Raw genomic sequence first — 112772 nt, 5'->3', positions numbered from 1 at the left:
TTCACCGACCTGCGCAGCGTCCAGACGCTGGTCGACGGCGACAAGCTGCGCATCGTCTACGGGGCCCAGGACCTGTCCCAGTACGACGGCGGCGCCTACACCGGCGAGGTGTCGGGCGTCATGCTGGCCAAGCTCGGCTGCACGTACGTGGTCATCGGCCACTCCGAGCGCCGCCAGTACCACGGCGAGGACGACGACCTCGTCAACGCCAAGGTGCAGGCGGCCTACCGGCACTCGCTCACGCCCATCCTGTGCGTCGGCGAGGGGCTGGCGGTGCGCCAAGAGGGCGGCCACATCGCGCACAGTCTCGGCCAACTCGACGGCGCCCTGCGCAAAATCAGCGCCGAGCAGGCAAAATCGATAGTGGTGGCCTACGAGCCCGTGTGGGCGATCGGCACGGGCGAGGTGGCCACCCCGGAGGACGCCCAGGAGGTCTGCGGAGCGTTGCGGGTGAGACTCGCGGAGCTCTACGACCCCGAAGTGGCCTCTGCGGTCCGTATCCTTTACGGTGGCTCGGTCAAGTCCGGCAATATCGTGGGGATCATGGCTCAACCCGATGTCGACGGCGCGCTCGTGGGCGGTGCCAGCATCGATGCCGGGGAGTTCGCCAAGATCTGCCGATTCTCCGAATTGCCTGGCTAACTGAGTCGTTCTGAGGGTGCGACTTGACACCAGGCCGTACCCTCAAGAGGCAAGTTTGAATCGTCACGCGTAACAGAGCACTGAAGGAACAGGCATACCGTGGAAATCGGAATCTCCATCGCCCTCATCCTGGCGAGCGGTCTCATGATCCTGCTCGTCCTGCTCCACAAGGGCAAGGGTGGCGGCCTGTCTGACATGTTCGGCGGCGGTTTCTCGTCGAACTTCGGTGGTTCCTCGGTGGTGGAGCGCAACCTCGACCGGCTGACCGTCATCACGGGCACCGTCTGGTTCGTCTGCATCATCGCTCTCGGCCTGCTCATGCGGCCTTGAGACAACTGATTAACGCGTGACAGTGATTCTCCCCCCGTGTCACGACGCGGGGCGATCGAGCGAGGAGTTCATCCGTGGGTAGTGGCAACGCGATCCGTGGCAGCCGAGTCGGCGCCGGCCCTATGGGGGAGGCCGAGCGCGGCGAGGCAGCTCCGAGAGTGCGGGTCTCGTTCTGGTGCGCCAACATGCACGAGACGCGCCCCAGTTTCGCCAGCGACGCGGCGGTCCCCGAGATGTGGGATTGCCCACGTTGCGGCCTCCCAGCCGGACAGGACGAGGAGGCCCCGCCTGCCCCGCCCAAGAACGAGCCGTACAAGACGCACCTGGCCTACGTGAAGGAGCGCCGGAGCGACAAGGACGGCAAGGCGATCCTCGAGGAGGCACTGGAGCGCCTGCGCAACAACAAGTCCCCCTGGTAGGCGAGCCGGCGGAAGGGCCCTGGTGCTGGTCACCGGGGCCCTTCGCGCGTCATCGGCCGTGCACCGCCACGCCGTCGACGAACGTCATGCGCACCCGCGTCGTCCAGATGTCGGCCGGGGGCAGCTCGAAGGGGTCGCGGTCGAGCACCACCAGGTCGGCCGGGCGGCCGGGCGCGATCACGCCCGCCGGCGAACGGTTGATCCAGGCCGACCCCTCGGTGTACGCGCTCAACGCCGTGGCCAGGTCGAGGCGCTGGCCGGGCAGGAACGGCGTCTGCGCCGTCGGGTAGCCCGCGTGCACCGATCCGCCCGGTTCGGTACGGTTCACCGCCACGTGCATGCCCTGGATCGGGTCGGCGTCGGAGACCGGCCAGTCGCTGCCCGCGCAGAACCGGGTGCCGTGCGCCTGGAGATCCTTGAAGGGGTACTGCCACGACGAGCGCGGCTCACCCAGGAACGGCAGCGTCAGCTCGTCCATCTGGGCGTGGTGGGTGGCCCACAGGGGCTGCAGGTTGGCCGTGACGCCCAGCGCGGCGAAGCGCGGCACGTCGGACGGCTCGATGATCTGCAGGTGGGCGATGTGGTGGCGGTTGGCCGGGTCGGTGCCCTCGAAGCTGTCCAGGGCCTCGCGCACGGCGCGTTCGCCGATGGCGTGGAAGTGCACCTGGAAGCCCAGCCGGTCCAGCTCGGCGACGTACCGCTTGAGCTTGCCGGGATCGACGTAGGACAGGCCCGTGCCGCCGCACCGGCAGTACGGCTCCAGCGTCGCGGCGGTGAAGTTCTCCGTGATGCCGTCCTGCATGATCTTGACCGAGGTGGCGGCGAACCGGTCCAGCCCCTCGGCGGCGGCCCGCCTGCGGACCAGGTCCTCGATCTGGTCCTCGCCGCGCGTCCTGTCCCACCACAGCGCGCCCACCACGCGGGCGCGCAGCCGGCCCGCGCGGGCGGCGTCGAGGTAGGTGGGAAGCTGGTCGTCAGAGCCGGCGTACGAGCCGACGATGGCGTCCTGCCAGCCGGTGACGCCCAGCGAGAACAGGTGCTGTTCGGCCTCGGCCAGGGCCCTGGCCTGGTCCTCGGCGGTGGGCCGGGGGGCCAGCAGGCCGACGAGGTCCATCGCGCCCTCGTGCAGGACGCCCGACGGGGTGCCGTCGGCGTCGCGCTCGATCCTGCCGTCGGCGGGGTCGGGGGTGTCCCGGGTGATGCCGGCCAGGTCGAGGGCGCGGGAGTTGACCCAGGCGGCGTGGTGGTCACGCTGGATCAGGTAGGCGGGCCGGTCGAGGAAGTCGAGCTGGGAGCGGTGAGGGAGGCCGTTGGGGAAGGCTGACATGTCCCAGCCTCCGCCGTCGATCCACTCTTTTTCTGGATTTTTCGTGGCGTAGTCGGAGATCTTGGCTATGTAGGTGTCTAGGCCGAAGATCTCTGACAAGTCGCACTTCGCTCTTTCGAGTCCGGCTTGTACCGGGTGCATGTGCGCGTCGATGAAGCCCGGGGTGAGCAGGCCGCCGTCCAGGTCGACGGTGTCGTGGCCGGGGGCGCTGCGGGACAGCTCGCCCTCCGGGCCGACGGCGGCGATCACCCCGTCCCGCACCAGCACGGCGTCGCGCCGCACGGCGCCGCCGATGAAGGCGCTGCCACCACGGAAGAGGATGTTCAAGGAGGTTCTCCCTTTCTCAGTGCGGTTCTCAGTGCGGGGTCAGTGGCCGGTGATCAGGTCGGCGAAGCGGGCCAGGGCCGAGGTGCGGGGCATGGAACGCTCCCGATGATCGGCCACCCGGTACAGGCGGTACATCGCGTGCACCCCCATCCAGCGCAGCGGCTCGGGCTCCCAGGAGCGCACCTTGCGCCCCACCCACGGCAGGGACGTCAGCTCCGTCTCCTCCCCGAGTATGAGATCACGCAGGGTGCGCCCGGCGAGGTTCGTCGTGGTCACGCCGTGCCCGGTGTAGCCGCCGGCCCAGCCCAGGCCGGTCGCGCGGTCCACGTGCACGGTCGAGCACCAGTCGCGCGGCACGCCCAGCACGCCCGACCAGGCGTGCGCGACCGAGGAGGAGCGGGCCGCGGGGAAGAAGTCGACCAGGAGCCGCCACAGGGCCTCGACCGTCCACTCGTGGGTGCGGCCGCGGGCGTCGATGCGGGAGCCGTACAGGTAGGGACGGCCCCGGCCGCCGAAGGCGATGCGGTCGTCGGCGGTGCGCTGGGCGTACATGTAGTAGTGCGCGAGGTCGCCGAGCAGTTCGGCGCCCCGCCAGCCGACCTCGTCCCAGAAGGAGGCGGGGAGCGGCTCGGTGACGATCATGGAGCTGTTCATGGGCAGCCACTGGCGGCGCAGGCCGTTCAGGCGGGCGGTGAAGCCCTCGGTGGCGCGGATGACGTACGCCGCCGTGACCGTCCCGTACGGGGTCACCGCCCGGCCGGGGGCGATCTCGGTGACCGGGGTGCGCTCGTAGACCGGGACGCCGAGGTCGCGTACGGCCCTGGCCAGCCCCTGGGCCAGCTTGGCGGGCTGGATGCGGGCGCAGTGGGGGCTCCAGGAGGCCGCCAGGGCGCCCGCCACGCGGACGTGCTCCGAGGGGTCGGCCAGGCGCAGGTCCGCCTCCTCGATGCCCCAGGCGCGGGCGGCGGCCACCGAGGCGCGCAGCCGGTCGGCCTGGGCGGGGGTGCGGGCCACGTTCACCACGCCGCCCTTGACGATGTCGCAGTCGATCGACTCGTTCTCGCAGACCGCGATGACCTCGTCGATGGAGGCGTACATCTCGCGCTGCAGCCGGCGGGCGTCCGAGCCGTACCGTTCGTGGGAGCCGGCCAGGTCGCCGGTCAGCCAGCCGCCGTTGCGCCCCGAGGCGCCGAACCCGGCGAACTCCTGCTCCAGCAGCACCACCCGGAGTGAAGGGCGGGCCTTCTTGAGGTAGTACGCGGTCCACAGCCCCGTGTAGCCGGCCCCGACGATCGCCACGTCGGCCTGCAGGTCGCCGTCGAGCCGCGGACCGGGCTCCGGCACCCCGGACGAGCGGTACCAGAAGGACACGTCACCGTTGACGAATCCGGACGACAAGGGAACTCGCGCATTCATGGCCCCATATCCTGCTATATCGGGATTAGGTGGCGCATCTCACGACGAAATTCGTGATGAAACCCGTCGTTAGCGGGCATGTAACACGTCCCAGGCATGCTCCTCCCATGGGATTCTTGCGCATCCGGACCACGGTGGACGAGCGACCCGGACGGCTGGCCTCGCTGGCCTCGGCCCTGGCCGCCAGGGGCGGCAACATCCTCGGCCTGAGCGTCCAGTCCGACGCCGACGGCACGGTCGACGAGTTCGTGGCCGACATCCCGGCGAGCCCTGAGGCCGTGCGCGAGGCGCTGGAGGCCGCCGGCGGCCGGCGCGTCCAGGTGGTGCCCGCCACCGCCCACGAGCTGACCGACGAGCCGACCAGGGCGCTGCTGCTGGCCTCCCGACTGCGTTCCACGCCCTGGCGGCTGCCCGAGCTGCTGGCCGAGCTGCTGCGCGCGGACGACGCCCGGTGGATCTATGGTGAACCGGTGAGCGATCTCCCCGACCCGACCCTGCTCGTCGTGCCCGTGGCGCGGCGGCGCGCGGTCCGGCTGCGCCGCACCGGGCTGCCGTTCACGCTGACCGAGGCCGCCCGCGCGGCCTCCTTCGCCCGGCTCGCCCAGCCCGCGCCCGAGCAGACCCCGTCCGAACGCGCACTGAAACTGGCCGACGGCGCCGAGATCACCGTGCGGCCGCTCACCACGATCTACCGCGAGGCCGTGCGCGACCTGCACGACAGGTGCTCGCCCGAGGCCCGCAGGTTCCGCTACTTCACCTCGATGCCCGCGCTCCCGCCGCGCGCGTTCGACCGGCTCTGCGACCGCGGCAGGGGCTTCTCGCTGGTCGCCGGGCACGACGGCCAGGTCGTGGCGATGGCGAACCTCATGTTCACCCCCGACCCCGGCATCGCCGAGATGGCCTTCCTGGTCGAGGACCGCTGGCAGGGGCGTGGCCTGGGCGCCGTGCTGGCCCGGATGCTGGTGCGGCAGGCGCGCGACCTCGGGTACGCGGAGGTCAGGGCCACCCTGCTGGCCGACAACGCGCGGATGCGCGGCCTGCTGACCACGCTGGGCGCCTCGCTCGGCCGGACCGAGGACCCGGGCGTCGTGGAGGCGCGGCTGCCGGTCGGCGCGCGGGCCTCAGCCTAGGCCCTCCTCGGGCTCGCCGGACTCGGGGTCGGCGGCGGCAGGGTCGGCGGCGGCAGGGCCGATGCCCAGGTGGCGCTCGATGCGTTCCAGGCTCTCCTCGATGCGGGTGAGCCGTTCGGCGAGCACCGAGCCGCCGCCGAAGTACACCTCCGTAGGACGTTCCCTGGTGCCGCGGCCCACCCGGTCGAGCAGGCGCTGCCGGACGTCGGTCAGGTCGGCGCCGGTGTCCGCCAGAGCCTGGGCGGCCAGCCCCTCGCCTTCCCTGATCAGCCCGAGCAGGATGTGCTCGGTGCCGATGTAGTTGTGGCGCAGTTGCAGGGCCTCGCGCAGGGACAGCTCCAGCACCTTCTTGGCGCGCGGGGTGAAGGGGATGTGCCCGCTCGGCGAGCTGGCCCCGCGGCCCACCTCGCGCTCCACGAAGGCCCGTACGTGCTCCAGCTCCACGCCGCAGCCGTCGAGCACCAGCGCGGCCAGCCCCTCGCCCTCGCGGATGAGGCCCAGCAGGATGTGTTCCGTGCCGATGTAGTCGTGGCTCAGCTGCCGCGCCTCCTCCTGGGCGAGCACGACGACCCTGCGCGCACGGTCGGTGAAGCGTTCGAACACCGGGGCCTCCGTTCGACTGGGGCTGCCTCCACTATGCGCTACAAACCCCGCCGTGTGGGGTATTTGTCCTGTGTGGATCTTGACGAGGTGGCCGGCCGCCTCTACGCAGTCCCGCCGGCGGAGTTCACCGCCGTCCGCGCGGCCGAGGTCCGCGCGGCCAAGGAGGCGGGCGACGTACGGCTCTCGCGGGACATCGCGAAGCTGCGCAAGCCCACCGTCTCGGCCTGGGCGGTCAACCGGCTGGCCCGGCAGCACCCCGCCGAGCTGGCCGAACTGCTCGGCGTGGGGGAGCGGCTGCGCGCGGCCTGGCAGGCGCAGGACGCCGGGGCGCTGGCCGAGCTGACCCGGTCGCGTGGCGAGGCGACCGCCAAGGTGGCGAGGCTGGCCAGGCAGGCCGGCGGCCTGTCGGCGGCGGCCGCCTCGGAGGTGGACCAGACGCTGGACGCGGCCGTCGTGGACGCCGGCGCCGCCGAGCAGGTGCGGGCCGGCCGCCTGGCCAAACCGCTCAGCTACAGCGGCTTCGCCCCCGCGCCAGCGCCCGCCGCTTCCACCGAGCCCGCCACCGCCGCCTCCAGCGAGCCCCGGCCCGGGGCGCGTGGGCGGGGGCGGGCCGGGAAGGACGCGGCGGCCGAGGCGCGGGCGGAGGTCGAGGCGAGGCAGGCCCGAGAGGCCAAGGAGGCGAAGGAGGCCAGGAAGGCGAAGGAGCGGGCGGAGGCCGAGGCGGCCCACCGGGAGTGGGCCGAGGCGCTGGAGTCGGTCACCCGCGACTACGACGAGCGCGCCGAGAAGGTCGCCCGGCTGGAACGCAAGCTCGCCAAGGCCCGCAAGCGGCTGGAGGAGGTCCGGCAACGTCTGGAGGTCACGCGCCGCGAGGAGCGCCAAGCCCGCCGCCGACTGGACTAAGGTGCACGAAACGCGTTCGTACACCTGCAAGGAGGGGCGATGGCCCCCTGGACGCCCGCTGACATCCAGGACCTAACCGGCACAACGGCCATCGTGACCGGCGCCAACAGCGGCATCGGCCTGCCCACCGCCCGCGAGCTGGCCCGGCACGGAGCCCGCGTCGTCGTGGCCGCCCGCTCGGCGGACAAAGGCGAGACCGCCGTGGCGGAGATCCGGCGGGCCGTGCCGGGGGCCGACGTCGCGTACGGCGCCCTCGACCTGGCCGACCAGTCCTCGATCCGGCGCTTCGCCGACACGGTGGACAAGGTGGACCTGCTGATCAACAACGCCGGGATCGGCCTGATCCCCCGTCAGCTGACCAAGGAAGGCTGGGAGCTGCAGTTCGGCACCAACCACCTCGGCCACTTCGCGCTCACCGGGCTGCTCCTGCCACGGCTCCTGGCCGCTCCGCACGCCCGCGTGGTCACCGTCTCCAGCGACGCGCACTCCATGGGCAGGCTCGACTTCGACGACCTCGCCCTGGAACGCGGCTACGGCCGGATGAGCGCGTACGGACGGTCCAAGCTCGCCAACCTGCTCTTCACCCTGGAGCTCCAGCGGCGGGCCAGCAGCGCCGGTGCGGGCCTGATCAGCGTGGCCACCCACCCAGGTGCCACCGCGACCCGCTTCGTCAAGCTGGGGCCCCTGCAGCCCCTCCTGCACTTGTTCCTCCAGTCGGCCGACGCCGGTGCCGCCCCCTCGCTGTACGCCGCCACCTCGCCGGACATCACCGGCGGCGAGTTCGTCGGCCCCCGGCTGAAGCTGCTCACGCCCTCGGAGACGGCCAGGTCCGAGGAGGTCGCGCGGCGGCTGTGGGAGGTGTCCGCGCAGCTCACTGGCGTACGGTTCGAGGAGATCGCCCACCGCTGAAGGGCGTGCCGCCGGGAGCGCAAGCACTCGCCGCTCATGGGGCTGTCCTCGACGCTTCCACACGGCGGTCGGCGTGCGTGCCCTGGTCGAGCGGGCCGGAGGGCGCGGCGAGCTCGACGCGGACGTCGCTCCCGAGTCTGATGTGGTAACCACGATCTTCACTGGGCCGCCCTTCGGCGAGGAGTCGGTCGGCGGCGTGCGGCTGCCGCCGGTCCTGGGCCCGGTCAGCGCAGGCCGCGGGCCAGGTGGGCGCAGACGGGGAAGCCCGTGCCGGAGTACGGGGCGGCCAGGCGGTCGTAGCAGGCCCGGACGCGGGCGTAGGTCTCCGGCGGCTGCCGGGCGATCGTCTCGAAACGCGGGCCGCCCGCCTCGACCACGCCGCTCCACCAGGCGGCGACGTCCACCCGGTGCCGCCAGCGCAGCGTCCGCACGTCCACGGACGTGAAGCCCGCCTCCTCCAGCAGCCCGGCGAAGCGTTCCGGCCGTTCCACGACGGCGAAGGGGCGGACCGGGGGTTCGTACGGCACCCCCGCCGCCGCCAGGGCCTCGGCGAAGACGTTCGTGGCCGTCATCTCGTCGGACTTCCACCAGGTCAGCGCGACGGCGCCGCCGGGACGCAGCACCCGGCGCAGCTCCGCGAGCGTCGCCGGGACGTCGGCGACGTGGTTGACGACGAAGTTGCCCGCCACGGCGTCGAAGGAGGCGTCCTCGAACGGCAGGACGGGCAGGGTGGCCCGGCGGACGGTGGCGGCGGGGTGGCGGCGGGCGACCAGCTCCAGCATGGCGGGGTCGGCGTCCACGGCGGTGACCTCGGCGCCGGTCGCGAGCGCGGCCGCCGTGACCACGCCGGTGCCACATCCGACGTCAAGAATCCGCTCCCGACGCCCCTCTGGAACACCGACCTCAGGACGCCGCTCCACCCGGCCTTCCGAGTATGGGGTCACGTCGGCGCCTGAGGTCGCGGCGGCACCTCGGGTCGCGGTGTCGCTTGGGGTCGGGGTGTCGCTTGGGGTCGGGGTGTCGCTTGGGGTCGGGGTGTCGCCTGGGGTCGGGGTGTCGCCTGGGGGTGCGGTGTCGACTCGGGTCACGGCGGCGAGCAGGGGTTGGACGGTGTGCGAGCTGAGCCGCGCGAAGCCGCGGTCATAGGCCTCAGGATCCCTCACAACCCCGAAGCCTACCCCGCAGCCCGAATCCTGACATCTTAAGGTGAAATTTCGCCCGATTCCCTGTTTTAGAAGGAAATCTCAGGCTTATGGTCTTCGCCATGACCATCGACGCCTTCATCGACGCGCTGCCCAAGGTGGAGCTGCACGTACATCTGGTCGGATCGGCCTCGGTCGACACCGTGCTGGAGCTGTCCCGGCGGCATCCCGGCAGTGAGGTCCCGACCTCCGAGGAGGAACTGCGCCGCTTCTACACCTTCCTCGACTTCCCCCACTTCGCCCGCGTGTACCAGGCCGTCAACAGCCTGGTCCGCGAGCCCGAGGACGTCGCCACCCTCGTCCTCGGCCTGGCCAGGGACCTCGCCGGACAGGGCGGCCGGTACGCCGAGCTGCAGGTCACCCCGTACGCCCATCACGTGGTCGGCATGCCCATGCGCGAGGTGACCGAGGCCCTCGACCTGGCCGCCCGCCGCTCCCTGACCGACCACGGCGTGGAGATGGCCTACATCTTCGACATCCCCGGCGAGTACGGCGAGGAGGCCGCCCGGATCACCGTCGACCACGCTCTGCGCGAACCTCCCGCCGCATTGGTAGGTTTCGGCATCGGAGGCATCGAACAGGACCGTCCCAAATACCGCGACGCCTACCGCGACGCCTTCACCGCCGCACGCGCCGCCGGCCTGCACAGCGTCCCGCACGGCGGCGAGATGAGCGGCCCCGAGACGATGTGGGAGGTCATCGAGGGCTACGGCGCCGAGCGCATCGGCCACGGCATCAACTGCCTGTCCGACCCCCGCCTGGTCGCCCACCTGCGCGAGACCCAGCTCCCCCTGGACGTCTGCCCCACCTCCAACGTCTGCACCGGTCAGGTGCCCGAGCTCGCCGCCCACCCGCTGCCCCGGATGCTGGAGGAGGGCCTGTACGTCACGCTCAACAGCGACGACCCGCCCATGTTCGCCACCACGCTGGCGGGGGAGTACCGCGCCGCCGCGCACGTGCTCGGCCTGGGCGCCACCGAGCTGGCCCAACTGGCCCGCAACGCCGTCAACGCCTCCTACCTGGCCGCCGACCGCAAGCAGACCCTCCTCAAGGAGATCGACACCCTGACCGCCGACCTCTGACGGCCAGGAACGTCGTGTGCCCGCGACCCGCGTTCGAGGTCAGGGGGAGGCCAGGCGGCCCAGTTCTGGGGGGATCTTGGCGGCGGCGGCGCGGTCGAGCAGGAACAGGGTGCCGGCCCGGCCGCGGGCGCCGGCCGCCGGCACCTGGACGTGCCCCGAGTCCGACAGGGCCAGGCGTACCGCGCCCGACTTCTCCTCGCCGGCCGCCACCACCCACACCTCGCGCGCCGCCTGGATGGCGGGCAGCGTCAGGGAGATGCGGGTGGGGGGCGGCTTGGGGGAGCCGTGCACGGAGACGACCGGGCGCGTGTCGTACAGGGCGGGCATGCCGGGGAACAGCGAGGCCACGTGCGCGTCGGGGCCCATGCCGAGGAGCATGACGTCGAAGGCCGGCACCGGGCCGTGGTCCTCGGGGCGGGCCGCGGCGCGCAGCTCGGCGGCGTACGCCTCGGCCGACTCCTCGGCCGTCATGCCGGAGTCGGGGCCGCGCATGACGTGGATCCGGCCGGGGTCCAGGTCCACGTGGTCGAGCAGCGCCTGGCGGGCGCCGGTCTCGTTGCGTTCCTTGTCGCCGGTGGGCACGAAACGTTCGTCGCCCCACCAGACGTCCAGGCGCCGCCAGTCGACGGCGTCACGGGCGGGCGTGGCGGCGATGGCGGCCAGCGTGGCGATGCCGACCGTGCCGCCGGTCAGCACGATCGAGGCCGACCCCTTGGCCGACTGCACGTCGACCAGGCGCGTGATGATGCGCGCCGCCACGGCCTTGGCCAGGACGTCGGCGTCGCGGTGCACGACAACGTTGGGAACGCTCACGACACTTCTTTCTCAAGTGGAGGGGGGTCAGCCCTTGTACGTACGGGCGAAGCGCTTGACGGCGGCCTCGTAGACCTCGTCGCTGTCCAGCCGGCGCAGCTCCTCGGCCATCAGCTCGGAGGTGTGCCGCCGGGCCAGGGCCACGTTCCGGTCGGGCTGGCCGGGCCGCGACAGCGTGGCCAGCCGCGCGTCGGAACGCATGACCGACAGCTCGCCGTCGCCGGTCTGCAGCCGTACGGCGGTCAGGCCCGGACCGGCCGACTCGCCCACCTTGACCGGCGCCCCCAGCCGCTCCGACAGCCAGGCCGCCAGTAGCGGCGCGCTCGGGTGCCCGGCGCTGGCCTCCACCACGCCCTTGCGCACCTTGCCCACCGGCTGGTCGAACGCGGCGGCCAGCAGGCTGCGCCACGGCGTCAGCCGGGCCCAGGCCAGGTCGGTGTCGCCGGGGGCGTACCCCTTGGCGCGGGTGACCAGCGACGCGGCGCCGCCGTTCTCGAAGCCCTTGGCGTCGGTGATGCGCCGCTGGGCCAGGGCGCCGATCGCGTCCTTGGACGGCACGTCGGGGGCCGCGCCCGGCCACCAGGCCACCACGGGGGTGTCGGGCAGCAGCAGGGGGCTGACGACGGAGTCGGCGTGCTGGGTCAGCTCGCCGTACAGGCGCAGCACCACGACCTCGCCCGGCGTGTTCTCGCCGATGCGCAGCTCGGCGTCGAGCCGGTTGGGCTCGGCCTCCTCCCGCTTGATCACCACGATGATGCGCGAGGGGTGCTCGCGGGCCGCCTCGGTGGCGGCGCGCAGCGCGTCGTACTGGTGGCGCTCCTCGGAGACCACCACGAGGGTCAGCACCATGCCGATGGCGGGCGCGCCCATCTGGTGGCGCAGCAGCATGAGCTGCGCCGAGATCTTGCCGGCCGTCGTGTCCGACAGCATGAACGTCGTCACTAGAGTCTCCTCCACACGCGGCCGTCGCGCGCCATCATCGCGTCGGCCGACTCCGGGCCCCACGAGCCCGACTCGTACCCCTCGGGCTGTCCCTGCGTGGCCCAGAAGTCCTCGATCGGGTCGAGGATCGTCCAGGACAGCTCGACCTCGCGCTGGTGCGGGAAGAGCGGCGGGTCGCCGATCATGACGTCGAGCAGCAGCCGCTCGTACGCCTCGGGCGAGGACTCCAGGAACGACTCGCCGTAGGCGAAGTCCATGGACACGTCGCGCACCTCCATGGCGGTGCCCGGGACCTTCGACCCGAACCGCACGGTGATGCCCTCGTCCGGCTGGACGCGGATGACCAGGGCGTTCTGGCCCAGGATCTCGGTGTCGGTCTTGCTGAAGGGCAGGTGCGGCGCCCGCTGGAACACCACGGCCACCTCGGTGACGCGGCGGCCCAGCCGCTTGCCGGTACGCAGGTAGAACGGCACCCCGGCCCACCGCCGGTTGGCGATCTCCAGCTTGATGGCCGCGTACGTCTCGGTGGTCGACTCGGCGGAGATGCCCTCCTCCTGGAGGTAGCCGACGACCTTCTCGCCGCCCTGCCACCCGGCCGCGTACTGGCCGCGCGCGGTGTTGAGCCCCAGGTTGGACGGCAGCCGCACCGCCTTGAGCACCTTCTCCTTCTCCCGGCGCAGCGCCGAGGCGTCGAAGGAGGTCGGGTCCTCCATGGCGACCAGCGCGAGCAGCTGGAGCAGGTGGTTCTGGATCACGTCGCGGGCCGCGCCGATGCCGTCGTAGTAGCCGGCGCGCCCGCCGATGCCGATGTCCTCGGCCATGGTGATCTGCACGTGGTCGACGAAGCTGCGGTTCCAGATGGGCTCGTACAGGTTGTTGGCGAAGCGCAGCGCCAGGATGTTCTGGACCGTCTCCTTGCCCAGGTAGTGGTCGATCCGGAAGATCGAGCTCTCCGGGAACGCCGACGTGGTGATCTCGTTCAGCTCGTGGGCCGACTTCAGGTCGTGGCCGAACGGCTTCTCGATGACCACCCGCCGCCACGACCCCTCGGGCGCGTCGGACAGCCCGGTGCGCTTGAGCTGCTCGACCACCACGGGGAAGAACTTGGGCGGGACGGACAGGTAGAAAGCGTAGTTGCCGCCCGTGCCGCGGGTCTGGTCGATCTCCGCCAACGCCATCGCCAGCGCGTCGAAGGCTCCGTCGTCGGAGAACTCGCCCGGCACGAAATGGATGCCTTCGAGGATCTGCTTCCAGACCTCCTCGCGGAACGGCGTACGCGCGTGCGCCTTGACCGCGTCGTGCGTCAACTGCGCGAAGTCCTGGTCCTTCCAGTCGCGCCTGGCGAAACCGACCAGCGAGAAACCGGGCGGCAGCAGGCCGCGGTTGCCCAGGTCGTAAATGGCCGGCAGCAGCTTGCGCTTGGCCAGGTCGCCCGTCACGCCGAACAGCACCAGCACGCACGGCCCCGCCACCCGCGGCAGCCGCTTGTCACGCGGGTCGCGCAAGGGGTTGGCCTCGGCGACCTCCAATGTCGTGGCGGTGTTCGCCACGGCCGCCGCCACCGCGACGACCTCCTCCTCAGGAGATGCTTCGTCAGTCATCTCAAACCTCCTGTGCGGCTGCGAGCAAATGCGCGACACCCGTCGCGCGGTCCGTCAAGTGCAGGCGTACGGCGGGCCGTCCGCGGGTCTCCAGCGCGGCCAGGTCGCCCAGCGCCTGCGCGAGCTGGAGCCGCCCCAGCGTGTACGGCTGCCCGGGGACGGCGACGTCGTCGGCCACCGCACCCGTGATCTGCAGGAACACGCCGTTCTGCGGCCCGCCCTTGTGGTATTGGCCGGTCGAGTGCAGGAAACGCGGCCCCCACCCGAACGTCACCGGCCGGTTGGTGCGGATGGCGAGCAGGGCGCGCAGCGTGGCCGCGTCGGCCATCATCCACGCGTCGGTCATCTGCTCGAAGTCGGCCCCCTCGGGCACCGGCGCGTCGAAGGCGGCCAGCCGGTCGAGGTAGGCCATCACGGCCAGGTAGCCGTCGTGCGGGATGGCCTTCAGCAGCTCGGCCAGCACGCCGGGCAGGTCGTGGGAGCGGACCGCGCCGTAGACCTCGACGGGCCCGTCGACCAGCGCGGGCGCGCCCAGCGGCAGGTCGGGCAGGGCCAGCAGGGCCGCGGTGTTCTCCTTGGACTCGGCCACGTTCGGCTGGTCGAACGGGTCGATCTCCAGCAGCAGCCCGGCCACGGCGGTCGCGTACTCCCAGACCAGGAACTGGCCGCCGAGCGGCCCGTCGACGCGTACGGCGCCGTTGTCGGACTCGATCGCGACGACCAGCTCGTCGCTGGTGTGGTTGGGGTCGGCGTTGACGATCGGCAGGATGCCCCGGCCCTGCTTGCCGGTGGACTCGGCGACGAGCTGCTCGATCCAGTCGGGCAGCCCGTTGATGCCCGAGAGCTGGTCCTCCAGCACGAGCTTGTCGCGCCCGGCCAGCGCCGCGCCGCCGAGGGCCGCGCCCAGGTCGAGGCCGGGGTTGCCGGTGTCCAGGGACAGCAGCGGCAGCACCTCCTCGGCGTCGTCCAGCAGCCGTTCGACGTCGGCCCCGGCCAGCGCGCTCGGCACCAGCCCGAACGCCGACAGCGCCGAATAGCGGCCGCCCACGTCGGGGACGGCCAGCACCAGGTGGTAGCCGCCGTCGACGGCCCGCTGCTCCAGCGGTGAGCCGTGGTCGGTGACGACCACGATCCGGTCGGCGGGCGAGATGCCCGCCTCGGTGAAGATCTGTTCGTAGATGCGCAGGTGGCAGTCGGTCTCGACGGTCGAGCCGCTCTTGCTGGCCACCACCACGACCGTGGACTCCAGCAGGTCGGTCAGCGCCCGCCGGACCTGCGCGGGGTCGGTCGTGTCAAGCACGGTCAGCGGCACGTCGGCGGTCTGGCAGATCACCTCGGGAGCCAGCGACGAGCCGCCCATCCCGGCCAGCACCACGTTCGTCAGGCCCTCGGCGCGCGCCCGCTCCACGAGCTTGCCCAGCTCGGGAAGGAGCTCGCGGGAGGTGCGCGGCAGCGTCAGCCAGCCGAGCCGGACCGCCGCCACCGCCTCGGCGTCCTCGCCCCACAGCGTGGGGTCGCCGCCGGCCAGCCGCGCGGGCACGCCGTCGGCGACGAGGCGCCCCGCGACGGAGGAGGCGGCCGCGGCCACCCCCTCCTCGCGGTAGGACACCTCGATCATGGCACCAGATTCTTGGTGACGCTCTCCAGCAGCTCGTTCCAGGACGCCTCGAACTTCTCGACGCCCTCCTCCTCCAGCACCCGCACGACGTCGTCGTAGTCGATGCCGGCGTCCTTGAGCGCGGCCATGGTGTTCCAGGCCTGCTCGTAGAAGGGGCGCACGGTGTCGCCGGTGACCTGGGCGTGGTCGGCGGTGGCGTCGAGGGTCTTCTCCGGCATCGTGTTGACGGTGCCGGGGGCGACGAGCTGGTCGACGTACATGGTGTCGGAGTAGTCGGGGTTCTTCACCCCGGTCGAGGCCCACAGCGGGCGCTGCGGACGGGCGCCCGCGGCGCGCAGGCGCTGCCAGCGCTCGGAGCTGACGACCTCCTCGTAGGCGGCGTAGGCCAGGCGCGCGTTGGCGATGCCGGCCTTGCCCTTCAGCTCCGGCTTGCCGAGCTTGTCCAGCCGCTTGTCGATCTCGGTGTCGACGCGGCTGACGAAGAACGAGGCCACCGACTCGATCGTGGCCAGGTCCAGGCCCTTGGCCTGCGCGGCCTCCAGGCCGGCCAGCCAGGCGTCCATGACCGCGCGGTAGCGCTCCAGGGAGAAGATCAGCGTGACGTTGACGCTGATGCCCTCCGACAGCGCCTGCGTGATCGCGGGCAGGCCCTCAAGGGTGGCCGGGATCTTGATGAACAGGTTGGGCCGGTCGACCATCCACCACAGCGCCCTGGCCTCGGCCACGGTCTTCTCGCTCTCGCGGGCCAGCCGCGGGTCGACCTCCAGCGAGACGCGGCCGTCCACGCCGCCGGTGGCGTCGTAGACCGGGCGCAGCACGTCGGCGGCCCAGCGGATGTCGTACGTGGTGATGGCGCGGACGGCCTCCTCCACGGTGACGCCGCGGACGGCCAGGTCGTGGAGCTGGGCGTTGTAGGCGTCGCCCTTGCTGAGCGCGCCGGCGAAGATCGTCGGGTTGGAGGTGACCCCGACGACGTTCTTCTCGCGGATCAGCTGGTCGAGGTTGCCCGTGCGCAGCCGTTCGCGGCTGATGTCGTCGAGCCAGATGGAAACGCCCTGGCCGGACAGCTTGTTGAGGTTCTCGCTCATCTTCTTCTCAGTTTCCCGTCGTCTCGCCCTTGTCCTGACCCAGCTTGGCGAGGCTCGCCTTGGCCGCGGCCGCCACGCGCTCGGCCGTGAGCCCGAACTGCTCGTACAGCGTCTTGTACGGCGCCGAGGCGCCGAAGTGCTCCAGGCTGACCACTTCGCCGCACTCGCCGACGAACTGGTGCCAGCCGAGCGCGACGCCGGCCTCGACCGCGACCCGAGCCCTGATCGAGCTCGGCAGGACGGTCTGCCGGTACGCGGAGTCCTGCCCGTTGAACCACTCGACACACGGCATCGACACCACTCGTGCCGGGATGCCCTGCGCCTCCAGCAGCTCGCGGCCCTGCACGGCCACCTCGACCTCGCTGCCGGTGGCGATGATGATCACGTGCGGCTGGCCGTCGGACGCCTCGCGCAGCACGTAGCCGCCGCGGGCCACGCCGTCGGCGCTCGTGCCCTCGTAGACCGGCACGTTCTGCCTGGTCAGCGCCAGGGCGGCGGGACGGTCGGTGTGCTCCAGGATCGTCTTCCACGCATGCGCGGTCTCGTTGGCGTCGGCCGGGCGGACGACGTCGAGGCCGGGGATGGCGCGCAGCGCCCACAGGTGCTCGATCGGCTGGTGGGTGGGGCCGTCCTCGCCCAGGCCGATGGAGTCGTGCGTCCAGACGTAGGTGACCGGCAGCTTCATCAGCGCCGCCAGGCGCACCGAGGGGCGCATGTAGTCGGAGAAGACCAGGAACGTGCCGCCGTAGGGGCGGGTGCCGCCGTGCAGGGCGATGCCGTTGAGAATCGCGCCCATGGCGTGCTCGCGGATGCCGAAGTGCAGCGTGCGGCCGTAGCGGTTACCGGGGAAGTCCTTGGTCTGGTACTCCTCGGGGATGAAGGACGGCTCGCCCTTCATCGTGGTCAGGTTCGACTCGGCCAGGTCGGCCGAGCCGCCCCACAGCTCGGGCAGCACCGGCGCCAGCGCGCCCAGCACCTCGCCGCTGGCCTTGCGGGTGGCCATCGAGGAGCCGGTCTCGAACTCGGGCAGGGCCGTGGCCCAGCCGGCGGGCAGCTCGCGGTGGGAGATGCGGTCGAACTCCTTGGCCCGCTCGGGGTTGGCCAGGCGCCATTCGGCATATCCCTTGTCCCACTCGGCACGCTCGGTACGGCCGCGGGCGACCACCTCGCGGGCGTGCTGCAGCACCTCGGCCGGCACGTCGAAGCTCTTGGCCGGGTCCATGCCCAGGATCTCCTTGGTCGCGGCGATCTCCGCCTCGCCCAGGGCCGCGCCATGGATCTTGCCGGTGTTCTTCTTGTTCGGCGCCGGCCAGCCGATGATCGTGCGCAGCCGGATGAAGGAGGGCCGGTCGGTCTCGGCCTTGGCCGCTTCCAGCGCCTCGTACAGCGCCTGGACGTCCTCTTCGTACTCGCCGCCGGCGGTCCAGTCGACGCTCTCGGTGTGCCAGCCGTACGCCTCGTAGCGCTTGACGACGTCCTCGGACTTGGCGATGAGGGTGTCGTCCTCGATGGAGATGTGGTTGTCGTCGTACAGGACGACGAGGTTGCCGAGCTTCTGGTGGCCGGCCAGGGCGCTGGCCTCGTGGCTGATGCCCTCCTCGATGTCGCCGTCGCTGACGAAGCACCAGATGTGGTGGTCGAACGGCGAGGAGCCGCGCTCGGCGTCGGGGTCGAACAGGCCGCGCTCGCGGCGGGCCGCCATCGCCATGCCGACCGCGTTGCCCAGGCCCTGGCCGAGCGGGCCGGTGGTGGTCTCCACGCCGGCGGTGTGGCCGTGCTCGGGGTGACCCGGGGTCAGGCTGTCCCACTGGCGCAGCCGCCGCAGGTCGTCGAGCGTCAGGCCGTAGCCCGACAGGTAGAGCTGGATGTAGAGCGTCAGGCTGGTGTGGCCGCACGACAGCACGAACCGGTCGCGGCCCGCCCAGTTGGGGTCGCTGGGATCGTGGCGCATCACGCGCTGGAACAGCAGGTATGCGGCGGGGGCCAGGCTCATGGCGGTGCCGGGGTGACCCGAGCCCGCCTTCTCCACTGCGTCCATCGCCAGGGCCCGGACGACGTCGACGGCCTTCTTGTCGAGGTCGGTCCATTCAAGGGCTGGCACGAGTTCGGTGCTCAAGTGCTCGATCTCCGGAATCTAGTTGTCATTTGGCAGTACCTGTTGGCTATCCCGCCCACACGGGACCCTAACCGAGTGGAGCTGGCGATCGATTCCCATTCCACCCTCGCGTGTCCATGAATGGCGCAAGCCCCCCATTGGCCGGACCGTCCGCCCCTGCGACTACAGTTTGTTTGTTCGCAGAGGCGCCACGGCGCCACTCATCGATCCGCTCTAATCAGAGGTTACGCGTTGACTCCGCACAGGCTGGAAGCGCCTTGACGGTGCTGACCAACAGGCAGGCCACGACCCCCTCGACCGAGCCCGGGGCGCCGCGCACGTTCGGCATGGTCGTGAAGGCCTACGTCGCGCTCACCAAGCCGCGGATCATCGAGCTGCTGCTGATCACGACCCTGCCGGTGATGTTCCTGGCGGCCGGCGGCCTGCCGCCGCTGTGGAAGTCGATCGCCGTCATGGTCTTCGGCACCCTGTCGGCGGGCAGCGCCAACGCGCTCAACTGCTACGTCGACCGCGACATCGACCAGAAGATGCGGCGCACCCGCCGCCGGCCGCTGGCCAGGCACCAGGTGTCGCCGCGCGGCGCGCTGATCTTCGGCATCGTCCTGGGGATTTTGTCCACTGTTGGCCTGTGGCTCACCACCAATTGGCTGGCCGCGGTGCTGTCCACCGGCGCGATCCTGTTCTACGTCATCGTCTACTCGATGGTGCTCAAGCGCCGCACGGCCCAGAACATCGTCTGGGGCGGCATCGCGGGCTGCATGCCGGTCATGATCGGCTGGGCGGGCATCACCGAGCGGCTCGACTGGGCGCCCCTGGTGCTGTTCGGCGTGGTGTTCTTCTGGACGCCGCCCCACACCTGGACCCTCGCCATGCGTTACAAGGAGGACTACGCGGCGGCCAAGGTGCCGATGCTGCCGGTGGTGGCCACCGAGCGGCGGGTGATCCTGGAGTCCGTGGCCTACACCTGGGCGACCGTGCTGTGCTCGCTGGCCCTGTGGCCGGTGGCCGGCACCACGCTGTTCTACCCGGTCGTCGCGGTCGTGCTCGGCGTGGTCTGCCTGTGGGAGGTCCACCGCCTGCTGGCCCGGCTCAACGCCGGCAAGAGCGGCGTCGACCTGCGCCCGATGCGCTTCTTCCACTGGTCCAACGCCTACCTCGCGCTGCTCTTCCTCGCCGTCGCGATCGACCCGCTGCTGGCCTGAGCGCCGTGACCGTCCTGACCGCCGTGCGCGAGGCCCGCGACGCGCGTGTCCGGACGGTGAGGAGTGGCTGTCCCGCGCGGGCGGTCGGCACGGACCCCGGCCCTTCGATCCGTTAAAGTCACGGTATGGCGACCCGTGATCCACGCTGGGTGTTGAAGGACCGCCCGTCGTTCGCGTTGATCACCGGGCTGGTCCTCACCGGCATCTGCGCCCTGGTCTCGTTCTCCTTCGACGTGATCAACGGTGAGCCGGTGCAGTTCTTCATCGCGCTCGGGCTCGCCCTGGCTCCGGTGCCGCTGCTGCTGGCCGCCGTGCTGGCGCTCGACCGCATGGAGCCGGAGCCGCGCAGCAACCTGATCTTCGCCTTCGCCTGGGGCGCGGGCATCGCCGTGCTGGTCGCCGGCGCGATCAACTCGCTCAACCTCCACTACTTCATCGACACCGCCAAGCTCTCGCCGACCAGCGCCCGCAACCTGGCGGCCACCTTCGGCGCGCCGGTGGTCGAGGAGACGATGAAGGGCCTGGTGCTGCTCGGCCTGCTGAAGTTCCGCCGGGCCGAGCTCGACGGCCCCACCGACGGCATCATCTACGCCAGCATGGTCGGCCTCGGCTTCGCCATGAGCGAGAACGTCAGCTACTACCTGTCGGCGCTCAACGGCAACGGCGTCAGCAGCCTGGCGGTCACCGTGGTGCTGCGCGGCATCCTGTCGCCGTTCGCCCATCCGCTGTTCAGCTCGATGATCGGGGTGGCCGTCGCCTACGCGGCCCAGCGCCAGGGGCCCGAGCGGGTGTTCCTGGTGCTGGCCGGCTGGTCGGGGGCGATGATCCTGCACGGCCTGTGGAACGGCCTGGCCTCCTACGGCGGCTTCCCCGGGCTCGTGGTGGCCTACCTGGCGCTGCTGGTGGTGCTCGTCGTGCTGATCGGCGTGGTGTTCAGGGACCGGCGGCGCATCGTCGCGCTCATCCAGACCTACCTGCCGCCATACGAGCCGACCAGGCTGGTCGGGCCGGCCGACATCTACATGTTGTCCACGTTCGCCAGGCGCCGCCAGGCCAGGCAGTGGGCCAGGGCCTACGGCGGCAAGCGCGGGGTGCGCGCCATGCGCGACTACCAGCTCGCCGCCACCGAGCTCGGCCTGCTGCACGAGCGGGCGGCCCGCCACATCGTCGACGAGCAGGCCTTCCACGAGGAGCAGCGGGCCCTGCTGGAGTGCATGAGCACCGCCCGCGCCGACTTCCCGGTGCCGCCGGTGCACGCCCGCCGGATGGCCAGGGGCACCCCGCCGCCCGGCTACGCGCCCGGCGCGCCCCGCTGAGCCAGGATCTGGGTCAGCGAGACCTCGCGCGGCCCGGGGAAGACCGGGTCGGAGTGCAGCAGCAGCGCGTCCACCACGGCCTTGCCGGTGGCCAGCAGCTCCCGGGTGGCGTAGACGTACGTGGTGGCCGCCCACTGGCGGGTGGAGTCGTCGCCCACGCCGAACGTCTCCAGCCCGGCCGTCCGGCACAGCGCGACGGCCCTCGGCAGGTGGAAGACCTGGGTGACGACGGTGACCCGTTCGGCGCCGAACACCCGGCGGGCCCGTACGCACGAGTCCCAGGTGTCGAACCCGGCGTAGTCGAGCACGATCACGTCGGCCGGCACGCCCCTGCGCAGCAGGTAGTCGCGCATGGCGGTGGGCTCGTCGTACTCCTTGCGGCTGTTGTCGCCCGACAGCAGCAGCGCCCGCACCTTGCCCGCCCGGTAGAGCTCGGCGGCCACGTCGAGCCGGCGGGCCAGCATCGGCGTGGGCTGGGTGCGCCACAGCCCGGCGCCGAGCACCAGCGCGGCCTGCGCGGGCGGCACCCGGCCCAGCCAGCCGCCGCTGTCGGCCACCACGCGGTGCGGCGAGCTGTCGAGCCAGGCCCAGGTCATGGGCGCCAGCGCGAGCACGCTGACCAGCACCAGCCCCTGGTACGTACGGCGCAGCAGCCTGCGCGAGAGCCTAGGGAGTCGCAGCACACCCCATACCATCGCACAACGGTCAGACCGGAGCGGGCGCTTCCGTGTGAGCGGCGGCGGCCGGGACCTCCAGCGGGCCTCTGCTGCGCAGCGAGGTGACCACCCGCAGCGCGGCGATCCACACCAGCGAGGCGCCGAGCACGTGCAGCAGCACCAGCGCGGCCGGCACGGCCAGGAAGTACTGGGTGTAGCCGATCACGCCCTGGCCCAGCTCCACGACGAACAGCCCGAGCGCGGCCCGCCTGGCGGCCCGGGGCGCGCCGGTCACGCGCAGCGCGAACAGCAGCGCGAACGTCAGGCCGACGACGACGTAGACGATGTCGGCGTGCAGCCGGGCCACGGTCTCGATGTCGAAGCCGAACCGGGAGGCGATGACGTCGCCCGAGTGCGGGCCCGTGCCGCTGACCACCACGCCCGCCACCAGCAGCACCGCCGTGGCGGCGAGCAGCGCGTGGCCGAGCCGCCGGACGTCGCGGTGGGCGATCCCGGCGGCCGGGCCGTCGCCCTCGCCGGCGCGCGCGTAGAGCATCCAGCAGGCGGCGATCAGCGCCATGGAGATCAGGAAGTGCATGCCGACCGTGAACGGGCTGAGCGCGGTCCTGACCACCAGCCCGCCCCACAGAGCCTGGGCCAGCACGCCCGCCGGCTGCAGCAGCGCCAGGCGCACCAGCGCCCGCCTGCGCGGGACCAGGCGCAGCGCCGCGACGACGCACGCCGCGCCCACCGCCAGCACCAGGAACGTCAGCAGCCGGTTGCCGAACTCGATGAGCATCGTGAGCATCGACATCTCGGGATGGGCGACGGGCACGAAGCTGTCGGGCGTGCACCTCGGCCAGGTCGGGCAGCCGAGGCCGGAACCGGTCACCCGCACGCCCGCGCCGGTCACCGCGATGCCCGCGTTGGCCACCACGGAGGCCAGCGCCCAGCCGCGCATCGAGCGCGCGGTCGGCGCCCAGAACGAGCGCAGCGCGCGGGCCAGGACATTGGGGTGGCCGGTGGATTCCTTCACGTCAACGATGGTACGGGCCAGGTGGGACGGTCCCGTCAGGGGCTTCTCCGGAACGTGACAATGTGACATGTTACTCCTGGCGGCTTTCCCGACCCGGTCCGGAGGGGCTTCGAACTGTGATCACAACTGTCGACTACCACACGGGCGGCGAGCCGTTCCGGATCGTGACCGGAGGCGTCCCCGGCATCCCCGGAGCGGACGTGCTCACCCGGCGGGAGAACGCGCCCGCCCACGCCGACCACGTCAGGCGGCTGCTGTGCCACGAGCCGCGCGGGCACGCCGACATGTACGGCTGCTTCCTCGTCCCGCCCGACGACGCCGGGGCGCATCTGGGCGCGCTGTTCTGGCACAAGGACGGCTTCTCCACCGCCTGCGGGCACGGCACGATCGCCCTGGGGGCCTACGCGGTGCAGGAGGGGCTGGTCGAGGCCGACCCCGACGGGGAGACCGACGTGGTGGTGGACGTGCCGTCGGGGCGGGTCAGGGCGCGGGTGCGGTGCTCGGGCGGGCGGGTGGCGGGAGTGACGTTCGTGAGCGTCCCGTCGTACGTGATCGCGCGGGACGTGGCCGTCGCTGGAACGAAGGTTGATATTTCGTACGGCGGGGCGATTTATGCGTCTATTTCGGCGGGGGAGTTGGGGCTGTCCGTCGAGCCCCGCCACCTGACCGCCCTCGTCGGGCACGCCCGCCGCATCAAGGCCGCCCTGGCCGGCCACCCCGCCACCCGCCACCCACGCGACGACCGCCTGTCCGGCGTCTACGGCGTCATCTTCTACGACGACCTGCCGGCCGACGCCGTACCGGACGGCGAGCTGTCGGGTGACGGGCTGAACGTCCGGCAGCGCAACGTCACCGTCTTCGCCGACGGCGAGGTGGACCGGTCGCCGTGCGGGTCGGGCACCGCCGCCAGGGTGGCGCTGCTGCACGACGCCGGCCTGCGCGGCACCCTGGTGCACGAGAGCGTCGTCGGGTCCGTCTTCCGGGCGCGGGTGGCCGGGGTGACGGCCGAGGGGATCGTGCCGGAGATCGAGGGCATGGCCTACCGCACCGGCCGGCACGTCTTCGAGCTCGATCCCGACGACCCGATCGGAACGGGGTTCACGCTGCGATGAGCGCTCTTCCCTACATCGACGGGCCCGTGCTGGAGCGGCTGGTGCCGGTCGGCCGCGCGGTGGCCGTCCTCGAACAGGCCCTGCGCGACGGGCTCGACCCCGAGTTGACGCCCCGGCGGCCGGCCGTGGACCTGCCGGCCGGGCAGCTCCTGCTCATGCCCGCCGCCGCCGGCCGCTACGCCGGGGTCAAGGCCGTCACCGTCACGCCCGACAACCCCGGGCGCGGGCTGCCCCGCATCCAGGGGACGTACCTGCTGCTGGACGGCCCGACCCTGGCCCCGCTCGCCGCCCTGGACGGCATCGCGCTCACGTCCCTGCGCACGCCCGCCGTCTCCGCCCTGGCCGTCGCCCACCTGGCCGAGCCGGACGCACGCCGCCTGGTGGTGTTCGGCAGCGGGCCGCAGGCGTACGGGCACGTCCTGGCCCTGCGCGAGGTGCGGCCCGTCGAGCACGTCACGGTCGTGGGCCGCGACCCCGCCCGCGCCGCCGCCCTGGCCGCCCGCTGCCGCACCCTGGGCCTGGCCGCCGAACCCCTGACCACCGGAGCTCCCACCGCCGAAGCCCCCACCGCCGAAGCCGCGGTGGTGCCCGGCGCGGTGGCGGACGCGATCCGGGCCGCCGACCTCGTCGCCTGCTGCACCACGGCCGCGCAGCCGCTGTTCCCCGGTAAGCTCGCCCGGGACGGCGTCACCGTGGTCGCGGTCGGGTCGCACGAGCCCGGCGTCCGCGAGCTCGACGGCGACCTCGTCGCCCGCGCCACCGTGGTCGTCGAGGCCAGATCGGCCGCCCTCGAGGAAGCCGGCGACGTGATCATCCCGATCCGCCACGGTACGATCACCTCTGGTCATCTCGCCGGGAACCTCGCCGAGCTGATCGCCGGGAGGGTGGTGGCCGGTCCCGGCCCGCGGGTGTTCAAGAGCACGGGCATGGCGTGGCAGGACCTGGTGGTCGCCGCGGCCGCGTACGAGGCGTGGAAGTAGGAGGGAAGGCGGATGGCTGCCGAGGACCGGCTCGACCTGCCGATGGTGGGGGAGCGGCAGAGTCTGCGCGAGCAGGTCGCGCACGCGCTGCGGGCCGCGCTGATCACCGGTGAGATGCGGCCAGGGGTGGTCTACTCCGCGCCCGTGCTCGCCGCGCAGTTCGGCGTCTCGGCCACGCCGGTCCGCGAGGCCATGCTCGACCTGGCCAAGGAGGGCCTGGTCGAGGCCGTGCGCAACAAGGGCTTCCGGGTGACCGAGCTGTCCGACCGCGACCTCGACGAGCTGACCCAGATCCGTGAGCTGATCGAGGTGCCCACCGTCTCGCGGCTGGCCGACAGCGCCCGCGCCGAGGAGTTCGAACGGCTGCGCCCGATCGCCGAGGAGATCGTCTCGGCCGCCGACCGGGCCGACCTGCTCGCCTACATCGACGCCGACCTGCGCTTCCACCTGGAGCTGCTGGCCCTGGCGGGCAACGTCCACCTGGTGGAGGTGGTGCGCGACCTGCGCAACCGGGCCCGGCTCTACGGTCTGTCGCAGCTGGCCGAGCGCGGCTCGCTGACCGACTCCGCCAGGGAGCACCTGGCCATGCTCGACGCGCTCAAGAGCGGTGACGGCAAGGCGGTCGGCCACCTGATGGGCGAGCACATCGGCCACGTCCGGGGGATCTGGGCCGAGCACTGACGCCTGCCGCGTTTCTTTACCGTCCGAATTGAGAGGGTTTGTCCGTTTTGGGGTAATGTGTTGGTGAAAGCTTTCACGAACTGATCTTCCTGAGAGCCGCACAAGCCCGGTCACGCGGATGCCCGCATCCGTTGACCTTCACCGGGCTCGGCGACCCGCCCACCTCAAGCCGAGCCCTCCGCCGCGCGCCCGAGAGATCCCCATCCCCGCGGGCGCGCGGCGGCACCTCCTCGGTACTCCCTACCGCCCGGTCATCAGCGCCCGGTCATCCTGGTCGAGCCGAGGCTGGCGGCCACGACGCACACGATCGCCGCCCACTGCTGCGCGTGCAGGACCTCGCCCAGCACCAGCACGCCCGCCAGCGCCGCCACGGCCGGCTCCAGGCTCATCAGAATGCCGAACACGTGCTTGGGCATGCGCCGCAGCGCGTGGAGTTCCAGCGAGTACGGGATCACCGACGACAGCAGCCCCACGCCCAGCCCGATCAGCAGCAGCGACGGCTGCAACAGGTCGGCGCCGCCGGTCGTGACGCCCACCGGCGCGATCACCAGGGTCGAGACGATCATCGCGAACGACAGCCCGGTGGTGCCGGGGAAACGCCGCCCGGCCGCCGCGGACAGCAGGATGTAGGCCGCCCAGCACGCGCCCGCCACCAGGGCGAACCCGATGCCGAGCCACCAGGCCGCCGACGCCTGCTGCCCCCAGGGCGCCAGCAGCGCCACGCCGAGGCCGGCCAGGCCGATCCAGGCCAGGTCGAGCCTGCGCCGGGAGGCGGCCACGGCCACGCCCAGCGGGCCGAGGAACTCGATCGCCACCGCGACGCCCATCGGCAGCCGCGACAGGGCCTCGTAGTACGACAGGTTCATCAGCGCGAGCGTCAGGCCGAACCCGGCCCCGACCGCCCAGTCGCGCCACCCCAGCCCGCGCAGCTTCGGCCTGGCCACCGCGGCCATGATCAGGCCGCCCGCCGCGATGCGCAGGAACACCACGGCGCTCGGCGGCAGGACGGCGAACAGGTTCTTGGCGAACGCGGCGCCGAGCTGCACCGAGACGATGGACAGCAGGACCAGCGACGAGGGCGGGATCGAGTCCGCGGCCTGGCGCAGCAGGCGGCCAGGCCGGGGCAGCGCCGGGCGGCGATCGAAGGGATCGTCGAGGGCGAAGTCGGTCACGGAACTCCTCGCGCGGAAGGTGGGGCGGTCGTCCAGAGCGTACTGACCTCGGACGACATCTCCGCACGCGGGGTGGCGCGCCCCCCCCCACTCCCGGCGGAACAGCCTCACCCCCAGCGGAACAGCCGCCTCACTCCCAGCGGAACAGCCGCGAGACCAGCGCCAGGGTCAGCACGGCCCAGCCGGCCAGGACGAGCACCGGCCCCAGCGGCAGCGCCGCCCCCTGGGCGAGCACCGCGCGCAGGCCGCCGGTCAGCGCCGAGATCGGCAGCAGCTCCAGGACCGGCCGCGCGCCCTCGGGGAACTTCGAAAGCGGGAAGATCACCCCGCCCGCCCCCAGCAGCACCAGGTAGACCAGGTTGGCCGCGGCCAGCGTCGCTTCGGCCCGCAGCGTGCCCGCCATGAGCAGGCCGAGGCCGCTGAAGGCCGCCGTGCCCAGAACGACCAGCACCGCGGCGGCCAGGAACGACCCGTGGGGCCGCCAGCCCAGCGCCAGCCCCACTGCCACGATCACGGCTGCCTGGATGACCTCCACGGCCACCACCGCGGCCGTCTTCGCCAGCATGAGCCCGGCCCTGGACAGCGGGGTCGCGCCCAGCCGCTTGAGCACGCCGTAGCGGCGCTCGAAGCCGGTGCCGATGGCCTGACCGGTGAAGGCCGTGGACATGACGGCCAGGGCCAGCACGCCCGGCACGAGGAAGTCGACCCGCCGGCCGCCCCCGACGTCGACCAGCGGTGCCAGCGAGAAGCCGACCAGCAGCAGCACCGGGATGATCAGGGTGAGCAGGAGCTGCTCGCCGTTGCGCAGCATCGTGCGGACCTCCGAGCCGGCCTGCGCGAGCACCATGCGCGGGAACGGCGCGGCGCCCGGCGCGGGCGAGAGGTCGAGCACGGGGGTCATCGCAGCTCCCTGCCGGTCAGTTCGAGGAAGACGTCTTCGAGGGTACGGCGCTCGATGCGCAGGTCGTCGGCCGTGACGCCCTCCGCCGCGCACCAGGCCGTGACGGTGGCCAGCAGCTCGGGCCCCACCTGGCCCTCGATGATGTAGTGGCCGGCCGGCGACTCCTTGGCCGCGCTGCCCACCGGGAGCGCGTTGAGCAGCTCCTCCAGCGTGAGCCCCGGCCTGGCCCTGAACCTGAGCTGCCGCTCGGCCCCGGTCAGCGAGGCCGGGCTGCCCTCGGCCACGACGCGCCCCCTGTCGATGATCACGACGTGGTCGGCCAGCCGCTCGGCCTCCTCCATGTGGTGGGTGGTCAGCACCACCGACACCCCGGCGCCGCGCAGCTCGCCGACCAGGTCCCAGCAGGCGTGCCGGGCCTGCGGGTCGAGCCCGGCGGTCGGCTCGTCGAGGAACACCAGCTCCGGCCTGCCGATCACGGCCGCGGCCAGCGACAGCCGCTGCTGCTGCCCGCCCGACAGCCGCCGGTAGGGGGTGCGCGCGTGCTCGGCCAGCCCGAGCCGGGTCAGCAGCGCGCCGGGATCGTGCGGACGGGCGTAGAAGCGCGCGACCAGGCGCAGCCACTCGGCGCAGCGCATCGCCGGCGGCACCCCGCCCGCCTGGAGCATCACCCCGACGCGCGGCCGCAGCTCGGGCAGCGTGGGCGACAGGCCGAGCACCCGAACCGTGCCGGAGTCGGCCTTGCGGAACCCCTCGCAGATCTCGACCGTGGACGTCTTGCCCGCGCCGTTGGGCCCGAGGACGGCGGTGACCGCGCCGCGGCCGGCCCGCAGGGTGAGGCCGTCGAGGGCGGTCCGGCCGCCGTAGCGTTTGACCAGGTCGACGATCTCGACGGCTGGGGAATCCATGGCCACGAGTTTAGGGACTGCGCCGGGCGGTCCGGCCCCCAGGTACGCGCCCGGCGAACGCCCGCCGGGCGGCCCTGCCCGGAAATGGACGGCTCTTGACCGGACCGTTCCCCGGAAAGACGTGAGAACCGGGGGAAGGACGGCGATGAGCTCCACATGTCGCGACGCAGTGGATACGACCCAGGAGTTCCGTGCTGGGTGGACCTGGCCAGCACCGACGTCCCCGGCTCGGTCCGGTTCTACGGGGATCTGTTCGGCTGGCGGGCCGACATGGTCGACGACCCGGCGGCCGGCGGCTACGGGATGTTCGTCCACGAGGGCAGCAAGGTCGCCGGGATCGGCCCCGTCCGCGACGGCGGCTCCACCTCGCTCTGGAACACCTACGTCGCCACCGACGACGCCGCCGCGCTGGCCGGCCGGGTCAGGGACGCCGGCGGCACCGTCGTGGCGGAGCCCATGGCGATCTTCGACGAGGGCACCATGGTCGCCCTGCGGGCCCCCGACGGCTCCTACGCCGCCGCCTGGCAGGCGGCCGCCCACGCGGGTGCGGAGCTGGTCAACGAGCCCGGCGCGTTCTGCTGGAACGAGCTGTGCACCCGGGACGCGCCGGCCGCCGAGCGTTTCTACTCGGCGGTCTTCGGCTGGACGTCCCGCACGTCCGACCTGGGCGGCATGGCCTACACCGAGTGGGTGGCGGGGGAGGCGGCCGTCGCGGGGATGATCCCGATGCCCGACGAGGCCCCGGCGGAGCTGCCGTCGTTCTGGCTGACCTACTTCGCGGTCGCCGACCTCGACGCGGCCCTGCACGCCGCCGCCGACGCGGGCGCCGACGTGCTCACCGGCGTGACCGAGGCGCCGCCCGGCAGGTTCGCGCAGCTCATCGACCCGCAGGGCGCGGCGTTCGGAGTCATCCAGCTCAACGAAACGTCATGAAATATCTGATAACCGGGAATTAGGAGGACCGAATCCCGGTTTGATCCCTCGGCCCTCGTGGGTCATCGGCCTGCGAGGGGAAGGGGTTCGCGCATGTCCGTGGCAGAAGCCGCGTCCGCCGCCATTGGGAGCAAGGGCGAGACCAAGGGCGGGAGGCGGGGGCTGCTGCTGGTGATCCTGGGCGCGCTGTCGGCGATCGGCCCGCTGTCCATCGACATGTACCTGCCCGCCCTGCCCGCCATCACCGAGGAGATGCTCAGCGCTCCCGCGCAGGTCCAGCTCACCCTCACCGCCTGCCTGATCGGCGTCTCCGTCGGCCAGGTCGTCGCCGGCCCGGTCAGCGACGTGCGCGGGCGGCGCGTCCCGCTGATCGTGGGCGTGTCGGGGTTCATGGTGGCCTCGCTGCTGTGCGCGTTCGCGCCGTCGGTGCCCGTGCTGATCGTTCTGCGGCTGCTGCAGGGCATTCTGGGCGGGGCGGCGCTGGTCATCGTGCGCGCGGTCGTCCGCGACCTGTACGACGGCGCCGCCATCGCCCGCATCTTCGCCACGCTCATGCTGGTCAGCGGCCTGGCGCCGATCCTCGCGCCCATCGCCGGGGCCCAGCTGCTCGCCTTCACCTCCTGGCGCGGCGTGTTCGTGGCGCTCAGCGTCGCCGGGCTCGTGCTGCTGCTGGCCGTGCTGCCGGGGGTGCGCGAGACGCTGCCCGCCGACCGGCGCGAGAGCGGCGGGCTGGGGCACACCGTGCGCACCTTCTGGCAGCTCCTGCGCGACCGCGCGTTCATGGGCTGCGCGCTCACCGCGGGGCTGGCCTTCGCGGCGATGTTCGGCTACATCTCCGGCTCGCCGTTCGTGCTCCAGCAGGTGTACGGCGCCACCCCGCAGCAGTACTCGCTCATCTTCGGGCTCAACGCGCTCGGCCTGACCGCGATGGCCCAGCTCGGCGGCCGCCTGTCGGGCCGCGTGGAGCCCTCCCGCCTGGTCGTCATCGGGCTGGTCACCGGCCTGGTGGGCGCCGGGCTCCTGCTGACCGCCGCGCTCACCGGGCTCGGCCTGGCCGGCATTGTGGCGGGCCTGTTCGTCATCATGCTGGGTCAGGGGCTCGTCCTGCCCGGCACCGGCGCGCTCGCGCTGGCCGGGCAGCCCGCCCAGATCGCCGGCAGCGCCTCGGCGCTGCTCGGCGTGCTGCAGTTCGCGCTGGGCGCGCTGGCGGCCCCGCTGGTCGGCCTGGCGGGCGAGGGCACGGCCGTGCCGATGGCCTGCGTGATGCTCGGCCTCATCGTCTGCTCCACGCTCGCGTTCGCGATCCTGGGACGCCGAAAAGTTAGGTAAGCCTTACCTGCGTGAGCAATTCCATTGGTGGCCTGCTCCGATTCGTTTGTGCAGCGGGAAGGAATTACGGCACACTGATGTTGTGAAAAACATGCCCACGATCGAGCCCGGTAGCGAGCGCGGCACCCGCGCGCGTGTCGCCAGGCTGATTCTTGAGCATGGTCCCGTGACGGCCGCCTCGCTCGGCGAGCGGCTGGGGCTGACGCCCGCCGCGGTGCGCAGGCACCTCGACGCGTTGCTGGCCGAGGGAATGATAGAGCCTCGCACGGTCAGGCCGCGCGGTCAGCGCGGGCGCGGACGGCCCGCCAAGCTGTTCGCCATCACCGACGCGGGGCGCAGTGCTTTCGAGCACGCCTATGACGACCTCGCCGGGAGCGCACTCCGCTTCCTGGCCGAGCGCATGGGGAGAGAAGCCGTGACCGACTTCGCCCGCTCGCAGGTGTCGAGCCTGCTGACGCGGCTGGAGCCGGTCATGCGGACGGTGCCGGCGGACCAGCGCGTACAGGTGCTGGCGCAGGCGCTGTCGGCAGAGGGGTACGCCGCCTCGGCCAGCAAGGCCAAGTCGGGCGGCGACCAGCTCTGCCAGCACCACTGCCCGGTGGCTCACGCGGCCGCGGAGTTCCCGCAGCTCTGCGAGGCCGAGACGGAGGCGTTCGCGCAACTGCTCGGCACCCCGGTGCAGCGCCTGGCCACGATCGCGCACGGCGACGGGGTCTGCACGACCCACGTGAGCCCCAAGTCGCTGGCTGAATCCGCACACAGAGACAAGAGCAAGGAGACCGGAAGGTGACTGTCACCGACCGCCCGGAGCTGGAAGGCCTCGGGAATTACAAGTTCGGCTGGGCCGACCCGGATGCCGCGGGCGCGGCGGCCAAGCGTGGCCTGTCCGAGGAGGTCGTCCGCAACATCTCCGCGCTCAAGAACGAGCCGGAGTGGATGCTCGACCTTCGCCTGAAGGGCCTCCGCCTGTTCGCCAAGAAGCCGCTGCCCACCTGGGGCTCCGACCTCACCGGCATCGACTTCGACAACATCAAGTACTTCGTGCGCTCGACCGAGAAGCAGGCCGCTTCCTGGGACGAGCTGCCCGCCGACATCAAGAACACCTACGACAAGCTCGGCATCCCCGAGGCGGAGAAGCAGCGCCTCATCGCCGGCGTCGCGGCCCAGTACGAGTCGGAGGTCGTCTACCACAAGATCCGTGAGGACCTTGAGGAGAAGGGCGTCATCTTCGTCGACACCGACACGGGCCTGAAGGAGCACGAGGAGCTCTTCAAGGAGTACTTCGGCTCGGTGATCCCGGTCGGCGACAACAAGTTCGCCGCGCTCAACACCGCCGTGTGGTCCGGTGGCTCGTTCATCTACGTGCCGCCGAACGTCGAGGTCGAGATCCCGCTGCAGGCCTACTTCCGGATCAACACCGAGAACATGGGCCAGTTCGAGCGGACCCTGATCGTCGTGGACGAGAACTCCTACGTCCACTACGTCGAGGGCTGCACCGCGCCGATCTACTCCTCCGACTCGCTGCACAGCGCGGTCGTCGAGATCATCGTGAAGAAGAACGCCCGCTGCCGTTACACGACCATCCAGAACTGGTCGAACAACGTCTACAACCTGGTCACCAAGCGCGCCGTCGCCTACGAGGGCGCGACCATGGAGTGGATCGACGGCAACATCGGCTCCAAGGTCACGATGAAGTACCCGGCCGTCTACCTGATGGGCGAGCACGCCAAGGGCGAGACGCTGAGCGTCGCCTTCGCCGGCGAGGGCCAGCACCAGGACGCCGGCTCCAAGATGGTGCACCTGGCGCCCAACACCAGCTCCAGCGTCATCTCCAAGTCGGTGGCGCGCGGCGGCGGCCGCACCTCCTACCGCGGTCTCGTGCAGATCGAGGAGGGCGCCCACGGCAGCGCCAGCACCGTCAAGTGCGACGCGCTCCTGGTCGACCAGATCAGCCGCTCCGACACCTACCCGTACGTCGACGTGCGCGAGGACGACGTCTCGATGGGCCACGAGGCCACGGTCTCCAAGGTCAGCGAGGACCAGCTCTTCTACCTCATGAGCCGCGGGCTCGGCGAGGACGAGGCCATGGCGATGATCGTGCGCGGCTTCGTCGAGCCGATCGCCCGCGAGCTGCCCATGGAATACGCGCTCGAGCTCAACCGGCTGATCGAGCTGCAGATGGAAGGAGCCGTCGGCTGATGGGCCTGAACGAGAAGCCCCTGTCGACCCTGCACGAGAAGGCGTCCTACGACCTGGACGACTTCGAGGTCCCGACCGGGCGCGAGGAGTCGTGGCGCTTCACGCCGCTGTCCCGCCTGAAGGGCCTGCACAACGGCAAGGCCGACCCCGTGGGGCACGTGCGCCTCGACGTCGAGGCCGCGCCCGAGGTCGTCGTCGAGACGGTCGGGCGCGACGACGCCCGCGTCGGCAAGGCGTTCACGCCCACCGACCGGGTCAGCGCGCAGGCGTGGAACAGCTTCGAGAAGGCGACCGTGATCACGGTGCCGCGCGAGGCCGTCACGTCGAAGCCGACCGTGCTCACCCTGACCGGTGAGGGCGACGGCGCCGCCTACGGCCACATCGTGGTCAAGGTGGAGCCGATGGCCGAGGCCGTGGTCGTGCTCGACCACAAGGGCAGCGCCGTCTACGCCGACAACATCGAGTTCGTCGTCGGCGACGGCGCCAACCTCAAGGTCGTGAGCCTCCAGGACTGGGACGACGACGCCGTGCACGTCTCCCACCACCACGCCCAGCTCGCCAAGGACGCGACCTTCCGCAGCTTCGTGGTGACCCTCGGCGGCGACCTGGTCCGGCTCTCGCCCAGCGTGGCCTACACCGCGCCCGGCGGCGACGCCGACATGTCCGGCGTCTACTTCGTCGACGCCGGCCAGCACCTGGAGCACCGCCTCCTGGTCGACCACTCCCAGCCCAACTGCAAGAGCAACGTCGACTACCGCGGCGCGCTGCAGGGGCAGGACGCGCACGCCGTCTGGATCGGCGACGTGATCATCAGGGTCGAGGCCGAGGGCACCGACACCTACGAGCTCAACCGCAACCTCATCCTCACCGACGGCGCCCGCGCCGACTCGGTCCCCAACCTGGAGATCCTCACCGGCGAGGTCGCCGGAGCCGGGCACGCCTCGGCCTCGGGCCGCCTCGACGACGAGCACATCTTCTACCTCCAGGCCCGCGGCATCCCCTACGACGAGGCCCGCCGCCTGGTCATCAGGGGCTTCCTCGGCCAGCTCATCGAGAAGATCCAGATCGAGGAGATCCGCGACCGCGTGCTGGCCGCGGTGGAGGCGGAGCTCGCGCGATGAGTTTCGAGAAGGTCTGCCAGGTCGCCGACATTCCCGACGGCGGCGTCATCGGCGTCGAGGTCGGGGAGACCCCGGTGGCGCTGGTGCGCAAGGGCGCCGACGTCTTCGCCCTGCACGACGTCTGCTCGCACGCCGAGGTGAAGCTCAGCGAGGGCGAGGTCTACGACGGCACGCTGGAGTGCTGGCTGCACGGCTCGTGCTTCGACGTGCGCTCCGGCAAGCCCACCGGCCCGCCCGCCACCAAGCCCGTGAACGTCTACACAGTCAAGATCGACGGCGACGACGTCCTCGTCTCGCTCTCGAAGGAGTCATAAACGTGTCCACCCTAGAGATCCGTGACCTCAAGGTCGCCGTCGAGGACAAGGAAATCCTGCGCGGCGTCAACCTGACGGTGAAGTCCGGCGAGACGCACGCCATCATGGGCCCCAATGGCTCGGGCAAGTCCACCCTCGCCTACGCGATCGCCGGTCACCCCAAGTACACGATCACCGGCGGTCAGGTGCTGCTCGACGGCGTCGACCTGCTGGAGCTGTCGGTCGACGAGCGCGCCCGCGCCGGCCTGTTCCTCGCCATGCAGTACCCGGTCGAGGTCCCCGGCGTGTCGGTGTCGAACTTCCTGCGCTCGGCCGTCACCTCGGTCCGCGGCGAGGCGCCCAAGCTGCGCGAGTTCGCCAAGGACCTCAAGGCCGGCATGGACGCGCTGTCCATCGACGCCGCCTTCGCCCAGCGCAACCTCAACGAGGGCTTCTCCGGCGGTGAGAAGAAGCGCCACGAGATCCTCCAGCTGGAGCTGCTCAAGCCGAAGATCGCCGTGCTCGACGAGACCGACTCCGGCCTCGACGTCGACGCGCTGCGCGTGGTCTCCGAGGGCATCAACCGCTTCCGCTCCACGGGTGAGACCGGCGTGCTGCTGATCACCCACTACACCCGCATCCTGCGCTACGTGAAGCCCGACTTCGTGCACGTCTTCGCCGGCGGCCGGATCGTCGAGGAGGGCGGGCCGGAGCTGGCCGACAAGCTCGAGGCCGAGGGCTACGAGCAGTACACGAAGGCATCTGCATGACTTCCACCAGCTTGGACGTGGAGAAGATCAGGAAGGACTTCCCGGTCTTCTCCCGCGAGCTGCCCGACGGGCGCCCGCTCGTCTACCTCGACTCGGGCAACTCCTCGCAGAAGCCCAACCAGGTCATCGACACCATGCGCGACCACCTGGCGCTGCACTACAGCAACGTCGGACGGGCCATGCACGTGCTCGGCGCGGAGTCGACCGAGGCGTACGAGAGCGCGCGCGACAAGGTGGCGGCGTTCGTCGGGGCGGGCTCGCGCGACGAGGTGATCTTCACCAAGAACGCCTCCGAGGCCCTCAACCTCGTGGCCTACTCCTTCGGCAACCCCGCGGGCACCGACCCGCGCTTCGCCCTCGGCCCCGGCGACGAGATCGTCATCTCCGAGATGGAGCACCACTCCAACATCGTGCCGTGGCAGATGCTCGCGCAGCGCACCGGCGCCACGCTGAAGTGGTTCGGCGTCACCGACGACGGGCGGCTCGACTTCGACCCGGCCGTCGTCACCGAGCGCACGAAGATCGTCTCGATCGCCCACCAGTCGAACGTGCTCGGCACGGTCAACCCGGTCACCGCGGTGGCCGCGCGGGCGCACGAGGTCGGCGCGCTGATCATGCTCGACGCCTCGCAGTCCGTGCCGCACCACCCGGTGGACATGGCCGCGCTGGGCGCCGACTTCGTGGCCTTCACCGGTCACAAGATGGTCGGCCCTTCGGGCATCGGCGTGCTGTGGGGCCGTACCGAGCTGCTGGAGGCCATGCCGCCGTTCCTGGGCGGCGGCGAGATGATCGAGGCGGTCTGGATGGACCGCTCGACGTACGCGCCGATCCCGCACAAGTTCGAGGCCGGCACGCCGCCCATCGTCGAGGCCATCGGCCTCGGCGCGGCGGTCGACTACCTCACCGCGGTCGGCATGGACGCCATCGAGGCGCACGAGCGCTCGCTGACGGCCTACGCCCTCGACGCCCTGCGCGAGGTGCCGTCGCTGCGGCTGATCGGGCCCGACTCCCTCGACCAGCGCGGCAGCACGCTGTCGTTCACGCTGGAAGGCATACACCCCCACGATGTGGGGCAGATCCTGGACGACCAGTTCGGGGTCGCCGTCCGCGTCGGGCACCACTGCGCGCGCCCGCTGCACCTGCGGTTCGGAATACCGGCGACCACGCGGGCGTCGTTCTACCTGTACAACACCACGGGCGAGATCGACGCCCTGGTGCGCGGCCTCCATCACGTTCAGAAGGTGTTCGCATAGCCATGATCGGCGAGTCGATGTACCAGGAGCTGATCCTGGAACACTACAAGCACCCGCAGGGGCGGGGGCTGCGCGAGCCGTACGACGCCGAGGTTCACCACGTGAACCCGACGTGCGGTGACGAGATCACGCTGCGGGTCAGGGTGGGCGACGCCGGTAAGATCGAAGACGTCTCCTACGACGGCCAGGGCTGCTCGATCAGCCAGGCGGCCGCCTCCGTGCTGCACGAGCTGGCCACCGGCTCGACGGTCGAGGAGTCGCTGTCGGTGGTCGACGAGTTCACCCGGCTCATGCAGGGCCGGGGGCAGGTCGAGGCCGACGAGGAGGTGCTCGGGGACGCGGTGGCGTTCGCGGGCGTGGCCAAGTTCCCGGCCCGCGTCAAGTGCGCGCTGCTGTCGTGGATGGCCTACAAGGACGCTGTGGTGAGGAGTGCCCAATGAGCAAGCCTGTGGAGACTCCGACCGGCTTCGACGGTGACACCACCGTCGAGGAGGTCATGGAGGCGCTCAAAGACGTCGTCGACCCCGAGCTCGGCATCAACGTCGTCGACCTGGGGCTGATCTACGGGCTCAACCTCGACCCGTCCGACGCCGGTCAGCCCGTGGCCACCATCGACATGACGCTGACCAGCGCGGCCTGCCCGCTGACCGACGTCATCGAGGACCAGGCCCACTCCGCCCTGGAGGGCATGGTCTCCGACGTGAAGATCAACTGGGTCTGGCTGCCCCCGTGGGGCCCGGACAAAATCACTGACGAGGGGCGTGAGCAGCTCCGTATGCTAGGCTTCAACGTCTGATCTTTCTAGCTGTAACGGCTGGCGTTGGGCGTCAGCCGTTTCAGTGTGCCAAGGAGGGGTTTCGGAAGGTCCGTACCCGGCCAGGGAATATCCGATACCATCCCCGGCGTTGGCACCAGGTATACACCAGACGCCTCATCTCGCGTCATCGCGCCGCCTGCGGCCGGTGCCCCGGTGTATCCCCCCTGTGAAGTCCCGCCTCGATGGCGGGCGTAAATGCAACGTGTACGGCATCAGGCCGTATGTCCCGGCTCGTCCTTTCGCAGAAGTGACGCGCCACTTCGACTGAAAGGCACGAATTTCGTGACCATGCTTGACTCTGTCATGCCCGCGTTCGACGAGACCGCCCCCGAGACGGGCCCGTCGGAGTTCGAACTGCTCGGCCTTCCCAAGCCGCTCATCAGCGGTCTGGCCAAGCAGGGCATCGACAGCCCGTTCCCCATCCAGAGTGCGACGATCCCCGACGTGCTGGCCGGCCATGACGTCCTGGGCCGTGGCCAGACCGGCTCGGGCAAGACCCTGGCCTTCGGTTTGCCGACCATGGCTCGCATCGCGGGGGTGCGGCCCGCCGCCGGACACCCGCGCGCGATGATCCTTGTGCCCACCCGTGAGCTGGCCCTTCAGGTGCACGACGCGCTCGAACCGCTCGGCCGCGGCCTCGGGCTGCGGATGAAGGTCGTCGTGGGCGGCATGTCCATGGGCAAGCAGATCGAGGCACTGCGCCGCGGCGTCGACATCGTGATCGCCACCCCGGGCCGCCTGGGCGACCTGATCCGGCAGGGCGAGTGCTCGCTGGCGCAGGTCGAGGTCTCCGTCCTCGACGAGGCCGACCACATGTGCGACCTCGGCTTCTTCCCCGTCGTCACCGAGCTGCTGGCCCAGACCCCGACCGACGGGCAGCGCCTGCTGTTCTCGGCCACCCTCGACGGCGACGTCGACAAGCTGGTGCGCCGCTTCCTCAAGGACCCGATCACCCACTCCGTGGCCCCGGCGACCTCGCCGGTCGACACCATGGAGCACCACGTGATGCAGGTCACGCGGGACGACAAGTTCGACGTCACGGCCGAGATCGCCAACCGCGAGGGCCGTACGATCATCTTCGTCCGCACCCAGCACGGCGTCGACCGGCTGTGCAAGCAGCTCGCCCGGGTCGGCATCAAGGCCGGCGGCCTGCACGGCGGCAAGCGCCAGAACCAGCGCACCCGCATCCTGGCCGAGTTCCGCGAGGGCTCGATCAACGTGCTGGTCTGCACCGACGTCGCGGCCCGCGGCATCCACGTCGACAACATCAGCCTGGTGCTGCACGTCGACCCGCCGCAGGACCACAAGAGCTACCTGCACCGCGGCGGCCGTACCGCCCGTGCGGGCGAGAAGGGCACCGTCGTCACCCTGGTGCTGCCCAACGAGCGCCGCTCGACCGACGCCCTGACCAGGCGCGCCGGCATCCACCCGTTCCGGCTCAAGGCCACCCCGGGGCACCCCCGGCTGGCCGAGGTGGCCGGGGCCAGGACGCCGAGCGGCGAGGCCATCCCCGTGTGGGAGCCCGACGTCCGCAAGCCGCTGCGCCCGCGCCGTGAGGGCGGTCACGGCGGCGCCGAGCGCCGGGGCGGGCGTCGTCCGCGCCGCGAGTTCGACGGCGAGCGCCGTCCGCGCCGGCACGAGGACGGCACCTTCGCCGGCGGCGACGACCGTCGTCCGCGCCGGCACGAGGAGTCCGGTGAGGACCGTCGTCCGCGCCGGCACGCCGAGGGCGAGCGGCCGTTCGGCGGCGGGCAGCGTCCGGCCGAGCCGCGCACGTTCGGCGACGACCGCAGGCGGGGCGACCGGCCGCGCGGCGGTTTCCGCTCCGACGACCGTCCCGCCCGTCAGGACGACCGCGGTGGTTTCCGTTCCGACGACCGTCCTGCCCGTCAGGACGACCGTGGTTTCCGTTCCGACGACCGTCCGGCGTTCCGCCAGGACGACCGCGGCTACCGGGCCGAGGCGCCCCGTGGCGGCGGGTACCGTGACGGCCAGCGTGGCGGCGGCGGTTTCCGCTCCGACGACCGCGGCCGCTTCGGCGCCGACCGTGGCCGCCCGTTCTCGGGCGACCGTGACCGGCCCGCCCGCTCCGACGAGCGCGCCCCCCGCGACGGCTTCCGCTCCGGCGGCGGCTTCCGTTCCGAGGAGCGCGGCAACGGCGGGTTCCGCCGCAACAACGGCGGCCGCCGCTTCGAGCGCTGACGCCGGCTGAACGACCGACTGCCCGTCGCACCTCCCGCAGGGGAGGCGCGGCGGGCTTCGTCGTTCCCGGGCGAGCTACGAGGTCAGGACGTCAAGAGCGCGGTCGACGTCGTCGACGGTGTTGTAGACGTGGAAGCCCGCGCGGACCCGGCCGGCGCGCACCGCGGCGCGGATGCCGGCCGCCGCCAGCCGCTCGCCCGGCGCCTCCACCGACACGATCGCCGAGTCGGACGGTTCCAGCCCCAGCCCGGCCCTGAACCGGTTGGCCAGCCCGACGTCGTGCTCGTGGACGCGCTGGGCGCCGATCTCGTTGAGCAGTTCGAGCGCGGGCGCCGCGCCGACGTAGCAGAACCAGGCCGGCGACAGGTCGAAGGCGCGGGCGTCGGAGGCCAGCCGCAGCGGCGGCCCGTAGTAGGAGCCGCCCGGATCGTCGCCGGCGTACCAGTTGGCCGCCAGCGGGCGCATCAGGGAGCGCACCCGTGGCGACAGGTACCCGAACGCGGCCCCGCGCGGCGCCATGAGCCACTTGTAGGCCGCGCACGCCAGCACGTCGATGCCGTCGGCCACCGACACCGGCAGCCACCCGCACGCCTGGGAGCCGTCGGCGATGACCAGCGCGTCGTGGGCGCGGGCGGCGGCGACGACGTCGTGCAGCGGCGTCACGTAGCCGGTCGCCGACTGCACGAGGCTGAAGGCGACGGCGTCGGTCCGGCTCGTGACGGCGTCGGCCAGGCGCTCGGCGGGCACGGTCTCGACGTCGGCCGCCACCGCCCACGGGAACAGGTTGCTGGTGAACTCGATCTCCGGCACCAGCACCCGCGCCCCCGGCGGCAGCGCGGTCGCCACCGTGGACATGATCTGCGACACCGTCGAGCCGACCGTCACGTCGGCCGGCTCGGCGCCGACCAGGTGGGCGAAGGCCGTGCGGGCCCGGCCGACCGAGGCGTCCCAGGGCGCCCAGTCGCCGCTGCCGTGCCGCCACTCGGTGAGCACGGCCTGCAATTCCTCGAAGGCCGGGCGGGGCGGAAGGCCGTACGAAGGGGTGTTGAGCCAGCCGGGGTCGGCGTCCCAGAGCTTGCCCACGGTCGTGATGTCCATGACCACCAGCCTAGAACGGCACTCCGGAGACCAAGCGGCGCCCGGACGACGGGCAGGAAGCGGCCGTCTCGCGTGGCGGACTCCGGGCGGCGTCACCGTCGCGCGCAGACTAGGCTTGTCAGGCACGCCAACCGACCGACGAGAGAGACCATGAAGACCTTCGAAGAGCTGTTCGCCGAGCTGTCAGACAAGGCGCGTACCAGGCCCGCGGGCTCGGGCACCGTGGCCGCGCTCGACGCCGGCGTGCATGCCATCGGCAAGAAGGTCGTCGAGGAGGCCGCCGAGAGCTGGATGGCCGCCGAGCACGAGTCGAACGACAGGGCGGCGGAGGAGATCTCCCAGCTCCTCTACCACGTGCAGGTGCTCATGATCGCCAAGGGCATCGGGCTCGACGAGGTGTACAAGCATCTCTAGGGCGCCTCGCGCCCGCCCCGGCGTCCCATCGACCATGAGTGAGGAAGAAGACCCGAACATGCTGCGTCTGGCCGTACCGAACAAGGGCGCGCTCAGCGAAGCCGCCCAGAACATGCTCAAGGAGGCCGGCTACCGGTCCCGCAGGGACAGCAAGGAGCTCGTCGTCGTCGACGAGGACAACGGCTGCGAGCTGTTCTTCCTGCGTCCCCGCGACATCGCCGTCTACGTCGGGGAGGGCACCCTCGACCTCGGCATCACCGGCCGCGACATGCTGATCGACTCCGGCGCGCCGGTCGAGGAGATCATGCCGCTCGGGTTCGGCGGCTCCACCTTCCGCCTGGCCGCCAAGGCGGGCACGATGTCGTCGGTCAAAGACCTCGACGGGCAGCGCATCGCCACCTCCTACGCGGGGCTGCTCGACAAGTACCTGTCCGACCAGGGCGTCGACGCCCGTGTGATCAAGCTCGACGGCGCCGTCGAGACCGCGATCCGGCTCGGCGTGGCCGACGCGGTCGCCGACGTCGTGGAGACCGGCACCACGCTGCGCAACGTCGGCCTGGAGGTGTTCGGCGAGCCGATCATGCGCTCGGAGGGCGTGCTGATCAAGCGGCAGAGCGCGCCGGAGACGCCGGGCATGGGCCAGCTCGTCCGCCGCCTGCAGGGCGTCGTGCACGCCCGCGACTTCGTGATGATGGACTACGACATCCGCGCCGAGCGCATCGAGGAGGCCATCGCCCTCACGCCCGGCATGGAGGGGCCCACGGTCTCGCCGCTCCACCGCGAGGGCTGGGTCGCCGTCCGGGCCATGGTCCGGCGCAAGGGCCACCAGCAGGTGATGGACCAGCTCTGGGACATCGGCGCGCGGGCCATCCTGGTCACCGACATCTACGCCTGCCGCCTCTGACAAATGTCACCGTCAACCCCGGAAGGATCACACTAACGGGGGAAAAGCCGCGCCCGTAGCGTTTGCTGACATGAACGCCATCGTGTTCGACCAGGTCAGCAAGCGCTACGGGGACGTGCTTGCCGTCGACGACCTCTCGCTCGCCATCGAGCCGGGCAAGACCGTGGCCCTGCTCGGCCCCAACGGCGCGGGCAAGTCCACCTCGATCAACATGCTGCTCGGCCTGCTCCGTCCCACCAGCGGCACGATCACCATCCACGGCCGCACGCCCGACCACGCGGTGCGCTCCGGCGAGCTGGGCGCGATGCTCCAGAACGGCGCCCTCATCCCCGAGCTGTCGGTCAAGGAGCTCATCGACCTCGTCCGCCGGCTCTACCCCGACCCGCTGCCGCTGGCCGAGATCCTGAAGCTGGCCGACCTGTCGGACCTGGTCAAGCGGCGCGCGAACAAGCTGTCCGGCGGCCAGACCCAGCGCGTCAGGTTCGCCCTGGCCATCGCGGGCGCGCCGAAGATCCTGCTGCTCGACGAGCCGACCGCGGCCATGGACGTGGAGTCCAGGCTGCGGTTCTGGGCCAGCATGCACGACTACGCCGCCGGCGGCAGGACCGTGCTGTTCGCCACCCACTACCTGGAGGAGGCCGACGAGCACTCCGACCGGGTGATCGTCATCGCCCGCGGCCGGCTGGCCGCCGACGGCACCGCCGCCGAGATCAAGGCCGGCGTGGGCGGGCAGGTCGTCCGCTTCACGCTGGGCGACCAGCCCGCGGCCGGGCTCGACCGGCTGCCCGGCGTCACCGCCGTCGAGGTCGCGGCCGGCACCGCCACGCTGCACACCTCCGACCCCGACGCGACCGTGGCCGCCCTGTTCCGGGGCACCGAGCTCGACGTCAAGGGCCTTCAGCTCACCGGCGCCGACCTCGAAGACGCCTTCCTCGCGCTCACCAGGGAGTCCTGATGCTGTTCTACGCCAAGACCGAGGCGATGCGCATGCTGCGCAACCGGCGCTACATCATCTTCGTGGTCATCTTCCCGGTCGTGCTGTACCTGATCAACGCCAACATCTACGGCAAGCAGACCGACGGCGCCGGGGTGAGCTACAGCGTCGTGCTGATGGTCTCCATGGCCGCCTACGGGGCGCTGGCCTCGTCGATGATGAGCTCGGCGGTGCCGTGGGCGACCGAACGGCAGTCCGGCTGGCTGCGCCAGCTCCAGATCACCCCGCTGCCCAACTGGATGATCATCGCCACCAAGCTCGGCACCGCCATGCTGCTCGTGCTGCCCTCGCTGCTGCTGGTGGCCGTCGTCGGGGTCGTCCAGCAGGGCGTGTCGATGCCGGTCGGCCGGTGGGTGCCGCTGCTGCTGGCCATGTGGCTGGGGACGATCCCGTTCATCGCGCTGGGCCTGGCGATCGGGTCGCTGCTGACGGCCGACGCCGCGCAGCCGGCCGCGATGATCTGCATGTTCGTCCTGGCCATCGCGGGCGGCCTGTGGTTCCCGCCCGAGGTGTTCGGCGACACCATGCGGACCGTGGCCGACATCATGCCCTCCTACCACTACGCGAGCCTCGGATGGAGCATCGTCGCCGGGAACGGCGTCGCGCTGACCGACGTGCTGGTGGTCGGCGGATGGGCGGTCGTCCTGGGCGGGGCTGCCGCCTACCTGTACCGCCGGGCTACTGTTCGGGCATGAGTTTCGCCGACAAGCTGCACTTCGGTGACGGGCGGCCGTCGCCCAGGCGGCGGCTGCTCGGGATGTCCGTCGGCATGGTCTATCTCGTCTTCCCGATCGCCGAGATCGTCGCGGGCGGCGTCACGGGCGCCCGGGCGATCTGGGGGGCCGTGGCGCTGGTCGCGTTCATCGGCTGCTTCGTCGGCACGGTGATCAGCGCCAAGAGCTTCCACGAGCGCTCGCGCGCCACCTTCCCCCTGCTCGGCGTGACCGCGGTGATCGCGGTGGTCAGCGCGTTCGCCTTCGGCGGCGCCTGGCTCACGCTGCCGGTCTACACGGTCGTGCTCTACGGGTTCACCCTCCCGCCCGCCTGGGCGCTGGCCGGGGTGGGCGTGAACCTGGCGGTGGTGGTCTCGGCCGGGGTGCTGACCGGCGACGAGTTCGCCGGCGTCGTCGTCCTGGGGCTGCAGGTCGTCACGCTGGGCGTGTTGTTCATCAGCATCCGCAACAGCCGGGTGCTGACGCTGAGGCTGCACGAGGCGCAGGGCGAGGTGGCCAGGCTGGCGGCCACGGAGGAGCGCCTGCGCATCGCCCGCGACCTGCACGACCTGCTGGGCCACAGCCTGTCGCTGATCGTGCTCAAGAGCGAGCTGGCCGGGCGGCTGGCCGAGGAGTCGCCGCAGGTGCGGCAGGAGATCGCCGACATCGAGTCCGTGGCCAGGCAGGCGCTGGTGGAGGTGCGCGAGGCGGTCACCGGCTACCGGCAGCGCAGCCTGTCGGAGGAGATCGACGGCGCCCGCTCGGTGCTGCGCGCGGCGGGCGTGCGGGCCGAGGTGCGGGTGTCCGGCACGCCGCTGCCCGACCTGCTCGACGGGCTGTTCGGCTGGGCGGTGCGCGAGGGCGTCACCAACGTCGTACGGCACGCGCGGGCCGCCCGTTGCGAGATCCAGGTGACGTGCGACGGCGAACACGCCACCCTGGAGATCATGGACGACGGACGCGGCGGCGAGCCGCAGGGCACCGGCAGCGGGCTCGGCGGCCTGCGCGAACGGGTGACGGGCGCGGGCGGCACCATGGAGGCCGGCGGCGCGCCCAAGGGCGGGTTCCGGCTGCGGGTGCTGGTGCCGGTCGGAGTGGGGACGGCCGCGTGATCCGGGTGATGCTGGCCGAGGACCAGGGCATGATCCGCGGCGCGCTGGCCTCGCTGCTCGGCCTGGAGCCCGACATCGAGGTGGTCGGCGAGGCCGCCGACGGGAACGAGGCCGTCGCCGTCGCGGTCGCCGCGACCCCCGACATCGCGCTGCTCGACATCGAGATGCCCGGCAAGGACGGCCTGACCGCCGCCGCCGAGATCGCCGCCCGGGTGCCGGGCTGCCGGGTGATGATCCTGACCACGTTCGGGCGGCCCGGCTACCTGCGCACCGCGATGGAGGCGGGGGCGGTGGCGTTCCTGGTCAAGGACAGCCCGGCCAAGGATCTCGCGGCGGCCATCCGCCGGGTGCAGGCGGGGGAGCGGGTCATCGACCCGGGGCTTGCCGCGGCGGCGCTGAGCGCGGGGCCCAACCCGCTGTCGGCGCGCGAGCGCGACGTGCTGGCCGCCGCCGCCGACGGCTCCACGATCGGGGACATCGCCCGCCGCCTGCACCTGTCGGAGGGCACGGTGCGCAACTACCTGTCCTCGGCCATCCAGAAGACGCACGCGCGCAACCGCATCGAGGCCGTGCGGCGGGCCAAGGCCCAGGGCTGGGTCTAGCCGGGCGGGGTTTGGCGGGCGGGGTCTGGCCGGGCTGGGTCTGGCCGGGCCCGGCTGGATCTCAGGTCCGCATGGCGGCGATCTGGCGGATCAGGTCCGACACCCGGACGATGCCCAGGCAGCGGTTGAGCTCGTCGGTGACCACCAGGTCGTCGTAGATGCGGGCCGCGTCCCGGCCGGCTGCCTGCATGGCGGCGATGGCCGGGGTCGTCCTCGGGACCGTGCGCGGCGGGTCGGCCAGGCGCTGGGCGGGCTTGGCGCCGTGCAGGGCGTGCCCGTACCGGGCGGCGAAGGACAGCAGGAAGCGGCTGCGGTCGAGGCTGCCCTTGGGGCGCTGGTACTCGTCCACCAGGATCACGCTGGTGATCGTGGGCTCGTGCCCGAACGCCGCCACGACCTCCTCCGCCTTGGCCCCGGCCGGCAGCGTCACCGCCGGGACCAGCAGCTCCTGCACGCGCGGGCCGAGCATCAACGCGTCCGGCGACTCGTCGGCCACCGGGAGCGGCACCCGGATCTTGCCGTCGGGGCCGGGCGCCAGCAGCGGGCCGTGGGCCAGGCGCACGCCCAGGCCGCGGGCCACCGCCACCTGCCCCTCGCGCTCGACGCCAGGGGCCAGCACGTGCGCGCCGATCCCGCGGGCCAGCGTCACCACCGCGCGCGCCACCGCCGCCGCCCGGTGGTCGCCGGGCAACCTGGTCACCAGCTCCTCGTCCAGCGCCAGCAGGTACGGCGCGGAGTCGGTGACGACGTCCAGCGCCGGGCCGCCCGCGCCCACGTCGGCGAAGCCCAGCAGGTAGCCGATCGTGCGCAGCCCGTCGAGGCTGACCTTCAGCAGGCGGCGGTCCTGCTCCTGGCACGTTCCGGTGAGCATCAGGATCGCCTCACGAGGATGCCTGCCCGCCCGCCGCAGGGCCTCGTGGAGCGGCGCCAGCGCCCCGGCGCCCGAGAGCACCACGTGCAGGGGCAGCGGCAGCACCATGGGCAGCGGAGCCGCCCGGAGAACGCCCGCCGGGTCGACGACGGCGGGCTGCGCGATGACGGCCCCGTTGTCGAGATCCACTACAGGGCTGGTGAGCAGGGAGGACACGTTCAGATGATCCGACCGGCACGGTTTCGGCAGAAGCCCCCCGAAACGAAGTTCACCGACATTTCCGCTATAGTTCCCCCCTTCTCGTGAAGGGAATGTCGTTCGGTTACCCTTCCCGCATGAGCGCGCGTCCGGCCAGAGGCGGCGGCCGCTGGGTCACGGTGCCGCCCGAGCGCGTGCACCCCTGGATCGACGGGTTCGCCGGCCGCCACGGCCCCTTCGAGGCCGCCGGTGACGACCGCGTGGTCCGCCTGACCGCCGCCGACGGCGCGCTGGCCGAGCTGCACGTGCCGTTCCCGCCGATGACCCCCGGCCCGCCGCACGTGACCAGGCTGGTCGCGCACGCGCAGGCCGCGCGGCGGGTGGGCGTGCTGCTGGTCCGGCTCGGCGGGTACGCGGCCGGCGTGTTCCACGGCGCCGAGCTGCTGGACTCCAAGGTCGGCTCCCGGCTGGTGCAGGGGCGTACGGCGGCCGGCGGGTGGTCGCAGCAGCGCTTCGCCAGGAGGCGGCAGAAGCAGGCGGCCCAGGCCTTCGACAGCGCGGCGGAGACGGCGGCGCGGGTGCTCGTGCCGCGGCTCGGCGAGCTGGAGGCGGTGGTGCTCGGCGGCGACCGGCGGGCGGTCGACGCGCTGCGCGGCGACCGGCGGCTCGCGCCGGTGTTCGCGCTGGAGAGCGAGCCGTTCCTGGTGGTGCCCGACCCGAGGCTCGCGGTCCTGCGCGACGCGCCCGCCCGGTTCCGGGCCGTCCGGATCCGGGTGGTCGACCCGTCCTGAGCCCTGAGGGTTCGTTCAGGCGGTCAGGACGCCGCGAGGAAGGCGTCGGCGTGGTCGGCGACGAAGGCGGCCAGGGTGCGGGGCGGGCGGCCGGTGACGTCCTCGACGGTGGTGGTGATCTCCGCCCAGCCGGTCCGGCTCAGCGTCGCCTGCGTGGTGGCCAGCTCGGTGGCGAACGGCTCAGGGATCCCCTGCCCGGCCAGCCGCGCGGCCATCTCGGGCACCGGCAGGTCCACGTAGGACACGGGACGCCCCAGCACGCGGGTCATCGTCGCCGCGATCTCCTCGTGGGTGGGCGACTCGGGGCCGGTCAGCAGGTACGAGCCCGACGCGCCCACCGGCCGGGTCAGCAGGGCGGCGGCCACCGCGGCGATGTCCCTGGCGTCGATGTAGTTCATCCCGCCGGCGCCCCAGGAGCCGTGGAAGCGGTCGCCGCGCACCTCGCCGAGCAGGTTCTGCATGAACCCGGTCGGCTGCAGCACGGCGTGCGGCACGCCGGAGGCCCGCAGGTGCTCGTCGACCTCGCCGTGGGGCCCGGCGCTGAGCGCGGCGCCGGGGGCGGCGTCGCGTACCGAGACCTCGACGATCTGGGCCACGCCCGCCTCGGCGGCCAGGTCGACGACCTCGTTGAGCCGCTCGGCGAACCCGGGGAACGGCGAGCTGTTGAGGAACAGCCGGTCGCCGGGGGACAGCAGCCGGCCGATGGTCTCCGGCCGGGTGAAGTCGCCGACGGCGTGCGGCACGCCCAGGTCGGCGGGCGTCCGCGACACCGCGAGCACGTCCTGGCCGGCGAGCTGGGCGACCAGGGCGCGGCCGATGGACCCGGTCGCGCCGGTGATCACGATCATGATGGCCTCCTAAGTGGAATCTCTTCGTCCGCTTGCCTGGACGGTACACTAAGCGGAAACAATTCGTCCACTTAGGAGGTCGGGACGTGCGCGCGGACGCCAGAAGGAACCTGGTCAAGATCCTCGACGCGGCCGCCCGGGTGATGGCCGAGCGCGGCGTCAACGCGCCCATGGAGCTCATCGCGCGGCAGGCCGGCGTCGGCGTCGGCACCCTCTACCGCCGCTTCCCCGACCGCGAGGCGCTCATCGCCGCGCTGGGCGAGCATTACGTCCAGTCGCTGGCCGAGGCCCTGGAGCACGCCGTCGACGGCGAGCGGGACGCCTGGAGCGCGCTGCGCGGCTTCGTGCTGTGGGCCGCCGCCCCCGGCCGCGTCGCGCTGGCCGCCGCGCTGGCCCACCTGCCGGAGGAGGCCATCGCGGGCACGGCGGAGTTCGCCGAGAGCAAGGAACGCTGGCTGGGGCTGCTCCAGGGGCTCGTCCGGCGGGCCCAGGCGGAGGGCGGCATGCGTCCCGACGTGACCTGGGAGGACGTCGTCAGCCTGCTCAACGTCTTCACCTGCCACCCGGACGGGCTGCCCGCCCCCGTGGCCGCCCGTCCGGAGAAGTACCTGCACCTCATGCTCGACGGGATGGCCGCCGGCGCCGCGACCGTGCTGCCGGCCTGACGACCCCTGTCCCACGCGTACCGGAGGGCACCTGGAGCCCCTATAAGCAGAGGTAGCGCCTGGCACGGGGGCCCTACACTGATCTGTATGCATACTCCCGATTGACCGGCGGTCGCACGCCCAATCCTCGTTTCCTAGCTCGGGAGTGTCCGCCAATATGATCATCGCCAGTGACATCGAGCTGCGCGCGGGCGCGCGCCTGCTCATCGAGAACGCCTCCTTCCGGGTCAACCCCGGCGACAAGATAGGTCTGGTCGGCCGCAACGGCGCGGGCAAGACCACCCTGACCAAGGTGCTCGCGGGGGAGGCGCTGCCCGCCGCGGGCTCGGTCACCTCCTCCGGCAGCATCGGCTACCTGCCCCAGGACCCGCGTACGGGCGACCTTCAGGTGCTGGCCCGCGACCGCATCCTGTCCGCGCGCGGCCTCGACGAGGTCCTGCGCAAGCTGCGCGAGGCCGAGATCGGCATGTCCTCCGCCGACGAGCGCACCCGCGAGAAGGCCGTCAAGCGGTACGGCAGGCTCGAAGACCAGATGCACGTGCTGGGCGGCTACGCGGCCGAGTCCGAGGCCGCCTCCATCGCCTCCAGCCTCGGCCTGCCCGACCGGGTCCTCGGCCAGACGTTGCAAACGCTTTCCGGCGGTCAGCGGCGCCGCGTGGAATTGGCGCGAATTCTTTTCAGCGGAGCGGAAACTCTCCTTCTCGACGAGCCGACAAACCACCTAGATGCGGACTCAATCGGGTGGCTTCGTGATTTTTTGCGCTCTCATCAAGGTGGCTTGGTGATCATCAGTCACGACGTCGGCCTTCTTGAAGCCACGGTCAACAAGGTCCTCCACCTCGACGCCAACCGCTCGGTGATCGACCACTACAACGTCGGCTGGAAGGCCTACCTGGCCCAGCGCGAGACCGACGAGAAGCGCAGGAAGCGCGAGCGGGCCAACGCCGAGAAGCAGGCGGGCGCCCTGCTGGCCCAGGCCGACAAGATGCGCGCCAAGGCCACCAAGGCCAAGGCGGCCCAGGACATGATGCGCCGCGCCCACCGCCTGCTGGCCGGCACCGAGGAGGAGCGTCAGAGCGACAAGGTCGCCCGGCTGCGCTTCCCCGAGCCGCTGCCGTGCGGCCGCACGCCGCTCATGGCCGAGGGCCTGTCGAAGTCCTACGGCTCCCTGGAGGTGTTCACCGACGTCAACGTGGCCATCGACCGAGGTCACAGGGTCGTCATCCTCGGCCTCAACGGCGCCGGCAAGACCACGCTGCTGCGCATACTCGGCGGCATCGAGTCCCCCGACACCGGCGAGCTGCGGCCCGGCCACGGCCTGAAGGTCGGCTACTACGCCCAGGAGCACGAGACCCTCGACCCCTCCCGCACGCTCCTGGAGAACATGCGCTCGGCGGGCGGCGAGTTCACCGACACCGAGCTGCGCAAGGTCCTCGGCTCGTTCCTGTTCTCCGGCGACGACGTCGACAAGCCCGCCGGTGTCCTGTCCGGCGGCGAGAAGACCCGGCTCGCGCTGGCGATCCTGGTGCTGTCGAGCGCCAACGTCCTGCTGCTCGACGAGCCCACGAACAACCTCGATCCGGTCAGCCGCGAGCAGGTTCTCAACGCTCTGAGGTCGTATTCAGGAGCAATCGTCCTCGTCACCCATGACGAGGGTGCCGTTGACGCCTTGTCACCGGATAGGGTGATCTTGCTGCCTGACGGAACTGAAGACGCGTGGAGCGACGAATTTTCCGATCTTGTGGCACTTGCCTGATCTTAATTTGAGTGGGTACGGATCTTTTCCCGTGGAGTAGGTAGCCGATCCCGCTGAAATGACTGATCATGGCGGAGTAACGCTGCGGAAGTCCGGCACTACAGGAGGTACTCGTGGCCGAGACACTGAAGAAGGGCACCCGGGTCACCGGGGCCGACCGGGAAAAACTGGCCGGCGATCTCAAGAAGCGCTACGCACAGGGCGAGAGCATCCGCGCCCTGGCCGCTTCGACCGGTCGGTCTTACGGGTTCATCCACCGCATCCTTAGCGAGTCCGGTGTGACTCTGCGCGGGCGCGGCGGGGCGACTCGAGGCAAGACCAAGCGCTGACGGCTGTCTCGGAACGTGCGACCGCAGCCGCCCGTCCCTAGTCAGCCGCTGTCGCGCCCGAGCCAGAATCATATTCTGTAAGCTCGGGCGCGACGGTCAGCCTTGGTGGCGCACCCCGTGCGCGACCGGACACAGGGAGCAGGCGATGGCGGAAGCACAGGCACCACAGCGCGGGGGGAACGCGGAGGACGTCTCTGCCGAAAGGCTGGCGGAGATCGGGCTTCGCCATGAGGTGGACGGTGAGATAGCGACGATCACGCTGGACCGGCCGGAAAAGCGCAACGCCCAGACGTTCGCGACATGGTCGGCGTTGGCTCGCATCGGGGAGAGCCTTCCCGAACAGGTGCGCGTCGTCGTCGTGAAAGGTGAGGGACCGTCCTTCTCGGCAGGAATCGACCTGCGGATGTTCACACCGGAGGGAGTGCCCGGACAGGGCTCGTTCAGCTCGGCCGCCGCAACCGACGGCGAGACCTTCGAGCAGCGCATACGTCAGGCACAGGACGGTTTCCTGTGGCTGCGCCGCCCGGAGATCGTCTCCATCGCCGCCGTGCAGGGGCACGCGATCGGCGCGGGGTTCCAGCTCGCGCTCGCCTGTGACCTGCGCATCGTGGCCGACGACGTCACCTTCTGCATGAAAGAGCCCGCACTGGGCCTGGTCCCGGATCTGACGGGGACCAAACCGCTGGTCGAGCTGGTCGGACTGGCCAAGGCGATCGACATCTGCCTGACCGCCAGGAACGTGTACGCCGAGGAGGCCATGCGCATCGGCCTCGCGGAGCAGGTGGTCGCCGGGGGCGACCTGGACAAGACCGTACAGAACAAGATCGCGGAGCTGCTGTCGACGAACCGGGACGCGGCGGTGGCGACGAAGCGCCTCCTCCAGGGGGCGCGGGCGCGCACCCTGGAGGAGCAGAGTGCGGCCGAGGGCAGGGAGCAGGCCAAGCGCATCAAAGCCCTGTTCGGCCCGCGTTAGGACGGCCGGCCGGAGGCGGGGCTCCGGTTCGCCGTGAGCGGATCGCGGAATCGCCGGAGGTCCTCGCGACGCTGAATCCGGGGGAGGAGGAGGGATCCCCCGTATGGCGATGATGGGAGGGGGCTTCGGCCCTCAGGTCTGGATGTCACTGCGCCGCGACGGCTCGGTGACCAAGCAGCGCATCGCGCCGGGCACGGTCCGGCGCATCGGCAGGCACGCGCGCCCGCACCTCAGGAAGATCGCGGCGTTCCTGCTGCTCGTGGTGGCCGGGGCGGTGATCGTGGTGGCCAACCCGCTGCTGATGAAGGCGATCATCGACGACGGCATCCTGACCGGCCGCACCGACGTGGTGATCGGCCTGGCCGTGGCCATCGCCGCGCTCGCCGTCCTCGACGCCGCGCTGACGCTGGCGCAGCGCTGGTTCTCCGCGCGCATCGGCGAGGGGCTCATCTACGACCTGCGCACCGAGGTCTTCGACCACGTGCAGCGCATGCCGGTGGCCTTCTTCATGCGGGCGCAGACCGGCGCGCTGGTCAGCCGGCTCAACAGCGACGTGATCGGCGCCCAGCGGGCGCTGACCAGCACGCTGTCGTCCGTGGTGTCCAACGTGGTCAGCCTGGTCCTGGTGCTGGGCGCGATGCTGGCGCTGTCGTGGCAGGTCACGCTGGTGGCGCTGGTGCTGCTGCCGATCTTCATCGTGCCCGCCAAGTACGTCGGCCGGCGCATGTCCGCGCTGACCCGCGAGCAGATGCAGCTTGACGCCGAGATGAGCTCGGTCACCACCGAGCGCTTCAACGTGGCCGGCGCGATGGTCGCCAAGCTCTACGGCCGGCCCGAGGACGACGCGGCCACCTACGCCGCCCGCGCCGGGCGCGTCCGCGACGTCGGCGTGACCGTCGGCATGTACGGCACGGTGTTCCGGGTCGCCCTCGGCCTGGTCGCGGCCCTGGCCACCGCGCTGGTCTACGGCATCGGCGGCGTGCTCGCCGTCGGCGGCGCCTTCGAGCTGGGCACGCTGGTGGCCCTGACCGCCCTGCTGATGCGCCTGTACGGCCCGCTGACGTCCCTGTCCAACGTGCACGTCGACGTGATGACGGCGCTGGTCAGCTTCGACCGCGTCTTCGAGATCCTCGACCTCAAGCCGATGGTCGCCGAGCGGCCCGGCGCGCGTCCGGTGCCGAAGGGCCCGGTCACCATCGAGTTCGACGACGTGCGCTTCCGCTACCCGGCGGCCGAGGAGGTCTCGCTGGCCTCCCTGGAGTCGGTGGCCCGCCAGGACTCCGGCGGCCCGTCGCAGGAGGTGCTGAGGGGCGTCTCCTTCACCGCCCGGCCCGGCGAGATGATCGCGCTGGTCGGCCACTCCGGCGCGGGCAAGACCACCATCACCTCCCTGGTCTCCCGGCTCTACGACGTCGACGAGGGGGCCGTCCGGATCAACGGGCTCGACGTGCGCGAGGCCACGCTCGACTCGCTGCGCGACACCGTCGGCGTCGTCATGCAGGACGCCCACCTGTTCCACGACACGATCGGGGCCAATCTCCGCTACGCCAGGCCCGGCGCGAGCGAGGAGGAGATCCGCGACGCGCTGCGGGCCGCGCAGATCGGCGACCTGGTCGAGGGGCTGCCCGACGGGCTCGACACCGTCGTCGGCGACCGCGGCTACCGGCTGTCCGGCGGCGAGAAGCAGCGGCTCGCGCTGGCCAGGCTGCTGCTGAAGGCGCCGCGCGTGGTCGTGCTCGACGAGGCGACCGCGCACCTCGACTCCGAGTCCGAGGCGGCCGTGCAGCTCGCGCTCAAGACGGCCCTGCACGGCCGTACGTCGCTGGTCATCGCCCACCGGCTGTCCACGATCAGGGAGGCCGACGAGATCCTGGTCGTGCACGACGGACGCGTGGCCGAGCGGGGCCGGCACGAGGAGCTGCTGGCGCGCGGCGGCCACTACGCCGAGCTCTACCGCACCCAGTTCAGCTCGGGAGATAGCCCAGCCGGGTGAGCTCCTGCCGGGCGACCTTCTCCACCAGCTCCAGGTCGGCCGGCCGCAGCCGGGCCCGCCAGGCGCCGACCTCGGGGACGCGCGAGCCGTACAGCGCGATCTTGGACACCCGCGTCTCCAGGAACTCGGTGAGCGCGGCGAGCGTGTCGGCGGGCTTGAGCGCCAGGTCCTCGTAGCGGACGGTGAGCAGCTGCCGCTCGGGCAGCTCCCGGCGCAGCTCGGCGCTCAGCCGCACGGCGCTGCGCCAGCGCAGCGCCGCCTTGCCCGCCGCGGGCATGCCCTTCCACCGGTCGAGGTGCTCGTCCTTGTTGACGCCGAGGAAGGCGTTGGGGAACTCGGTGCTGTCGGAGAGCATCGCGGGCTTGAACCAGGCCAGGCACGCCGGGTCGGCGAGCATGCCGGCGACGGCGTCCCTGCCGTCCCTGATGAGCTGGACGAACCGGGCGTCGGGGAACGCCTGCAGCAGCACGGGCGCGCTGTAGAGCAGGTCGGGGCTGCCGTCGCCGAACCGCGTCACCTCGCCGGGCTCCACGCACGGCCCGCTGCCGGTCACGCCGCCCGCCTCCCGGCACGGCTCGGCGCACTGCCCGCACGAGCGCGGGGAGACCTGCCAGGACTCGGCCAGCGCGTCGCGCAGCACGCGGACCGCTCCCGACGTGCGGCCGATGGACGGTTTGCGGGCGAAGGCGTACACGACGTGCGCCACGCTCGCGCGGCCCGTCGTGACGTGGAAGCCCGGGGAGCGTTTGAGGGCGCGGGCCAGCAGGTCCGCGCCGGAGTGCGGGGCGCCGAGCAGGAAGACGGGCCTGCGGACCTTGATGCCGTTGACCACGAGGATGTGGGGCGGAAGTCGCATACTGGACCACAAGTGTGACACCGTTTGGCAGGTGAACGAGCCAATCAGCGTTTCGGTGCTTACCCGGGCCCCGGCGCTCCCAGGCGTGCAGGAGTTGACCGATGCAGCAAGGTGACACCGTCGCGATCGTCATGCCGTCGGGGCCGCCCTCACCCGTGCTGTTCCAGCGCGGCGTCGAGCGGTTGGAGGCCCTCGGGCTGAAGGTGGTGGCGGGGGCGCACGCGCTCGACCGCCAGGATCTCGACTACCTGGCCGGCCAGGACGCCGCCCGCGCCGCCGACCTCCAGGCCGCCTGGTGCGACCCGGCCGTGTCGGTGGTGTTCTGCGGCCGGGGCGGCTACGGCGCGGCCCGGCTGCTCGGCCTGCTCGACTGGGACGCCATGCGCGCGGCCGGGCCCAAGGTGCTGGTCGGGTCGAGCGACATCACGGCCCTGCACAACGCCTTCGCGATCGAGCTGGGCGTGCCCACGCTGCACGGGCCGATGACGGCCTGCGACACGATCGCCGCCGAGCAGGGCCCCGAGCCGCGTTCGTGGGAGAGCCTGTGGGCGGCGCTGGCCGGGGAGAGCGCGACCGTGCGGGGCGACCGGGTGCTGGTGCCCGGACGGGCCGAGGGCGTGCTCACCGGGGGCAACCTGTCGCTGCTGGCCTCGATGTGCGGCACCCGGTACCAGCCCTCGTTCGACGGCAAGCTGGTGCTGCTGGAGGACATCGGAGAGGAGCCGTACCGGATCGACCGGATGCTGACGCAGCTGCTGCAGGCCGGGGCGTTCGACGGCGTGCGGGGGATCGCGCTCGGGTCGTGGGTGGACTGCGGCGATCCGTACCCGGTGCTGGCCGACCGGCTGGCGCCGCTCGGGGTGCCCGTGGTGGCCGGGCTTCCGGTGGGGCACGGGTCACCACAGATGAGCGTGTGGCTGGGGGAGCTTGGGGTTATCGATACCGAATCGTGCTCCCTGGCTGGTCCGTTCCGCGACGGCGAGCAGGCAAGGTAGGAAGACACCTAAAGGGACGAATCCGACAGAGGGGACGGTGTGTGAGCTTCTTCAGGCGTGACCGGGAGCCCTCCCGCCGGCCGATCGAGGACGTCGACCTCGACTCCCTGCTCGGCCTCGTCGCGGAGTCCCTGGGGTTCGTGTGCGAGTTCGCCCGCGACGGCGCGTCGCTGACCCTGCGCGGCGACGGCGTCGCGGAGCTGGTGGTGAGGCTGACCGGGCTGCGCCGCGAGGCCGGGCGCCGGGCCAGGGAGGACTGGCCGGTGCTGGTCTCCGAGCACCTCGCGCACGCCCTGGCCACCGCCGACGAGCGTTACGACGCCTGCGACCTCGACCAGGCCGCGCCCCTGCTGCGCACCCGGGTCGAGGCGGTGGACGAGGTCCCCGACCTGACCCGGGTGGTGGGGCGGCACCTCAACGCCGACCTGGTGGAGCTGCTGACCGTCGGATCCCGCCTGGTGCGGCCCGAGGAGGCCGGCTGCTGGCCCGTCCCGACGGCTCAGGCGCTCGACCTGGCCGTGGCGAACGTCCGGCGGGCCGAGCGGCTGCAGGTCGAGCGCATCGAGCTGGGCGGCACGCCGGTGACCCGGCTGACCGGCGCCCACCCGTCGGCCGCCACGCACCTGCGCTGGCTCGGCGACCACCTCACGGTGCCCGCCGACGGGGTGCTGGTGGTGCTGCCGGACCCGTACACGGTGCTGGTGCGCCCGGTGGACGGCATCGGGGTGGTGCGCGCCATCGAACGCCTGCGGGTGCACGCGGCCCGCACCGGCGGGCTGAGCGCCCAGGTCTACTGGTGGCACCAGGGACGGCTGACGCTGATCAAGGCCGACATCGTGTTGCAGCAGGGGCAGACGAGGCTGGTGGTGGCGCCGCCGCCGGAGTTCGCCCGCATCCTCGCCCGCCTGGCCGTCTGAGGCAGGGCTGACGCCGCGGCCCCCCGAGCCCGATGGCCCGGGGGGCGTCGCGCTACGCCTGTCCCACGTAGTCGCGCAGGTGCACGGCGGTGAGCGAGTCGCCCTTCGCCACCAGCTCGGCCGGGGTGCCGGTGAACACCACCTGGCCGCCGTCGTGGCCCGCCCCGGGACCCAGGTCGATGATCCAGTCGGCGTGGGCCATCACCGCCTGGTGGTGCTCGATGACGATGACCGTGTTGCCGTCGTCCACCAGCCGGTCGAGCAGGGCCAGGAGCTGGTCCACGTCGGCCAGGTGCAGGCCGGTGGTGGGCTCGTCCAGCACGTACGTGGTGCCGTTCCTGGCCATGTGGATGGCCAGCTTGAGCCGCTGGCGCTCGCCGCCCGACAGCGTGGTGAGCGGCTGGCCGAGCCCGAGGTAGCCCAGGCCGACCGAGTCGAGGCGGTCGAGGATCGTCCTGGCCTGGCCGCTCGGGAAGAACGCGCGCGCCTCGGCCACCGGCATCTCCAGCACCTCGCTGATGTTCTTGCCGCGCAGCCGGTACGTCAGCACCTCCGGCGTGAACCGGCGCCCCTCGCACGCCTCGCACACCGAGGCCACGTCGGCCATCATCGCCAGCTCGGTGTAGATCAGGCCGATGCCCTTGCAGGCCGGGCAGGCGCCCTCGGAGTTCGCGCTGAACAGGGCCGGCTTGACCCCGTTGGCCTTGGCGAACGCCGTGCGGATGGGGTCGAGCACGCCCGTGTACGTGGCCGGGTTGCTGCGCCGCGACCCGCGGATCGGCGACTGGTCGGCGACCACCACGCCCTCGCGGCCGGACACGTACCCGTGGATGAGGGAGCTCTTGCCCGAGCCCGCCACGCCCGTGACGACGGTGAGCACCCCGAGCGGGATGTCCACGTCGACGCCGCGCAGGTTGTGCAGCGTGGCGCCGCGCACCTCCAGCTGCCCCTTGGCCGGGCGGACGGAGGCGCGCAGCGCGGCCCGGTGGCCGAGGTAGCGGCCGGTCAGGGTGCCCGAGCCGGGCAGCCCGTCGAGGTCGCCGGCGTAGCAGATGCGGCCGCCGCCGGTGCCCGCCCCGGGACCGAGGTCCACGATGTGGTCGGCGATCTCGATCACCTCGGGCTTGTGCTCGACCACGAGCACGGTGTTGCCCTTGTCGCGCAGCTGCAGCAGCAGGTTGTTCATCCGCTGGATGTCGTGCGGGTGCAGCCCGGCCGTCGGCTCGTCGAAGACGTAGGTGACGTCGGTCAGGCTGGAGGTGAGGTGCCGCACCATCTTCACCCGCTGGGCCTCGCCGCCCGACAGCGTGCCGGACTCGCGGTCGAGGCTGAGGTAGCCGAGGCCGATCTCGACCAGGGAGTCCAGGGTGTCGCGCAGCCCCTGGAGCACCGGGCCGACGCTCGGGTCGCCGATGCCCTTGACGAACTCGGCCAGGTCGTTGATCTGCATGGCCGAGCAGTCGGCGATGTTGCGGCCGTCGATGCGGGAGGACCGGGCGGCCTCGTTCAGGCGCGAGCCGCCGCAGGCGGTGCAGCCGGTCAGCTTGAGCGCCCGGTCGGCGAAGGCGCGCGCCTGCGGCTGCATCGACTCGCGGTCCTTGGCCAGGTACTGGCGCTTGACCTTGGTGACCAGCCCTTCGTAGGTGAAGTTGCTGGTGCCGTACTTGATCTTCGTGGCGGGCTTGTCGAGCAGGTCCGCCCACTGCTCGGGGGTGAAGTCGCGCAGCTTGGTGTCGGGGTCGTACAGGCCCGAGCCGACCATGATCTGCCAGTACCAGGTGTCCACCGCGTACCCGGGGACCTTGATGGCGCCCTCGTTCAGCGACTTGTCCCGGTCCACCAGCTCGTCGACGTCGACGCCGGCGACCTTGCCGAGCCCCTCGCACTCGGGGCACATGCCCTCGGCGCGGTTGAAGCTGAACGCGAACGGCGGCCCCACCTGCGGGGAGCCCAGCCGGCTGAACAGGATCCGGAGCATCGTGTAGGTGTCGGTGGCGGTGCCCACGGTCGAGCGGGCGTTGGCGCCCATCCGCTCCTGGTCCACGATGATCGCCGCGCTGAGGTTCCGCAGCGAGTCCACGTCGGGACGGGCCAGGCTCGGCATGAAGTTCTGGACGAACGTGGTGTACGTCTCGTCGATCAGCCGCCGGGACTCCGCGGCGATCGTGTCGAAGACGAGCGAGGACTTCCCCGAGCCGGACACGCCGGTGAACACGGTGAGGCGGCGCTTGGGCAGGTCGAGGTCGACGCCGGTGAGGTTGTTCTCGCGGGCGCCGCGTACCTGGATGACGTCGTGGCTGTCGGCGGCGGTGTGATCGGCGGATCGGGTGCGTACGGCGTCGGACTTGGCGCTGGTGGCCACGGAATCCCTTCTTGTCACATCAAATGGGGAGCGGGTAGGCGATCGTACCGTACGCAGTACGGTCGCCGTGGGGCTCAGCGGGATCTGGCGATCAGCGACGTGACGAGCGAGGCGGCCAGGGGCAGCAACGTCAGGCCGACCAGGAACATCAGCCCGACCGGCCACAACCCCTGCCCGCCCCCGCGCAGCTCGCTCACCACCCCGGCGGCGAAGTGCACGAAGAACGGCGCGGCGGCGACGGCCCCCCACAACGGATGCGGGACGGCCCACGCGGCCAGCCCGGCCAGGACCGCCAGCGCGGCGAAGGCCGGCACAAGCGCCGGGGAGTCCAGGACGTCCTTCGGCGCGCCGGGCGCGACCGCGGGCGCGGTGAGCACGCACACGGCCACGGCGGCGACGCCTCCGGCGATCAGGATCACGGCCCACAGCAGGGCGGAACGCGGCATCTCTCTCCTCACACTGGTCCTGACGGCCAGCATGCCCGCGGCGGGGACGGGGACACGAGCGCTCGGATACTCAACCCGTCTGAGGAGAACCGGCAAGCGAGCGAGCCTCCCGCCGGGCCGTGGCCGCCGCCGCCGGGTCGCCCGCCGCCGTGTACGCCTCGGCCAGGCTGTCCAGCGCCCCCGCCAGGAACTCCTGCCAGCCCCGCGCGCGCCACAGGTTCACCGACTCCTCCAGGTGCGCGACGGCCTCCTTCACCCGGCCCTCGGCCAGGTCCACCCCGCCCAGCACCCACAGCGCGTCAGCCCGGTGGTGGGCCAGCCGGTGGGAGCGGCTCAGCAGCTCGGCCGCCTCGGCGACCGCCCTGGCCCGCGGGTCGTGGTGGCCGGCGTACAGCTTGGCCAGGGCGACCAGGCCCATCGTCTCCAGCAGCGGGTCGCGGATCTGCCGGTAGATGGCCAGCGCCCGCACCATGTACTCCAGCCCGGCCTCGAACTCCTTGGCGTGGGCGTGGGCCAGGCCGAGGAACTGCAGGGTCGTGGCCTCGAAGCGGGGGTTGCCGAGCTTGGTGGCCAGGTCGAGGCCGCGCAGCAGGTGGACGATGGCCATCCTGATGTCCCTGGTGCCGTAGGCGACGGCCATGCACACGTGCGCCCTGGCCTCGCCGCCCTGGTGGCCGCTGCGCTCGGCCAGCTCCAGCGCGATGCGGCCCGAGCGCAGGCCCTGTGCCATGTCGCCCCTGGCCGCCTCGCCCCAGGCGCGCAGCACGTACGCGTCGGACAGGCCGCGCCGCTCGTCCAGTTCGGTGAACATGGCGATCAGGCGTTCGGCGCCGTCGTACTGGGCGGCCATGGCGCCGCCGGTCTCGGTCCAGGTGGTGGCGTGCATGAGGCCGCGCCGGATCACCGCCTCGCCCAGCCGGTCGCCGGCGGCCAGGCAGGCGGCCAGCACCCGCTCGTGCAGCGCCCGCCAGTCGTCGAACAGGCCGCTCACGTCGAAGTAGCGCTCGGCGCAGCAGGCGGTGTCCCAGGCGACCTCGGCCAGGCCGAGCGCGCACGCCTGGCGGATCGCCGCGACCAGCGCGGTGCGCTCGGTGTCGAACCAGGCCATCGGGTCCTGCCGGATCTCCAGCGGCGTGCCGTCGGGCGAGCTCCAGCGCGGGGCCGAGCCGTGGATGATGGCCGAGGAGCTGCCCTGGACGCGTTCGGTCGCCTGCTCGGCCAGCGCCAGCCAGCCGCCGAAGGCCCGGCCGAGCGCCGCCGCGACCGCCTCGGGCCGGTCCTCCAGCTCGGCACGTTCGCGGGCGTACAGGCGGACCAGGTCGTGGAAGCGGTAGCGCGGCTGCCCGGCCGGATCGACGCCGCTGATCAGCACGAGCTGGGTGTCCACCAGCGACTCCACCAGCTCCTCGCCCACCGGCACGGGCAGGTCCAGCAGCGCGCCCGCCACCCATCCGGCGAAGTCGGGCGCCTCCAGCGTGCCGAGCAGCCGGAAGGCCCGCCGCGCGGCCGGTTCCAGCCCCACGTAGCTGAGCGCCAGGCTCGCCCGGACCGCCAGGTCGCCGGTCGCGAACTGGTCGAGCCGCCGCCGCTCGTCCTTGAGCTGCCCGGCCAGCCGGGTCAGCGGCCAGTGCGGCCGGGCCACCAGCCGGGCTCCGGCCACCCGCACGGCCAGCGGGATCCCGTCGGAGAGCCGGACGATCTCCGCCGCCGCCTCCGGCTCGGCCTCCACCCGCCCGGCGCCGGCGATCCTGGCCAGCAGGCGCACGCCCTGCCGCAGGTGCAGCACCGACAGCTCGATCAGGGCCGCGCCGGACAGGCCGCTCAGCCTGGCCCTGCTGGTGATGATGACGGCGCAGCCGGACGTGCCCGGCAGCAGCGGGCGCACCTGCTGCTCGGAGGCGGCGTTGTCGAGCACGATCAGCATGCGCCGCTCGGCCAGGCTGCTGCGGAACAGCGCGGCCCGCTCGTCCACGCTCTCGGGCAGCGTGGAGCGCGGCACGCCGAGCGCGGTGAGGAAGGCGGCCAGCACCTGTCCGGGGTCGGCGGGGCTGGCCTCGGCGCCGTGCAGGTTCGTGTGGAGCTGGCCGTCGGGGTAGTGGCGGGCGATGCGGTGCGCGGCGTGCACGGCCAGCGTGGTCTTGCCGACGCCGCCCATGCCCGCGATCACGCACACCCGCACCTGGCCGGGGCCCTGCGGCGGTTCGTCGCCGAGCAGGGCGGTGAGCTGGGCGAGCTGCTCGCCGCGTCCGGTGAAGTCGGAGATGTCGGTCGGGAGCTGGGCGGGGGAGCGCGCCGCGGGCCCGGCGGCGCCACCGGCGCCGCCGGGGGTCGGGTCGAGGGTGCCGGTGAGGATGGCCTGGTGCAGGCGGTTGAGCTCGGCGCCGGGGTCGAGGCCCAGCTCGGCGGCGAACACCCGGCGGGCCTCGCGGTAGCTGGCCAGCGCCTCGGCCTGCCGTCCCGACCGGGCCAGGGCGAGCATGAGCTGGCGGCGCGGGCGTTCGCGCAGCGGGTGCTCGGCGACCAGCTCGGTCAGCTCCGCGATGAGCACGGCGTGCAGGCCGCGGGCCAGGTCGGCCTCGATCCGGTGCTCCAGGGCCGCCAGGCGCTCCTCCTCCAGGCGGCGGGCGTGGTCGCGCAGTCCGGCGGTGAGGTTCAGCCCCGCGTAGGCGGGCCCGCGCCACAACTCCAGCGCCTGCCGCAGCAGCGTGGCGGCCTGTTCGTGGTCGCCGCCGGACAGCGCGTCGCCGCCGCGGCCGGCCAGGGTCTCGAAGCGTTCGGCGTCCAGCTCGCCGGGGTGCACGGCCAGGACGAAGCCGGCGTCGGTGCGGGTGATGCGGTCCTGGCCGAGCGTCCGGCGGAGCTGGTGCACGTACAGGCGCAGGTTGTCGGCGGCGGTGCGCGGCGGGCGCTGCTCCCACAGGGCCTCGACGAGCGTGGCGGGGGAGACCGGGCGGCCGGCCCGGCACAGGAGCTCGGCCAGCAGGGTGCGCTGCTTGCCGACGCCGAGCGGCAGCGGCCCTTGGTCATCCGAGACGTGAAGCGGCCCAAGTACGGCGAACTCCATCGCGCTCCCCGCAAGGACGTTGGTGCACAAGGAAGATCAAAGCTGCTTCAATGTGCATCAACGTCCGACTCCCGTCAACCCTGCGCCGACCGGGAGAAAAAGGCACCGGCGGGAGCCTTTCGTGGTAGCTCCCGCCGGTGGCTCATCCTAGGTCACGGGTGGCCGAAGGCGACCACCGAAAGGAAGTACGCGTACGCGATGCTGCGACATGTCCCCTTGAAGAAGTAGTGGGAGCAGACGCCCCAGTACAGGACGTAATAGAAGATGTAGTCCACCTGGTACTTGCTGTGGATATACCCCATGTTGCGCAGGGCGTACCCGTAGTCGTGCATCATGCACGCCTGGCGGAAGTCGTAGCCGAGCGGCTTGTCGGGTGACTTGGTGCAGTAGTCGTAGTACACGCCGCGCACCCACCAGCCGGCCGGCGTCTTCTTCCAGTGCACGTAACGCCAGCTGCCGTGGTAGTAGGCGTAGCTGACGCCGCAGTGGTTGAAGGCGAAGTGCCAGAAGTTGGTGCACCAGTACCACTTCTTGCCGTCCAGGTCGGCGTTGGAGGTCGGCGACTGGTTGGCGTAGTCGTAGGCGTTGGCGCTGCCGCCCTCCACCGGGTCGGTCTGCAGGAACCGTCCCAGTTTGGGCTGGTAGAGCCGCACGCCCATGAGGATCGTGCCGTCGGGGGTGTCGGCGGCCCGCTCGGCCGCGCCGTGCCAGCCGTAGCGCATCGCGGGCTGACCGGCGCGCGGGTTGCCGAACTCGTCGAAGTCCAGCGCCAGCGGCACGCCGTCGGCGTGGACCACGTTGATGTCGTCGTGCAGGTTCGTCAGCTGCAGCCGCACGTCGCCGGTCGCCGAGGTGACCGCGGCCAGGCCGCCGGAGATGGAGTGCACGTTCCTGGTGACCGCGCCGCCCTCCACGACCCAGGCGGGCGTGTCGTCGTCGGCGTCGAAGTGCTCGACCCGCTTGCCGGCCGCGCTCCACGCGCCGCCGGACAGCTGCTCCAGCGTGGTGGTGTTGCGGCGCAGCTCCGGATCCAGCGTGTACGACTGCCGCACCGCCCCCGACGTCATCTGCCGGACCAGGTCGGTGGTGTAGTACTCCGCCTTCAGCCCGGCCGGCGTGGCCGTGGTGCGGCCGTAGGCGTCGTACTCGTAGCCGGCGTCGGCCAGCCGGTCGCCGCCGTCGTAGGCGTGGTTCTCGGTGACCGCCCCCGAGCCGTCGCAGGCGCTCGTGGTCAGCCCCGTCCTGTTGGAGTTGGCGTCGTAGCCGTAGGCCCGGCGCGAGCACAGGCCGCTCACGGTGTCGTCCACCGAGGCGATCCGGCCCAGCTTGTCGTAGCCGATCTTCTGGGCGGACAGCCCGTTGTGGCTCACCTGCTGGCCGTGGATCGACCAGGTCACCGAGTCGTCCAGCAGCCGCGTCCCCGCCGCCGTCCGGTAGACCCGCGAGACCGGCGCGCCGGACGGGTCCCGGGCCAGGTCGTAGGACAGGCCGCCCGGCAGGCTCTCGTGACTGATCGAGCCGTCGACGGTGTACGTGGCGGTGAACGTCCCGGCCACCGAGTCGGTCATGGTGGCCAGCGCGCCGCGCACGTCGTCGTAGGCGTAGGTGACCGTCGAGGGCGCTCCGTCGGTCTTCCTGGTGATGCGGTCGAGGGCGTCGTACTCGACCCTGGTCACGCCGCCGTCGGCGTCGGTGTAGGACGTCTGACGGCCCAGCGCGTCGTACTCACGGATGATCGAGGTGCCGTTGGAGGCCGTGGTCCTGACCCCGCGCCCGGCCGCGTCGTAGGTGGTGCTCACCTCGGGCACCGCCGTCCCGGCCCCGCCGGACACGACGGTCTTCACGATGTCGCCCGCCGGGTTGTACGTGGTCGTCGTGGTCCTGGTCACCCCGTTGGCCGTCTCGGTCACCGACGACACGCGGCCGCCGGGCTCGTAGGCGTACACCTTGGTGACCAGCTCGGCCGGACGGGTGCCGCTGTCGCCGACGCCCGTCTTGGACCTCGTCCGGCACAGCTGCCCGGCCCACTCGGCCTTGCCGCCGCACGCGCCGGCGCCGTCGGCCGTGTAGTACTCGCTGGTCGTGGTGCCCGCGTCGTCGCCCGACGACTTCGGCATCGTGGTGGCGACCACCCGGCCGTCGGAGTCGTACGTGGTGGTCTTGGTGATCGCCAGGCCGCCGGGGTCCTCCACGGTCCTGACGCTCTTGCCGGTGTTCCAGTCGTAGTACGTCCGGCTCGTGCGCACGTCGGCGTCCGAGGTCGCGCCGGGCACGTACGCGCCCACCGCCACCGTCGTGGCCAGGTTCGACACCTTGGCGTCGGCCGGCCGGCCCTCGTCGAAGGTGTTGACCGTGTGCTTCCTGGCCGCGACCTGCGTGCCGTTCAGCGTGACCAGGTGCAGCGGGCCCAGCTCGGAGACCATCCGCTGCCCGTCGGAGCTGTAGGCGGACTCCTCGGCCAGCAGCCGCGCCCGGTCCGCGGGCGAGGCGTTGAGCAGCCCGAGCCGGGTCAGCTCGGCGCCCGCGTCCGGCGTCTGGGCCAGGGCGAGCGCCCTGTTGCCGGCCGACAGCGACAACACCGTGTTGCCCTGCGCGTCGTACTGGCTGGTGGAGACCGCGCCGCCGGGCTCCACCCGGTTGACCGTCTGCCCGGAGGCGTTCAGGTAGGTGATCGTGGCCCGGCCGTAGTCGGAGGCGGCCAGGCCGCCGCGCCCGGTGTGGTTGGCCGGCACCTGGTCGGCCGGGAAGATCGCGGTCGCGTCCACCGGGGAGTCGCTCTGCCCCCAGGCGGCCGTGGCCGTCTCGCTCATCCCGTAGGGCGCCCCCGTCCCGCTGATCGGCACGTCGTAGACCACCGACGTGACCGCGGTGCCGTTCGTCTCGCTCGGCGTGCCGGGCCGCAGCGTCGGGCGGGAGACCGCGAGCAGCATGCCGTCCGCGGCGGTGTCGGCGTTGCCCGCCTTGCCGTAGCTGAACGTCCACGGCAGCTCGCCGGGCGGGGTGTAGCGGTTCACCCGGCCGCCGAGGTCGTAGTCGTAGCGCGTCCTGATGTCGGGGGTGGCCGGGTTCCACTGCTCGCGCAGGCGGCCCAGGTCGTCGTAGCGGTACTCCGACAGGCCCAGCGGCGCGCTCGCGCCGCCCTCCCACAGGCTGATCGCCTTGACCTGCCCGGCCACGTCGCCGAGCTGCGCGCCCGCGGTCGTGGTCGTGGCGTAGTCCAGCTTGATCAGGCGGCAGCCCTGCGGCAGGCTCGCCAGCGTGTCCACGTCGCAGTCGGCCTGCGTGTACGACGGCGCGATGATCTTGACCGGCCGGGCCAGCGCCTTGCCGTCCGAGCCGGTCACCGACTGCCACACGAACGCCGTGCTGCCCTTGCCGCTGGCCGGGTAGACCGCCCGCACCAGGTAGATCGGCGCGGCGGCGTCCACCTTCGCGAACACCGTGCGCTCGGCCGAGTTCGTGTCCGACAGGGTGTAGCGGTCGGCCGCGGCGTCGAAGGTCAGCTTCAGGCTCGCCGCGTCCTGCTGCGGCTCGTACGAGCCGTCGGCGTTCTTGGTGAAGGCCACCGCCGAGCCCTCGCCGCTCAGCTCGACCGAGGTGGCGGAGGTGGCCCGCAGCTGGGCGAACGTGCCCTGACCCGACTGGGCGAGCCCGGTCGGCGTCCACTCGGTGCCGAAGATCGCCGCCACGCCGGGCAGCGCCGAGCCCTTGCGCGGGTCACGCGAGGAGAACGAGCGCATCAGGCCGATGCCGTACACGTTGGCGTCCGTGGCGGCCATCCTGAAGTCGCCGGTCAGCGTGTTGACCGAGCCGGGGCCGACCGGCTGGGTGGAGGCGCCCTCGCCGTCCCGGTCCACGACCAGGTCCACCGGCTGGGAGGCGGCCGTGCCCGAGGAGGTGACGAACTCGGCCCTGATCTCGATCGAGCCGTCCTCGGTCAGCGTGTGCGTGGTGTCCCAGACCAGCTCGGGCGAGGCGCCCGCGCTCATCGCCACCGGCCAGGCGACCGCCGAGCCGTCGGACTTCCTGCGCACGTCGGCCGCCGGCACCTGATGCCAGGAGTCGGCCTCGCCGCGCCGGTAGGAGAAGGCGACCGCGCTCAGCCCCGCGCTGCCGGTGGCCGACAGGACCGTCCGGCGGGCGGTGGACTGCCCGTCCTTGGGCGAGGTGACCGCCGAGCCGCCCGCGTTGAACGCGTACGTCGTCGCCTCCGACAGATTGCCCGCCTTGTCCTTGACCCACGCCTTGAGCGTGTGCGGGCCGTCGGCGGGGGGCGTCCAGCTCACCGTGTGCGGCGCGCCGGAATTGGCGGCGGACTGCTGGGCGCCGCCGTCGAACGACCACAACACCGAGGACGCGTCGGCCGAGGCCGGCGTGATGGTGAACTGGCCGGCCTGGCCCGAGCCCTTGGCCCAGGCGTCCTGCGGGTAGTCGTTCGAGGACACCTCGGGGGCGGGCGGCGGGGCGGCGTCCACCGTGAAGGCGAACCACGCCGACCAGGGGCCGTAGTCGGCGCCGTCGTACGAGCGCACCCGCCAGGCGTACGACGTGCTCGCCAGGGCCGTGCCGGCCTTCCAGGAGGCGGTGGCGCCGTTCGCCACGTTCGCGGCCGAGCCGCCGGTCACCTTGGTCGCGTGGTCGGCCGTCCAGATCTCGAAGTCGGCCCGCTGCGCCTGCCCGTCGGCGTCGCTCACCTTGGCCGACAGCGTCGGCTGCGCCGCGCCCACCACGGCCGGGCTGGCGCACACCGAGCAGGGCGCGACGGCCAGGGCCGACGGCGTGCCCGGCAGCGAGTTGTAGGTGATCGCGATGTTGGGGTTGTTGGCGAAGCGCTTCCAGTAGTAGTTGTCGGTCTCGCTGCCGGCCTTGACCATGAAGGTGACCGACGTGCCGTTCGCGCTCACCACGCTCTGCACCGCGCTGGTGACGTCCCAGCCGACCCAGGCCGCCGGGCAGCTCGACGCGCCGCCCTGACCGGCCGACGACCAGCCGTAGGCGACGTTCTTGGCGCCGATGTTCAGGTTCGAGGCGGGCTGGTTGTTCCACGTCGTGCCCGAGCCGACGGCCGCGGTCCTGTGCAGCTCGACGTTCCGCGCCGAGCAGGACCAGGCCCACGTCTCCTTGATGTTGAACGTGGCCGCCGTGATGTGCTTGCCGGCCAGGCCCGACAGGCCCATGTTGAAGAACGAGCGCCGCTTGTAGCCGCCGCCGTTGCTGGTGCCGGCCGTCGCGTCGTTCGCCGAGTTCCAGTACGCGCTGGTGGGATAGGCCGAGTCCACGTACGTCCAGCCGGACTTGGCCGAGGTGAAGCTCGGGTCGATCGTCACCGGGTAGACCGTGGCGGGGTCGGCCAGCAGCGCGGCGTCGGGGGTGACGCGCAGCTCGCGGCCCGACAGCCGCACGCCCATCCTGGCCCGCCGGCCCGGCTGGGCGGCCAGCGCCGGGGTGGCCGGGTTGCGGGTCATGGCCGACTCGGTGGCGGCGTCCCACATCTCCGGCGCCGCCGAGCCGAACACCGGCTCGCCCTTGGCGTCGAGGATCGAGACGTTGCCGTGCTTGTCGGTCCTGACCTCGCCCTTCTTCACCGACGTGGCGAACGTCAGCTCCTTCAGCGCCGGGTTCGCCGCGGCCTGCCGGGTCTTGACGACGAGCTTCTCGGCGAAGCCGTCCACGTCCGCGGTCAGCACCAGGTCCACGCCCGGCAGCACGTCGGGGTAGGTGGCGGTGGCGCCGTCCAGCACCGGCTCGGGCAGGGAGCCGAGCGGCGTGCCGAGCGTGAGGCGGGTGCCCCGCTCGGCGGCGGTGACCAGCGGGCCGTCGCCGCCGCCGGAGAAGCTGTAGGAGACCGCGGCGGCCTTCGGCGCGACCGTGCCGTCCTGGCCCGCCGCGAGCGTCGGGTCGGCGGGCACCCACGCCTCGCCCCGCTTGACCCGGACCGGGCGGTAGCGGTGCTCCTGGGTGACCGTGCCGGCCGGGTTGACGAAGAACTCGTCGGTCTCGGTGGTCAGCGAGGCCGCCCTGATCCGCTTGCCGCAGACCGCGGCGGCCAGCCGGGCGGAGATCTCGGTGGGCATCTCGTCCGGGCAGGCGACCGCCGCCTGCGCCTTGGCGGGCGCGGGCGGGGCGGCCCGCGCGGGAAGCGGCACGAGGGCCGTGGATGTCAGCAACAGGGCGACGAGCGGCGGTAAGGGAGTCAGCCGCCTGGGTTTCTTCAACACCGTCCAACCTCCGCGGGGGGTGTAAGGCCGTTCGGTGCTCAGCGTGAGCAGCGGCTGTATAGGCGGCGTATAGATCCCGTAGGCGGCCAAAACCGGTTGCGGCGCGCCGCGGGCGGCTGTTGTACTTCCCGGCGGCACCGATCGCCGGACGAAGGAGCGGATCGATGAGGACAGCGTTCATGACCTCCCAGCACAGGACACCCACCTATTCAGAGGGCATGACGCTTCTTGAGATCCCCGCTCACCAGGACCCGTCCGCAGGTAGCTAGACCCGCCCGGCAGGCCCTGCGCCACCTGCGGCCCGCCCCGCGCGCCGCGCTCGCGCTGGGCGCCGCCACCGCCGCGGCCACCGCGCTGCCGCTGGCCGCGCCGCACGTCACCCGCCGCTTCGTCGACGACGCCGCCGGCGGCGCCGGGCTGCGCCACCTGATCGTGATCGCGCTCGCCTACCTCGCCCTGGCCGCCGCCGGTCAGGCCGCCCGCATGGCCGCCGCCTGGCTCGCCGGCCGCCTGGCCTGGGACGGCACCAACCGCCTGCGCGAACACCTGGCCGGGCACGTGCTCGGCCTCGACCTGGCCTTCCACGCCCGCCACTCGCCCGGCGAGCTGATCGAACGCGTCGACGGCGACGTGGCGGCCGTGGCCGAGTTCGTCGTCGCCTTCGTCCTCGACGTCGTGGCCGGGCTGCTGCTGGCCGGCGTGCTCGCCGTCGTGTTCACCGTCGACTGGCGGCTGGGCGCGGCGCTGCTGGCCTACTGCCTGCTGACCGGGCTCGCCATGACGGGCGCGCAGCGGCTCGCCGTGCCGTCGGCGACCCGGTCGCGGGAGGCGAGCGCCGCGCTCTACGGCCACCTCGAAGAGCGGCTGGCCGGAGCCGAGGACCTGCGGGCCAACGGCGCGGGCGGGCACGCGCTCGGCCGCTTCCACCAGGTCGCCGGGGCCTGGTTCCGCGCCGAGTGGCACGGCTCGCGCATCGCGGGCGGCCTGCTCGCGGCCACGAACGTGGCGTTCGCGGCCGGGACCGCGCTGATGCTCGCCCTGGCCGCCTGGCTGCTGGACGCCGGGGCGCTCACGGTCGGCACCGCCGTGCTGCTCTTCCAGTACACCCTGATGATCCGCACGCCGTTCGAGCGGCTGATCGACCAGCTCAGGCAGTTCCAGGGGGCGCTGGCCGGGTTCGCCCGCATCGGCTCCCTGCTGGCCGAGCGGCCCGCGCTGCCCGTCCGCGCCGCGCCCCGGCCGCTGCCCGCCTCGGGCGCGCTCGGCCTGCGGCTGGACGACGTGAGCTTCGCCTACCCCGACGACGGCGAGACCGCTCTGTCGGGCATCACCCTCACCCTGGCCCCCGGCGAACGCCTGGGCCTGGTCGGACGCACCGGCAGCGGCAAGACGACCCTCGCCAAGCTGCTGCTGCGCCTGTACGACCCGACCGGCGGCACCGTCGAGATCGGCGGCCTCGACCTGCGCGAGTGCGACCCGGAGTCGCTGCGCCGCCGGGTCGGCGTGGTCACCCAGGACGTACGGCTGTTCGACGGCAGCGTCCGCGACAACCTCACGCTGTTCGGCGCCCTGACCGACCCCCGCCACGACGACGCTCACCTGCTGGAGGTGCTGGCCGGGGTGGGGCTGGGCGACTGGCCGGTCGCGCTGCCCGGCGGGCTCGACGGCGAGCCGGGCGGCCTGTCGGCGGGGGAGGCCCAGCTGCTCGCCTTCGCGCGGGCCTTCCTGGCCGACCCCGGCCTGGTGATCCTGGACGAGGCGTCCAGCAGGCTCGACCCGGCCACCGAACGGCACGTCGAGGACGGCGTACGGCGGCTGCTGGACGGGCGGACCGGCGTGCTCATCGCGCACCGGCTCTCCTCGCTGGCGCACGTGGACAAGATCGCCGTGCTGGAACGCGGCAAGCTCGTCGAGTACGGCCGCCGCGCCGACCTGGCCGCCGACCCCGGCAGCAGGTTCGGCCGGCTGCTGGACGCCGCGGGGGTGAGCCGGTGAGCGCGCGCCGGGCTCAGGCTCGGCCGGCTCCCGGACCCCGCCGGGACGAGCCGGTGAGCGCGCGCCGGGCCCTGGCGGTGGCGGGCCGCCTGATCGGCTTCGACGTGCGCCTGTACGTGCTGCAGATCCTGTTGTGGCTGCCGGTCCACGTGCTGCCGCTCGGCGGCGGCCTCGTGCTGCGGCAGCTCTTCGACCAGATCAGCGGGCACAGCCCGGCGACGTTGCGGCAGTCGTTGTGGCTGTGCGCGGCGTTCGCGGGCGTCGAGCTGGTCCGCGGGATCGTCCTGGTGTTCGCCTGGTCCTACGGCTCCTACTGGTGGGACGCGGCGGCCACGCTGCTGCGCGCCAACGTCCTGGGCTCGGTGCTGACCGCGCGCGGCCCGGTCGCCGCCCGGCTGCCGCGCTCCCCGGGCGAGTCGCTGGCCCGGCTGCGCGACGACGTGGCCGAGCTGGTCGAGCTCGCCGACGAGTCCGTCCCCCTGGCCGGAGGCGTGCTGTTCGGCGGGGTGGCGCTGGCGGTCATGGTCTCGATCGACCCCGTCGTCACCGTGGCGCTGGTCGTGCCGATGCTCGCGATCGGCGTGCTGAGCAGGCTCATGGGACGGGTGATCAGACGGCGGCACCAGCGGGCCAGGGAACTGGGCGCGGGCGTGACGGCCTTCGTCGGCGAACTGTTCGGCGGCGTGCTCACGCTGAAGACGGCCGGGGCCGAGCGGGCGGCGCTGGACCGCCTGCGCACGCTCAACGCCCGCCGCCGGGACGCCGCCGTACGCAGCCGCCTGGCCACCGACCTGCTGGAGGCCGCCACGGGCACCACGGTCGAGCTGGGCGTCGGCGTCGTGCTGCTGCTGGCCGCCGGGGCGATGCGGCGCGGCGAGTTCACCGTGGGCGACCTCGCGCTGTTCACCAGCTACGTCGGCTGGCTCACCGCGCTGCCCCGCACCATCGGCTCCATCCTGTACCGCCTGCCCAGGGCGGACGTCTCCGCCGAACGCCTGACCGCCCTGCTCGCCCCCCACCAGGACACCCCCGACCTGACCCGCAACCACCCCCTCCACCTCCGTCCCACCTCAGGCCCGCAAGGACCGCCCCCGAGCCCGCACCTCCGTCCCACCTCGCCCCCGCCTTCGGGAAGGTCGCCCCTGAGGCGCGCCCCCCGCCTGCCCACACCGCCCATGGAGCCACCCTCGGGCGGGGAGGGGCCGACCGCGCCGACGACGTTGGAGGTGCTGGAGGTGCGTGGGTTGAGCGTCGTGCACCCCGGTGGGCGCGGGGTGCACGACGTGGATCTGACGCTCCGGCGCGGCACGTTCACCGTCGTCACCGGGGCCGTAGGCGCGGGCAAGACCACGCTCGTGCGCGCCGTACTCGGCCTGCTGCCCCTCGACACCGGGACGATCACCTGGAACGGCCGCCCGGTGCCCGACCCGGGCGCGTTCCTGGTGCCGGGACGGGCGGCGTACGCGAGCCAGATCCCGCGCCTGTTCTCGGAGACCCTGCGCGAGAACCTGCTCCTCGGCCTGCCCGCGGGCGACGCCGACCTGGCCCGCGCCCTGGAACTGGCCGCCTTCGAGGACGACCTGGCCGCCATGCCGGACGGCCTGGAGACCGTCGTCGGCCCCCGGGGCGTGCGTCTGTCCGGCGGCCAGGTGCAGCGCGCCACCGCCGCCCGCGCCCTGGTCCGCGCCCCGGACCTGCTCGTCGTGGACGACGTGTCGTCCGCCCTGGACGTCGGGACCGAGAACCTGCTGTGGGAGCGCGTCGCCCGGCACGGCCCCGCCACGCTGCTGGTGGTCTCCTCCCGCCGGGCCGCGCTCGAACGCGCCGACCAGGTGGTCGTCCTCGACCGGGGCCGCGTCGCGGGACGCGGGCCGCTGGGGGAGTTGCTGCGGACGTGCCCCGAGATGCGCAGACTATGGGACGGAGAACCGATCGAGGAGCGAGGGACCACATGAGGATCGACCGCCTGGACCACCTGGTGCTGACCGTCGCCGACGTCGAGGCCGCGGTGCGCTTCTACACCGCGGTGCTGGGGATGGAGGCGGTGACGTTCGGAGACGGGCGGCGGGCGCTGGCGTTCGGGCAGAGCAAGATCAACCTGCACGAGGCGGGACGCGAGTTCGAGCCGAAGGCGGCCCGGCCCGTGCCCGGCAGCGCCGACCTGTGCCTGATCACCGCCGACCCCGTCGAGACGGTCATGGACGAGCTGGCCCGGCACGGCGTCGGGATCGAGGAGGGCCCGGTGGAGCGGACCGGAGCGCTCGGCCCCATCAGGAGCGTCTACCTGCGGGACCCCGACGGGAACCTGATCGAGCTCAGCAACTACCTCTGACCGGGCATCATGGATGGTGTGCAAGAGACTGCGACAGGACCCGTGACGGCGCCCGTGACGGCACCGGCGATGGCGTCGCTGGCCGAGCTGGTGGCCGGTGGCGGCGTCGTGGTGCTCAGCGGGGCCGGGCTGTCCACCGAGTCCGGCATTCCCGACTACCGGGGCCCGACTGGGCGGTCCAGGCGTGCCGAGCCGATGACGTACCAGCGCTTCACCGGCAGCGCCGAGGCGCGCCGGCGCTACTGGGCGCGCAGCCACGTCGGCTGGCGGCAGATCGGCCGGGCCGCCCCCAACGCCGGCCACCGCGCGGTGGCCGAGCTGGAGCGGCGCGGCCTGCTGGCCGGCATCGTCACCCAGAACGTCGACGGCCTCCACCAGGCCGCCGGGGCGCGCCGGGTGATCGAGCTGCACGGCGGCCTCGACCGCGTCGTGTGCCTGTCGTGCCGCGAACGCACCCCGCGCGCCGAGCTGGAGCGCCGGCTCAGCGCGGCCAACCCGCGCTGGGCCGCCGAGGGCCGCGTCAACCCCGACGGCGACGCCGCCCTCACCGACGCCCAGGTCGCCGGGTTCCAGGTGGTCGACTGCGTCTCCTGCGGCGGTCTGCTCAAGCCCGACGTGATCTTCTTCGGCGAGAACGTGCCGAGGGATCGGGTGGCGGAGTGCTTCGCGCTCGTGGGCGGGGCGCGCTCGCTGCTCGTGCTGGGGTCGTCGCTGGCGATCAGGTCGGGGCTGCGCTTCGTCACCAGGGCCGCCGAGCTCGGGCTGCCCGTCGCCATCGTCAACCAGGGCCCGACCGGCGCCGACGCCGACGCCGCGCTCCTGCTGGACGCCCCGCTCGGCGCCACCCTGACCGAGCTGGCCGCCCGCCTCTGACCCGCACGCCGGTAGCGGGCGGAGCGCAAGGCGGCGCGGGGGCGGCACAATGGGGGGCATGCCTCCTCGTCCATGCCCCTGCGGTCTGCCCGCGTCCTACGCGGACTGCTGCGGGAGATACCACCGCGGTGAGGGGTCGGCCCCCACCGCGGAGTCGCTCATGCGGTCCAGGTTCAGCGCGTTCGCCGTGGGCGACGAGGCCTATCTCATGGCCACCTGGCATCCCGCCGACCGCCCGGCCCGCCTCGACCTCGACAGGAAGGTCGCCTGGACGGAGCTGGAGGTGCTGGAGAGCACCGGCGGCAGCCCCGTCCACACCGAGGGCACCGTGCGGTTCCGCGCCCACTTCGTCAACCGGCGGGTGCCGGGCGTGCTCGACGAGCACAGCAGGTTCGTCCGGCTGGACGGCCGCTGGGTCTACGCCGGGGTCATGGCCGGCGGCCGGTAGTCGCAGTCGTAGCCGAAGTACCGCGGCCCGGCCAGTTCCAGGCCGCCCGGCGAGGTCCAGCGCGGGTCGCAGGGCACGGCGATGACCGTGACGCGCAGGCCGTAGCGCATGGCCTCGGTGGTGACCGGCTCGCCCGAGTCGGTGTCCAGCACGCAGATCAGGTCGGGCGTGGTGGCCACGATCTCGCCGTCCCGGCGGGCCAGCAGGTGCTCGTTCTGGAAGCTGAGCTCCAGCGTGCCGGTGCCCTCCAGACGGGCCTGGCCGCGGGCGAAGCCGCCGGTGGTGCGGCGCTCGACGTCCACGACCTTGCCGGTGAACAGCTTCAGGCCGCCCAGCACGTCCAGGGCCGCCGCCACCGGGTCGGCGTGCCCGGCGCGGGCCAGCCGCACGGCCCGGCCCAGGTCCTCGGCCAGCGTCAGCGTGGCCGGCACCAGACCGTCGCGCAGCTGGTCGCCGCGCATGACGGTGTCGGCGCAGGAGACCTGGCAGCCCATCTGCACGCACGCCGCCCTGGCCAGGCGCTCGGCCCACACGTTGGACACCGTCTCCAGCACCAGCGTGTTGCCCTTGTCGTCGGCCAGCGCCATCGGCGTGTTCGGCACGCCGATCAGCGTCGGCAGCACCATCTGCGCCTCGGGGAAGGCGCGGCCCATCGCGTCGCCGTCCACGATCGGCAGGCCCGCCTGCGCGGCGGCGGCGATCGGGATCATCGAGTTCACGCCGCCGACCTCGATGGGCACGATGTGCGTGGCCTGACGGCCGAGCACCGCCTCCAGGGCGCGCAGCGCGGTCAGCTCCTCGGTGCCCGCCGGCAGCTTCTCCAGCAGCACGGTCGGCGCCCCCATGCCCGAGACCGCCACGACGGTCGCGTCCGCGGGCACCTCGTCGATGGCCACCAGCGGCACGGGACCGTGCCTGCGGATGGCCTCGCGGGCCAGCAGCTTGCCCACGTACGGGTCGCCGCCGCCGCCGGTGCCGAGGATCCCGGCGCCGCGCGCCATGTCGTCCAGCCGGTCGATTCCGATCTCACGCATCGATCTTCTCCAGGTCCAGGTCGCCGACGGCCTTCACCCTGATCCGGGTGGCGTCGCCGGGCAGGTAGGCGAGCGGCAGCTCCTCCACGTCCACGATCCGCACGCTGCCCGCGCGGGCGCCCCCGCGCTCGGCGCGGATGATCGCCTCGCTCTTGGCCTCCTCCAGGATGCGCTCGCGGGGGCCGGAGAAGACCCGGTCCACCTCGCCGCCGACCTGGGCGATGGCCGCGCCGACCGCGTTGGCCACCTCGAAGTGCGCCGGGCGGCGCACGTCGTCGAAGCCGGGCAGCTCCTGGATGAGCACGCTGCCGCCGCCGACCAGCACGACGGGCAGCGGCGCGGACGAGGTGCGCATGCGGTCGACCGCCTCCGAGACGCGCTCGGCGATGAGCTTGAGCGGGCGCTGCGGGTCGACGTGCGCGACCCTGTCACGGTCGCCGATGTCTGCCAGCCCGGCGGCCACGGCCAGGTCGGTGGCGGTCAGCGTGCCGCCGCCGAACACCAGCGCCTCCTCGGTCAGCCGGTAGCCGACGCTGCGCGGGCCGGTGGTGCCGTCCTCGGCGACCAGCGAGCCGCCGCCGATGCCGATCGACAGCACGTCGGGGATGCGGAAGTTGGTGCGCACCTCGGCGACCAGCGCCTCGCCGGCGGCCTCGCGCGGGAACCCGCCGACCAGGATGCCCACGTCGGACGTGGTGCCGCCGATGTCCACCACCGCGCAGTCGGTCAGCCCCGACAGGTACGCCGCGCCGCGCATCGAGTTCGTCGGCCCCGACGCGAACGTGGCCACCGGGTAGCGGCGGGCCTGGTCCACGTCCATGAGGGTGCCGTCGTTCTGGGACAGGAACAGCGGCGCGTCGATCCCGGCCACCCGCAGCGCCTCGCCGAAGGCGGCCACGGTGCGGTCGGCCAGCGGGCGCAGGGCGGCGTTCACGATCGTGGCGTTCTCCCTGGCCAGCAGGCCGACCCGGCCGATCTCGCAGGACAGCGACAGGTGCACCTCGGGGCCCAGCTCTGCGGCCAGGATCTGCGCGGCCTCGCGCTCGTGGGCGTCGCTGACCGGGGAGAACACCGAGGAGATCGCGACCGTGCGCAGGCCGCGCCGCCTGATGTCGGCGGCGACGCCGCGCAGCTCATCCGGGTCGAGGGGGGAGATGGGGGCGCCGTCGTACTCGCAGCCGCCGTGGCACAGGTAGACCGCGCCCTCGACCGCCTGGCGCAGGCGGTCGGGCCAGTCCACCAGCGGCGGCAGCGCGGCGGTGGCGGGCAGGCCGAGCCGGACGGCCGCGACCGGCTCCAGCCGGGCGGCCTCCACCAGGGCGTTGACGAAGTGGGTGGTGCCGATCATCACCGCGGACACCCGGGTGGCGCCCAGGCCGGCCAGGGCCGCGGCGACGCCGCCCGTGACGTCCGCGGTGGTGGGGGACTTGACGGTGGCCAGCACCTGGCCGTCGTCGCCGATGAGGGCGGCGTCGGTGTTGGTGCCGCCCACGTCGATGCCGATACGCATGAAGGAGGACTCTCTTCTCGGACGGTGAGCGCGGGGCCGCGCGATTCTCGGACGGTGAGCGCGTGGCCGCGCGATTCTCAGACGGTGAGCGCGGGCCGCTCGACGGGGACCTCGCGGGTGCCGCGGACCAGGCCGAGCCGGCCCGCGACGACGTAGCCCAGGCCCGCGAGGATCAGGGAGTTCAGGGCGGGGATGCCGATCCACTGGTAGTGGTCGCTGAGCCAGCCGACCAGCGCGGCGGCGGCCCAGATGACCAGCGTGGCGGGCACCCACGTCGGCTCGGTCTCGGGGAGCGTGCCGGTGGCGCGCGAGGCGTCCAGCACCGGGCGCCAGCGGCGCACCACGAAGTACTCGGCGACCATGATCCCGGCGACGGGGGGCGTGATGACGCCGAGGATCAGCAGGAAGTCGGTGAAGCGCTCCAGGATCCCGGCGGCGGCCAGCACGCTGCCCAGGACGCCGATGCCGATGGTGACGGCGACCCGGTTCAGCCGCACCCCGACCGTGGACTCCACGGCGTTGAGCAGGCCGAGCGCGGCGGAGTACAGGTTCCAGTTGTTGATCTTCACGGTGGCCGAGATGAGGACGATGACGCCGATCACGCCGGAGGAGGCCGTGATGATCGCGATCACGTCCGAGGACTTGACCGCGTAGGCCAGCAGCACGCCGGCCAGGCCGAGCACGTACTCGCCGAGGGAGATGCCGACGAGGGTCTGCTTGACGACGTCGCCGGTGTTGCGGTTGAACCTGGTCATGTCGGGCGTGGTCACCGCGCCGATGATGTAGGAGCCGGCCACGATGGTGGCGCCGGTCGCGATGCTGATCGGCTCGCCGAACGGCGGCGAGGCCACCAGCGACCCCAGGTCATGTCGCGAAATTTCCACCCACATCGCCCAGCCGGCCAGGCCGAGGAACGCCGGCACGGTGATGAACGCCGTCATCCCCATCGCCTTGAACCCGCGGATGACCAGCAGCGTCACGCCGATGCCGGCGATCATGGCCCACGCCCAGAGCGGCAGCCAGGACATGATCGAGTGCAGGCCCGAGGCGAACACCGCGGTCTGCACGCCGAACCAGCCGAACAGGCTCAGGGCGATGATCACGCCGATGATCGTGGAGCCGTACCGGCCGAAGCCGGTCCAGCGGGCCAGCATGGAGGTGGACAGGCCCTCGCGCATCCCGGCGATGCCGACGAAGATGCACACCACCTCCAGGATCACCGAGCCGAGCGTGAACGCCCAGAACGCCCCCCAGAACGACAGTCCGGCGCCGAGCGTGGCGCCCAGCAGGAACTGCGTCAGGTCGGAGAGCTGGCCGAACCGCTGCACGGCCACGTTGAACCAGGAGTAGCGGGCGGCCTGCGGCACCCGCTCCAGGGGGTAGTCGGAGTCGGTCATGGTGGTCTTCCTTCGCGTCGGGGGGTCGTGGCGGGGGCTCACGAGCGGGGGCTCACGAGCAGGCGGTCACAAGGCTGGTCGTAGGGCCGGTCAGAGAGCCGGTCGAAGGGCGGGCGGTCACAGGAGCGAGGGCGGCCCGGCGGCGCGGGCGCGCAGCCGGACGAACGGGCCGGGCAGGTAGGCGAGCGGGATCTCCTCCACCCCGATGACCCGCACCCGCCGCGGATCGGCCCCGGCGCGGACGGCCGCCGCCCTGGCCTCCTCCGCGACCGGTTCGAGCGCCGCCGCCAGCGCCGAGCGGTCCGGCAGGCGGACGATGCGCTCGTACTGGCCGCCGACCGGGCTGACCGCCGCGCCGATGGCGCCGGCCGCCGGCCCGTGCTCGGGATGCAGCCCCTCCGGCACGGCGTGCTCACCGCCGCCCACGACCACGAGCGGCAGCAGCCCGGCGCCCGGCTGCAGCCGGTCCACGGCCTCGGCCAGCTCGGTCGGGTCGACCGGCCGCGGCACCCTGATCAGCCCGGGGATGCGCAGCCCGACGGGCACGCCGCCGATGTCCGCGCCGCCCACGGCCTCCTCCGGATAGCCGCCGGTCAGCACGCCGACCCGGACGCGGGTGGCGCCCACGTCGGCGACCACCGCGTCACCGAGCCCGGTCAGCGCGCCGGCGCCGCGCAGCACGCTCGCCGGGCCGCTGCCCAGGCTGAGCCCGGGATGGCGGGCCAGGTGCTCCAGGCTCATCAGCGTGCCGTCGCCGCGGGTCACGAACACCGCCGCCCCCGGGCACAGGCCCGCCAGCGCGCTGGCCAGCCCGCCGGAGACCGCGCCCGCGAACCCCGACAGGGCGGCGTCCAGCACGGTCGCGTTCTCGCGTTCCAGCAGGCCGAGCGAGCCGAGGTCGGCCGACAGCGCGATCGGCACGCCCTCGCCCAGCTCCGCCCGGACGATCTCGGCCGCCTCGCGCTCCTGCTCGCCGTCCAGGGGCGAGAACAGGCCCGCGACGGCGACGGCCTGCGCGGTGCCGGCCACGCCCGCGGCGAAGCGGGCCACGGCGTCGCGGTCGAGGGGCGTGCGGTCCTCGCGGTCGAGGCCGCCGCCGCCGTCCACGACGGCGGTGCCGGCGTTCACCGCGGCACGCAGGTCGGGCGGCCAGCCGGACAGCGGGCGCACCGCGGTCGCCGACACGCCCGCGATGCGCAGCACGGCCACCTTGCGCAGCCCGGACCGCCTGGTCACGGCGGTGGCGGCGCCACGCAGGCCGACGGCGACCTGGGCCGGCTCGCCGTCCATCGGCAGGCGGGCCAGCGCGGCGCGCACCCCGGCCACCGGGTCGCCGGGGATCGACGCGATCTTGACGGTGGCCAGCACCCGGCCGTCGTCGGCGACGACGGCCGCGTCGGTGTTGGTCGGCCCGACGTCCACCCCGGCTCTCACGCTCCCACCTCCCGTCCGGCGGGCCCGGAAGGCCCGGAAGGCTCGGAAGGCTCGGAAGACCCGGTGGACGCGGTGGGGGAGGGGCTGAAGGCCGTGCCCGCCGGGGTTTCCGGCGTCGCGGGGACGGGGGGCGCCTGCGGTGGGGGAGGGGTGGGAAGTCCGGTGAGACCGAACGCGGCGGGCCCGGCCAGCCGCAGCCCCTCGGGGGTGTGCCAGACCGGGTCGCAGGGGACGCGCACCACGCTGACCCGCAGCCCGTACCGGACCTGCTCGGCCTGCACGACCTCGCCCGTACGCGTGTCCAGCATCGCGATCACGTCGGGCACCACGGCCAGCGGCACGCCGTCCTCGACGACGGCCAGGAACTCGCTGCCCGCCTGGATGCGCACCAGCCGCCCCTGGTCGTACCCGAGCCCTTCGACCAGGATCGACCCGGCCGTCTCGGCGACCTTGCCGGTGACCAGCGGGTCGGGCAGCCGCGTCCCGAGGCGCACGGCCCGGGTGACGGATCCGAGCGCGGTGGCGCCGGCCACCTGGTCGCCGCGCATGATGTACTCGCTGGTCGCGACCTGGCCGCCGAACGCCTCCAGCGACGCCCGTACCAGCCGTTCCAGCCAGCCGCCGGTCACCCGGTCGACGACGACGGTCCGGCCGCGCTCGTCGCACAGCACGGCCGGGGTGGGCGCGATGCCGCGCAGCTGCATCACCGTCTGGTCCATGCGGGGGAAGGCGCGGCTCATCCCGTCGGCGTCCACCAGCGGCAGGCCGACGCGGGCCGCCCAGGCCACCGCCAGGCAGCCGTTCGCGCCGCCGATCTCGCTGGCCAGCACCGCGCCGACGGGCGCGCCGTACAGCTCCTCGATCTTGTCGCGCAGGTAGACGGGCTCGTCGGTGCCGCCGACGCGCTCGGACATGACGGCCGAGGAGCCCGCCGTGCCCACGGGCATGACCAGCAGCTCGGGGTCCAGCTCGGCGGGCTGCACGACGCGTACCGGCCCGTGGTCCTCCAGCGCCTGCAGCGCCGCGGCGCGGGCGATGGTCACGGGACCGCCGCCGCCCGAGCCCAGCACGGCGCAGCCGCGGGCGAAGGCGGGCAGCAGCCCGGTGTCGATGTCCATGCTGTCGAGGTTACGAAGCCGCAGGTCAAGCCCGGATGTTCCAGCCGCACCTTTTTGCCGGGCTTCGTGTGCCGATGGCACACTGATGACATGTTCCTGCTGGAAGAGCTGCGTCCGCTGGCCGGGCCGGAGGCGCCGGCGGCGGCCTCGGGCGTGCGCCTGGTGGAGGACCTGGGCGGGATCGCGGGCCAGCCGCCGGGGTCGGTGCTGGTCCTGACCGGCGCGGCCTCGCGGCAGGCGGCCGGCTACCGGCTCGACGTCGCGCTGCGCGACGCCGCCGCGGCCGGCGCCGTGGCGCTCGTGCTCACCGCGGAGGCCGGGCGGGCCCTGGAGGCCCTGGAGGCCGCGGTGGACCGGAGCGCCGCCGCGCTGGCCGAGCGGGGCGGGGTCGCGCTGCTGGCGGCCGCCGGCGGCGACCTGGCGGAGCTGGTGGTGGCCCTTGACCGGGCCATCGCGGGCGACGCCGCCGAGGCGCTGGTCCGTACGGCGCGCGCCGCGGAGGCCGTGGCGGGGGCGGGCGGCGTCCCCGAGCGCATCGCCGAGGCGGCCGGCGCGGCTCTCGGCCGTCCCGTCCGGGCCGACGGCGGCGCGTTCACCGCCCAGGCCGGCGGGCCCGCCGGGACGCACTTCGACCGGGCCGCCGGGATCGTGCTCAGGGTCGCCGCCCTGGCCGCCGCCGCGGGCCCGTCCGACGAGCTGCCCGGACGGTCCCGCGCCCAGCTCCTCACCGAGCTGCTGGTCGCCCCCGAGAACCAGGCGCAGGAGCTGGCCCCCCGCGCCAGGGCCCTCGGCCTGCCGATCGACGACTGGCACGTCGTCCTGCGCCTGGAACCCGCGAAGGACCCCGCCAAGACCCCGGACGCCGCCACCGACGGCCCGGCCGACGGCGGCCAGGAACGCTACGCCCTGCTGGAGACCGCCGCCTCGCGGGCCGTGCGCGCGGCCCGCGAGCTGGGCGGCGCCGCCTGGAACGCCGCGCTCGCCGGCGACGCGCTGATCGTGGTCCGCAGCCAGCGGCGCGACCAGGGCAGGGCGGGCCTGCGCGAGGCCGTGCGCGACGCCGCCCGCCTGCTCGAACGGGTCCGCCCGCCGGGCGCCGAGCTGCGCTGCGGGGTCAGCACCGCCCACCAGGGCCTGGTCGGCCTGCGCACCTCCGCCTCCGAGGCGCGTACGGCCCTGCGCCGCAGCACCCTGCCGCTGGCCACCTACGACCTGGCCGGCCTCGACCGGATGCTGGAGGAGTGGTACGCCTCCGACGCCGCCCAGCACGCCGTCAGGGAGCTGCTGCAACCGATCCTCGACCTCGGCGGCGAGCGGGCCGCCCACCTCCTGGCCATCCTGCGCGCCTACCTCGACCACAACGGCTCGCCCGCCCGCGCCGCCGAGGAGCTGCACCTGCACCGCAACGCCGTCAGCAGGAACGTGCGCCGCATCGAGACCCTGCTCCAGGCCGACCTGGCCGACCCGCGGCAACGCCTGGCCCTCCAGCTGGCCTGCCGCGCGGCCTCCTCCCGCTGAACGACGGCCCTCCAGGACCCCGCCCCCGGGCCGCCTGGTGAACGTCGGCGGCCACCGCCTGCACCTGCGCTGCGCGGGGTCCGGCGGCCCGGTGGTGGTGCTGGAGGCGGGCCTGGTCGAGTCGAGCGCGAGCTGGGAGGTGGTCCAGCGGCGGCTGTCGGCCGGGCTGCGCGTGTGCTCCTACGACCGGGCCGGATACGCCTGGAGCGAGGAGGGTCCAGGGCCGCGAACGGCGGGCCGCGCGGCGGGGGAGCTGCGCGCGCTGCTCGCCGCCGCGGGCGAGCCCGGCCCGTACGTCCTGGCCGGGCACTCCTACGGCGGCCAGATCGTCCGGCTGTTCGCCGCCCAGTACCCGGAGGTGACGGCGGGCCTGGTGCTGATCGACGCCACCGACGAGGAGGCGGTGACGGCCATGCGGGTGTCCCGGCCGCTGATTGCCGCCCAGCTCACCGCCAACCAGGCGCTGGCCAGGATCGGCCTGCTCCGGCTGGCCGGGGATCTCCTGGTGCCCGGCGACGCCACCCCGGCGGCGCGCGCCGCCGCCCCCGTCGTCTACGGGCCGGGCAGCATGGCCGCGGCCAGGGCCGAGGCGTGGGCCTTGCCGGACAGCGCGCGGGAGGTCGCCGGGACGGCGGAGGGGCCGGGCGGGCCGCCGGTCGTGGTCGTCATCCCGTCCGGCGGGCCGCGCAGCGCCCTCGACCAGGCCCGGCGGGTGGCCGCCCGGTCCACGCGCGGGCGGGTGGTGGTGGCCGGCACCTCCGAGCACTACGTGCAGTATCGGCAGCCTGATCTGGTCGTCACGGCGATTCGGGACGTCGCCGCCTCCACAGAAAGGTGAAACTGGGTCTTGCCGGTCGGGTCAAGTCGGCTTTCAATGATCGGGATACCGGTGATCCTGGAGGAGCCGATGCGTGGCTTGAGGGCGTCCGCAGTCATCCTGATGATCGTCGTCTCGACGTTCCTCGCCTCCGGGCCGTCGTCGCTGCCGGCGGTGGCGGGGCCGGCCGACCCGGAGCCGGCGTCGCTGGTCACGCTCTCCGTGCCCGACAGGGCCGCGATGGAGCGGCTGGTCGCCTCCGGCGCCGACCTGACCGAGCGGGTCCGTCCGCAGGCCGACGGCAGCGTCCAGGTGGACGCCGTGCTCACGGCCGGCAAGCTCGCCGAGCTGAGGGCGATCGGCGTGGGCCTGGCGTCCGGCACGCCGCCCGCTGCCCGGCAGGCGCCGTCCGCCACCGCCGCGCAGGACCAGATCGTCATCGAACGGGCCGTCTGGTACAAGTCCCGCGACGGGTACTTCCTGTCGGTCGAGGCCAGCAGCAGCGCGGGCGAGACGGCGGCCCTCACCGCCACCTGGACGGGCCGCGGCGGCGCCACCGGCCAGGTCGCGATGGTCCCGTACGTCGACGCCGGCGCCTACTTGGGCCACCAGTTCAGCACCCCCGCCCCGGTGCCGGCCGAGCCGCAGCGCGTCACGGTCACCTCGGCGACCGGCGGCACGGCCGAGGCCCGCGTCCTGGAATGGCCCGACGGGGACCGTCCCGACCACCAGGCGCCGGGCTACCAGAAGGACTTCGTCACCCAGTACATGCCGCCCGCCCAGCTCAACGAGCGCATCCAGGCGCTGCACCGGCGGTACCCGTCGCTCACCGACGTCATCCCGCTGCCCAACCTCACCAACGGCTACCGCCGCCACGCCCAGGCGCTGATCGGCACGCCGCCCGGCGCCGCGATCGTGGTCACCTCCGACGCCTACGGCTCCGAGGGCGGCAACGACCTGTCCGTCGAGCTGGCCGCCCCGGGCGCGCCGGACCGGCCGCTCCAGGTGAGCGTGGCCCGCAAGCAGGTCACGGTGAGCCTGGCCACCGACGGCTCCGGCACGCCGGTCAGCACCGCCGCCCAGGTCGTCGCCGCGATCAACGCCGCGCCGGGCACCGGGCTGAAGGCCGCCGCCTACCGCACCGACCCCGGCGCCGGCGTCATGGCCGCGGCCGCCGCCACCCGGCTCACCGACTCCCTCAAGGCGCCCGCCGACGTCTCCCGCAAGCCCATGCGGGTGCTGGCGCTGCGCGTCGGCGTCCACCGTGACGGCTCGCGCACCGGCGTGCTGGCCTACGCCCAGGAGCACGCCAGGGAATGGGTGGCGCCGCTGGTCACCGTCGAGGCCGCCGAGCGGCTGCTGCGCAACTACGCCCACGACGCCGCCACCCGCAGGCTGCTGCAGCGCACCGACATCTTCATCGTCCCCACCGTCAACCCCGACGGCGCGAACTACAGCTTCTACGACTTCAACGGCCAGCGGAAGAACATGACCAACCACTGCCCGGCCGCGCAGTCCGACCCGGCGCAGCGCAACACCTGGGGCGTGGACGTCAACCGCAACTACGCCGTCGGCTCCCTGTCGGACGGCTACTTCGGCGCCTCGGCCAACTGCCAGAGCGGCACGTACGCCGGTCCGGCCGAGCACTCGGAGCCGGAGAGCCGCAACGTGATGTGGCTGGCCGAGACGTACCGCAACATCCGGTTCGCCATGAACGTGCACAGCTACGGCGGGTACTTCATGTGGCCGCCCGGGGCGTACAAGCTCGACGGCCGTGTGGCGCTGCCCAGGCCGAGCGCCCAGGAGGAGGCGTACTTCATGCGCTCGGCCCGCACGATCGAGCAGGCCATCGCCGCCGAGCGCGGCACGGTCATCTGGCCGCAGCAGACCGGGCCGGTGACCGACGTGCTCTACTCGGCGGCCGGCAACTCCGCCGACGAGCTCTGGTACGACCACGGCGTCTACGGCTGGGACTTCGAGGTCGGCGCCGACCTGTGGAACCCGACCGCGCGGACGTGGGAGGGCGTGGGCTTCCAGCCGCCGTTCGAGGAGGGGCACGCCGAGGCGATGGAGTTCGCCGCGGGCCTGATCTCGCTGGTGGGGGTGGCGGCCGACTACCGGAGGCCGTGACCGTCGCGCGGCTCATGCCCAGGTCATGGCGTTCGCGGGGGCCGGGAATGCCCGCGCGTTGCCCGGGGTTTACATACGGACACCCCGCGACAGTGACCTGGGCTTTTGCCCATGTTGGGGTCGCTTGCCCGGGGTTTACGGTTCAGGGGTAGATCTTTGCCCGTTTTGGGGTGTTAGGTTTGCGTTTGTCCGTTTCTTGGGTTAGTGTCTACCTATTGGCGGGTGAGTGACCCATCTGGGTCCGCCCCCACTGCGCTCCACGTAGCGACCGATGGCGTTTGTGCCCGGCTACGGCCTTCATGTCTTGTCTGAGTCAAGCGAGCGCATGCCCCCCTGATGATCGATGTCACCAAGGAGACTGCTGATGACTGCTCGCCTGCGTTCTTTCGCCATGCTTTCCGCCGCTGCTCTGTCGGCGCTGACGATCGGTGCCGCCGCTCATCCCGCGAGCGCTGATGCGGATGTGAACGGTCAGGGTGTGCTGGCCGGTTCGACGACCGCCTCGTACTTCTGGGACGACTCCTCGGGTCGCGCCGGTGACACGGGTCTGCCGGCGGCCGGCAAGCCGATGCAGAAGGGTCTGGCGGCTTCGCCGTCGTGGCCGCTGATGACCGAGGGTTACGTGGTCTACCAGGGTAAGAAGCTGCCGTTCTTCGTGGGGGACCGTGGTCCTGGTGACCCCTCCAGTCGTGGGGTGATGCTGGACCTGGACGCCAAGACGTTCGCCGAGCTGACCGGTGGCCGGTTCAATCCGGAGACGCTGGGTGTGGACGGTGTGAAGGGCGAGGGTCACATCAAGATCCAGTACGTGGTCACCAAGTGGGGTGACGGTGTGGGCAGGAAGGCCGCTCCGGTGGCGTTCGACACGGGCGCCTGGCGTCAGCAGGACACCGGCACGGCTCCGGTGTCGGTCAAAAAGTAGCACGCGCGCACGACGAGAAGGGCGTTCCCCGCGGGGGACGCCCTTTTCGCATGTCAAGGAACGGCAAGCGCCCCCCGGCCACCCGCCATACTGGGGTGCCGTAAACGAACGTGTCACCAGCCCAAATAGGCGCTCTTTGTCGAGATCAGGCATCCCTACGCGAGGTTCGAGCGCTGACCTGGGCGAAGCTTCTGAAGGTCGGGGATGTGGTTGTAGAGCGTGCCTACGCTCACCCCGAGCAGCTTGGCGATCGAGGTCACCGACCGGCCGGGATCGGGCAGCAGGTCGCGGGCCACCTTGCAACCATGCACCGGTCGGCCCGAACGCGTCCAGGTCGGCAAGATGCGCCAGACGGACCTTGCACTTGCCGATCTTCGCGGCCTTCGCCGGGTCCTTCAGCCGGTCGAACCGGCTGCGCCGACTGGACGGGTCCAGCATCAGCAGCTCGGCCGGCCTCGCGCGCTGCCCCGGAGTGATCCGGCCGGCGACAGTGGCGAACACGTCCCGGTTCACCTCGGCGCGGATCTTGGCCACCATCCGGTCCAGCGTGGTGTATCCGGGCAACTCCCGACCGGATTCCAGCAATTCCTCCAACGCTGCGTTGATCAGGTCAGCCGGATTGTCCTTCGTGACCGCTGCCGCTCGGATCGCCGTATCAGCGATGCCGCGCACATCCGCCGCGTCGTACGATCCGTATCAAGGCGAACCGCGCTGAACAAGGCGGTGGCATGTTTCGCTCGTGTTCCGGCCCCACCGGTCGGCTCGCCCGGAGGGCGCGGTCAGCCCACGGCCTCGCGCATACGGCCCAGGATGTCCCGCAGGAGGTCCGGTGACGTACCGAAGTTGAGCCTGACGAAGCCCTCGCCGCCGGGACCGAAGGTCCGGCCGTCATTCAGCAGGACACGGGCCTTCTCCAAAAAGAATGTGTGCGGGTCGGGGGGGAGATCGAGGGCGCGGCAGTCCAGCCAGGCGAGAAAGCCGGCCTCCGGGACGCGGTATCCGATGCCGCGCGGCAGCCCCTCATGCACCAGCGCGGCGTTCCGGTCCAGGACCGGCCGCAGCTGTGACAGCCAGGAGTCACCGTCCCGCCAGGCCGCCAAGGTGGCGGCCACGCCGAAGGTGTTGGGCTCGCCGTACAGGTGGGTCGGGCCCGAAAGGGCCGCGCGCACGTCGGCCGCGCCGATGTGCGCGACGGCGCAGCGCACCCCTGGCACGTTGAACGCCTTGGTCGCGGAGGTCAGAGTCACTGTCCGGGCGGCCGCCTCGGACGACAGGGAGGCAAAGGGGATGTGCCGGTGCGGGCTGTGCACGAGGTCGGAATGGATCTCGTCGGATATGACCAGCAGGTCGTGGCGCCGGACCAGTTCGGCGACCGTCTCCAGCTCCTGGCGGCGCAGCACACGCCCGGTCGGGTTGTGCGGGTTCACCAGCAGCAGCACCCGGCAGCCGCCATCGGCCAGCTCCCGGTCGAGCCGCTCGGCGTCGAAGACCCAGCCTTCGTCCTGAAGGACGTACGGGACGGGGTGCAGGCGCCGCTCCATGCCCGTCACCGTTTCCAGGAAGGGCGGATACGCCGGAGTGTGCAGGGCGACGCCGTCGCCGGGGCGCGTGGCCACGCGCAGGACGGCCTGGAGCCCCTGGTTGATGTCGGTGAACTCCCGGACGTGGCCGGGGTCGAGCACCCAGCCGTGGCGTTCGCGCATACGCTCGGCGAAGGCGGCCCGCAGGGGGATCTGCTCGGGGCGCCCGTCCCACGAGGGGTATCCCAGGTCCTCCTGCACACACCGCATGAGGGCCTCCTGCACGGCGGGGGCCGGCGGGAAGTCCATCTCCGCGATCCATGCCGGCAGCACACCCGGCTCGGCCCGGCTCCACTTCACTCCGGGGCGACGGGCCAACGATGAAAGGTCAAGGTCGTCGAACATGGCTTCTCCTGTCCCTCAGGGGCCGATGAAGGTGAGTCTGGTCAGCAACCACGCGACAAGATGTGGTCGGCCGGCAGGTGGGTGGTGCCCGCGGTCGACGTACGTGGCGATCGTCGCGAGGACGGTGAGCGCAAGGCCCGTGACATCGGTCTGAGCGGTGATCGTGCATGGGGTGGTTTCGTCATCAGGGTGCTTGTCTCTTCATTGGTCGATCATGGCGATGCCGTGGTCGCCGTATCGGGCCCCTTGGGCCCCGGTGTCGGGGACGGCGGCGTCGATGGCGGCGAGGTCGGTGGCGGTCAGGTGCAGGTCGAGGGCGGCCAGGTTGTCGCGCAGGTGGGGGCGGCGGGAGCTGCCGGGGATGGGGATGACGTCGCTGCCGCGGGTGAGGAGCCAGGCGAGGGCGATCTGGGCGGGGGTGGCGTTCTTGGCAGCGGCGAGGTGGGTGAGGGCGTCGACGATGGCCAGGTTGGCCTTGAGGTCGTCGCCGTTGTAGCGGGGGGCGGTGGCACGGAAGTCGCCGGGTTCGTAGCGCGTGGTGGCGCGGACGGCCCCGGTGAGCAGGCCGCGGCCAAGGGGGCTGTAGGCGATCAGGGCGGCGCCGAGACTGCGGATCGTGAACAGGATGTCGTGTTCGACATGGCGTTCCCACAGCGAGTACTCGGTCTGGACGGCCCTGATCGGATGGATGGCATGGGCGCGGCGGAGGGTGTCGGCCGAGACTTCGGACAGGCCGATGTGGCCCACCTTGCCCTGGGCGACCAGCCCGGCCAGGGCACCGACGGACTCCTCGACGGGGATGGCGGGGTCGATGCGGGCGAGGTAGTACAGGTCGATGTGATCGGTGCGCAGCCGGCGCAATGACGCTTCGCAGGCACGCCGCAGATCGCCTGGTGAGCCGGCGGGGACCAGGCCCTCGGCGGTGCGGCGGACTCCGGTCTTGGTGGCCAGCACGACGCGGTCGCGGTTCGGGGCGAGGGTCTGGCCGAGGAGTTCCTCGTTCGCTCCGTCACCGTAGAAGTCGCCGGTGTCGAACATGGTGACGCCCGAATCGAGGGCCTCCAGCAGGGTGGCTGAGGCCTCGTGCGGGTCGGCGGGGCCGTAGATGCCGGTCATGCTCATGCAGCCGAGGCCGAGTCGGGAGACCGCCGGGCCGTCAGGTCCAAGAGTGAAGAGCATCGTTCCTCCGTCACTTTGCCAGGGCCGCGCGCAGGAACCCGAGGATCTCCGCCTGGGCGGCTCCGGCCTGTGGTTCCACGCCGGGCAGGGTGAGGAACGCGTGCTTTGCTCCCGGGTATTCGGTGAGCCGCACGGGGGTCCCCGCCTCGCGCAGTCGCTCGGCGTAGCGGCGGCCGTGGTCGGCGACCGCGTCCCGGGTGGGCACGACCACGAGCGCCGGGGCGAGCCCGCTCAGGTCGCCCGCGTACAGCGGCGAGACCGCGCCGGCGTCGGCTCCCGGCGGGACGGCGAGCCGCTGGATGAGCCGCAGTTGCGGCAGGGCCCGGGCCGGGCTGTATGCGTACTCGGTGATCGAGGGATAGGCGAACATCGTTTCGGTCGTGTCGACCACGGGGTTGACCAGCACCTGCGCCTTGAGCTCCAGGCCGGCCTCTCTGGCCCGGATGGCCGCCAGCGCGCTGATCAGCGCGCCGCAGCTCTCGCCGAAGACGGCCGCGCGCGCAGGGGCGACGCCCCACTGCGCGGCGTGCCGCACCACGTGCTGGAGCACGTCCCAGCCGTCGTCGGCGGCGTTTGCGAGCGGGCTGCCGGGGGCGAGCAGGCGGTGCTCGACCGAGACGACGAGGGCGGGCAGTCCCGCGGCGAGGTGGCTGTTGGTCCAGTCGCACTGCGCCGCCGTGCCCACGAAGCCGCCTCCGTGCACATGGACCACGAGTGGCAGGTCGGTTGTGGTGCCGGCTTCGCCGTCTCCCGTCGACACCGGCCGGTACACCCGGACCGGGAGGTCGCGGCCGGGCAGTGCCACCTGCTGCCAGACGATCGCGGCGCCGGGATTCGGCTCCCCGAGGATTGCCCGAGCCGTGCCGGACGCCCGCCAGCGGTTCTCCGCGTCGCGGTAGGCGCGCAGTTCCTCGGTCGTGATTGCCGAGAAGTCCGGCTCCGGCGGCCGTGTCGCGGTAGTGGTCTCACTCATGTGTCCTCCCCCTCCCGGCCGGATGCCGGGTGTGTCGTTGTGGCCGGGCCGTGCGTTGCCCTCATTATGCACGCAGTGCGTGCATCGCCAAGTGCATAAGTTAGGCTGAGCCCGGACGAGAGGGGCGAGATGACTGGCCGACGGCGATGGTCGACCGAGGAGATCCTGGACACGGCGGCGGAACTGCTGCGCACGGGTGACGCCGAGTCGTTCAGCGTGCGCAAGCTCGCAGCGGTGCTCGGGACTGACTCCTCCAGCCTCTACCGGCATTTCCGCAACAAGACCGAACTGCTGCGCGCGGTTGCCGACCGGATCCTGCTGGCCGCCATGGACGGCTACCGCCCCGAGGGCGACTGGAAGCAGCGCATCACCGCCCTGGCCCTGCGTCTGCGCGAGGCCTTCGGCGAGCAACTCCAACTCGCCACGGTGTGGGGACGCTATGGGTCCGGCGGCGCCGGATCCCGATTGGTCATGGAGGAACTGCTGCAGGCCCTGCGCACGTCCGGCCTGCCCGACGAGGAGATCCCGGTGCGATACCACCGCATCGTGATCCTCCTCTCCGCGCTGATCGCCTCCGAGGCCGGTATCAGCAGCATCACCCCCAAGGAGTACGAACAGGCCATGGAGCAGTTCCGCGTCGCGGTGCTCGGCGCCGACCCCGAACGCTTCCCCGCCCTGGCCCACTACGCCCGCGACATCCGCCCCCTCGGAGCAGACCGCCGCGCCGCATTCGAAGAGACCCTCGCCGCCCAACTCGCCCACATCGAGGCCCAGATCCCCTGACGTCCACCCGGTGCCGCTTGATCACTCTCCTGTCGCACCCCGGGCTCCTTCCGGTCGTCATGATCAGACCAGCGTCGCCGAGCACGGTCCCCGGACCGCGCCCGCCGGCCCGGAACGGCGTCGCGGGCGGGTCAGCTTCGGGAGAACAGGGCCGTCTACCGGCGCTGCCCGCGGGCACTGCTGGTGTCGCTGGACGAGCAGCTCGGCGACGTGGCGATCCATCAAGACCGCCTGATCCACACCGACGCCTTCCTGGGCATGCTGCGTGCCATCGGGCTGGGTGTCGCGGAGGCGCAGATCGTGCACCGCGATCTGACGCTGCGGCTCTTCGGGTTCGTGCTGCTTGTGGTCTTGCGCAGCGATCCCCGTCTGCCTGGCTGTGTCTGGCAACGCCCGCGCTCGGCCTCGTCTGCTCATCTCGACCGATGAGCAGACGAACGCGAAATCCGAGACGTCTCCAGACTGCGAGGCGAGGGAGGCGAACCCTTGCCAGCAAAGCCGGCCGCCCAGCTCACAGCGCTGTACCGGGACGGGTGACCTCCGTCAGGAGGGTGCGATGCGCCGCAGGAAGGCCGAGATCTCGTACGCGACGACGTCCGGCCGCTCCAGGCCGCACAGGTGGCCGAGCTCCTGCAGCAGGACCGCGCGGCTTCCGGGGATGCGCCGCACGTCGTCCAGCTGCTTCGCCTGGTCCACGACGACGTCCTTCCCGCCGAGGAGATAGCAGGTCGGTACGCGCATCCCGGGCAGCTCGTCGGCCTGGCTGGTCAGCGCGCCGCCGGCCAGCCAGCCGTGCCACATCCGTTCGGTGACGGTCAGCATGCTGCTCGTCAGGCCCGATGTCCTGGACGGGTCCACGGAGATCGCCGCCACCGCGTGCGTGAGAGCCTCGACGTCGCCGTACGCGGCGTCGAAGCCGGCGATCACCGCGTCCTCGGCCGTCGTCCCCCCGGCGTTCCACGGGACGACGCCGATCATGGCGCGCACCTCGTCCGGGTGGTCGAGCGCGATCCGCATCGCGATCGCGCCGCCGAGGGAGTAGCCGACGAGGCAGTAGTCGTCGGCGCCCGCCTCGTTGATCGCCTCGTGCAGGATCGCGGCGAGCGAGGGCAGCCGTCCGTCCGCGGGCGCGCGTACGGACCGGGCGTGTCCGGGCAGGTCGAAGATCAGGACGCGGAACCCGTCGAGGTGCCGCGCGATCCCGGCCATGAGATCGGCCGAGGCGCCGAATCCCGGCAGCATGACAACTGTCGACGTGCCCCGGCCGTGTTCTTCCCAGTAGATGCCGGAGCTGGTGTAAGGCATGGCGATCTCCCTTGGTCGGGCGAAGGTCAACGGTGTGCGTGGCGGGCGGCGAAGGCCAGGAGGAGCGCGGCGGTCCGCGGCGGATCCTCCATGATGGGCGAGTGCCCGACACCGGGCAGCACCTCGACCGTCGCGCCCGGGACGGCGCGGTATTCGGCGGCGGAGGAAGAGCGCCACCTGCGGTCGTCGGCGCCGAAGATCACCAGCAGCGGCTTGCCGAGGGGGATCAGCCGGTCAGGGAGCGCGCGTCGGTTCACGTAGTCGTCGCCGTCCTGCGAGGTCGCGACGAAGGCGTGGTAGGTCATCTCGCGCGCGTCGTCCACGACCGCCTGTGGGACCTCGTAGCCCGGGCGGCTGAACGCGCTGCTCGCGGCGTCGCGGATCAGGCTGTCGGTTCGAAGCCGCCACAGCAGCTGCCCGATGACGGGCTTGTCCAGGAGCCCGCCGACGAAGCCGGTTGAGACGGCGGCGTTCAGGCGCGGTGCCGTGTCGATGATCGCGAGCGCGGACACCAGGTCGGGGCGCTGTTCGGCGAGGGCGGTGGCGACCGCGCCGCCGGTGGAGTGCCCGACCACCACGGCGTGCTTGACGCCGAGCCGGTCCATGGCCTGACCGACCCGGCGTCCCTGCTCCGGCATGCCGTAGCCGCCGTCGGCCGGTTTGGCCGAACGACCGTGTCCCAGCAGGTCGAGCCGGATGACGCGGTAGGACCCGGCCAGCAGCGGGACGAGGGCGTCCCACGAGCGGGTCGAGGCGGCGAGCCCGTGGATCAGCACGAGCGCCGGGGCGTCGGAGGGGCCGTCCTGGCGCACGTAGACGTTCCCGCCGTCGAGCGGCAGGGTCGGGCTTCCGCCGGCGCTCTGGCGGGTCACCGCCGCCGCGTTCACCAGCAGCGATCCGGCGATGACGAGAAGGACGGCCGCGGCGATCAGGAGGCGCCGCCGGCGCCGTGCCAGCCTCCGGGGCGGAAGGCCGCGGCGAGCGGCGCGATGGAGAGTGGTCATGGACCCACGGTCGCCGCCGGCGCGCGCGGGTGTCTTGAACGAATGTCCTCAGGCGCGGGAGGGCGTGCTATCGGGCCAGGCCATGCGAATGCGCTCAGGCGGGCGAGGGCACGCTGCCGGGCCAGGCGATGTCGTCGACCGCGAGGAACGGCTCGGCGGCGACGGTGGCGGGGGTCGCGCCGGTGAACGCCATGACGTCCCGATGCAGATGGGACTGGTCGGCGTAACCGGTGTCGGCCGCCACCCGGGCCGCGGCCACGCCCGCGACCAGCCGGTGGGCGGCGTGGTCGAAGCGGACCAGCTTCTCGGCCTGCTTGGGCGCCAGGCCGAGCTGCGACCGGAACCGCGACCACAGCCGCTGACGACTCCACCCGACCTCGGCCGCGAGCCCGTCGACCCTGGCCCGACCCCGGCTTCCGACGATCCGCCGCCAGGCCCAGGCGACCTCCGGGTCCACCGGCGGCTCCGCCTCGTGCCGGCGGGCGAGCAGCGCGTCGACCAGAGCGAAGCGATCCTGCCACGACGGGACGCCGCCCAGCCGCTCACGGATCCGTGACGCCTCTGGCCCCCACAGGTCCTCCAGGGACACGACGGCGTCTCCAATGTCGGCGGGCGAGACGCCCAGTACCGCGCGGGCGATCACCGGCGACAGGCGTACCTGCACGCACTCGACGTTCTCACCCCACACCCGGACCGAGCCGCCGGATCCGAGCCCGGGTCCGGCGACCATGCTGCCGCGCTGCCGCCGCCCGCCGTCACGGTCAAGGACGGGCGAAGAGGCGCCGAACTCCACCAGCAGCGTCATGGCCGGATGGGGGACCATCCGGAGCGCGTCCAGGTCACGGACGCGGAACCCGGCCATGGTGACACCGGCCACCCGGCTTGGCCGCAAGGGGGACGCGACATCCCAAACCGCCGTATCGCGCACGAATGTCCGCATCGTCCCATGCTAGCCAGCCGACGGCGGGAACATTCGTCCAATCCAGCGGCGTGCGCCGGCGGCGACAGTGAGTGCATGACGACAAGGATTCTCATCTCCGGAGCCGGCGTCGCCGGTCCGGTCCTGGCCTACTGGCTCACCAGGCACGGCTTCGAGGTCACCGTCGTGGAACGGGCCCCGAGCCTGCGTAAGACGGGCGCGCACGCGGTCGACCTGTTCCGGCCCGCGATGGACATCTCGGAGAAGATGGGTGTGCTCCCGCGCGTCGAGGAGCGGGCCACCGGCACCAGCCGGATGAGCGTCCACCAGGAGGGCGCGCGGCGTCCCGTCCGGGTGGACCTCTCCAAGATCTTCGGCGCCGCCTCCGGCCGGCACGTCGAGATCATGCGCGACGACCTGAGCGAGATCTACCACGATGCCGCCCGCGACGACGTCGAGTACGTCTTCGGCGAGTCGATCACCGCGATCTCGCCCGCCGGCGAGGTGCGGTTCGAGAACGCCGCGCCGCGCCGCTTCGACCTCGTCGTCGGCGCGGACGGGCTGCACTCGAACGTGCGCCGCCTCGTGTTCGGGGACACGCCCGGCGCCTTCATCGGCGCCTACTTCGGGGTGCTGACCCTGCCGAACGTCTCCGGCCTCGACGGCGAGCTCCTCATGCACGTCGGCGTCGGCCGTACCGTCGGCGTCTACGGCGCGCGTCACCTCGACGGGGCGCGGGCGTTGTTCCTGTTCCGGAGCGCGTACGAGCTGGACTGCCATCACCACGACGTGCACCGTCAGAAGAAGCTGCTGCGCGGGGCGTTCGCCGGCATGCACCCCGCCGTTGACCGCTGGCTGGACGAGCTGGACCGCAGCCCGGCCTTCTACTTCGACTCGATCAGCCAGCTCCGCATGGACTCCTGGTCGCGCGGGAGGGTGACGCTCGTGGGCGACGCCGGCTACAGCCCCGGCCCGGCCGTCGGCGGCAGTACCAGTTTGGCCGTGGTCGGCGCGTACGTCCTGGCGGGGGAGCTGGCGCGGGCGGGCGGCGACCACGAGCGCGCCTTCCCCGCCTACGAGCGGGCGATGGCCGAGCACGTGCGTGGCAGCCGCGAGGCCGCGCTCAGCGCGGCGAAGACTCTGATCCCCACCTCACGACTCGGGGTGGCGGGACTGGCGCAGGGAGCTCGCCTGATCTCCGGCCTGCCGTCCGGGATCGGCCGCGCCCTCCTCCGCCTCACCACGAAGAGCGCGCGCCTCCACAACTCCATGACCGTCGAGGACTACCCGTGCCCTCCATCACGGGCCCCGCTCGGGTAACCGCTGTTCGTCGGCGAACCGGGGAATTCGCCCAGCGGGAGGGCGTACGAAGGCGCATATGACGCGGCTGCAGTGACGAGCAGAATGGTGCTGCCCGACCGCTCATACAGCCCCAGCTCTGCCGCGGGTCCCTTCATCTGGCGCGCCACATGCTCCACAGCCTCATCCGGGAGCTCGGCCCGGCCGCGAGGAAAGCGGCCGTGCTGGGTGTAGAACTTCAGCAGCAGCGCGAATCCCAGCCGTGTCGCACCACGCGCATGAGACGAGAACCTTCTCGTCCTCCAGGACTGTCCAGTGCTCGACCAGGTCGTCAATGCCCAACGGCGCGCGCTCCATGCCAGGAGATCCATCGTGGCCACTTCACCATTGCAGCGGCGTATCAATCATGATCATCCGCGTTGGGGGCTGGTGACACGTTCGTTCGGCACCCCATACTGGTTCGTCTGACCACTCGGAGTGACGGACGGTGACCACAAGTGATGGAGACGGGGCCCGACGAGGCGCTGAACCTCGCCGTCCTGCGCGTGCGCGGCCCCGAGGGGGACGTGGCGGGCGCGGGCTTCCTCATCGCGCCCGATCGCGCCCTCACCTGCGCGCACGTCGTCTCCGGCGCCCTGGGCCACGGCGACGGCCCGCCGCCGCCGGACGCCTGGGTCACCGTCGAGCTGCCCTTCGCCGGCGACCCCGCGCCCGTGCGCGCCCACGTCGAGCACTGGGTCCACACCGCCGCCGACGGCTCGGGCGACATCGCCGTCCTGCGCCTGGACGCCGCGCCCCCGGGCGGGCGCCCGCTGCGCATGGCCGAGCCGCGCAGCCTGTGGGGCCACCGGGTCGTCGTCGCCGGGTTCCCGCCCGGCCTGCGCGGCGGCGGCTGGCACACCGGGCGGCTGCTCGGCGGCACCCAGCAGGGCTGGCTCCAGTGCGCCCCCGACGACCCCCGCGGCGTGCCGATCGAGAGCGGCTTCAGCGGCAGCCCCGTCTGGGACGTCGAGCTCGGCGACGTCGTCGGCATGGTGGTCGCGGCCCAGCCCGGCGGGCCCCGCCAGGCGTTCGTGATCCCCACCCGGTCGCTCACCCGCGCCGTCCCGGCCCTGGCCGCGACCGTACGGCCGGCCTCGCCGTTCCGCGGGCTGTCGGCCTTCCGCGAGGGCGACGCCGCCGTCTTCTTCGGCCGCGACGTGGAGACCGCCCAGATCGCCCGCCTCCTCCAGCCCCATCCCGAGGTCACGCTCACCGGCCCGTCCGGCTGCGGCAAGTCGTCGCTGGCGCTGGCCGGGGTCGTGCCCGCCATGCGCCGCCAGGGCTGCCAGGTCGTCGTCCTGCGGCCCTCGGCCGTGCGGTCCTGGCCCGATGCGCTCGCCGCCGAGCTGGCCGCCCTGTCGCACCCGGGCCTGACCGGGGCCGACGCGCTGGCCAGGGCCGACGCGCTGCGCGAGCCGCTGCGGAACGGCCGGCTGCCCGACGTCGTCGCCCAGGTCCTGCGCGACACCGGCGCGACCGGCCTGCTGCTCGTCGTCGACCAGGCCGAGGAACTGCTGGTCGGCGACCCCGAGCAGGCCGACGACGCGGCCGTGGTGCTGGCCGCGGCCCGCGCCTGCCCGGCCGTGCGGGTGCTGTTCACGCTGCGCGCCGACTTCCTGCCCGCCGCCCTGTCCCACCCCGCGCTCGGCGGCGCGCTCGGCCGCGAGACCTACGGGCTCACCCCCATGACCCGCGACCAGCTCCGGCAGGCCGTCGAGGCGCCGCTGGACGCCGTCCCCGCCGTGACGTACGACCCCGGCCTGGTCGACCGCATCCTGGGTGACGCCGGGGGCGCGCCCGGCGCTCTGCCGCTGATCGGCTTCCTGCTGGACCGCCTCTGGCACGAGCAGGAGGGCGGCCGCATCACCCACACCTCCTACGAGGCGTGCCGCGGCGTGCGCGGGGCCCTGGGCGCGCAGGCCGAGCAGGTCTGGGCGGCGTGCGTGCCCGAGGAGGACACCGCGGCCGGGGAGGAACTGCTGTCCCGGCTCGTCCGGGTCACCGCCGGGGCGCACGCGCCGCTGCGCCGCCGGGTCACCCGCGAGGAGGCGGGGGAGCAGCGCTGGCGGACCGCCGGCCGGCTGGCCGCCGGGCGGCTGCTCGTCATGGACACCGGCGCGGACGGCCGCCAGACCGTCGAACTGGCCCACGAGGCGCTGATCACCGAATGGCCGCGGCTGGCCGGGATCGTCGCCGCCGACCTGAAGTTCCTCGAATGGCGCGACCTGCTCCACCAGGACATGGGCCGCTGGCGGCAGGCCGGGCGCGCCCCCGACCGGCTCCCCGGCCCGCCCGAGCTGGCCGCCGCCGCCCGCTGGCTCGCCGAACGGCCCGCCGACCTGACCGAGGACGAGCACGACTACCTGCGCCAGGGCCGCCGCCGTCAGCGACGCCGCACGCTGCGCCGCCGGAGCGCGATCACCGGCGCGGGAATGGCGCTGCTGACGGTCCTCTCGCTGGTCGCCTGGACGCTCTACCAGGGCCGGATCGGCGAGCAGCGGGCCGCCGAGTCCCGCTCCCGCGCCCTGGCGGGCGCCTCGGCCGACCTGGCGGAACGCGACCCCGAGCTGTCGTCGCTGCTCGCCGTCGGCGCCTACCGCGCGGCCCCCACCCAGGAGGCCAGGGCCCAGCTCCTGCAGCGCTACGTCGAACACCGGTACACCAAAGGCGTGGCCACGGGCGCGCTCGGCTCCATCACCGCCGCCGACGCCAGCGACGACGCCCGCGTCCTGCTGGCCACCACCACCTCCGCCGCCGGCCGCGCCACGCTGTTCACCCGCGGCCCCGACGGCCGCTACCGGCCCGCCCACCTGCCCGACCGGGGCGGCACCAGCCGGCCCGCCGTCTCCGCCGACGGCGGCCTGATCGCCTACGCCCTCGACGACGGCGGCATGGTCTGGCACCGCGTCGACCCGCGCGACGGCGAGCTGCTTGACCAGGGCCACGTCCTGCCCCGCCAGGACCGGGCCGCCCCGGCCGGCGAGCTCGCCGCCGACGAGCCCGCCGCCGACGTCAGGGCGGACGGCGACGACGGCTGGATCGTCACCGCGGGCCCGAAGAAGCTCGTGCTCCAGTCGCTCGGCGCCACCGGCACCCCCCGCACCTGGGTGTACGACCTGCCCGCCGACCTGGTCCGGTTCGGCCCCGACGCCACCACCCTGGTCGTCCGGGAGAAGGGCGTGGCCAAGGTGTACAGCAGCAAGGGCAGCCCGGTGTGGCGGCAGCTGACCATCCGCGAGCTCGGCCCGGCCGACGGCCTGGCCGTCTCCGGCGACGGCGCCACCGCCGTGACCTGCCGGACCAGCGACGACGGCCGCGCCGCCACGTACACGGGCTTCGCGGTGCGCGACGGCGAGCGACTGGGCGGCTTCCAGGCCGGACGCCCGTGCGGCGCGTTCGTCGTCGACCGCGAGGGAAGGCGCGTGGCCGAGCAGGGCGCCGCCGGCTGGGAGCTGGTCGACCTGGCCGGCGGCCGCGCCCTGTCGCGCGCCTGGATCGACGCCCAGACCAGTGCCGCCCCGGTCGCGCTGGTGGGCGCGCCCGGCGCGCAGGAGCTGCTCACCAGGTCGCCCGACACCCTGGTGCTGACCGCGCTGCGCGACGGCGAGCAGCTCATCGGCAACCCGGCGCTGCTCCAGGGCGGCCCCCGGATGGTCGCCCAGGCCGACGGCGGCGCCCGGCTGCGCCTCATGGAGACCGGCGATCCGCAGCGCACCCTGGCCGACGTCTCCCGCGCCAAGAGCCCGAAGGGCCTCGACGCCGACGGCGACCCCGTCGCGGACGAGTCGGGACGCCTGCTCGCCGACGCCGTCGCCCCGACCAGGGTCGCCGTCCGCGCGCTGCCCTCGCTGTCCCCCCTCGCCGAGGTCACCACCGCCCGGCCGCCCGAGGGCACGCAGCTGACCTACTTCTTCAAGGACGGCGACCTGTTCACCGTCGCCGGCCGCCGCCTGGAGCGCTGGGAGCCGGCCACCGGCCGCCGCAAGAGCGCCTTCGACGTCGCCGGCCCCGGCGCGGTCGTCACGGAGGTGCAGGTCAGCCCGTGGAGCGACGGCCACCTGATGGTCGCCGTGCAGGGCGCCGACCATCTGCGCACGATCGACCTGCGTACCGGCGAGGAGGTCAAGGACCGGCGGCTGACCGTGGGCGCCGACGTCGTCAGCGGGTTCGTCTTCGACCGCACGGGCACCCACCTGCTGCTGTTCCGCAGCGGCATGCTGCCCGAGGTGTGGCTCACCCACCCGCTCAGGAAGGTGCTCGGGCCGCTGCGCTCGTCGGGCGAGAACATCCGCGGCGGCGAGCGCATGACCTCGATCATGCCGGAGAACGCGGGCCGGCTGTTCCTGTTCCGCGAGCGGGAGATCAGCGTCTACGGGCTCGGCGGGACCGGGGTGTCCTACGAGGAGGGCTACACCTTCCGCCAGGCCCAGGACTTCCTCGACATCTCGCCCGACGGCTCGCTGCTGCTGCGCCTCAAGGGCGGTGACGGCGCCACGGGCTACTCCACCGACCTGCTCCGGCTCGACCCCGGCAGCTGGCGGGCGCGGCTGTGCGAGGTGTTCGGCCGCCGTCTCACGCCGGGCGACCGGCAGCAGGTGCCGATCGCCCTGCCGGACGCGGTCTGCTGACCGTCACGGCTTGCGCCCGACCCCGCCCAGGAAGGTGTGGTACGTGATGCCCAGGGCCGGCCGGTAACCCGGCTCCGGCCGCCACTCGGCCAGCGGCACCAGGCCCGGCTCCAGCAGCTCCAGGCCGTCGAAGAAGCCGCGGATCTCCTCGCGGGTGCGCCAGCGCCCGGTGCCCATGGTGTCGTTGAACAGCCGCTCGGCCTCGAACGCCTGCCGCGACACCTCCGGGCGCTCCTCCATCGGGTTGTGGAAGTGCGAGACGGCGACGTGGCTGCCGGGCGCGAGCCGTCCGACCAGGCGCGCGGCGATGCCGGCCGGGTCCTCCTCGTCCGACAGGTGGTGCAGGATCCCGAACAGCAGCAGGCCCACCGGCTCGTCGAGGTTGAGGAGCTGCCTGGTCTCGGGGTGGTCGAGGACGTCGTCGGGGCGGCGGATGTCGGCCTCGATGACGGTGGTGCTGTCGTCGACGGCCAGCAGGGCCCGGCCGTGGACCAGCACGATCGGGTCGTGGTCGACGTAGACCACCCGGCAGCCCGGCGCGGCCGCGTGGGCGATCTCGTGCACGTTGCCCTGCGTGGGCAGCCCCGACCCGATGTCCAGGAACTGGCGGATACCGGCCTCGACGACCAGGTCGCGGACGACGCGGGCCAGGAAGTCCCGGTTCGACCGGGCCGCCTGCGGGGCGTCCGGGGCGATCCGCAGCGCCATCTGGGCCACCTCGCGGTCGATCTCGAAGTTGTCCTTGCCGCCGAGCATGTAGTCGTAGACCCGGGCGACGCTGGGCTTGGTGGTGTCCACGCCGAGGGCGGGCGCGTCCTGCTCGTCGTCGGCCACGGTCGGCTCCTTCGGTTGCGTCGGGCGAGTCCGGCTGGCGTGATCATACGTCCAGGGACGCGGAAAAATCAGGCCCGGGCCGGGCCGTACGGGCTACGGGATTCCGGCGGCCCGCGTTGACATGATGACCCCATGACGATCGAACCACTGGCCCCGGACACCCTGCTCACCACCACCCGCAGCGTGCGCAGGCGCCTCGACCTGTCCCGCCCGGTCCCGGCGGAGCTGGTCCGACAGAGCCTGGAGGTCGCGCTCCAGGCGCCGAGCGGCGGCAACCGGCAGGGATGGCACTGGATCGTGGTCACCGACCCCGAGCGGCGCAAGGTGATCGGCGACTACTACCGGCGGTCGTGGAACAGCTACCACACCTCCGACGGCTCGGCCCGCTCGATGTTCCGGGACGACCCGGCGCGCGCGGCCGTCCAGGAGCGCGTCAGCGGCAGCGCCGCCTACCTGGCCGAGCACATGGGCGACGTCCCGGTGCTGGTGATCGGCGCGATCGAGCTGCCCGGCGGCCGCCTGCCCGAGGGCAACCAGGCCGGGCTGTGGGGCTCGCTGCTGCCCGCCGCGTGGAGCTACATGCTCGCCGCGCGCGCCCGCGGCCTGGGCAGCGCGTGGACCACCCTGCACCTGGAGTACGAGAGCGAGATCGCCGAGCTGCTCGGCATCCCGGCCGAGGTGCGCCAGGGCGTGCTGCTGCCCACCGCGTACTTCACGGGGGAGAGCTTCCGGCCCGCCGCGCGGCAGCCGCTCGACGAGGTGCTGCATCTCGACCGCTGGTGACCCGGCGACCCTGCGGGGGCGCCTGGAAAACCGCTTGTCCGGGGGTGGGCGCGGCCCTACCTTGTGACGGTCGTACGTCAATCGCGTCGTACGTCGACCGAGAGGACTTCACTTGCTGGGCGCCCGCGTGCACGCATACCTTCGAGCGGCGGCCGGAACCCGGGCACACCGGGCCGGGCCGTTCCTGATCCGCTTCGACGAGCACGACGACGCGCCGCCGTTCAACTACGCCATCCCCGACGACGACCTCGCGCCCACCGGCGAGCAGGTGGCCGCGCTGGCCGCCGCCTTCCGCGAGCGCGGCAGGACACCCCGGCTGGAGTACGTGCCGCAGGTCGCGCCCAAGGTGGAGGAGGCCCTGCTGGCCGCCGGGTTCGCCGTCGAGGGGCGCTTCCCGCTGCTGGTGTGCCCGGCCGGGTCGCTTGCCGAGCCGCCCGCCGACGCCGCCGTACGCCTCGCGCTGGTGACCGACGACCCGGGCCTGTGGCAGGTCGCGCGGGTGATGAACGCGGCCTTCGACGCGCCCGAGGCCACCGAGCACGACGTCGCGCGGCTGCGCGGCGTGCTCGACCGCGGCGGCCTGGTGGCCGCGGCCGCCGACGTCGCCACCGGCGAGGTCGTCGGCGGCGGGCAGCTCGGCGGCCCCCAGGAGGGCGTGGCCGAGGTCGCCGGCATCGCCGTGCGCGACACGCACCGGCGGCGCGGCATCGGCGGAGCCGTCACCGCCCTGCTGACCAGGGCGGGCGTCGACGCCGGCATCACCATGCCGTTCCTCACCCCGGCCGACGACGCCGCGGGCCGCGTCTACGCCCGCGTCGGCTACCGCAAGGCGGGCGAGGTGCTGCACATCTCGGCTCCCTGACCCTCTCGCCGACGCCCCGGCCGCCGGCTCAGCCGCAGTCGCAGCAGCCGCCGCAGTCGGGGCAGTCGCAGCTGCTGCAGTTGTCCAGGTAGCAGCGTTCGCAGCAGGGCCGTCCCGCCTTCTTGCTCCACCTCGGCCGCCAGAGCCCGCAGGTCAGGAACGTCGCCACCCCTGCCCCCGACCTGCGGATCCAGCCGGGACGCCGGTAGGAGGCCGCGCCGAACGAGCGCTCGACCGCCCGGCGCACCTCGGCGCCGAGCAGCCGCTCCACCAGGTGCCGCTCGTCCAGCTCCAGGTCGGCCACGGCGAGGGCGAGGCCGTGGGCGGCGTCGTCGCAGAGTTGCCGCGCCCGCTCGCGGCCGGTGCCGGTGGCGGTGAGCGGGTTGAACGCGCCCCGCTCGTCGTCGGCCGCCTGGTCCTCGACGGCGTCCAGAAGGTGTGCGATGCGGCCGAAGAACCGGCCGGCCTCGGCCAGCGCCGCCGCGTTGCCCGGCCGTCCGGCCAGCAGCGCGGTGTGGGCGAAGGCCGCCGCCACCGCCTCCTCGGCGGGCGCCGTGAGGTCGAGCACGTCCATGGGGATGGCCAGGGCCCGGCGCTCGCGTTCGAGCTGCCGGTCGACCGTCGCCGACAACACGGCGGTGTCGAAGCCGACGCCCGAGGCCAGCCTGGCGCCGCCCGCCTGCCAGCGGGCCGCGAGCAGGCGGCGGGCCGGAGCCGTGGCCGGGGCGGCGTCCCCGTCGGCCACCTGGTCGCGCAGCCTGCCCGCGGCCAGGACGAGCGACACCCCCGCCGCCAGCCGGGCGCCGCGACCGCGGGCGTCCACCACGTCGGCGGAGCGGAACCCACGCAGCGCGCACGGCCCGGCCGTCCGGTGCGGCACGGCGGCCGGGAGCTGGGCCTCGGTCAGCACCGAGAGGATCAGCGTGTCGTAGTTGGTGGTCAGCCGGGCGGCGTGTCCCTGCCCGTCCCGCAGGGTCAGGCAGAGCCCGCACAGGTGCGCCCGCCACGCCGCGCGTACCGCCGCGCACCCGTGCTCACCGCACGGACGGATGATCCCGAACACACGAACCTCACAAGATCCGGAAAACGCTGGAGGAATCGTACGGGCGATCGCCCGCACGCGGCACCGCGGGGTTCAGGCGCGCGGTTCAGGCACGGGTTCGGGCGCGGGGTCGGGCACGGGGCGGCGCGCCCGTCTGGCCGCCACCGTCAGCACGACGGCCCCGGCCAGTGTGAGCAGCGCGGTGAACAGCCACTCGTCCGAGCCCTCCGGCCCGTAGACGCGGGTCAGGCGGCCGGTGTCCACGGCCGCGGTGGCCTGTCCCGCCGCCAGGGTGCCGCGGTCGCTGCCGTACAGCTCGACGTCGCGCCGCCGGATCCGCCCGTCGCCGGAGGCGAAGTCCCCGGCCCAGACGCAGGACTCGTGCCCGGGATGCCGCACGCACCGCAGCTCCCGGGCGGTGAACGCGCCGCTCACCCCGTCGGCGCGGGCGGCCCGTACGACGGGGCCGAATTCCGGCACGGACACCAACAGCAGCAACAGCCCCACGACGGCCAGCGCCACCGTGAACCCGCCCGGACGTCGTCTGGTGACCGCCATGAGCTAGTGCGCCACCGCGCAGGTGCAGGCGGCCCCGCCGTGCTCGGCGGCCCGGCGGTGGAGCAGCATCGCCACCACCATCGGCGCGAAGACGACCGCGTTGTAGAACAGGTGCAGCTCCATCCGGGGCAGGAAGATCTGCAGGACGCTGGTCGGGACCGGCCGTCCGAGCAGGTACAGCCCGGTGATCTTCTGCACGAGCAGCAGCAGGTGCTCCATGTGGTGCCAGACCTGGATGCCCAGGGAGATGTTCCACCACGTGCGCGAACGGCCCGCGAACCCCTTGCGGAGCATGACCAGGCCCACGAGCATGAGCAGCGCGTACCCGTAGTGCATCCACTCCGAGGTCACCAGCCACGGGAACGGCAGGCCGAGCACCCCGCGGGCCTCGCTCAGCGGCCACCCCCAGACGTAGACCTGCACCGCCTGCACCAGATGCTCGGCCCAGTGGGCCACCACGATGAGCATGAAGACCGTGAGTGCCGCCTTGTGGTGCCGTCCGTTGAGCGTGGACGCGCTGATCGTCGTCGCCATTCCTCACCTCGTGTCTGTCGCGCTGACGCTGGCGCGATGATCTCGGACGGCACTGGGAACGGGCTTGCATCCTCTTTGCAGTTGGCTGGGAGCGGCGGGGGCACCGGCGGGCGGGCCCGCCGGCTCGGCCTCCGAAGAACGCGGTCAGGGCAGCGGGGTGGCTTCCTTGACGTGGTTGAGGTGCACGATCACGTCGAAGGCCGCTCCCAGGGCCAGCGGCCGGTTGAACTGCTCGGGCACGTACGTGGCCGGGATGGTGAAGGTCGGGCGGGCGGTGTCCAGCCACGCTCGGGTGGACGGAGTGCGGCCGGCGCGGCGCAGGTCCACGTAGTAGTCGCGGTGGCGAACCCGGTCCAGGACGGCCTCGCTGCTGTCCGGGACGGGGGCGCCGGTGTCGAAGACGGCGACCTTGCCGGTCTTGGGGTCGGTGGCGCGGAAGCGGCCGCTGTGGATGGTGGTGCCGATCGCCACATAGGAGGTGCCGGCCAGGGAGCGCAGGACGTTCCCCTGGGTGACCGGGTACAGATCGGGCCAGGCCGAGACGTAGCCGATGTGCCCGTTGTGCGCGGCCGCCACGGTCTTGCTGCCGGTGTGGCGCTGCCACCACACGGTGTTCTCGGCCATGGACCGGTCACGGTGACGGTGCAGGGCGGACCCGTCGAGTGCGTACATGGTGGTCATCTGGACGATGACGCGGGCCTCCTGCAGGACCGTCGGGCTCGCCTTGCCGCTGCCGTCCAGCAGGCGGTAGGCGGCCTGCGCGTCGCCGGCCAGGGCGGTGCGCCGCTCGGCCGGCAGTGCGGCCAGGGTGTTCATCCGTTCCTCCACGCCGGCGGGCAGGGCGAGCAGGCCCGCGTAGCGGCGACGCAGTTCGGGCTCCAGCGACGGCTGGTGCTTCTCGGCCCAGGTGAGGATGCGCCGGTACTGCTCGGGAAGGACGTCGCCGATGTCGAATCCCATCACGCGCAGCTTGCGCGAGGCGGTGCGGTTGTAGTCGCGCATCCACTCGTAGAGGTCCATCCACTCCTGGGTCCTCCACGAGCCGTAGGACTGCTGGAAATCCTCGGCCATGATCTTGCGCAGGTCGCCCTTGCCGGTGCGCACGTACTCGTCCAGGCGGACGCCGGCCGACCAGGGCGCCTCCAGCGCCAGCGTGGTGAAGCCCTGGGTCTGCACCAGGTGCCGGAACATCCGGTGCCGCAGCGTGAACAGCTCCTTCGAGCCGTGCGTGACCTCGCCGATCCCCACGATGGTGGCGCCCTTGGTCATCGCCGACAGCGCCCGCAGGTCGCGGGACGGACCGCCCGGGACGGTGCTGGTCAGTTCCTGAGCGTGGCGCTCCAGGTCCGCCACCACCTGCTCCTGGCCGGCGTCGGCGGCCGCCGCGGAGACGCGGGCGGCGGGGGCGGAGGTGGCGAACGCCGGAGCGCTCAGGCTCGTCAGACAGGCCGCCAGCGCCAGGGTGACCGGCACGGTACGACGCAGAGTGTTGCTCGACAAGACAGATCCTTACGTTGGGTGTCGGATGAAGTAATCACCAACGTAGGGAGCGGCGAGGGCGGGTTCGATCCCGCCCGCTGGCCGGTCGATGGTGGTGCTGGCTACCGCACGCCGCCCGCGGTCCAGCTCGCGAGGCCGTTTTTCAGAGGCCGGATGTCAGAGGACGGCTTCAGGCGCCGAGGTAGCGCAGCACGGCGGCGACCCTGCGGTCCATACGGTCGCTGGGAGCCAGGTCGAGCTTGGCGAAGATGTTGCGGATGTGCTTGTGCACCGCCCCCTCGGTGATCACCATTTTGTCGGCGATGGCCAGGTTGCCCAGTCCTTCGGCCATCAGCGCGAGCACCTCGCGTTCGCGCGGGGTGAACTCCTCCAGGGGGTCGCGGCGGCGGGTGAACAGCTGGGCCACCACGTCCGGGTCGATGGCGGTGCCGCCGTCGGCGACCCGGTTCAGCGCCTCCAGGAACTGCTCGACCTTGCCGACCCGCTCTTTGAGCAGATAGCCGACCCCGTGCGTGCCGACGGCCAGCAGGTCGGTCGCGAACGCCTGCTCGACATGCGCCGACAACACCAGCACGCCCAGGTCCGGATGCAGGCGCTTGGCCGCCACGGCGGCCCGGATGCCCTCGTCGGTGTGGGTGGGCGGCATGCGCACATCCACCACCGCCACATCGGGCCGGTGCTCTTCGACCGCGGCCAGAAACCCCTCGGGTTCGCTCGCGGCCGCGGCCACCTCGATGCCCTCCCCGCTCAGCAACAGCACCAGGCCCTCGCGCAGCAGCGCGTCATCCTCGGCGATCACGACTCGCACGGCAGTTCCACCTCGATCACAGTCGGCCCCCCATCGGGGCTGGTCAGGGTCATCGTTCCGTCATGGGCCTCGACGCGGCGGCGGACCCCGGCCAGCCCGGTGCCCGCGTCGTCGCGGGCGCCGCCCTTGCCGTCGTCACGCACCTGGACGCGCAGCACCGGGCCCACACGTTCGACGACGACCTCCGCGTGCCGGGCGCCGCTGTGCTTGCCCACGTTGGTCAGCGCTTCGGCCACGGTGAAGTAGGCGGCGCTCTCCACCGACAACGGCACCACGGCGAGCTCACCCACCCGTACCCGGCAGGGCACCGAGCATCCGGCGGCCAGCGCGTCCAGCGCGCCGGCCAGCCCCTTGTCCTCCAGGATCGGCGGCAGGATCGCGCGCACCACGCCGCGCAGCTCCGCCAGCGCCTGCTCGGCCGCGTTCCTGGCACGCTCCAGTGCGTGCGCGGCCAGGGCGGGATCGCGCTGCAGCGCGCGCTCGGCCGCGGCCACCGTGACCACGACCGCGTTCAGCCGGTTCTGCGCGCCGTCGTGCAGGGCCCGCTCGATCCGGCGCAGCTCGACGGCATGCGCGCGCAGCGCCCCCGCGCGGGTCGCGGTCAGCTGCGCGATGCGCTGCGACAAGTCGATCGAGGCGTGCGGGACCAGCAGTTTTCTGGCGGGCAGCGCCTGCAGTCGCGCCAGCGCAGGGAAGAGGCGGACCAGGGCGACCACGACGGCCAGGCCGATCACCGAGGTGGCGATCGCGCCCGGCCAGGTGGTGACCGGGACGGCGAAGTTGGTGAGCTGATCCTCGCGCGCCAGAAACTGCCAGTAGAGCGGGTAGGTGACTTCCCGCAGCGCCGCCACCGGCATGACCAGCCCGAGCAGGCCGCAGACCGGGCCCACCACGGCGTAGAGGGCCAGCCAGCCCAGGTCGCGCCAGGTCGCCGGGTCGGCACGGGCCGCCCGCATCCTGGCCGCCCAGCCTCGGGGCAACTGCTCGGCGGACATCTGGTACGGGCTGACGATCTCGACACCCGCGCCGGCCAGGCGCCTGCGTTCCCACTCGGCCGTGTTCCTGGTCATCGCGATCATGGCCGGCACCAGCACCAGCCCGACCCCGACCAGGCTCAACGCGGCCACCACCAGCCAGCACAGCGCGACGACGACGGCCATGAACGCGGTGCCAAGCCCGCCGGCCAGCCGTTCCAGACTTTCAAGGATTCCCCGCAACACTGGCGCCATAGTAGGTGAAAGGGGACACAACTTGCTCCAGCCCGCTGTACCACGGCCAGGCAGCGTGCGGGATTTCCACAGATCGGGCCCGTTTCTAGGGTTCTGGCCATGACCGATCCCTATCGCATCTCCAGCCCCGACTCCGACCCCGCCGGCCCGCGGGCCGCCTCCCGGCACGCGGCGCGCAGGCAACCGCTGAGCAAAGGCGCTCTCGCGCTGCGCGCCCTGCTCTGGCTCGTCCTGATGGCCAGCTCGGTCGTCAACCTGATCGCCAACAGCATCGGCCGTGGCTGGACGCTCGGCCTGGCCTCGGGCGGCGTCGCCATCGTGTGCGTCGTCGCCCTCATCGTGCATCACGTGAGCAGGCGCAGGACATGAACCACGTCGTCCCTCGCCCCGCACCAAGGAGGCCCGCTGGGCCTGACAGGCACGGCGATCCGGCCGCGCCCGCGGCCGGGGAAGAACGCCCAGGTCATGGGGGGAATGCCGGGAGCTTGCCAGTGGTTTACATACGCATACCCCGAGGGCTTTGGCAGTGATTGAGGCTGTTTGCCCGGGGTTTACGGTTCAGAGGTAGATCTTTGCCCGTTTTGGGGTGTTAGATTTGCGTTTGTCCGTTTCTTGGGATAGTGTTGTATCTATCCAGCCGGTGGAACCGCACGTGACTTCATCACGTCCGTCGGACCACCAAGTGCGCTCCACGTAGCGACCGATGGCGTTTGTGCCCGGCTACGGCCTTCATGTCTTGTCTGAGTCAAGCGAGCGCATGCCCCCCTGATGATCGATGTCACCAAGGAGACTGCTGATGACTGCTCGCCTGCGTTCTTTCGCCATGCTTTCCGCCGCTGCTCTGTCGGCGCTGACGATCGGTGCCGCCGCTCATCCCGCGAGCGCTGATGCGGATGTGAACGGTCAGGGTGTGCTGGCCGGTTCGACGACCGCCTCGTACTTCTGGGACGACTCCTCGGGTCGCGCCGGTGACACGGGTCTGCCGGCGGCCGGCAAGCCGATGCAGAAGGGTCTGGCGGCTTCGCCGTCGTGGCCGCTGATGACCGAGGGTTACGTGGTCTACCAGGGTAAGAAGCTGCCGTTCTTCGTGGGGGACCGTGGTCCTGGTGACCCCTCCAGTCGTGGGGTGATGCTGGACCTGGACGCCAAGACGTTCGCCGAGCTGACCGGTGGCCGGTTCAATCCGGACACGCTGGGTGTGGACGGTGTGAAGGGCGAGGGTCACATCAAGATCCAGTACGTGGTCACCAAGTGGGGTGACGGCGTGGGCAGGAAGGCCGCTCCGGTGGCGTTCGACACGGGTGCCTGGCGTCAGCAGGACACCGGCACGGCTCCGGTGTCGGTCAAGAAGTAGCACGCGCGCACGACGAGAAGGGCGTTCCCATCGGGGGACGCCCTTCTCGCATGTTCAGAGCACCGAACCCGATGGCCCGGTCGTCATCGTGACCCCCGACCCGGCGAACTCGCCCACGTCGGCGACCGCCGCCTGCCCCTCCTCGCTGCTCATCGCCGCGATGAACGCCTGCTCGTCGTCCCAGGTCAGTACCGCGACCAGGTGGTAGGCGGGCCGCTGACCGCCGCCGGCCACCGGCCGCTGGACGGTGTAGCCCCGCAGGCCCGGAAGCTTGGCCGCCAGGGGCGCGTGGATCTCGTCGTAGTGCCGGTCGAAGGCCGCGACGTCCTCGGGGTGGTGGTAGAGAACGATGAGCTGGAATGCCATGGTCCGCCTCCGGATCGTGATGTCCTGTCACGAAATCACACCCCGGCGGCCCCGTGGAAGCCCGCGCGGCGGCCGGGTCAGCCCGGTACGCGGGTGACCAGGATGCCGTCGTCGTCGCTGAACAGCTCGGCCCCCGGCGAGAACGTGACGCCGCCGAACGTCACCGGCACGTCCCGCTCGCCCGTGCCCGTCTTGCCGCTCTTACGCGGGTTGGAACCCAGGGCCTTCACGCCGAGGTCGAGCTCGCGCAGCGCGGTCACGTCCCGGACGGCGCCGTGGATCACCACGCCCGCCCAGCCGGCCGCCACCGCCCCGCCCGCGATCATGTCGCCCATCAGCGCGGCGTGCAGCGAGCCGCCGCCGTCCACCACCAGGACCCGGCCCTCGCCGGGCTCCGACAGGACCGCCTTGAGCAGGGCGTTGTCCTGGTGGCAGCGCACGGTGACGATCGTGCCGTGGAAGGCGCGGCGGCCGCCGTACTGGCGCAGCTGCAGGTCGCAGGAGTCGAGCTCGTCGCCGCGCTCGTCGTACAGGTCCGCGGTGTTCATGGGGGCCCTTCCCGGCGGGGGTGTCAGCGGTCGCGTTCATGCTGCCACGCCGGGCCCGCCGGAGGCCGGCCGGGCGGGAAGCGTTTCCCACGTTTTCCCAACCGGCGGCCGCGGCCTACCCCGGCGGTGCCGGCCGGTTCCCGGACGGAACGCATCGCCGCCGGGCCCCGGGTCGCCGCCGGCCGCGCGGGCGTTCCGGCTGCTGGGCAGGCAGGGGTGCCTGGATCGGCGCTGATCAGCCGCCGGGTACCGTCGGGGGCCACGGTGCCGCGCCCGGTCAGCGGGCGTTTCCCGCGCGCAGCCAGGAGACGTAGTCGGCGATCCCGGAGGCGGTGTCGTAGGCGGGCTCGAAGCCGGTGTCCTCGCGCAGCCGGGTGACGTCGAGGCACAGGTCGCGGCCGGGGCCGGCGGGGTCGCGGCCCTCCCGCAGCTCGACGTCCGCGCCGGGCACCGCCCGCCGGATCGCCGCGGCGACCTCGCCGTTGGTGGTCATCCGGCCGGTGGCGACGTTGTACGTGCGGTGGCGCAGCCGCTCGGCCGTCTGCAGCAGGGCGATGGCCCGGCCGCAGTCCTTGACGTAGCACAGGTCGCCGCCGTCCCCGGCGTGCGCGCCCCACGCGGGGGGCGTCAGGTCCGGCGCGGCCCCCTGCACGGCGGCGTGCACGAGCTGCGGCAGAAGGAAGAACGGCGAACGCGCGTGGCCGAGCGGCCCCCAGATCGCGCCGATGCGGAGGTTGACCACCTCCAGCCCGGCGGTCTCGGCCAGATGACCGGCCATCAGCTCGCCGATCTTCTTGAACGTCGGGATCGGGTGGCCGGCCGACATCGTCAGCGGCAGGTCCTCGGCCAGCGGGCTCGGGGCCTCGACGCCGCCGTAGACGCCGATGGTGCTGGCCAGGCCGAGCCGGGACACCTGCCATTCGGTGGCGGCGTGGAAGACGTTGAGCAGGCTCGCGACGGACTTCTCGACCCCCTCGACCGGCTCGTGCGCGCCGACCGGCCAGGGCATCGAGCCCGCCAGGTGCATGATTCCGGTGATCTTGTGCCGGTCGCCCAGGGCGAGCAGCGCCGCCCGGTCGGTGAGGTCGGCCCGCTCGACGACGAGCCGCCCCTCGGCCTCCCCGGCCAGCGGCGCGGGCACCTCGGGAGCCCTGCGCTGGACGAGCACGACGGATTCGCCGAGGTCGAGCAGCGCTCGCGCGGTGTGCGTGCCGATGAAGCCGAGCCCGCCCGTGATGAGGATCATTGCCCCAACTCCTTTTCATCAGTACTGCTGATCGTCAGTAGCACTGATGATTACCGTAGTACGAGGAGCCGGCTGCTGTCCAACGGGCGCAGGACGGGTCCCGCGCCGAACGGCGAGGTGAGCCCGCGGGCGGCGGATCCTGATTCATCCCGCTAAAGTTCATGATTCGGTACCGCTGCTGTCCCAGGAGTCACCGCCTCATGCCGAACGCCGAGCCCTTACGTCCTGGAGATCCCACGTCCTTGGGGGCCCACCGGATCACCGGATGGCTGGCCTCCGGCGGGCAGGGGGTCGTCTACCTCGGCCAGGGGCCGGACGGGCGGCCCGTGGCCGTCAAGGTCCTGCACGGGATCGTGGCCGGTGAGCGGTTCGCCGCCCTGACGGAGGCGGCCCGCCGGGTGGACTCGCCGGGCGTCGCGCGGGTGCTCGACGCGGCCTGGGGGCGGCTGTCGTACATCGTGAGCGAGTACGTGGAGGGGCCGTCGCTGGCCGAGGTGGGCCGGCTCGGCGGCGGGAACCTGCGGCACCTGGCGGTCGGCACGGCCACGGGGCTGGCCGCGCTGCACCGGGCGGGGCTCACGCACGGCGACCTCAAGCCGTCCAGCGTGCTGCTCGGCCGGGACGGCGCACGCCTGGTCGGCTTCGGCACCGCGGGAACCGGCCCGGGCTCCGGCCGCGCCGGCGCGGGCACCGGGCCAGGGCACGGCTCCGACGGCGGCGCGGTGGCGTACATGGCGCCGGAGCAACTGGACGGGCACACGGCGAGCGCAACGTCGGGGGCGGCGGCGGGTGCGACGTCGGCGGCGACGGCGGGTGCAGCGGCGGGAGCGGCGGCGGATGTCTTCGCCTGGGCGTCGGTGATGGTGTTCGCGGCCACGGGCCGGCCGCCGTTCGGCGACGACGCCCCGGCTGCGGTCGCCGGACGCATCCTGCGCGGCGAGCCCCAGCTCGGCGACCTGCCGGACCCGTTGCGCGACATCGTCCGCGCCTGCCTGGCCAAGGATCCGCAGGCCCGCCCGCCCATGACGGCCGTCCTGCCGCTCGTCCTGGGCGAGCCC

At 72.6% G+C, this 112772-nt stretch carries 101 protein-coding genes and 2 pseudogenes (2 of these 103 cut by a window edge); 56 read left to right on the top strand and 47 right to left on the bottom strand.

Annotated elements, in window-relative coordinates; genetic code table 11:
* The 3 genes from tpiA to ACIBK9_RS16850 form a co-directional block, all read left to right on the top strand.
* A protein-coding gene (tpiA, locus tag ACIBK9_RS16860) for a triose-phosphate isomerase (protein ID WP_357705739.1) crosses the window boundary here: on the top strand, positions 1-642 show its 3' portion. The gene continues 144 nt to the left of window position 1, outside the view; only the last 642 of its 786 coding nucleotides appear in the window; its start codon lies beyond the left edge, outside the window; its stop codon occupies positions 640-642.
* A 99-nt stretch (positions 643-741) separates the two neighbouring features.
* A complete protein-coding gene (gene secG, locus ACIBK9_RS16855) occupies positions 742-972 on the top strand; it encodes a preprotein translocase subunit SecG (RefSeq protein WP_090942947.1) in 231 nt (76 codons plus the stop codon).
* Between the two features lie 74 nt (positions 973-1046).
* On the top strand, positions 1047-1391 hold the full coding sequence (locus ACIBK9_RS16850; protein ID WP_082310244.1) for an RNA polymerase-binding protein RbpA: 345 nt from the start codon (positions 1047-1049) through the stop codon (positions 1389-1391).
* A gap of 49 nt (positions 1392-1440) precedes the next feature.
* Here the strand turns inward: ACIBK9_RS16850 and ACIBK9_RS16845 are convergent, their stop codons facing one another.
* Positions 1441-3045, bottom strand: coding sequence for an amidohydrolase (locus ACIBK9_RS16845; protein WP_387679959.1), 1605 nt, complete (start codon positions 3043-3045; stop codon positions 1441-1443).
* A gap of 39 nt (positions 3046-3084) precedes the next feature.
* Positions 3085-4461 (bottom strand): FAD-dependent oxidoreductase, encoded by a 1377-nt coding sequence (locus ACIBK9_RS16840; RefSeq protein WP_358300188.1) that lies wholly within the window; start codon positions 4459-4461, stop codon positions 3085-3087.
* A 107-nt stretch (positions 4462-4568) separates the two neighbouring features.
* Between ACIBK9_RS16840 and ACIBK9_RS16835 the strand changes: the two genes are divergently transcribed.
* The gene (locus ACIBK9_RS16835) at positions 4569-5591 is read left to right on the top strand and encodes a GNAT family N-acetyltransferase (protein WP_358300185.1); all 1023 of its coding nucleotides are present in this window, start codon (positions 4569-4571) and stop codon (positions 5589-5591) included.
* A 186-nt stretch (positions 5592-5777) separates the two neighbouring features.
* Here ACIBK9_RS16835 and ACIBK9_RS16830 read toward each other — a convergent pair.
* Positions 5778-6194 (bottom strand): annotated as a pseudogene (locus tag ACIBK9_RS16830) (Clp protease N-terminal domain-containing protein); the annotation flags it as partial.
* A gap of 72 nt (positions 6195-6266) precedes the next feature.
* Here ACIBK9_RS16830 and ACIBK9_RS16825 point away from each other — a divergent pair.
* Positions 6267-7097, top strand: coding sequence for a hypothetical protein (locus ACIBK9_RS16825; protein ID WP_397158926.1), 831 nt, complete (start codon positions 6267-6269; stop codon positions 7095-7097).
* 39 nt (positions 7098-7136) lie between these two features.
* A complete protein-coding gene (locus ACIBK9_RS16820; protein ID WP_397158924.1) occupies positions 7137-8006 on the top strand; it encodes an oxidoreductase in 870 nt (289 codons plus the stop codon).
* 224 nt (positions 8007-8230) lie between these two features.
* Here ACIBK9_RS16820 and ACIBK9_RS16815 read toward each other — a convergent pair whose 3' ends face one another.
* Complete coding sequence (locus ACIBK9_RS16815; protein ID WP_397159005.1) at positions 8231-8926, bottom strand: class I SAM-dependent methyltransferase; 696 nt, start codon at positions 8924-8926, stop codon at positions 8231-8233.
* 14 nt (positions 8927-8940) lie between these two features.
* Between ACIBK9_RS16815 and ACIBK9_RS16810 the strand changes: the two genes are divergently transcribed.
* Positions 8941-9129 carry a hypothetical protein gene (locus ACIBK9_RS16810; protein WP_397158922.1) on the top strand — a complete coding sequence of 63 codons (189 nt, stop codon included), beginning with the start codon at positions 8941-8943 and terminating at the stop codon, positions 9127-9129.
* A 141-nt stretch (positions 9130-9270) separates the two neighbouring features.
* The gene (gene add, locus ACIBK9_RS16805) at positions 9271-10290 is read left to right on the top strand and encodes an adenosine deaminase (protein ID WP_397158920.1); all 1020 of its coding nucleotides are present in this window, start codon (positions 9271-9273) and stop codon (positions 10288-10290) included.
* 39 nt (positions 10291-10329) lie between these two features.
* On the opposite strand, the gene pgl is transcribed toward add, so the two are convergent.
* The 6 genes from pgl to tkt are packed head-to-tail and all read right to left on the bottom strand — an operon-like array spanning position 10330 to position 18390.
* The gene (gene pgl, locus ACIBK9_RS16800) at positions 10330-11103 is read right to left on the bottom strand and encodes a 6-phosphogluconolactonase (RefSeq protein ID WP_357983369.1); all 774 of its coding nucleotides are present in this window, start codon (positions 11101-11103) and stop codon (positions 10330-10332) included.
* Positions 11104-11130: 27 nt separating this feature from the next.
* Positions 11131-12045 (bottom strand): glucose-6-phosphate dehydrogenase assembly protein OpcA, encoded by a 915-nt coding sequence (opcA, locus tag ACIBK9_RS16795; RefSeq protein WP_352323011.1) that lies wholly within the window; start codon positions 12043-12045, stop codon positions 11131-11133.
* Positions 12045-13646, bottom strand: a complete 1602-nt coding sequence (gene zwf / locus ACIBK9_RS16790; RefSeq protein WP_358300168.1) for a glucose-6-phosphate dehydrogenase — start codon at positions 13644-13646, stop codon at positions 12045-12047. The genes opcA and zwf overlap by 1 nt, the downstream gene beginning before the upstream one ends.
* Before the next feature lies 1 nt (position 13647).
* The gene (locus tag ACIBK9_RS16785; protein ID WP_358300166.1) at positions 13648-15264 is read right to left on the bottom strand and encodes a glucose-6-phosphate isomerase; all 1617 of its coding nucleotides are present in this window, start codon (positions 15262-15264) and stop codon (positions 13648-13650) included.
* Positions 15261-16352 (bottom strand): transaldolase, encoded by a 1092-nt coding sequence (gene tal, locus ACIBK9_RS16780; RefSeq protein ID WP_352364404.1) that lies wholly within the window; start codon positions 16350-16352, stop codon positions 15261-15263. Before tal ends, ACIBK9_RS16785 begins: the two co-directional genes overlap by 4 nt.
* 7 nt (positions 16353-16359) lie before the next feature.
* Positions 16360-18390, bottom strand: a complete 2031-nt coding sequence (gene tkt, locus ACIBK9_RS16775) for a transketolase (RefSeq protein ID WP_387680351.1) — start codon at positions 18388-18390, stop codon at positions 16360-16362.
* Positions 18391-18731: 341 nt separating this feature from the next.
* Here tkt and ACIBK9_RS16770 point away from each other — a divergent pair, with 341 nt between their 5' ends.
* Complete coding sequence (locus ACIBK9_RS16770) at positions 18732-19670, top strand: heme o synthase (RefSeq protein ID WP_387680354.1); 939 nt, start codon at positions 18732-18734, stop codon at positions 19668-19670.
* Between the two features lie 125 nt (positions 19671-19795).
* Positions 19796-20986, top strand: coding sequence for a PrsW family intramembrane metalloprotease (locus ACIBK9_RS16765; protein ID WP_352364398.1), 1191 nt, complete (start codon positions 19796-19798; stop codon positions 20984-20986).
* On the opposite strand, the gene ACIBK9_RS16760 is transcribed toward ACIBK9_RS16765, so the two are convergent.
* The gene (locus tag ACIBK9_RS16760) at positions 20962-21669 is read right to left on the bottom strand and encodes a vancomycin high temperature exclusion protein (protein WP_397158915.1); all 708 of its coding nucleotides are present in this window, start codon (positions 21667-21669) and stop codon (positions 20962-20964) included. The genes ACIBK9_RS16765 and ACIBK9_RS16760 overlap by 25 nt on opposite strands.
* Positions 21670-21691: 22 nt before the next feature.
* On the bottom strand, positions 21692-22678 hold the full coding sequence (locus ACIBK9_RS16755) for a heme A synthase (protein ID WP_397158913.1): 987 nt from the start codon (positions 22676-22678) through the stop codon (positions 21692-21694).
* A gap of 116 nt (positions 22679-22794) precedes the next feature.
* On the opposite strand from ACIBK9_RS16755, the gene ACIBK9_RS16750 reads away from it, so the two are divergent.
* Genes ACIBK9_RS16750 through ACIBK9_RS16740 form a run of 3 tightly spaced genes read left to right on the top strand, consistent with a single transcriptional unit; the run spans position 22795 to position 25451 of the window.
* Positions 22795-23790 carry a proline racemase family protein gene (locus ACIBK9_RS16750; protein ID WP_397158911.1) on the top strand — a complete coding sequence of 332 codons (996 nt, stop codon included), beginning with the start codon at positions 22795-22797 and terminating at the stop codon, positions 23788-23790.
* Positions 23787-24770, top strand: coding sequence for an ornithine cyclodeaminase family protein (locus ACIBK9_RS16745; RefSeq protein WP_397158909.1), 984 nt, complete (start codon positions 23787-23789; stop codon positions 24768-24770). Before ACIBK9_RS16750 ends, ACIBK9_RS16745 begins: the two co-directional genes overlap by 4 nt.
* Before the next feature lie 12 nt (positions 24771-24782).
* Positions 24783-25451 (top strand): GntR family transcriptional regulator, encoded by a 669-nt coding sequence (locus ACIBK9_RS16740; RefSeq protein ID WP_352364390.1) that lies wholly within the window; start codon positions 24783-24785, stop codon positions 25449-25451.
* A gap of 254 nt (positions 25452-25705) precedes the next feature.
* On the opposite strand, the gene ACIBK9_RS16735 is transcribed toward ACIBK9_RS16740, so the two are convergent.
* From ACIBK9_RS16735 to ACIBK9_RS16725, 3 genes are all read right to left on the bottom strand, one after another.
* Positions 25706-26623, bottom strand: coding sequence for an EamA family transporter (locus tag ACIBK9_RS16735; protein WP_397158907.1), 918 nt, complete (start codon positions 26621-26623; stop codon positions 25706-25708).
* 130 nt (positions 26624-26753) lie between these two features.
* Entirely contained in the window at positions 26754-27524 is a 771-nt protein-coding gene (locus tag ACIBK9_RS16730; protein WP_358300141.1) for an ABC transporter permease, read from the bottom strand.
* Positions 27521-28429: an ABC transporter ATP-binding protein gene (locus ACIBK9_RS16725; RefSeq protein ID WP_358300138.1), complete on the bottom strand. Its 909-nt coding sequence runs from the start codon at positions 28427-28429 to the stop codon at positions 27521-27523. Before ACIBK9_RS16725 ends, ACIBK9_RS16730 begins: the two co-directional genes overlap by 4 nt.
* Before the next feature lie 156 nt (positions 28430-28585).
* On the opposite strand from ACIBK9_RS16725, the gene ACIBK9_RS16720 reads away from it, so the two are divergent.
* From ACIBK9_RS16720 to ACIBK9_RS16670, 11 genes are all read left to right on the top strand, one after another.
* A complete protein-coding gene (locus ACIBK9_RS16720) occupies positions 28586-29362 on the top strand; it encodes a VOC family protein (protein ID WP_387679996.1) in 777 nt (258 codons plus the stop codon).
* 93 nt (positions 29363-29455) lie between these two features.
* On the top strand, positions 29456-30691 hold the full coding sequence (locus ACIBK9_RS16715; protein WP_397158904.1) for a multidrug effflux MFS transporter: 1236 nt from the start codon (positions 29456-29458) through the stop codon (positions 30689-30691).
* Positions 30692-30782: 91 nt separating this feature from the next.
* Positions 30783-31481, top strand: coding sequence for a metalloregulator ArsR/SmtB family transcription factor (locus tag ACIBK9_RS16710; protein WP_358300130.1), 699 nt, complete (start codon positions 30783-30785; stop codon positions 31479-31481).
* Positions 31478-32890: a Fe-S cluster assembly protein SufB gene (gene sufB / locus ACIBK9_RS16705; RefSeq protein ID WP_352364380.1), complete on the top strand. Its 1413-nt coding sequence runs from the start codon at positions 31478-31480 to the stop codon at positions 32888-32890. Before ACIBK9_RS16710 ends, sufB begins: the two co-directional genes overlap by 4 nt.
* Complete coding sequence (gene sufD, locus ACIBK9_RS16700) at positions 32890-34011, top strand: Fe-S cluster assembly protein SufD (RefSeq protein WP_352364378.1); 1122 nt, start codon at positions 32890-32892, stop codon at positions 34009-34011. Before sufB ends, sufD begins: the two co-directional genes overlap by 1 nt.
* Positions 34008-34325 carry a non-heme iron oxygenase ferredoxin subunit gene (locus tag ACIBK9_RS16695; protein ID WP_352325535.1) on the top strand — a complete coding sequence of 106 codons (318 nt, stop codon included), beginning with the start codon at positions 34008-34010 and terminating at the stop codon, positions 34323-34325. The genes sufD and ACIBK9_RS16695 overlap by 4 nt, the downstream gene beginning before the upstream one ends.
* A 2-nt stretch (positions 34326-34327) precedes the next feature.
* Positions 34328-35074, top strand: a complete 747-nt coding sequence (gene sufC / locus ACIBK9_RS16690) for a Fe-S cluster assembly ATPase SufC (RefSeq protein WP_352325533.1) — start codon at positions 34328-34330, stop codon at positions 35072-35074.
* Positions 35071-36327 (top strand): cysteine desulfurase, encoded by a 1257-nt coding sequence (locus tag ACIBK9_RS16685; RefSeq protein WP_358300124.1) that lies wholly within the window; start codon positions 35071-35073, stop codon positions 36325-36327. Before sufC ends, ACIBK9_RS16685 begins: the two co-directional genes overlap by 4 nt.
* Positions 36328-36329: 2 nt before the next feature.
* Positions 36330-36767 carry a Fe-S cluster assembly sulfur transfer protein SufU gene (gene sufU / locus ACIBK9_RS16680; RefSeq protein WP_352325531.1) on the top strand — a complete coding sequence of 146 codons (438 nt, stop codon included), beginning with the start codon at positions 36330-36332 and terminating at the stop codon, positions 36765-36767.
* Complete coding sequence (locus tag ACIBK9_RS16675; protein WP_352325530.1) at positions 36764-37123, top strand: metal-sulfur cluster assembly factor; 360 nt, start codon at positions 36764-36766, stop codon at positions 37121-37123. The genes sufU and ACIBK9_RS16675 overlap by 4 nt, the downstream gene beginning before the upstream one ends.
* 309 nt (positions 37124-37432) lie before the next feature.
* A complete protein-coding gene (locus tag ACIBK9_RS16670) occupies positions 37433-39346 on the top strand; it encodes a DEAD/DEAH box helicase (RefSeq protein WP_397158900.1) in 1914 nt (637 codons plus the stop codon).
* Between the two features lie 75 nt (positions 39347-39421).
* Here ACIBK9_RS16670 and ACIBK9_RS16665 read toward each other — a convergent pair whose 3' ends face one another.
* Positions 39422-40444 carry an aminotransferase class V-fold PLP-dependent enzyme gene (locus tag ACIBK9_RS16665; protein ID WP_397158898.1) on the bottom strand — a complete coding sequence of 341 codons (1023 nt, stop codon included), beginning with the start codon at positions 40442-40444 and terminating at the stop codon, positions 39422-39424.
* 150 nt (positions 40445-40594) lie between these two features.
* On the opposite strand from ACIBK9_RS16665, the gene ACIBK9_RS16660 reads away from it, so the two are divergent.
* From ACIBK9_RS16660 to ACIBK9_RS16635, 6 genes are all read left to right on the top strand, one after another.
* Complete coding sequence (locus ACIBK9_RS16660) at positions 40595-40858, top strand: phosphoribosyl-ATP diphosphatase (protein WP_189652386.1); 264 nt, start codon at positions 40595-40597, stop codon at positions 40856-40858.
* A 58-nt stretch (positions 40859-40916) separates the two neighbouring features.
* Positions 40917-41762 carry an ATP phosphoribosyltransferase gene (hisG, locus tag ACIBK9_RS16655; protein WP_352325534.1) on the top strand — a complete coding sequence of 282 codons (846 nt, stop codon included), beginning with the start codon at positions 40917-40919 and terminating at the stop codon, positions 41760-41762.
* A gap of 70 nt (positions 41763-41832) precedes the next feature.
* Positions 41833-42717 (top strand): ABC transporter ATP-binding protein, encoded by an 885-nt coding sequence (locus ACIBK9_RS16650; protein ID WP_397158896.1) that lies wholly within the window; start codon positions 41833-41835, stop codon positions 42715-42717.
* Positions 42717-43451, top strand: a complete 735-nt coding sequence (locus ACIBK9_RS16645) for an ABC transporter permease (RefSeq protein WP_358300109.1) — start codon at positions 42717-42719, stop codon at positions 43449-43451. The genes ACIBK9_RS16650 and ACIBK9_RS16645 overlap by 1 nt, the downstream gene beginning before the upstream one ends.
* Entirely contained in the window at positions 43448-44581 is a 1134-nt protein-coding gene (locus ACIBK9_RS16640) for a sensor histidine kinase (RefSeq protein WP_397158894.1), read from the top strand. The genes ACIBK9_RS16645 and ACIBK9_RS16640 overlap by 4 nt, the downstream gene beginning before the upstream one ends.
* A complete protein-coding gene (locus ACIBK9_RS16635) occupies positions 44578-45183 on the top strand; it encodes a response regulator transcription factor (RefSeq protein ID WP_358300103.1) in 606 nt (201 codons plus the stop codon). Before ACIBK9_RS16640 ends, ACIBK9_RS16635 begins: the two co-directional genes overlap by 4 nt.
* A 61-nt stretch (positions 45184-45244) precedes the next feature.
* On the opposite strand, the gene ACIBK9_RS16630 is transcribed toward ACIBK9_RS16635, so the two are convergent.
* Positions 45245-46270 carry an EAL domain-containing protein gene (locus ACIBK9_RS16630; RefSeq protein ID WP_397158892.1) on the bottom strand — a complete coding sequence of 342 codons (1026 nt, stop codon included), beginning with the start codon at positions 46268-46270 and terminating at the stop codon, positions 45245-45247.
* A 119-nt stretch (positions 46271-46389) separates the two neighbouring features.
* On the opposite strand from ACIBK9_RS16630, the gene ACIBK9_RS16625 reads away from it, so the two are divergent.
* Positions 46390-47043, top strand: coding sequence for an acVLRF1 family peptidyl-tRNA hydrolase (locus tag ACIBK9_RS16625; protein ID WP_358300097.1), 654 nt, complete (start codon positions 46390-46392; stop codon positions 47041-47043).
* Positions 47044-47066: 23 nt separating this feature from the next.
* Here ACIBK9_RS16625 and ACIBK9_RS16620 read toward each other — a convergent pair whose 3' ends face one another.
* Positions 47067-47891, bottom strand: a complete 825-nt coding sequence (locus ACIBK9_RS16620; RefSeq protein WP_397158891.1) for an NAD(P)H-binding protein — start codon at positions 47889-47891, stop codon at positions 47067-47069.
* 86 nt (positions 47892-47977) lie between these two features.
* Between ACIBK9_RS16620 and ACIBK9_RS16615 the strand changes: the two genes are divergently transcribed.
* The 5 genes from ACIBK9_RS16615 to ACIBK9_RS16595 all read left to right on the top strand — a co-directional run bounded on the left by ACIBK9_RS16615 (position 47978) and on the right by ACIBK9_RS16595 (position 53607).
* Entirely contained in the window at positions 47978-48556 is a 579-nt protein-coding gene (locus ACIBK9_RS16615) for a TetR/AcrR family transcriptional regulator (RefSeq protein WP_397158889.1), read from the top strand.
* 157 nt (positions 48557-48713) lie between these two features.
* Positions 48714-50312: an ABC-F family ATP-binding cassette domain-containing protein gene (locus tag ACIBK9_RS16610; protein WP_358300088.1), complete on the top strand. Its 1599-nt coding sequence runs from the start codon at positions 48714-48716 to the stop codon at positions 50310-50312.
* Between the two features lie 113 nt (positions 50313-50425).
* Positions 50426-50641 carry a helix-turn-helix domain-containing protein gene (locus ACIBK9_RS16605; RefSeq protein ID WP_352363545.1) on the top strand — a complete coding sequence of 72 codons (216 nt, stop codon included), beginning with the start codon at positions 50426-50428 and terminating at the stop codon, positions 50639-50641.
* A 145-nt stretch (positions 50642-50786) separates the two neighbouring features.
* On the top strand, positions 50787-51614 hold the full coding sequence (locus ACIBK9_RS16600; RefSeq protein WP_358300085.1) for an enoyl-CoA hydratase/isomerase family protein: 828 nt from the start codon (positions 50787-50789) through the stop codon (positions 51612-51614).
* Between the two features lie 103 nt (positions 51615-51717).
* Positions 51718-53607, top strand: a complete 1890-nt coding sequence (locus ACIBK9_RS16595; RefSeq protein WP_397158886.1) for an ABC transporter ATP-binding protein — start codon at positions 51718-51720, stop codon at positions 53605-53607.
* Here the strand turns inward: ACIBK9_RS16595 and ACIBK9_RS16590 are convergent.
* Positions 53579-54463: a sulfotransferase gene (locus tag ACIBK9_RS16590; protein WP_364340103.1), complete on the bottom strand. Its 885-nt coding sequence runs from the start codon at positions 54461-54463 to the stop codon at positions 53579-53581. The two genes, ACIBK9_RS16595 and ACIBK9_RS16590, sit on opposite strands and share 29 nt — an antisense overlap.
* Positions 54464-54564: 101 nt before the next feature.
* Here ACIBK9_RS16590 and ACIBK9_RS16585 point away from each other — a divergent pair, with 101 nt between their 5' ends.
* Together ACIBK9_RS16585 and ACIBK9_RS16580 are read left to right on the top strand one after the other, a co-directional pair.
* The gene (locus ACIBK9_RS16585) at positions 54565-55458 is read left to right on the top strand and encodes an LD-carboxypeptidase (protein WP_358300076.1); all 894 of its coding nucleotides are present in this window, start codon (positions 54565-54567) and stop codon (positions 55456-55458) included.
* A 41-nt stretch (positions 55459-55499) separates the two neighbouring features.
* Positions 55500-56375, top strand: a complete 876-nt coding sequence (locus ACIBK9_RS16580; RefSeq protein WP_397158883.1) for a hypothetical protein — start codon at positions 55500-55502, stop codon at positions 56373-56375.
* Between the two features lie 52 nt (positions 56376-56427).
* Here the strand turns inward: ACIBK9_RS16580 and ACIBK9_RS16575 are convergent, their stop codons facing one another.
* From ACIBK9_RS16575 to ACIBK9_RS16560, 4 genes are all read right to left on the bottom strand, one after another.
* Positions 56428-58737: an ATP-binding cassette domain-containing protein gene (locus ACIBK9_RS16575; protein WP_397158881.1), complete on the bottom strand. Its 2310-nt coding sequence runs from the start codon at positions 58735-58737 to the stop codon at positions 56428-56430.
* A 74-nt stretch (positions 58738-58811) separates the two neighbouring features.
* Positions 58812-59183, bottom strand: a complete 372-nt coding sequence (locus ACIBK9_RS16570) for a hypothetical protein (protein ID WP_397158879.1) — start codon at positions 59181-59183, stop codon at positions 58812-58814.
* Between the two features lie 70 nt (positions 59184-59253).
* Positions 59254-62247: a BTAD domain-containing putative transcriptional regulator gene (locus tag ACIBK9_RS16565; protein WP_397158877.1), complete on the bottom strand. Its 2994-nt coding sequence runs from the start codon at positions 62245-62247 to the stop codon at positions 59254-59256.
* A 152-nt stretch (positions 62248-62399) separates the two neighbouring features.
* Positions 62400-68414 (bottom strand): phospholipase A2, encoded by a 6015-nt coding sequence (locus tag ACIBK9_RS16560; RefSeq protein ID WP_397158875.1) that lies wholly within the window; start codon positions 68412-68414, stop codon positions 62400-62402.
* A 279-nt stretch (positions 68415-68693) separates the two neighbouring features.
* Here ACIBK9_RS16560 and ACIBK9_RS16555 point away from each other — a divergent pair, with 279 nt between their 5' ends.
* The 5 genes from ACIBK9_RS16555 (at position 68694) to ACIBK9_RS16535 (ending at position 74113) form a co-directional block, all read left to right on the top strand.
* A complete protein-coding gene (locus tag ACIBK9_RS16555; RefSeq protein WP_397158873.1) occupies positions 68694-70460 on the top strand; it encodes an ABC transporter ATP-binding protein in 1767 nt (588 codons plus the stop codon).
* 53 nt (positions 70461-70513) lie between these two features.
* Positions 70514-72415 (top strand): ABC transporter ATP-binding protein, encoded by a 1902-nt coding sequence (locus tag ACIBK9_RS16550; protein ID WP_397158870.1) that lies wholly within the window; start codon positions 70514-70516, stop codon positions 72413-72415.
* The gene (locus ACIBK9_RS16545) at positions 72412-72792 is read left to right on the top strand and encodes a VOC family protein (protein ID WP_387680056.1); all 381 of its coding nucleotides are present in this window, start codon (positions 72412-72414) and stop codon (positions 72790-72792) included. The genes ACIBK9_RS16550 and ACIBK9_RS16545 overlap by 4 nt, the downstream gene beginning before the upstream one ends.
* Positions 72793-72861: 69 nt before the next feature.
* Positions 72862-73665, top strand: a complete 804-nt coding sequence (locus tag ACIBK9_RS16540) for an NAD-dependent protein deacetylase (RefSeq protein ID WP_397159002.1) — start codon at positions 72862-72864, stop codon at positions 73663-73665.
* Positions 73666-73825: 160 nt separating this feature from the next.
* Complete coding sequence (locus tag ACIBK9_RS16535) at positions 73826-74113, top strand: YchJ family protein (protein WP_397158868.1); 288 nt, start codon at positions 73826-73828, stop codon at positions 74111-74113.
* Here the strand turns inward: ACIBK9_RS16535 and ACIBK9_RS16530 are convergent.
* The 5 genes from ACIBK9_RS16530 to ACIBK9_RS16510 form a co-directional block, all read right to left on the bottom strand.
* Positions 74083-75147: a DUF917 domain-containing protein gene (locus tag ACIBK9_RS16530; RefSeq protein ID WP_397158866.1), complete on the bottom strand. Its 1065-nt coding sequence runs from the start codon at positions 75145-75147 to the stop codon at positions 74083-74085. The two genes, ACIBK9_RS16535 and ACIBK9_RS16530, sit on opposite strands and share 31 nt — an antisense overlap.
* On the bottom strand, positions 75140-76657 hold the full coding sequence (locus tag ACIBK9_RS16525; RefSeq protein ID WP_397158864.1) for a hydantoinase/oxoprolinase N-terminal domain-containing protein: 1518 nt from the start codon (positions 76655-76657) through the stop codon (positions 75140-75142). Before ACIBK9_RS16525 ends, ACIBK9_RS16530 begins: the two co-directional genes overlap by 8 nt.
* A gap of 77 nt (positions 76658-76734) precedes the next feature.
* Positions 76735-78054 (bottom strand): cytosine permease, encoded by a 1320-nt coding sequence (locus ACIBK9_RS16520; protein WP_352329663.1) that lies wholly within the window; start codon positions 78052-78054, stop codon positions 76735-76737.
* Positions 78055-78171: 117 nt separating this feature from the next.
* Positions 78172-79488, bottom strand: coding sequence for a hydantoinase/oxoprolinase N-terminal domain-containing protein (locus ACIBK9_RS16515; protein WP_397158862.1), 1317 nt, complete (start codon positions 79486-79488; stop codon positions 78172-78174).
* On the bottom strand, positions 79485-80606 hold the full coding sequence (locus ACIBK9_RS16510) for a DUF917 domain-containing protein (protein ID WP_397158860.1): 1122 nt from the start codon (positions 80604-80606) through the stop codon (positions 79485-79487). Before ACIBK9_RS16510 ends, ACIBK9_RS16515 begins: the two co-directional genes overlap by 4 nt.
* Before the next feature lie 90 nt (positions 80607-80696).
* Between ACIBK9_RS16510 and ACIBK9_RS16505 the strand changes: the two genes are divergently transcribed.
* The 4 genes from ACIBK9_RS16505 (at position 80697) to ACIBK9_RS16490 (ending at position 85993) form a co-directional block, all read left to right on the top strand.
* A complete protein-coding gene (locus ACIBK9_RS16505; RefSeq protein WP_397158858.1) occupies positions 80697-82124 on the top strand; it encodes a PucR family transcriptional regulator in 1428 nt (475 codons plus the stop codon).
* 37 nt (positions 82125-82161) lie between these two features.
* Entirely contained in the window at positions 82162-82962 is an 801-nt protein-coding gene (locus ACIBK9_RS16500; protein ID WP_397158856.1) for an alpha/beta fold hydrolase, read from the top strand.
* A gap of 78 nt (positions 82963-83040) precedes the next feature.
* Positions 83041-85071 (top strand): M14 family zinc carboxypeptidase, encoded by a 2031-nt coding sequence (locus ACIBK9_RS16495; protein ID WP_397158854.1) that lies wholly within the window; start codon positions 83041-83043, stop codon positions 85069-85071.
* A gap of 364 nt (positions 85072-85435) precedes the next feature.
* A complete protein-coding gene (locus tag ACIBK9_RS16490) occupies positions 85436-85993 on the top strand; it encodes a hypothetical protein (RefSeq protein ID WP_397158853.1) in 558 nt (185 codons plus the stop codon).
* A 155-nt stretch (positions 85994-86148) separates the two neighbouring features.
* Here ACIBK9_RS16490 and ACIBK9_RS16485 read toward each other — a convergent pair whose 3' ends face one another.
* The 5 genes and pseudogenes from ACIBK9_RS16485 to ACIBK9_RS16465 form a co-directional block, all read right to left on the bottom strand.
* Positions 86149-86289: a Hin recombinase gene (locus tag ACIBK9_RS16485; RefSeq protein ID WP_397158851.1), complete on the bottom strand. Its 141-nt coding sequence runs from the start codon at positions 86287-86289 to the stop codon at positions 86149-86151.
* A gap of 289 nt (positions 86290-86578) precedes the next feature.
* Positions 86579-86665: pseudogene (locus tag ACIBK9_RS16480) on the bottom strand (hypothetical protein); the annotation flags it as partial.
* 107 nt (positions 86666-86772) lie between these two features.
* Positions 86773-87918, bottom strand: a complete 1146-nt coding sequence (locus ACIBK9_RS16475) for a MalY/PatB family protein (protein WP_397158849.1) — start codon at positions 87916-87918, stop codon at positions 86773-86775.
* 201 nt (positions 87919-88119) lie between these two features.
* Complete coding sequence (locus tag ACIBK9_RS16470; protein ID WP_397158847.1) at positions 88120-89097, bottom strand: aldo/keto reductase; 978 nt, start codon at positions 89095-89097, stop codon at positions 88120-88122.
* A gap of 10 nt (positions 89098-89107) precedes the next feature.
* Complete coding sequence (locus ACIBK9_RS16465) at positions 89108-90070, bottom strand: alpha/beta hydrolase (protein ID WP_397158845.1); 963 nt, start codon at positions 90068-90070, stop codon at positions 89108-89110.
* A gap of 129 nt (positions 90071-90199) precedes the next feature.
* Between ACIBK9_RS16465 and ACIBK9_RS16460 the strand changes: the two genes are divergently transcribed.
* Together ACIBK9_RS16460 and ACIBK9_RS16455 are read left to right on the top strand one after the other, a co-directional pair.
* Entirely contained in the window at positions 90200-90853 is a 654-nt protein-coding gene (locus ACIBK9_RS16460; RefSeq protein ID WP_397158843.1) for a TetR/AcrR family transcriptional regulator, read from the top strand.
* 183 nt (positions 90854-91036) lie between these two features.
* Positions 91037-91282 (top strand): hypothetical protein, encoded by a 246-nt coding sequence (locus ACIBK9_RS16455; RefSeq protein ID WP_397158841.1) that lies wholly within the window; start codon positions 91037-91039, stop codon positions 91280-91282.
* Between the two features lie 114 nt (positions 91283-91396).
* Here the strand turns inward: ACIBK9_RS16455 and ACIBK9_RS16450 are convergent, their stop codons facing one another.
* The 3 genes from ACIBK9_RS16450 to ACIBK9_RS16440 all read right to left on the bottom strand — a co-directional run bounded on the left by ACIBK9_RS16450 (position 91397) and on the right by ACIBK9_RS16440 (position 94024).
* Positions 91397-92158, bottom strand: a complete 762-nt coding sequence (locus ACIBK9_RS16450) for an alpha/beta fold hydrolase (protein ID WP_397158839.1) — start codon at positions 92156-92158, stop codon at positions 91397-91399.
* A gap of 26 nt (positions 92159-92184) precedes the next feature.
* Positions 92185-93162 carry an alpha/beta fold hydrolase gene (locus ACIBK9_RS16445; RefSeq protein WP_397158838.1) on the bottom strand — a complete coding sequence of 326 codons (978 nt, stop codon included), beginning with the start codon at positions 93160-93162 and terminating at the stop codon, positions 92185-92187.
* Positions 93163-93256: 94 nt separating this feature from the next.
* Positions 93257-94024, bottom strand: a complete 768-nt coding sequence (locus ACIBK9_RS16440) for a helix-turn-helix domain-containing protein (RefSeq protein ID WP_397158836.1) — start codon at positions 94022-94024, stop codon at positions 93257-93259.
* Between the two features lie 153 nt (positions 94025-94177).
* Here ACIBK9_RS16440 and ACIBK9_RS16435 point away from each other — a divergent pair, with 153 nt between their 5' ends.
* Positions 94178-95401, top strand: a complete 1224-nt coding sequence (locus ACIBK9_RS16435; protein ID WP_397158834.1) for an FAD-dependent monooxygenase — start codon at positions 94178-94180, stop codon at positions 95399-95401.
* On the opposite strand, the gene ACIBK9_RS16430 is transcribed toward ACIBK9_RS16435, so the two are convergent.
* Positions 95365-95751 (bottom strand): DUF4158 domain-containing protein, encoded by a 387-nt coding sequence (locus tag ACIBK9_RS16430; RefSeq protein WP_397158832.1) that lies wholly within the window; start codon positions 95749-95751, stop codon positions 95365-95367. The genes ACIBK9_RS16435 and ACIBK9_RS16430 overlap by 37 nt on opposite strands.
* Positions 95752-95880: 129 nt before the next feature.
* Here ACIBK9_RS16430 and ACIBK9_RS16425 point away from each other — a divergent pair, with 129 nt between their 5' ends.
* The gene (locus ACIBK9_RS16425; protein ID WP_397159000.1) at positions 95881-100050 is read left to right on the top strand and encodes a trypsin-like peptidase domain-containing protein; all 4170 of its coding nucleotides are present in this window, start codon (positions 95881-95883) and stop codon (positions 100048-100050) included.
* A gap of 3 nt (positions 100051-100053) precedes the next feature.
* On the opposite strand, the gene ACIBK9_RS16420 is transcribed toward ACIBK9_RS16425, so the two are convergent.
* The gene (locus ACIBK9_RS16420) at positions 100054-100884 is read right to left on the bottom strand and encodes an SAM-dependent methyltransferase (protein WP_397158830.1); all 831 of its coding nucleotides are present in this window, start codon (positions 100882-100884) and stop codon (positions 100054-100056) included.
* Positions 100885-101016: 132 nt separating this feature from the next.
* Here ACIBK9_RS16420 and ACIBK9_RS16415 point away from each other — a divergent pair, with 132 nt between their 5' ends.
* Together ACIBK9_RS16415 and ACIBK9_RS16410 are read left to right on the top strand one after the other, a co-directional pair.
* A complete protein-coding gene (locus ACIBK9_RS16415; protein ID WP_358303027.1) occupies positions 101017-101667 on the top strand; it encodes a nitroreductase family protein in 651 nt (216 codons plus the stop codon).
* Between the two features lie 127 nt (positions 101668-101794).
* Positions 101795-102529 (top strand): GNAT family N-acetyltransferase, encoded by a 735-nt coding sequence (locus tag ACIBK9_RS16410; RefSeq protein WP_397158828.1) that lies wholly within the window; start codon positions 101795-101797, stop codon positions 102527-102529.
* Positions 102530-102557: 28 nt separating this feature from the next.
* Here the strand turns inward: ACIBK9_RS16410 and ACIBK9_RS16405 are convergent, their stop codons facing one another.
* The 6 genes from ACIBK9_RS16405 to ACIBK9_RS16380 all read right to left on the bottom strand — a co-directional run bounded on the left by ACIBK9_RS16405 (position 102558) and on the right by ACIBK9_RS16380 (position 108191).
* Entirely contained in the window at positions 102558-103592 is a 1035-nt protein-coding gene (locus ACIBK9_RS16405) for a DUF5685 family protein (protein ID WP_358303033.1), read from the bottom strand.
* Between the two features lie 72 nt (positions 103593-103664).
* Positions 103665-104129 (bottom strand): hypothetical protein, encoded by a 465-nt coding sequence (locus tag ACIBK9_RS16400; RefSeq protein WP_397158826.1) that lies wholly within the window; start codon positions 104127-104129, stop codon positions 103665-103667.
* Between the two features lie 3 nt (positions 104130-104132).
* Positions 104133-104663, bottom strand: coding sequence for a hypothetical protein (locus ACIBK9_RS16395; RefSeq protein ID WP_358303037.1), 531 nt, complete (start codon positions 104661-104663; stop codon positions 104133-104135).
* 144 nt (positions 104664-104807) lie between these two features.
* The gene (locus ACIBK9_RS16390) at positions 104808-106163 is read right to left on the bottom strand and encodes an erythromycin esterase family protein (protein WP_397158823.1); all 1356 of its coding nucleotides are present in this window, start codon (positions 106161-106163) and stop codon (positions 104808-104810) included.
* 169 nt (positions 106164-106332) lie between these two features.
* Positions 106333-106971 carry a response regulator gene (locus tag ACIBK9_RS16385; protein ID WP_397158821.1) on the bottom strand — a complete coding sequence of 213 codons (639 nt, stop codon included), beginning with the start codon at positions 106969-106971 and terminating at the stop codon, positions 106333-106335.
* Positions 106959-108191 carry a sensor histidine kinase gene (locus ACIBK9_RS16380; RefSeq protein WP_397158819.1) on the bottom strand — a complete coding sequence of 411 codons (1233 nt, stop codon included), beginning with the start codon at positions 108189-108191 and terminating at the stop codon, positions 106959-106961. The genes ACIBK9_RS16385 and ACIBK9_RS16380 overlap by 13 nt, the downstream gene beginning before the upstream one ends.
* 108 nt (positions 108192-108299) lie before the next feature.
* On the opposite strand from ACIBK9_RS16380, the gene ACIBK9_RS16375 reads away from it, so the two are divergent.
* A complete protein-coding gene (locus ACIBK9_RS16375; protein WP_397158817.1) occupies positions 108300-108569 on the top strand; it encodes a hypothetical protein in 270 nt (89 codons plus the stop codon).
* 427 nt (positions 108570-108996) lie between these two features.
* Positions 108997-109554 (top strand): hypothetical protein, encoded by a 558-nt coding sequence (locus tag ACIBK9_RS16370; RefSeq protein WP_397158815.1) that lies wholly within the window; start codon positions 108997-108999, stop codon positions 109552-109554.
* Between the two features lie 54 nt (positions 109555-109608).
* Here the strand turns inward: ACIBK9_RS16370 and ACIBK9_RS16365 are convergent, their stop codons facing one another.
* The 3 genes from ACIBK9_RS16365 to ACIBK9_RS16355 all read right to left on the bottom strand — a co-directional run bounded on the left by ACIBK9_RS16365 (position 109609) and on the right by ACIBK9_RS16355 (position 111714).
* A complete protein-coding gene (locus tag ACIBK9_RS16365; protein ID WP_358302368.1) occupies positions 109609-109920 on the bottom strand; it encodes an EthD family reductase in 312 nt (103 codons plus the stop codon).
* Positions 109921-109997: 77 nt separating this feature from the next.
* Positions 109998-110468 carry a ribonuclease E activity regulator RraA gene (gene rraA, locus ACIBK9_RS16360; protein ID WP_358302365.1) on the bottom strand — a complete coding sequence of 157 codons (471 nt, stop codon included), beginning with the start codon at positions 110466-110468 and terminating at the stop codon, positions 109998-110000.
* Positions 110469-110745: 277 nt separating this feature from the next.
* A complete protein-coding gene (locus tag ACIBK9_RS16355) occupies positions 110746-111714 on the bottom strand; it encodes an NAD-dependent epimerase/dehydratase family protein (RefSeq protein WP_397158813.1) in 969 nt (322 codons plus the stop codon).
* 200 nt (positions 111715-111914) lie between these two features.
* Between ACIBK9_RS16355 and ACIBK9_RS16350 the strand changes: the two genes are divergently transcribed.
* Positions 111915-112772, top strand: the 5' portion of a protein-coding gene (locus ACIBK9_RS16350) for a protein kinase (RefSeq protein WP_397158811.1). The gene runs 744 nt beyond the window's last position; only the first 858 of its 1602 coding nucleotides appear in the window; its start codon is at positions 111915-111917; the stop codon falls past the right edge of the window.

This window comes from Nonomuraea sp. NPDC050227 (assembly GCF_044459705.1).
Lineage (GTDB): Bacteria > Actinomycetota > Actinomycetes > Streptosporangiales > Streptosporangiaceae > Nonomuraea.
This window is presented reverse-complemented; position numbering and strand designations above follow the sequence as displayed.

What these genes read in the sequence shown, in the direction of transcription:
- ACIBK9_RS16840 (WP_358300188.1), bottom strand. Translation starts at nt 4,461, where the DNA reads ATGAATGCGCGAGTTCCCTTGTCGTCCGGATTCGTCAACGGTGACGTG.
- ACIBK9_RS16835 (WP_358300185.1), top strand. Translation starts at nt 4,569, where the DNA reads ATGGGATTCTTGCGCATCCGGACCACGGTGGACGAGCGACCCGGACGG.
- ACIBK9_RS16820 (WP_397158924.1), top strand. Translation starts at nt 7,137, where the DNA reads ATGGCCCCCTGGACGCCCGCTGACATCCAGGACCTAACCGGCACAACG.
- ACIBK9_RS16810 (WP_397158922.1), top strand. Translation starts at nt 8,941, where the DNA reads ATGGGGTCACGTCGGCGCCTGAGGTCGCGGCGGCACCTCGGGTCGCGG.
- add (WP_397158920.1), top strand. Translation starts at nt 9,271, where the DNA reads ATGACCATCGACGCCTTCATCGACGCGCTGCCCAAGGTGGAGCTGCAC.
- zwf (WP_358300168.1), bottom strand. Translation starts at nt 13,646, where the DNA reads ATGACTGACGAAGCATCTCCTGAGGAGGAGGTCGTCGCGGTGGCGGCG.
- ACIBK9_RS16785 (WP_358300166.1), bottom strand. Translation starts at nt 15,264, where the DNA reads ATGATCGAGGTGTCCTACCGCGAGGAGGGGGTGGCCGCGGCCGCCTCC.
- tal (WP_352364404.1), bottom strand. Translation starts at nt 16,352, where the DNA reads ATGAGCGAGAACCTCAACAAGCTGTCCGGCCAGGGCGTTTCCATCTGG.
- tkt (WP_387680351.1), bottom strand. Translation starts at nt 18,390, where the DNA reads ATGGACGCAGTGGAGAAGGCGGGCTCGGGTCACCCCGGCACCGCCATG.
- ACIBK9_RS16765 (WP_352364398.1), top strand. Translation starts at nt 19,796, where the DNA reads ATGGCGACCCGTGATCCACGCTGGGTGTTGAAGGACCGCCCGTCGTTC.
- ACIBK9_RS16745 (WP_397158909.1), top strand. Translation starts at nt 23,787, where the DNA reads ATGAGCGCTCTTCCCTACATCGACGGGCCCGTGCTGGAGCGGCTGGTG.
- ACIBK9_RS16740 (WP_352364390.1), top strand. Translation starts at nt 24,783, where the DNA reads ATGGCTGCCGAGGACCGGCTCGACCTGCCGATGGTGGGGGAGCGGCAG.
- ACIBK9_RS16730 (WP_358300141.1), bottom strand. Translation starts at nt 27,524, where the DNA reads ATGACCCCCGTGCTCGACCTCTCGCCCGCGCCGGGCGCCGCGCCGTTC.
- ACIBK9_RS16725 (WP_358300138.1), bottom strand. Translation starts at nt 28,429, where the DNA reads ATGGATTCCCCAGCCGTCGAGATCGTCGACCTGGTCAAACGCTACGGC.
- ACIBK9_RS16720 (WP_387679996.1), top strand. Translation starts at nt 28,586, where the DNA reads ATGTCGCGACGCAGTGGATACGACCCAGGAGTTCCGTGCTGGGTGGAC.
- ACIBK9_RS16715 (WP_397158904.1), top strand. Translation starts at nt 29,456, where the DNA reads ATGTCCGTGGCAGAAGCCGCGTCCGCCGCCATTGGGAGCAAGGGCGAG.
- ACIBK9_RS16710 (WP_358300130.1), top strand. Translation starts at nt 30,783, where the DNA reads ATGCCCACGATCGAGCCCGGTAGCGAGCGCGGCACCCGCGCGCGTGTC.
- sufD (WP_352364378.1), top strand. Translation starts at nt 32,890, where the DNA reads ATGGGCCTGAACGAGAAGCCCCTGTCGACCCTGCACGAGAAGGCGTCC.
- ACIBK9_RS16695 (WP_352325535.1), top strand. Translation starts at nt 34,008, where the DNA reads ATGAGTTTCGAGAAGGTCTGCCAGGTCGCCGACATTCCCGACGGCGGC.
- ACIBK9_RS16685 (WP_358300124.1), top strand. Translation starts at nt 35,071, where the DNA reads ATGACTTCCACCAGCTTGGACGTGGAGAAGATCAGGAAGGACTTCCCG.
- sufU (WP_352325531.1), top strand. Translation starts at nt 36,330, where the DNA reads ATGATCGGCGAGTCGATGTACCAGGAGCTGATCCTGGAACACTACAAG.
- ACIBK9_RS16675 (WP_352325530.1), top strand. Translation starts at nt 36,764, where the DNA reads ATGAGCAAGCCTGTGGAGACTCCGACCGGCTTCGACGGTGACACCACC.
- ACIBK9_RS16670 (WP_397158900.1), top strand. Translation starts at nt 37,433, where the DNA reads ATGCTTGACTCTGTCATGCCCGCGTTCGACGAGACCGCCCCCGAGACG.
- ACIBK9_RS16665 (WP_397158898.1), bottom strand. Translation starts at nt 40,444, where the DNA reads ATGGACATCACGACCGTGGGCAAGCTCTGGGACGCCGACCCCGGCTGG.
- ACIBK9_RS16660 (WP_189652386.1), top strand. Translation starts at nt 40,595, where the DNA reads ATGAAGACCTTCGAAGAGCTGTTCGCCGAGCTGTCAGACAAGGCGCGT.
- hisG (WP_352325534.1), top strand. Translation starts at nt 40,917, where the DNA reads ATGCTGCGTCTGGCCGTACCGAACAAGGGCGCGCTCAGCGAAGCCGCC.
- ACIBK9_RS16650 (WP_397158896.1), top strand. Translation starts at nt 41,833, where the DNA reads ATGAACGCCATCGTGTTCGACCAGGTCAGCAAGCGCTACGGGGACGTG.
- ACIBK9_RS16645 (WP_358300109.1), top strand. Translation starts at nt 42,717, where the DNA reads ATGCTGTTCTACGCCAAGACCGAGGCGATGCGCATGCTGCGCAACCGG.
- ACIBK9_RS16640 (WP_397158894.1), top strand. Translation starts at nt 43,448, where the DNA reads ATGAGTTTCGCCGACAAGCTGCACTTCGGTGACGGGCGGCCGTCGCCC.
- ACIBK9_RS16625 (WP_358300097.1), top strand. Translation starts at nt 46,390, where the DNA reads ATGAGCGCGCGTCCGGCCAGAGGCGGCGGCCGCTGGGTCACGGTGCCG.
- ACIBK9_RS16620 (WP_397158891.1), bottom strand. Translation starts at nt 47,891, where the DNA reads ATGATCGTGATCACCGGCGCGACCGGGTCCATCGGCCGCGCCCTGGTC.
- ACIBK9_RS16610 (WP_358300088.1), top strand. Translation starts at nt 48,714, where the DNA reads ATGATCATCGCCAGTGACATCGAGCTGCGCGCGGGCGCGCGCCTGCTC.
- ACIBK9_RS16600 (WP_358300085.1), top strand. Translation starts at nt 50,787, where the DNA reads ATGGCGGAAGCACAGGCACCACAGCGCGGGGGGAACGCGGAGGACGTC.
- ACIBK9_RS16595 (WP_397158886.1), top strand. Translation starts at nt 51,718, where the DNA reads ATGGCGATGATGGGAGGGGGCTTCGGCCCTCAGGTCTGGATGTCACTG.
- ACIBK9_RS16590 (WP_364340103.1), bottom strand. Translation starts at nt 54,463, where the DNA reads ATGCGACTTCCGCCCCACATCCTCGTGGTCAACGGCATCAAGGTCCGC.
- ACIBK9_RS16585 (WP_358300076.1), top strand. Translation starts at nt 54,565, where the DNA reads ATGCAGCAAGGTGACACCGTCGCGATCGTCATGCCGTCGGGGCCGCCC.
- ACIBK9_RS16570 (WP_397158879.1), bottom strand. Translation starts at nt 59,183, where the DNA reads ATGCCGCGTTCCGCCCTGCTGTGGGCCGTGATCCTGATCGCCGGAGGC.
- ACIBK9_RS16565 (WP_397158877.1), bottom strand. Translation starts at nt 62,247, where the DNA reads ATGGAGTTCGCCGTACTTGGGCCGCTTCACGTCTCGGATGACCAAGGG.
- ACIBK9_RS16545 (WP_387680056.1), top strand. Translation starts at nt 72,412, where the DNA reads ATGAGGATCGACCGCCTGGACCACCTGGTGCTGACCGTCGCCGACGTC.
- ACIBK9_RS16540 (WP_397159002.1), top strand. Translation starts at nt 72,862, where the DNA reads ATGGCGTCGCTGGCCGAGCTGGTGGCCGGTGGCGGCGTCGTGGTGCTC.
- ACIBK9_RS16535 (WP_397158868.1), top strand. Translation starts at nt 73,826, where the DNA reads ATGCGGTCCAGGTTCAGCGCGTTCGCCGTGGGCGACGAGGCCTATCTC.
- ACIBK9_RS16530 (WP_397158866.1), bottom strand. Translation starts at nt 75,147, where the DNA reads ATGCGTGAGATCGGAATCGACCGGCTGGACGACATGGCGCGCGGCGCC.
- ACIBK9_RS16525 (WP_397158864.1), bottom strand. Translation starts at nt 76,657, where the DNA reads ATGCGTATCGGCATCGACGTGGGCGGCACCAACACCGACGCCGCCCTC.
- ACIBK9_RS16520 (WP_352329663.1), bottom strand. Translation starts at nt 78,054, where the DNA reads ATGACCGACTCCGACTACCCCCTGGAGCGGGTGCCGCAGGCCGCCCGC.
- ACIBK9_RS16510 (WP_397158860.1), bottom strand. Translation starts at nt 80,606, where the DNA reads ATGGACATCGACACCGGGCTGCTGCCCGCCTTCGCCCGCGGCTGCGCC.
- ACIBK9_RS16505 (WP_397158858.1), top strand. Translation starts at nt 80,697, where the DNA reads ATGTTCCTGCTGGAAGAGCTGCGTCCGCTGGCCGGGCCGGAGGCGCCG.
- ACIBK9_RS16490 (WP_397158853.1), top strand. Translation starts at nt 85,436, where the DNA reads ATGACTGCTCGCCTGCGTTCTTTCGCCATGCTTTCCGCCGCTGCTCTG.
- ACIBK9_RS16475 (WP_397158849.1), bottom strand. Translation starts at nt 87,918, where the DNA reads ATGTTCGACGACCTTGACCTTTCATCGTTGGCCCGTCGCCCCGGAGTG.
- ACIBK9_RS16470 (WP_397158847.1), bottom strand. Translation starts at nt 89,097, where the DNA reads ATGCTCTTCACTCTTGGACCTGACGGCCCGGCGGTCTCCCGACTCGGC.
- ACIBK9_RS16465 (WP_397158845.1), bottom strand. Translation starts at nt 90,070, where the DNA reads ATGAGTGAGACCACTACCGCGACACGGCCGCCGGAGCCGGACTTCTCG.
- ACIBK9_RS16460 (WP_397158843.1), top strand. Translation starts at nt 90,200, where the DNA reads ATGACTGGCCGACGGCGATGGTCGACCGAGGAGATCCTGGACACGGCG.
- ACIBK9_RS16450 (WP_397158839.1), bottom strand. Translation starts at nt 92,158, where the DNA reads ATGCCTTACACCAGCTCCGGCATCTACTGGGAAGAACACGGCCGGGGC.
- ACIBK9_RS16445 (WP_397158838.1), bottom strand. Translation starts at nt 93,162, where the DNA reads ATGACCACTCTCCATCGCGCCGCTCGCCGCGGCCTTCCGCCCCGGAGG.
- ACIBK9_RS16440 (WP_397158836.1), bottom strand. Translation starts at nt 94,024, where the DNA reads ATGGCCGGGTTCCGCGTCCGTGACCTGGACGCGCTCCGGATGGTCCCC.
- ACIBK9_RS16435 (WP_397158834.1), top strand. Translation starts at nt 94,178, where the DNA reads ATGACGACAAGGATTCTCATCTCCGGAGCCGGCGTCGCCGGTCCGGTC.
- ACIBK9_RS16430 (WP_397158832.1), bottom strand. Translation starts at nt 95,751, where the DNA reads ATGGATCTCCTGGCATGGAGCGCGCGCCGTTGGGCATTGACGACCTGG.
- ACIBK9_RS16425 (WP_397159000.1), top strand. Translation starts at nt 95,881, where the DNA reads ATGGAGACGGGGCCCGACGAGGCGCTGAACCTCGCCGTCCTGCGCGTG.
- ACIBK9_RS16415 (WP_358303027.1), top strand. Translation starts at nt 101,017, where the DNA reads ATGACGATCGAACCACTGGCCCCGGACACCCTGCTCACCACCACCCGC.
- ACIBK9_RS16400 (WP_397158826.1), bottom strand. Translation starts at nt 104,129, where the DNA reads ATGGCGGTCACCAGACGACGTCCGGGCGGGTTCACGGTGGCGCTGGCC.
- ACIBK9_RS16395 (WP_358303037.1), bottom strand. Translation starts at nt 104,663, where the DNA reads ATGGCGACGACGATCAGCGCGTCCACGCTCAACGGACGGCACCACAAG.
- ACIBK9_RS16375 (WP_397158817.1), top strand. Translation starts at nt 108,300, where the DNA reads ATGACCGATCCCTATCGCATCTCCAGCCCCGACTCCGACCCCGCCGGC.
- ACIBK9_RS16370 (WP_397158815.1), top strand. Translation starts at nt 108,997, where the DNA reads ATGACTGCTCGCCTGCGTTCTTTCGCCATGCTTTCCGCCGCTGCTCTG.
- ACIBK9_RS16365 (WP_358302368.1), bottom strand. Translation starts at nt 109,920, where the DNA reads ATGGCATTCCAGCTCATCGTTCTCTACCACCACCCCGAGGACGTCGCG.
- rraA (WP_358302365.1), bottom strand. Translation starts at nt 110,468, where the DNA reads ATGAACACCGCGGACCTGTACGACGAGCGCGGCGACGAGCTCGACTCC.
- ACIBK9_RS16355 (WP_397158813.1), bottom strand. Translation starts at nt 111,714, where the DNA reads ATGATCCTCATCACGGGCGGGCTCGGCTTCATCGGCACGCACACCGCG.